This is a genomic window from Variovorax ureilyticus (genome assembly GCF_037889935.1).
GTDB lineage: Bacteria > Pseudomonadota > Gammaproteobacteria > Burkholderiales > Burkholderiaceae_C > Variovorax > Variovorax ureilyticus.
The window spans coordinates 335,489-449,020 of sequence record NZ_JBBKZU010000001.1 but is presented as its reverse complement, the minus strand read 5'-3'; the positions used below and the strand labels follow the sequence as shown (position 1 = coordinate 449,020).

The following is a 113,532-nucleotide window of genomic DNA, read 5'->3' as shown; positions in this document are numbered from 1 at the left end:
GCCGAAGAGGGCGCGCTGCGCGTCGTCGTCGCGCTCGTGTGCGCCCATGTGCTCTCCCGCCTCGCGCCGCTGTTCCTGATCCGCTGGCTGCCCTACGTTGGCGACGAGAACGCGGCGAGCAAGTCGAAGCCGCTGGCCGATGCGATCGACAACGGCGCCATGCGGGTCGGCGTGGCCTGGTCACTGCCGGCGATGGCGTGGCTTGTCATGACGTTCGGTATCGCCCGCGGCCTCGCACCTGTGCTTCTCGGCGCGATGGCCGCGCTCTTCATGGCGCGGTTGCTTCATCGGCGGCTTCGCGGATTCACTGGTGACGGCCTCGGCGCGACGCAGCAAGTCTGCGAACTGGCGATCTATCTCGCGCTGGCCTGGCACACATGAAGCTCCTGCTCGTCCGCCATGCGCGAACGACCGCGGTCGAGGGCTTCTGCTATGGGCGAACGGATGTTTCCGTGCTGCCCGAAGTCACACGCGCGGTCGCGGAAAGCGTGGCGCCACTGCTGCCTGTCGCGGCGTCGCTCACCTGTTCGCCGCTCTCGCGTTGTGCTGATCTTGCGAGGACCCTCATCGAACTGCGGCCCGATCTCGGCATGTCGACCGATCCGCGCATCGCCGAGATGGATCTGGGCGATTGGGAAACGCAGCTCTGGTCCGCCATCGACCGCGCGGAACTCGACGCCTGGACCCGCGACTTCGCGGACACGCGCGCGGGCCGCAGCGGTGAAAGCACGCGGCAGTTCCTGCTGCGCGTCGGCGAGGCCTTCGATGCATGGCGCGCTGCTGGCCGCGATGCGGTCTGGATCACGCATGCGGGCGTGATCCGCGCCGCATGGCTGCTTCGCGATGGCGTCCGCGCCATCGAGCGTTCCGACCAGTGGCCGGGCCATCCGATCGCCTTTGGCGAGTGCGTGACGATCGAGCTTTGAGCTAGCGCGACTTGCGGAACTCGCCCTGCCAAAGGCGCCGGAGGTCGGCGACCATCTGCGGTGGCGGATTGCCGACCAGCGTGTCGCCGTTGAGGCGGTGGACCAACGCATAGATGCGCGATTCGGACGGGTTGTAGAGCTGCACCACGTTGTAGTCGTAGCAGTCGTGCGCCTTGCAGAAGGAGTTCAGCACGTAGCGGGTTCCGTCGACGGTGACCCAGCGTGGCTCGGGGGCCGGGCCGTCCATCTCGGCGAGCCAGGGTTCGCGCGCGGCGCTGCCGAGGGTCGCACGCCATGTCCGCTTGAAGCGCGGATCGGCAACGATCGTCAACGGACTTCCGCCGGGCGGCGTGGCCTGCGGCGGAGGAGGCGGCATCGTCGGGCGGGCGGTCGATGACGGTGGCGACGGTGGCGACAGCGGGGCGCCACCGGCCATCGCAGCGCCATCGCACTGCCGATAGCGCCGTCCGGTCAGCGAAGGCCCGAGCACAGCGCGCACGTTGGGGGCGCCGTCGAGCTCGACATAGTTGCCCCCGCGATCGCGATACACCATGAACATCAGTTCCGCCATGCCGCGCACCTGGCTCTGGAGCGCAACCTGGAAGCCCCTCGGCGGCGATTGACCGAAGAAGCTGTAGGAGGCCTGGGGATCGGTGCCGGTCATCCGCTGGTTGCCCGACTCGACGACGAGCGCATCGGCGGTCACGCGCAGCTTGGCCGATGTCGGATTGCCGCAGGCCATCGAATAGGTCCCGCCGAATTGCGCGAGGGTGTCGGCGTTGAGCCGCTCGCGCGCCCATCCTGCGGCGTGCGATGCGAGCGCGCAAAGCAGCAGGAGCCGGATGGTGGACCGCATGGCCCAAGATCATCCGTTGCGCGAATCGAAGCCGCAAGAGGGGCGGCCCGGTCTTGGGTCTTCAGGGCGCGGGCGTCTTCGGCTTGTAGTCACAGTAAGGTGACACTGCGCACTGCCAGCATTGCGGCTTGCGGGCCACGCAGGTGTAGCGGCCATGCAGGATCAGCCAGTGGTGCGCATGCAGCCGGTATTTCTCGGGGACGCGCTTCTCGAGCTTCAGCTCCACTTCCAGCGGCGTCTTGCCGGGCGCGAGGCCGGTGCGGTTGCCGACGCGGAAGATGTGCGTGTCGACCGCCATCGTCGGCTCGCCGAAGGCGACGTTGAGCACCACGTTGGCCGTCTTGCGGCCCACGCCCGGAAGGGCTTCGAGCTCGGCGCGCGTCCTCGGCACTTCGCCGCGGTGCCGTTCGACCAGCATGCGGGCTGCTTCGACGAGATGCTTCGCCTTGCTGCGGTACAGGCCGATGGTCTTGATGTAGTCCTCCAGCCCCTCGACGCCCAGGTCGACGATGGCCTGCGGCGTGTTGGCGACCGGGAAGAGCTTGCGCGTCGCCTTGTTCACGCCCACGTCGGTCGCCTGCGCCGACAGCAGCACCGCGGCGAGCAGCTCGAAGGGCGTGCTGTATTCGAGCTCGGTCTCGGGCGTGGGATTCGCGGCCTCCAGCGTGGCGAAGAAGGGTTCTACGTCGGCTTTCTTCATGGTGGCCGGGAGTTTAGGGCGGCCGCGCACGGCTGCGACAATCGACGCTCTCCGCCAATCTCCGACAAGAAGGCTCCCATGCAATTCGCCTCCCGCCTCGACAACGTCGAAACCTCCGCCATCCGCGAACTCTTCAAGCTGCTCGGCAAGCCCGGCATCATCAGCTTTGCGGGCGGCTTTCCGGACAGCGCGATGTTCGATGTCGAAGGGCTGAAGGAAGCCAGTGCCAAGGCCCTCGCGGAGGAACCGGGCGGCGCGCTGCAATACGGCGCCACCGAGGGCTACGAGCCGCTGCGCACGCAACTCAGCGCCTTCATGAAGACCAAGGGCGTCGATGTCGAACCCGGCGGCCTGATCGTCACCACCGGGAGCCAGCAGGCGCTCGACCTGATCGGCAAGACGCTGGTCTCGCCCGGCGACAAGGTGATCGTCGAGGGGCCGACCTTCCTCGCGACCATCCAGTGCTTCCGCCTCTATGGTGCGCAACTGATCAGCGCGCCGGTCGACGCCGACGGCGTGAAGACCGACGAGCTCGAAGCGCTCATCGCCGAGCACAAGCCCAAGTTCGTCTACCTGATCCCGACCTTCGGCAACCCGAGCGGCGCAATGCTGAGCCTTGCGCGCCGCAGGAAGGTGCTCGAGATGGCGGTGAAGCACGGCACGGTGATCGTCGAGGACGATCCCTACGGCGATCTCTATTTCGACAAGGCGCCGCCGCCGTCGCTGATGTCGCTCACGAAGGAAGTGCCCGGCAGCCGCGAGCTCGTCGTGCATTGCGGCAGCCTCAGCAAGGTGCTGAGCCCGGGCCTTCGCATCGGCTGGATGATCGGCGACGCCGAACTGCTGGCCAAGGCGACGATGTGCAAGCAGTTCAGCGATGCGCACACCAGCACCTTCGCGCAGGCGACGGCGGCGCAGTACCTCAAGAGCGGCCGCATGCCGGCGACGCTCGCCCACGTGCGCAAGGTCTATGCGGAGCGCGCCGAGGCCATGGGCGCGGCGCTGCGCAAGGAGCTTGGCGATGCGATCAGCTTCGCGCAGCCGGGCGGGGGCCTTTTCTTCTGGGCGCGTCTGACCGGCGCCAACGGCAAGGTGGCGGATGCCAATGAACTCGCCAGGCGAGCGATCGAGAAGCTGGTGGCCTTCGTGCCGGGCGCGCCGTTCTATGCCGAGAAGCCCGACGCTGCGACGCTGCGCCTGAGCTTCGCGACGGCGAACGTCGAGAAGATCCAGGAAGGAATCGCCCGCCTCGGCGCGGCGCTCTGAGGCGCCGCGATCGCGGCGGCTTCAGGGCAGGAAGTTCAGCGACTCCGGCAACGGCAGGCTGGCCGGCATTTCGAACAGCGCGCCGGCGCCGTCCGGGTCGATGACCTGTGCGCCGTCCGTGGCGAAGAACAGCGCGATCTGCGTCTGCGCTGCGACCGCCAACGGCGCGGCCGCCGGGATGCCGATGTTGGTCAGGAAGGTGTGCGGGTTCTTGGGAATGGCCCCTCCGGTCGCGGCATAGGCGAGATCGTTGCGGAAATACAGGGCGCGGTCCGCCAGTGCTCCGGCGCGCAGGAGCGCGGTGCTGGTCGGATTCGGAACGGTCTGGTCTCCCTTCGCGAACTGGACGATCACCGGCTTGGACGCGTTTCCGTGCAGCGGCTGCCGGCGGATGTACGGCGCATACGACACCGGGTTGCCGGTTTGCTGGACCCATTCGTTGTGCTCCAGGACCTCCTGGATCGCAGTGGCGCCGGGCACGTTGTTCACCAGCGGCGGCAGGTCGCGCAGCGGAATGTTCTCGTTGAAGTTCAGGTTGAAGGGCACCGGCACGCCCGGCGTGGGCGGCAGGTTCAGCAACTGCGGTTGGCGCGTGGCCAGTGCGGCGGCCGTGAGGAAGCGGAAGCCGCCCAGCCGCGCTACTTCCGTGATGGAGCCGCCCGGCACGTTGGGGACGCCGGCCCGCACGGCGCCTTCGACCCCGAGGAAGATCGTTCCGTAGATCCCGCCGAAGGATTGGCCGGCGTAGTAGATGCGTGTCCTGTCGATGTCGACCGAGCCGTCCCCGTCGACGTCGATCCCGGCCTGGATCTGGCGCACGAGCTGCATCAGGTCGATCACCGTCTGCCGCAGCCCGTCCCGGCTGGAGACGATCGTCACCGGACCGACCGCGCTGACGCCCTCGGTCGAGTCGATCGTGCCGTTGCCGTCCTGATCGAAGCCGCGGCCACCCGATGGCACGGTGATCGGCGCTCCGGCGCTCGGCATCACGCTGAGCGTGCCCAGCGGCCCGCCGCCATGGCCGACGACACTGATCGCCATCGTCGCGATGCCTCGCGAGGCGAAGGTCGAGGCCACGGTCCACGGTGCGCCATACATGCTGTCGGTGAACCCATGTCCGAAGATCGCCACGGGCCAACCCCCCGCGGGTCGGGCACCGCTCGGCAGGAAGACCTCCACGACCAGGTCGTTGCTCGACTGCGGAAGCGGCTGTCCGGTCAGGGTCCCGGTCGCAGGAATGACCCGTGCCGCGTTCTCGTAGTCGGGCGAGCGGAATCGTCCGAAGGCGATGCGTCCCACGGCTCCCGGAAAGACGCCCAGCGCCTGCAGCGGGACATTGGAAGTGGTGAACGCGGGCGCCGTTCCGGTCTGTTGCTTCCACTGGAGCGCGGCGAGGTTTGCCACGGTGAACACCGCGCGCTCCGTGCCGCCGTTGCCGATCATGAAGTTCACCGGGTCCGGGTCGGACCGCCTGATCTGTTCGCGGATCTTCAACAGGTCGGCGCTGATGCTCTGCGTGGTGAACACGCTCAGCGCCACGGCGCGATGCCGGCTCGGCCGGATCGTGCGGTCCGCGTCCTGCAGTGCGCCGACATAGTCCGTGATGTCACGGTCCTGCATCTCCGGGCGACCCGTTCCCTGGCGAAGCTGGCCGAATCGGCCGGCATCGATCGGATCGCCGGCCTTGTCGCGGATGCCATTGGTGATGACGAGCGCGTAACGCGTGTGTTCCTGCAGCAGCTCGTCGGATTCGACCACGAGCGTCTTGCCGGCGACGTCCCAGGCCACCTGGTTGATGCCCACCTTCTGCCCGAATCCCGCGCCCGAGAGCGTGTCGCCGAGATTCACGAGGTACAGCGTGTCGCTGCTGACCGTGGACAGGTCGATGTCGCCGGTGAACGGCACGGTGATGCGCGGCTGCGTGTTGAAGCCGTCGAGCGTGTTGATGACGTCGATGTCTGCGCACTCGGACACCATCACGGCGCAGTCCGGCTTTGGAAGATTCACGCGCCTGAACGTGTTCTGGGTCCAGTCCGGCCGGGTGAACCGGTTGCTCGGGAACGGGCTCGTCGCCGGGCTGGAGAAGTCCAGCTTCACGCTGACGCCGGCTGCCATGGCGACGACCGGCGCTGCGATCAGGACAGCGAGCGTGGTCAGGCGTTGCGTGAACCGGTGGATGGGGCGGGCGTGTTCCGACCGGGCCTTGTGTCGATCCTGCATGGAGTCTCCTCTTGATTGTTGGGATTCGAGGCAGCGGGGAAGGCTTGGGCGCGAGTCGGCTGCAAGGGCTCGCCGACGGCTTTATATCGGCTCGTCAGTCCCCCGACCAGCTAGGGTTAGTCTGCTGCCGGGCGCGCGCGCGGTGCCGTACCGTGCGCGCCCTGAAGGAGGCAACGATGAAGGGCGCCGCTACACCGAGCCCGTCAGAACTGGTTGCCCACCTGGAGATAGACGTTGTGCGTGCCGCCCGGAGCGGCGGCGACACCGAGATAGAGCGGGCCCAGCGGCGTTGTCGCGCCGAGAAACGCACTCGTGCTGGTTCGCCACGGTCCCTGTCCAAAATCGCTGCGCCTGTTCCAGACGTTGCCAGCCTCCAGGCTGGTGCCGGCAAAGAGGCTTCTGACGGCCCCCGAGTTGAAACGTTTCAGTTGCGCAAGATAGGTGAGACGACCGTACATGACGTACTGCCCGCTGAATTGGTCCTGCGCATACGCTGCGAGGTGTTGGAAGCCGCCCAGACTGAAAGGGAAGGCCGTCGTCCCGGTCTTGCCGAACAGGCCACCTGCTTCAAACGCCGCATTCAGACTGTGCCGGCCGATGCTCTCCGCCCACAGCGTGCGAATGCGAGCCGTGTTGTATTTGCCCTCGGTCTGATCCAGCGCCATTTCCGTGTACCCGTTGACGTAGTACCCGTGCCGCGGGAACAGTGCGTCGTCGAGCTGATCGATCTCGACTTCCACGCGGCCCACCGTCTGCGAAGTCGAGAATGTCCGCTGGACAGAGGAAGCAGCGTCGTCCGCCGCGTAGAGCTCTGGTGCCATCAGTGACGCGTACGACGTATTCACCCGGGCAACACCCGCCCGTACTTCACCCAGTTTCCCCAACGGCAATCCGGCATTCAACCCCGCCCGCATTTCCCGCTGCTGGAATTTGGCGATGGGCAGCGTGTCCGACACGCTGTCGTTGTAGATATCCGCCTGATTGCGTTTGAACGATGCGAACGGCGCCAGATAGAGGCCATCCACGGAAAAGACCGGCTGCCGCAGCTCGGTGCGAAGCATCAGGTCGCGGCTGCCGAGGACCACGTCGTTGTGCCATGCGAGTCCGCCTTGCGTGATCCACGGCATGCGGTGTCCGACGCGCAGTGTGAATGCGCCTTCGCCGCCGAAGTTGCTGGAGACGCCGAGGCCGAACAACAGGAAGTTGGGGCCCCAGCTCTTCGAGTTCGCCGTGACCTGCAGCACGCGGTCGCCATCCGGTCCCGTCAATGTATGCGAGACGCTTTCAAAGTCGTTCGCGCTGTTCAGCATGGCGAGGTCGCGGTCGATTTGTACGGGGTCGTACACGTCGCCAGGCTTTGCGCGCAGGACCTCTTTCACCCGTTTGGCGGGAACGTTCCCGTTCGTCGCGATCTCGACGCGATCGATCTTCGTGCCATTCGGCAAATATGCGTGCTCGTTGCGGCTGGCGTGATACTCCGACCACGCATCGGGAGCCAGAGAAAGCGCGCTGATTTGCGCCTGCGCACGCTGGATTGCCGCGGCCCCTGCCGCAATGCTCTTGCCCGACTCTGCGAAGTCCGTGAATGCAATACCCGAGAGATCAGGCTGCAGCAGGACGTCCGATACGCCGAGCTGGTCTTTCTGGCGCCGTGCGTTCTGATTGATCAGCACGCCGATCATCTGTTGCGTGATGCTCGCCATCGACGTCAGTTCGTCAGCGCTCTTGAGCGGAGTACCGATATCGATCGCAATCACGACCTGGGCCCCCATCTGCCTCGCGACGTCGATGGGCAAGTTGTTGACGATGCCGCCATCGACGAGTGTGCGCTGATCCATTACGACGGGGGAAAACAATCCTGGCACCGCCATGCTGGCCCGCATGGCCAGCGGCAGCGAACCCTCGCGAAGCACAACCATGCTGCCGGTTTCGATGTCCGTGGCAACCGCCCTGAACGGCACCGGCAGATCATCGAAGCTGACGTCGCCGGGAAGCCGGCTCGTGTGCTTCTGCAGGAGTGCGAGCAGCCGATTGCCCTGAACCAGACCGCCTGCCGAGTGAACTCCATCGCGGCCAAACCCGAGCGGCAAACCGATCGGGTAGTCCAGATTGTCTTTGCGGACCATTTGCGGCTGTTCGGAGCGTGCTTCTCGATCGAACGCAACGTCGGTCAGGTCGATGCCGCTCAACGTCTTCTCCAGTTCCGCGGCCGAGATGCCGCTCGCGTACAGACCGCCGATGATCGCGCCCATGCTCGTTCCCGCGATGCAATCGATCGGTACACGCAACGCTTCGAGTTCTTTCAAGACGCCGATGTGCGCATAACCACGCGCGCCGCCGCCGGACAGCGCGAGGCAGATTCGCGGACGTGTGCCCGTCGCGTTGGCCACGGTCGGATTGGCCGGCGGCCGGACTGTCTGGATCCCCTCGTCAGCGAAAGCAGCGCCCGCCGGCATGCCGGTCGCGACAAGCGCCACGGCGCAGAAAAGCCTTCGCCACATGCCGCTACTCGCTCACCAGTTCTTGTGCGAGCGCGACATATTCGCCCATCGCTGTCTCGCGTGCGGTGCCGCGCAATCGGGCCCACGTGTCGTACTTCGCACGACCCACGGGGTCGGTCATGCCCGGGCGATCGCCAATGACATCGCCGGACTGGGCCTGCTTGTAGAGTGCGCGCAGCCGCAGCATGATCGAAGGCGAAAGGGGGCGCTGTATGGCGCCGACACGCGCGATCGCATCATTGAAAGCGGCGTCCAGCGCGGGGCCCGCAGGAGGAGGCGACACGCCCTGGTCGCGCGCGGGGCGAGGCTTCTGCGAGGCTTCGTCGCGAGCCTGTGCGGCCGCGCTCCAGAACGCATCCTCGTCGGCAGGATGGTCCGATTCATAGGTCACTGAGCGGATCCTGCGATTGCCGAAACCCAACGCGAGAGTACCGCTGGCGACCATTCCTCTGCCGGCTGCCGAAGCTGCGCTCGCGATGGGAAGCCGGACGGTATCTCCCTCGAAGATGGGCTCACGAAAGCCCGTCACTTCGAACGTGTTTCCGGACAGCGTCACGAACTGGGAAAACAGGTCGATCAGCGCATTGCGGTCCGCATAGATGCGCGCCACGGGGCTCGATCCGCGCTGATCCCAGCGGATATCGGAGGTGAAAAGCGGAAATACGTCCTCGTACCGCTTCTCGCGCATCCCTGCCATGAAGCGCGTGACGAGCGATTGAATCTCTGCCGGCGAACACGCCTCGACCGCCGCGGCGTTCGTCGTCTCCTGCGTCGCCGCGCCGAGGAATTCGAGCACGCTGGCCCCCACCTGTTCGCGATCGTTGTCCACGCAGATCATGTGATAGCTGTTTTCGAGCACGACGACACGCGCATCCGCTGCGGTTCGCGCAATGAACTCCGCCGACTTCAGGCTGGTGAGTTCATCCTCTCTCGCATGCACGACGAGCGTCGGGCAATGGATGTCTGCCGTGTCGCGCATGACCCAACGGCGCAGGCGATCCACCTCGCGGACGCATGCAAGCGGCACCCAGCTGTAGTGGAAGTTGTCTCCACGCGCGAACTTCGCCTTGACGATGTTGCGGACCAGCTCGTTCTTGATGCCGTAGGGTTCGCCCTCTTCGATCTTCATTCGCGCGGGCAGCAGCGGCAGCCGGTATGCGATGTGGCGCACGGCCCTCCACCAGGGAGTACTCCATCCGTCGATGTAGATCGGAGGCGCAAGGGTAATCAATCGTCCCTTGGTGTGTCGCTCACGCGCGCAGAGCGCGGCGGCGAGCAGCGCCCCCATGCACATCCCCATCACATGCAGCGTGTCGTACTGGCCCACGAGTTCGCGGTATTTGGCGGTGACGGCTTCGATCCAGTCTTCTGCGCGCACGGAAACCAGTGCCTCCGGCGTGGCCCCATGCCCCGGCAGCGTCAGGGCGTGCGTGTCGATGCCACAGCGCTTCAGGCGCTTGTGCATGGACCCGAGGTCGAACTGCGTCCCGCCCAGTCCATGAATCAGGAGGGCGCCAATGCGAGTTGACATGATCTAAGCCGCCTTGACTGGTTGGCGCTGCCACACGCCGGCCACGAATGCGGTGTGCCCGTTGCCATCGGAAAGCGACGAGCCCTGGTCCACGAACTCGACCCAGGTGTCGGGTGCGAGAGGTGTGGCCAGTCGAAACTTGAGGGAGGCCGGCGCGCTGGCCCCTGCCGGGGCGGGGGAGTTCCAGTGATCACGCAAGCGCTCGCGGTCAAGCGGGTGCACGCGGGCGAGGATGTGTTCGACGGTGGGAAGCAACTCGGCGGCGTGGCCGATCAGCCGCTCGACATCGCCACGCCATTGAACAACCTGGGTGCGGGGATCGACCGTGTAGGCGACCAATGCGCTGCCCGCGAGCGCAAGTTCAAGCTCCGTGCGCCATCGTTCGGCCTGGGCATACGCTTTCGCTTCGCCGTCATGCAGTGCGTGGACGATCAGCACCAGCATCGCCGACATGCCGACGTACAGCTGCGCTTGAAACAGCGAGAGCGCCGGCGATGCGGACTGCGATGCGAACGGCCCATCACCCCGTGCGGTGTATCCGAGGCAGATCAGCGTCAGCACGAGAACGGCGAGCGTGCCTCCCCGTGCGCCGCCGACGGTCGCGACGATGACGACACAGAACATCGGCAAGTAGATGGGAAGCGTGGCTCCGGCCGCATCGAACCAGTCGGCCGTGTCGCCCTCGAAGATCCACCACGTCAACGCGACCATCGTGACAAAGGCAATGCTGCCGACCATCTCGCGCGGCCCATTGCGCCGTACGGATCGTTTCGGGCGCACTTGCGCCCAGACAGCCAGCAGCGGTGCGCTGATACACACGCCAACGAAGATCGCCGCGCTCCACTCGCCGAATGGCAGCATGAAGGGCGTGCCCTTGAACATCGCGAAATAGAGCGAGCCGCCGCCGCCGAGAAGGATGGCGCTGATCAACGCCGCAACCACCACGGCGCGCAATAGATGAAGGCCCTCGAGCGGCACTTGCATCCAACGGACGACGGCCGAAGCGACCAGTGGGGAGAGACCAGCCAGCGTGCCAAGCACGAGCGACGACGGAATGTCCCGCCCACCGAAATGCGACAGCACGGACTGGACCAGTGCGAACGCGAAGGCCAGTGGGGTGCTGGATTGGGAGCGCGACAAGAGCATCGCCGCCAGGCTGACGCCGGCGGGCAGCCAGACGTAGGGGGCGCGGGTCGCCGTCGCGACGTTGAATTGCCCGGACAGGATGCCGGTCGCGATATAGAGTCCCACCCACAATGCCGCGTGAGAGAGCGGCAATCTACGGACATCAATGTTCATTTCTTTGCGGTCAAGTTGGTTCAGACGGAGGGTTTCTTTCGCACGGACCCACGCCGCGCAGCCGACCGGCCGCCCAGGCGAGTGCATGGGCAGTCGACCTCGTTCGCGAGATCGCGACCTCGGCGAGTCGGTGAGCTTCGGTGTGCGGGGGGATGGCAAGGCCCGTCGATCCAGCAATGCCGGATGCGGGCGGTGGCGTTGCCGGGCGCCTTACTCTTGCTGGGGAAAGGCCCAGTCAGGGGAACAGGGCCCGGGAGATGCTGCCTTGCGTCGTACGTGCGAAGGGGGCAATCGTATGGACACGAGGCGTCGGCTGACCATGGGAATGGTCTGAAACACGTCGGCTGCCGGGCGGCGCTTCGCGTTCCAGGGGAGCAGCTTTCCGAGCCCTCTTGAGGCGGCTTGTCGGGGGGAGTCGAGGCGGGCGGGCGACGGGCGATCTCGGCCCTGGCGCGGTCAGTCCAGCCGTTCGGAGTAGATCATGCTGCAGCCGGCGAATGCGCTCGCGCGCTGGTCGTCGGCCGTGATGACCACCTGTGCGATTCGGCCGTGAAGCCGACCCGTACCTGACCGAATCGAGGTCTTCAGGCCAGCGCCTGCCCGAAGTCGGCGATGAGTTCGTCGGCAGCTTCGAGCCCGACCGAGACCCGGACCAGCCCGTCGGCGATCCCCATCTGCGCGCGGACGGCCGGGCCGGCTTCCCAGAAGATCGTGGGCGCAACCGGAATGATCAGCGTGCGGTTGTCGCCGAGCCCCGTTGCCTTGATCGGCAATTGCAGGCGGTTGAGCGTGGCCTGCATGTCGAGGCCTTCGCGCAGTTCGAACGCCATCAGCCACGAGCCCGCCTTGAAGTGGCGCATCGCCATCGCGTGCTGCGGATGGCTTTCGAGCATCGGGTAGTGGACCGCTGCCACGGCAGGATGACTCTGGAGAAAGCGCGCGAGCGACAGCGCGGTGGCGCTGGTCTGTGCGACGCGCAGCGCGAGCGTTTCCGCGCCGAGGCTGATGCGATGGGCCTGTTCCGGCGATAGCGTCGCGCCCATGTCGCGCAGCGCCTTCTTGCGCAACTGCTGCAGGCCTTGCTGGCGCGGATCGACGCTGCGATAGCTCGGCGAGATGTTGGGATAGGCCGCCCAGTCGAAGAGACCCGTGTCCGTGACCGCGCCGCCGAGCGCCGCGCCGTGGCCGGCGATGGTCTTGGTCAGCGAGTTCACCACCAGCCCGGCGCCGACGGTCTTCGGCTGGAAGAGAGCAGGCGAGGTGATGGTGTTGTCCACCACGTAGAGCATCCCGCGTTCGCGGCACAGATCCCCGATCGCTTCGAGATCGGGGATCTGCGTGCCCGGGTTGGCGACCGTCTCGACGAACACCATGCGGGTGTTCGGTCGCAATGCCGCACGCACGTTGTCGACTGCGCAGGCATCGACCTTCGACACCGCGATGCCGAGGTCGCCCATGGTGCCGAACAGGCTGTTGGTGTTGCCGAAGACGAACTGGCTCGACACCATGTGATCGCCCGCGCGCAGAAGCGTGAGGAAGATCGCGGTCAACGCGGCCATGCCGGTCGAGAAGGACACGGTGCCGATGCCGCCTTCGAGCAGGGTGATCTTGTTTTCGAGCGCGGCGCTGGTCGGCGTGCCCTGGCGCGCATAGTTGAAGCCGCCCTTGAACGTGCCCTGGAAGACGCCGATCAGGTCCTCGACCCGGTCGAAGCCGTATTGCACTGAAGTGTGGATCGGCTTGTGGATGCCGCCGTGCTCGACGCCGAAGCGGCGGTCGGCATGCACCGTGGCGGATGCGGGCAGCGGGCCCTTCTTGTCTTCAGCGTTGCCCATGTCTCACCTCAGTACTTCGAGCAGGCGGTCCAGCCCGCCTTCGTTGATCGCGACCATGGCCTGCTCGCGCACCTTCGGCTTGGCGTGGAAGGCCACGGACAAGCCGGCCTCGCCCATCATCGGCAGGTCGTTCGCGCCGTCCCCGACGGCGATCGCCTCTTGCGGCGAGATGCCAAGCAGCGAAGCCACTTCGAGCATCGTGCGGCGCTTTTCCGCGCCATCGCAGATGTCGCCCCACGATTGCTGCACGACCTCGCCGGTGAGCTGGCCATCCGCTTCGTCGAGCAGATTGGAGCGGGCGAAGTCGATGCCGAGCCGGTCCTTCACCCGGTTGGCGAAGAAGGTGAAGCCGCCGGACACCAGCAGAACCTTGAGCCCCGCGCCCTTGCAGGCGGCCACGAGTTGCTCCGCGCCGGGATTGAGCCGCAACCGCTCATCGTAGACCTTCTGCAGCGCATCGACCGGCACGCCCTTCAGCAGCGCGACGCGGCGCCGCAGGCTTTCCTTGAAGTCCTTGATCTCGCCGCGCATCGTGGCTTCGGTGATCGCAGCCACCTCGGCCTTCTTGCCGACCGCATCGGCGATCTCGTCGATGCATTCGATGTTGATCAGCGTCGAGTCCATGTCGAAGGCGATCAGCTTGAAATCGGCGAGCTCGAGAGGAGGCGTGAAGCGCTGCACGACGAGGCCGGGTGAGATTTCCTTGGGGGTCATACCGATGCGGTTTCCTGTACTTTGGGCTGGCCCAGGCTGCGCAGCACGTCGCGCACCATCTGCGCGCGGTCCTTGGGCTCCTTGAGCTCGCGCTCGATGCGCAGCTTTTCGTTTCCGGCGAGCTTGATGTGCCTGTTCTTCTGGATGAGGTTGATGATGTTCATCGAATCGACCGGCGGGTCTTTCTTGAACGTGATGTGGATGACGCCCGGCGCGGCGTCGACCTTGGTCACGCCGTAGGGCAGCGCGAGCACGCGCAGCCGGTGCATGTCGATCAGCGTCTGCGCCTGCGGCGGCAGCTTGCCGAAGCGGTCGACGATCTCTTCGAGCAGGGTGTCGATCTGGTCGGAGGTCTTCGCGGTCGCGAGCTTCTTGTAGAACGACAGGCGCAGGTGCACGTCGCCGCAGTAGTCGTCGGGCAGCAGGGCGGGCGCGTGCAGGTTGATCTCGGTGGTCACCGACAGCGGCGAGAGCAGGTCGGGTTCCTTGCCGGCCTTGAGCGAGCGCACCGCCTCGGACAGCATCTCGTTGTAGAGCTGGAAGCCGATCTCCATCATGTTGCCGCTCTGGTTCTCGCCGAGCACTTCGCCCGCGCCGCGGATCTCCAGGTCGTGCATCGCGAGGTAGAAGCCCGAGCCGAGCTCTTCCATCTGCTGGATCGCATCGAGCCGCTGCGACGCCTGCTTGGTGAGACCGTCGATGTCCGGCACCATCAGGTAGGCATAGGCTTGGTGATGGCTGCGGCCCACACGCCCGCGCAACTGGTGCAATTGCGCGAGGCCGAACTTGTCGGCGCGGCTCATCACGATGGTGTTGGCGCTGGGCACGTCGATGCCGGTCTCGATGATGGTCGAGCACAGCAGCATGTTGTAGCGCTGGGCCACGAAGTCGCGCATCACGCGTTCCAACTCGCGCTCGGGCATCTGGCCATGAGCAACCGCGATGCGTGCCTCGGGCAGGATCTCCTCCAGCTTCTGGCGGCGGTTCTCGATGGTTTCGACCTCGTTGTGCAGGAAGTAGACCTGCCCGCCGCGCTTCAACTCGCGCAGCACCGCCTCGCGGATCACGCCGGTGCCTTCATTGCGAACGAAGGTCTTGATGGCAAGCCGGCGCTGCGGCGCGGTGGCGATCACGCTCAGGTCGCGCAGACCTTCGAGCGCCATGCCCAGCGTGCGAGGGATCGGCGTCGCGGTCAGCGTGAGGACGTCGACTTCGGCCCGCATCGCCTTCATCGCTTCCTTGTGGCGCACGCCGAAGCGATGCTCCTCGTCGATGATCAGCAGGCCGAGGTTCTTGAACTTGACCGACTGCGAGAGCAGCTTGTGCGTGCCGACCACGATGTCGACGCTGCCGTCGGCAAGCCCCTTCGCGGCGTTGGTGATCTCCTTGGCCGATCGGAAACGGCTCATCTCCGCGACCTTCACCGGCCATTTCGCGAAACGGTCGACCAGCGTCTGGTAGTGCTGTTCCGCGAGCAGCGTGGTCGGCGCGAGGAAGGCGACCTGCTTGCCGCCGGTCACCGCGACGAAGGCTGCGCGCAATGCGACCTCGGTCTTGCCGAAGCCCACGTCGCCGCAGACCAGGCGGTCCATCGGGCGCGGCGAGATCATGTCCTGGATCACCGCGTGGATCGCGGCCTTCTGGTCGGCCGTCTCGTCGAAGCCGAAGTCGTTGGCGAACACCTCGTAGTCGGCGGCCGAGAAGCGGAAGGCATAGCCTTCGCGCGCCGCGCGCCGCGCGTAGATGTTGAGCAGCTCGGCGGCCGAGTCGCGCACCTGCTCGGCGGCCTTGCGCTTGGCCTTTTCCCACTGGCCGGAGCCGAGCTTGTGCAGCGGCGCCTCGTCGGCGCTGACGCCGGTGTAGCGGCTGATCAGGTGAAGCTGCGACACCGGCACGTAGAGCGTGGCCTTGTCGGCGTATTCGAGATGCAGCATTTCCTGCATCAGCGGTTTGCCGCCCTCGCCGGTGCCCTGGCCGAGGTCCATGTTGATGAGCCCCCGGTAGCGGCCGATGCCGTGGGCGGAGTGCACGATCGGGTCGCCGACGGCGAGTTCGCTCAAGTCCTTGATCAGTGCTTCGACATCGCTGACCTGTTCCTGCTTGCGGTTGCGCCGTCGCGCGGAAGGCGCGGCAGCGAACAACTCGGTTTCGGTGACGAAGTCGATGCCCTGTTCGCGCCACGCGAAACCGGCGACCAGCGCGGCGGTGGCGATGCCGATCTTTTCGTCCGCCGAGGCTTCGAATTCCGCCAGCGAATCGAAGGCGGGCGGGCCGACGCCGCTCGCGCGCAGGAAGTCCAGCAGGCTTTCGCGGCGGCCGTCGCTTTCGGCGATGAACAGCACGCGATGCGGCGTCGCCTTGATGTGGTCCTTGAGCTTGACGAGCGGGTCGTCCGCGCCACGCACGACGGCGAAGGGCGGCAGGACGTCGAACTCCGCATAGGGCGCATCGGCAGCCACGTCGCCTCGCAGCGCGAGCTGGGCGTGCGGCTTGGCGCGCTGATAGAACTGCTCCGCGTTCAGGAAGAGGGCTTCGGGTGGCAGTGCGGGCCGCTCCGGATCGCCGCGCACGAGGCGAAAGCGTTCGCCGGTGTCCTGCCAGAAATGCTGGAACGCGGGTTCGAGGTCGCCGTGCAGCACCACGGTGGCGTCGGGCCCGAGGTAATCGAACACCGTGGCCGTCTCTTCGAAGAAAAGCGGCAGGTAGTACTCGATGCCCGCCGTGGCGACGCCGTTGCCCATGTCCTTGTAGATGCGGCTGCGCGTGGGGTCGCCTTCGAGCAGTTCGCGCCAGCGGCTGCGGAATCGCGCGCGGGCGTCGTCGTCCATCGGGAACTCGCGGCCCGGCAGCAGCCGCACTTCCGGGACGGGGTACAGGCTGCGCTGCGTATCGGGGTCGAAGGTGCGAATGGAATCGATCTCGTCGTCGAACAGGTCGACCCGGAACGGCACCGGCGAACCCATCGGGAACAGGTCGATCAACCCGCCGCGCACCGCGTACTCGCCCGGACTCACCACCTGCGTCACATGGCTGTAGCCGGCCAGCGTGAGCTGGGCCTTGAGCTTCGCTTCCTCCAGCTTCTGGCCGCTCTTGAAATGGAAGGTGTAGCCCGCGAGGAAGCCCGGCGGCGCGAGCCGGTAGAGCGCCGTGGTCGCCGGGATCAGCACCACGTCGGCTTCCTTCTGGCTGATGCGCCAGAGGGTTGCGAGGCGTTCGCTGATCAGGTCCTGGTGCGGCGAGAAGCTGTCGTAAGGCAGCGTCTCCCAGTCCGGAAAAAGTGCGCAGCGCAGTTCGGGCGCGAAGAAGACGATCTCGTCGATCAGGCGCTGGGCGTCGTTGGCGTCCGCGGTGAAGACGGCAGTTGCGCGGCCTGTGGCTTTCTCGCGTCCGGCCAGTTGCGCGAGCATGAGCGCGTCGGCCGACAGGGGCGGGCGGGGCAGCGTGAAGCGCTTGCCGGCCGTGAGTTGGGGGAGGTCCATGAAGTGCCTGGAAATGCAGAACACCCCGCGCCGACCGGCGAGGGGTGTAAGAGGCGATTCTAGAATGGCTGCCCCGATCACGCAGGCCGTTCGCATCCATGTCCGCTTCCCGTCTTTATGTCTTGATTCCCTGCGCCGGCACTGGCAGCCGCGCGGGCGGGCACGGGCCCAAGCAGTACCAGCGGGTCGCGGGCCGCCCCATGGTCGAGCACACGCTGCAGGCCTTCCGCGCGCTCAAGGGCGTTTTTGCCGGGGTGGCGCTGGTGGTTTCGCCGGACGATGCGGATGTCGGCCTCGTTCTGCAGCGTTTTCCGGCGGATGGCGAGCATCTGTTCCGCGTGGGCGGCGCCACGCGCGCCGCGACGGTGCGCAACGGACTGCGTTCGTTGCGGCAGGCCGGGGCCGGCGCGCACGACTGGGCGCTGGTGCATGACGCGGCGCGCTGCCTCGTCACGCCGACGCAGATCGAAGCGCTGATCGCCGCCTGCGAGCACGACGCCGTCGGCGGGCTGCTGGCGCACCGGCTGGCGGATACGCTGAAGGTTGCATCGCCTGACGGCCGGGTGGCGAGCACCGCGACGCGCGCCGACAAATGGCTGGCCCAGACGCCGCAGATGTTCCGCATCGGCATGCTGCTCGATGCGCTCGAGCGCGCGGGCGATGCGGTCACCGACGAGGCCAGCGCGATCGAAGCCGTCGGGCTCGCGCCGCTCCTGGTGCCGGGCAGCGGACAGAACTTCAAGTTGACCTATCCCGAGGATTTCGCGCTCGCGGATGCCGTCCTGCGCAGCCGGAAGATCCAGCCATGACCCCATTCAATCTGCGTATCGGTGAAGGCTGGGACGTTCATCAGCTCGTGGCGGGGCGCAAGCTCATGCTCGGCGGCGTCGAGGTGCCGCACACCATGGGCCTGCTCGGCCATTCGGATGCCGACGTGCTGCTGCACGCGATCACCGATGCGCTGCTGGGTGCGGCGGGGCTGGGCGATATCGGGCGGCATTTTCCCGACACGGATGCGCAGTTCCGGGGCGCCGATTCCGCCGTGCTGCTGGCCGAGGCGGCGCGGCGGGTTCGCGCAGCGGGCTGGGAAATCGGCAACGTCGACTGCACGGTCATCGCGCAAGCGCCGAAGCTCGCGTCGCACATTCCAGCCATGTGCGAACGCATCGCGGCCGTGCTCGGCGTCGAAGTCGGCCAGGTCAACGTCAAGGCCAAGACGGCAGAGAAGCTCGGGCCGGTGGGCGAAGGGCGCGCGATGGAATCACGCGCCGTGGCCCTGATCCACAGATAGGCGTCAGGCGCGAGGCTGCGGCTGGCGGTCCTTGTCCTTCGCGTGGGACGGATCGCCTTTCGCCGAGGCGGCGCGCGGCATGCGGATGTGGGCGGCGAGCCCGCGCCCCGGTGTGCTGGTGAGCGCGAACGTGCCGCCCATGCGCTCGATGTTCTTGGTGACGATCGACAGCCCGAGACCCGCGCCGGCAGCCGAGGTACGCGCCACGTCGCCGCGAAAGAACGGCTTGCTCAGCTGCGACAGCAGGGCCGGTGCGACACCCGCGCCATGGTCGCGCACCTTGATCAGCACCGCGTCGTTGTGGGCCTGCGCCTGGATCGTCACGTCGGCGACGCCGGTCGAGGGCGTCTTGCCGTAGCGCCGCGCGTTCTCGACGAGGTTGGAGATCACGCGCTGCAGTTCCACCTCGTCGGCCATGACACGCAGGTCGCCCGGCACTTCGACGGTGATCTTGATGTCCTCGTGGTCCTGCACCGCGTAGGCGCAGGCGTCGACCACGTCGCGCAGCAGCACCGGCTTGAATTCGACGTGGTCGGGGCGCGCGTAGTCGAGGAACTTGTCGATGATCGCGTCGAGCTGCGCGATGTCGGCGGCCATGTGGTCGCGCGCGTCCGGGTCGGCGACGCTCATCTCGGTTTCGAGCCGGAGGCGGGCGAGCGGGGTTCGCAGGTCGTGCGAGATGCCGGCGAGCATCACGGCGCGGTCCTGCTCGATCTTGGCGAGCTGGTCGGCCATGCGATTGAAGCCGACGTTCACCGCGCGGATCTCGTTGGTGCGGGCGCGTTCGTCCAGCCGGTGGGCCTCGTATTCGCCTTCGCGCACCTGCATCGTCGCCTGCGACAACTGCTTGAGCGGCCGGTTGATGAGCCGCGTGATCAAGGCGGCGCCGGCGAGCGACAGCGCCATCGTGGTCGCGAGCCAGATCAGCCAGGTGCGCCGGTCCAGGCGGCTGAAGCGGGTCGGGTCGACCAGCAGCCAGTAGGTGTCGCTCTCGATCGTGAAGCCGATCCACAGGCCGGGCTCGTCGTTGACGCGGCTGGCGACGGTCGTGCCTTCGCCGAGACGCGCGATCAGCTCTTCGGTGACCCGTTGGTCCAGCGCACCGCTGGTGTAGGGCAGGAAGCGGTCGCCGGGTTCGCGCGGGAGGATGCGAACGCCTTCCTGGTCGGCGAGCGTCTTGATCAGCGAGACGCGGGTGATGGCGTCGGAATACACCAGCGCCGCGCGCGTGAGATTCACGAGCGAGGCGATCTGGTGCGCGGTCTGGATCGCGCGCGGCTCGTATTCGAGCGCGCGGAAGGTCTGCAGCCAGGCGACCGTGCAGCCCACGAGCAGCAGGACGAGCAGGAAGAAGGTCCGCCAGAACAGGCTCAGGCCGAGCTGCAGCCGCGTGCGGCGCTTGCGCGACCCGTCGAGCGGGCTCGGGAGCGTCCCCTGGGTGCTGTCCTCGAGCGGGCTCGGCTGGGTGGTCTGGGGGCCGAGCGTGACGGCCATTTTGAGTTCAGTACTCCATCACGCTGTGCGTCACGTCGTGCCGTCCGGCACGAACACGTAGCCGACGCCCCAGACCGTCTGGATGTAGCGCGGCGCCGCGGCGTCGGATTCGACCAATTTGCGCAGGCGCGAGATCTGCACGTCCAGGCTGCGGTCGAAGGGCTCGAATTCGCGGCCCCGAGCGAGCTGCGCGAGCTTTTCCCGCGAGAGCGGCTGGCGCGGATGGCGCACCAGGGCCTTCAGCATCGCGAATTCGCCGGTGGTGAGCGACAGCTCTTCGCCGTCCTTCTTGAGCGTGCGCGAGCCGAGGTCGAAGCTGAACGGGCCGAAGTTGACGGTCTCGTTGTCGGTGGAGGGAGCGCCGGGCGCCTCGAGCGGCGGACGGCGGCGCAGCACCGCGTGGACGCGGGCGAGCAGTTCGCGCGGGTTGAAGGGCTTGCCGAGGTAGTCGTCGGCGCCCACCTCGAGACCGACGATGCGGTCGACGTCCTCGCCCTTGGCGGTCAGCATGATGATCGGGGTGCGGTCGTTGGCTGCGCGCAGCCGGCGGCAGACCGAGAGGCCGTCCTCGCCGGGCATCATCAGGTCGAGAACGATCAGGTCGACCGTGTCGCGAAGCAGGATCCTGTTCAGTGCCTTGCCGTCTTCGGCCACGATGACCTCGAATCCCTCCTGGGTGAGGTAGCGGCGCAGCAGGTCGCGGATGCGGGCGTCGTCATCGACGATCACGATCTTGTCAGTGCGAGCTGGAGTTTGATTCATTTTTACAACGGTGAATTTGTAACAACGCCAATTTTGAGGGTGTTGCGCGGCCGATGCGTCGCTTTAGGTATTTGTTTGACACTAAGTTACAAAACTTGCGGCCGTTAGCGCGTAGGACGTTCACGCATTGCCTTGGGATGGCAAAGTTGCTGTTGCTGTCTCACAGTCGTTATGAATAGCAACAAATTTGCACTGTCCTTGGTTCTCGCCTGCGCGTCGCTTGCCCTTCCGGCCGGTGCAGGACCCGTCGGCTACTTCCCCACCGGCGCGACCCAGCAACGCAGCTTGCGCGATGCGGTCGAAGCCCACCGTGCGGCCACCCGCGCCGAGGCCAAGCAGGGCGAGGCGATCGCGGGCCGCAGGCTGACGCCTGCCGAACTGGCGGAATTGCGTCAACAGGTACGACAACAGTCGGCGCCGCGGCTGCTTCCTCCAGAATCCATGCCGGCCGAGCGCATGGTTCCTGCGCCTGGCTTCAAGGGCGTGGCGCTGGGCAAGTCGCGCCCGTGAGCGGCGCCCGAACGGGCGCCTTGTCTTTCAAGCCGGAGGATTCAGTTTGAACAAAGCCAAATGGTTGGCGGCCGGTGCCGTCCTGATGGGGGCTTCGGCCGCCTGGTCGCAGGCCGTCACGCTTCCCTCGCCGCAGAACGTGCTGCAGTTGTCGGCCAATGCCACGGTGGAAGTCCAGCAGGATCAACTGAGCATGACGCTCTCGACGACTCGCGACGGCACGGATGCGAGCGCCGTGCAGGCACAGCTCAAGTCGGCGCTCGATGCCGCGCTTGTGGAGGCGCGCAAGAGCGCGCAGGCGGGGCAGCTCGAAGTGCAAACGGGCAATTTCACGATGTCGCCGCGCCGCAGCCGCGACGGCAAGCTCACCGGCTGGCAAGGCACTGCCGACCTGATTCTCGAAGGCCGGGATTTCCCGCGCATCGCCCAGACGGCGGGCCGGATTTCGACCCTCACGATCCGCAACGTCGGGTTCAGCCTGAGCCGCGAACAGCAGGCCAGGGTCGAGTCCGAAGCCCAGGGGCAGGCGATCGACAACTTCAAGCAGCGGGCCGACGAACTGGCCAAGCGGCTCGGTTTTGCCGGCTACACGCTGCGCGAGGTGGCGGTCAATTCGCACCTCGGCGGGCCGATCCAGCCGCGCGTGATGGCGATGGAGATGGCCAAGGCCGCCTCGGCATCGGACGCACCGGTGCCGATCGAGGCGGGCAAGACCAGCGTGGTGGTGAACGTCTCCGGGTCGGTCCAGCTGAAGTAGCCGGACCGCAAGCGCACGCTTACTGGGCGGTCCAGCCGCCGTCGACCTGCCAGGCCACACCGCGGACCTGATCGGCTGCCGGCGAGCAGAGGAACACGGCCAGTCCGCCGAGTTGATCGACCGTGGTGAACTGCAGCGAGGGCTGCTTTTCGCCGAGCAGTTCCTTCTGGGCCTGCGCGACCGCTATGCCTTCGCGTGCCGCGCGGTCGTCGATCTGCTTCTGCACCAGCGGCGTCAGCACCCAGCCGGGGCAGATGGCGTTGCAGGTCACGCCGGTGGTTGCGGTTTCGAGTGCGACCGTCTTCGTGAACCCGACGATGCCGTGCTTGGCCGCGACGTAGGCGGACTTCTGCGCCGAAGCGACGAGCCCGTGCGCCGACGCGATGTTGATGACCCGGCCCCAGTTGGCCTGGCGCATCGCCGGAATGGCAAGACGGGTGGTGTGGAACGCGCTCGTGAGGTTGATCGCGATGACGGCGTCCCAGCGCTCCGGCGGAAAGTCCTCGACGTTCGCGACGTGCTGGATGCCGGCGTTGTTCACGAGCACGTCCACGCGGTCGAATTTCGAGGCGGCGAACTTCATCATGTCCGCGATCTGGTCGGGCTTGCTCATGTCGGCGCCGTGGTACTCGACCTTGACGCCCATCGAGGCGATTTCAGCGCGCGGCTGTTCGGAATCGCCGAAGCCATTGAGAACGATGTTTGCGCCTTGTTGTGCAAGGGCCTTGGCGATTCCAAGGCCGATGCCACTGGTGGACCCCGTGACGAGCGCGGTTTTGCCTTTGAGCATGATGGTGAACTCCGGTTGAAGTAGGATGCAACGAGACCATTATCTTCATCGCGACTTCGCTTTCGACATGACCGCGCCAGCCTTTCATCACGCCCTCCGTGAGGCTTGCCGGCTGGCAAGGCGGTCGAATTTCCGGCGGTCGACACCGTGAAGCGCGAGCAATCCAGCCTGCAGGCGCCATCCACGCCGGAATCGATCGTGGTCGACTATCCGTTGTCCGCCGCGACCGCGGAGCGGACGCCGGTGATGGAGAACATGCTCGCGCGCGCACGCGCCTTCGCCGAGCCGCTAATCGCCGACGAGACGCTGGACACGGGTGAGAACACGCTGGCGCATGCCGATGCCGTCGCTCACATCGTCGCGTCGATGGGCGGCTCCGAGGCGATGCAGGCAGCCAGTTACCTTGTCTACTCGTGCCAGCATCTGAACCGCCCGCAGGAAGTCATCGCGAAGGTCTTCGGCGACAACTTCGCAGCGCTCGCCGTCGAAACGACCAAGCTGGTGTATGTCCAGAAGCAGGCGCGTTCGGCCACGGCCAGCGGCCATCTGAGCGACAGCGCGGGCACGCAGACGGAGAACGTGCGCAAGATGCTGCTGGCCTTCTCGCGCGATCTGCGCGTGGTCATGCTCCGGCTGGCATCGAGGCTCCAGACGCTGCGCTATGCGGCGGCATCCAAGAAGCCGCCGCCCGAGAACGTCGCGCGCGAATCGCTCCAGGTGTTCGCGCCGCTCGCGAACCGACTGGGCATCTGGCAGGTGAAGTGGGAGATCGAGGATCTCTCGTTCCGATTCCTCGAGCCGGAGACCTACAAGCTCATCGCACGCCTCCTCGAAGAGAAGCGCATCGAGCGCGAGAGCTACGTCGAGCAGTTGCGCACGCGCCTCGAGCGCGATCTGGCCACCGAGGGCATCAAGGCGAAGGTGCAGGGCCGGCCTAAGAACATCTACAGCATCGTCAAGAAGATGCGCGGCAAGTCGCTCGACTTCGAGCAAGTCTTCGACATCATGGCGCTGCGCGTGATCGTCGGCGACGTCAAGGATTGCTATGCGGCACTTGCATGGGTGCACTCGCACTTCCAGCCGATCGATGCGGAGTTCGACGACTACATCGCGCGGCCCAAGCCCAACGGCTATCAGTCGCTGCACACGGTGGTGCGCGATCTGATCGATGGCCGTGCGGGCAAGCCGATCGAAATCCAGATCCGCACCGAGGAAATGCACGACCATGCCGAGCACGGCGTGGCGGCGCATTGGGCCTACAAGGAAGCCGGCCAGAAAGGCTATGCCGGCGTGTGGGCGACGGGTGAGTACGACGCGAAGATCGCAGTGCTCAGGCAGCTCCTTGCCTGGGAACGCGATCTGTCCGGCGGCCAGCAGGGGCAGGGACTCTTCGACGACCGCATCTACGTGCTGACGCCCGATGCCGCGATCGTCGAGTTGCCGCAGGGCGCGACGGCGGTCGACTTCGCGTACACGGTTCACACAAGCCTCGGCCATCGCTGCCGCGGTGCACGCGTCGACGGCGTGATGGTGCCGCTGAACACGCCGCTGCAGAACGGCCAGACGGTCGAGATCATCGCGGCGAAGGAGGGCGGTCCCTCGCGCGACTGGCTCAACGCGGAGTTGGGCTATCTCGCGAGTCATCGGGCGCGCGCGAAGGTCCGGGCCTGGTTCAACGCGCAGATCACGCACGAGACGGTGGCGCGCGGGCGCGAGGCGGTCGAACGGCTTCTCCAGCGCGAAGGAAAGACGGCGCTGAAGCTGGACGACCTCGCGTCCCAACTCGGCTTCAGGTCTGCGGACAACCTGTTCGAGGTCGTCGGCAAGGACGAGTTTTCGCTGCGCAACATCGAGCTGTTGTTGCGTCCTCCCGAGCCGCCTGCGGGGCCGGACGATGGTGTTGTCATCAAGAAGGCGCGCGGCAGCGAACAGGCCGGGCGCGGCGGCGTGCTGGTGGTCGGTGTGTCTTCGCTGATGACGCAACTCGCCAAGTGCTGCAAGCCGGCGCCGCCCGATGCGATCCGCGGCTTCGTCACGAAGGGCCACGGCGTGAGCATCCACCGCGCCAACTGCAGCAACTTCAGGTCGATGGCGAGCCAGAACGCGGAACGCGTGATCGATGTCGAGTGGGGCGTGCAGAAGGGTGATGGCGCCTCGGTCTATGCGGTCGATGTGGCGATCGAAGCGGCGGATCGGCAAGGCTTGCTGCGCGATATCTCCGATGTGTTCGCGCGCGAGAAGATGAATGTGATCGGCGTGCAGACGCAGTCCGTCAAGGGAACCGCGTGGATGACCTTCACCGTCGAGATCGCCGATGCCGCGCGGCTTACGCAAGTGCTCAAGGTGGTTGCTTCGGTGGTCAGTGTGCGTTCCGTGCGACGTCGGTGAAAAGAGGCTCGAAAAAGCCTGCTATACTCTCATCTCTCGAATACACACAGGCGCGTAGCTCAGCTGGTTAGAGCACCACCTTGACATGGTGGGGGTCGTTGGTTCGAGTCCAATCGCGCCTACCAATTCACTTGGTCAAGTCTGATTAACCACCAGACGCAAGACTGATCAAGTTCCTCTCCCGCTCTCCTTTTTCGATTCCCGATTCACCGGTCCGGATCGCTTATTGGTCTATGGCCTTCGGGCGACTGGTGGCTGCGGCATCAGTTGTGGTAACTTGCCCGCTCGTCACCTCAATGCACTCGACTCCAGGGAACAGATGAACACCCCCGCCGCCGAGATCGATCCAACGCTAGAAGAACTTCGCATCGCGGCGCTGGTGCGGCAGGCACCGCTCGAATTCGCTCGGGTGGTCTACGGGCTCAATGATCGGGCCAACGGCCGTGCCGGCACCATGGCGGCCGAAGAAGTGGCGCGCACCCTTCGGCAGGGCACGCCGGTCACCCGCGAGCGGGCCGAGCAGCGCGCTCGCGCCTATCTGCCAGTCGCGGGACAGGAGCACTGTCCGCGTTGCTGGGTGTTCAACGGCATCAAGAGCCCGCTGCAATACCGGGAGGCGACGGACGAGCGCCCCGAGACCGGCGCGTGCAAGATTTGCGGCGCCGAATACGCGACATCGCTGGACTGACGCCTTTCTTTTCGGTCAGGGTAAACCTTGGCGCGGCGCAATCTGGCCGCTCCCTAGAATCGTTTGCACGCCCTGATGCGAAATTCGAAGGAGTCCCTAGTGCAGAGCAAGAAGTCCGGTGTCAAGCCGGTCCAGCGGGTGATCAAGAAGTATCCGAACCGAAGGCTCTACGACACGGAAACCTCCAGCTACATCACGCTCGCCGAGGTGAAGCAGCTCGTCATGAACAAGGAGTCCTTCGTCGTGCGCGATGCCAAGAGCGGCGACGATCTGACGCGCAGCATCCTGCTGCAGGTCATTCTCGAAGAGGAGGCCGGCGGCGCGCCGATGTTCACCGAGCAGGTCCTTGCCAGCATCATCCGGTTCTACGGCCATGCCATGCAGGGCTACATGGGCCCGTATCTCGAAAAGAACATTCAGGCCATGGCCGAGGTGCAGGCCCAACTCGCTGAAAAGGCCGAGAGCTTGACGCCTGAGATGTGGGCCCGATTCATGTCGCTTCAGTCGCCGGTGCTGCAGGGGCTGATGGGCAACTACGTCGAGCAATCCAAGAACGTCTTCCTGCAGATGCAGGAGCAGATGCAGAAGAACACCGAGCAGGTCCTGGGCGCATTCGGTATTAAGCGCCCCTGAATGCCGCGTGCCGGCCGATAGCTGGGACAATACGGGGATATGAGCGAAGTAGCCTCCCCCGATAGAACGACCCTGCCGACTGCCCCCAAGATCGGCTTTGTGAGCCTTGGCTGCCCCAAGGCGTTGACTGATTCCGAACTCATCCTGACCCAACTGAGCGCCGAGGGCTACCAGACCTCGAAGACCTTCGAGGGCGCCGACCTCGTCATCGTGAACACCTGCGGCTTCATCGACGATGCCGTCAAGGAAAGCCTCGACACGATCGGCGAGGCCCTTTCGGAGAACGGCCGTGTGATCGTCACCGGCTGCCTCGGCGCGAAGACGGGCGAGCAGGGCGGCAACCTGGTGCGCGAGATGCATCCGAGCGTGCTGGCCGTGACTGGCCCCCATGCGACGCAGGAGGTGATGGACGCGGTCCACGCGAACCTGCCGAAACCGCACGATCCGTTCATCGACCTGGTCCCTCAGGCCTTCGGCGTCGCGGGCCTGAAGCTCACGCCGCGCCATTACGCTTATCTCAAGATCAGCGAGGGCTGCAATCACCGCTGCACCTTCTGCATCATCCCGTCGATGCGGGGCGACCTCGTGTCGCGTCCGGTGGGCGATGTGCTGTCGGAGGCCAAGGCCTTGTTCGAAGGCGGCGTCAAGGAACTCCTGGTGATCAGCCAGGACACCTCGGCCTACGGCGTCGACGTGAAGTACCGGACGGGCTTCTGGGACGGAAAGCCGGTCAAGACGCGGATGCTCGACCTCGTGCGCACGCTCGGCGAGATCGCCGCGCCCTATGGTGCGTGGGTTCGGCTGCACTACGTCTATCCGTACCCCAGCGTCGACGAGATCATTCCGTTGATGGCCGAAGGCAAGGTTCTGCCGTACCTCGACGTGCCGTTGCAGCACAGTCATCCCGATGTTCTGCGTCGCATGAAGAGGCCGGCCAGTGGCGAGAAGAACCTCGAGCGCATCGCGCGTTGGCGAGAGGTCTGCCCGGAACTCGTGATTCGCAGCACGTTCATTGCCGGCTTTCCCGGAGAGACCGAGGAAGAGTTCGAGCACTTGCTCGACTTCATTCGCGAAGCGGAGATCGATCGTGCCGGTTGCTTCGCCTACAGCCCGGTGGCCGGCGCCGCTGCCAACGACATTCCGGGCATGCTGCCTGAAGCGGAGAGAGAGGCGCGGCGCGCGCGCTTCATGGAGGTCGCCGAGGCGGTCTCCATCGCCAAGCTGCAAAGGCGCGTCGGCGCCACGATGCAGGTCCTGGTGGATTCAGCGCCCGCGATGGGCCGCAAGGGCGGGGTCGGCCGCAGCTACGCCGATGCGCCTGAGATCGACGGCACCGTGCGGCTGCTGCCCCCGGAGAAGATCAGCAAGACGATGAAGGTCGGTGAGTTCACCCGAGCACGCATCGTGGGTGCAGAGGGGCACGACCTGATCGCGCTGCCGATTTGATGCCTGATACGGCCAAGAAAAAAGCCACCGGAGACCGGTGGCTTGAATCGAAAAACCCGGATGGGGTTTATTTAAACTTGGTGCCCAGAAGAGGACTCGAACCTCCACGATGTTACTCGCTAGTACCTGAAACTAGTGCGTCTACCAATTCCGCCATCTGGGCCCACATATCTGCCGAAGCAGTTATGTTTTGAATTTCAGGAAAGAAGGAGATCATATCAAAAATTTTGGCCATTCCGGCGGACTGCTGGATGAATTTGAAGGGACAGTGCTCGGACATCGCGATGGACACGGTTTCGTGCAACGCGACGACGGTGAAAGCGACATCTATCTGCCCCCGAACGAGATGCGCGCGGTCCTGCACAAGGACCGCGTCAAGGCGCGTGTGGTGCGGCTCGATCGACGTGGTCGTCCCGAGGGCCGCGTGGTCGAGATCCTCGAGCGGCCCGAGCAACCCATCATCGGCCGTCTTCTGCACGAAGGCGGCGTGTGGCTCGTGGCACCGGAGGACAAGCGCTACGGGCAGGACGTGCTGATCCCAAAGGGCGCGACCGGCACCGCGAAGGTCGGGCAGGTCGTGGTCGTGCAACTGACCGAGCCGCCTGCGCTCTTCGGGCAACCCGTGGGTCGCGTGAAGGAGGTGCTCGGAGAGATCGACGACCCTGGCATGGAGATCGAGATCGCGGTTCGCAAGTACGGCGTGCCGCACGAGTTCTCCGAAGCGTGCCTCGCTGAAGCGAAGGCGCTGCCCGACAAGGTCCGACCCGCCGACAAGAAGGGCCGCATCGATCTCACCGACATTCCATTGGTCACCATCGACGGCGAGGACGCGCGCGACTTCGACGATGCGGTGTATTGCGAGCCCGCCAAGGTCGGCCGTGGCAAGGGCTGGCGCCTGCTGGTGGCGATTGCCGACGTGAGCGCGTATGTGCAGACCGGATCGGCCATCGACATCGATGCCTACGATCGCGCGACCAGCGTGTACTTCCCGCGCCGTGTGATCCCGATGCTGCCGGAGAAGTTGTCGAACGGGCTGTGCTCGCTCAACCCCGAAGTCGAGCGGCTGTGCATGGTGTGCGACATGCTCGTGGCGGCCGATGGCGAGATCTACGCCTACCAGTTCTATCCCGCGGTCATGTGGAGCCATGCGCGTTTCACCTACACCGAGGTCGCAGCGATTCTCGGCAACACGCGCGGACCCGAGGCACAGAAGCGCAAGGACCGCATCCAGGACCTGCTCAATCTGCACGACGTGTATCGCGCGCTTCTGAGCCAGCGTTCGAAGCGCGGCGCGGTGGACTTCGAGACGACCGAGACGCAGATCATCTGCGACGAGGCGGGGCGCATCGAGAAGATCGTGCCGCGCACGCGCAATGAGGCGCATCGCCTGATCGAAGAAGCCATGCTCGCGGCCAACGTCTGCAGCGCGGACTTCATCGCCGAAGGCAAGCACCCGGGGCTGTACCGCGTGCACGAAGGGCCCACGCCGGAGAAGAAGGAGATCCTCCGCGGCTACCTCAAGGCGATGGGCGTCGGTCTCTCGATCACCGACGATCCGAAGCCCGGCGAGTTCCAGGCCATCGCCGATGCGACCAAGGAGCGACCGGATGCGCAGCAGATCCACACGATGCTGCTGCGCTCGATGCAGCAGGCGATCTACACGCCGATCAACAGCGGTCATTTCGGACTCGCCTATGAGGCGTACACGCATTTCACGAGCCCGATCCGGCGTTATCCGGACCTGCTGGTGCATCGCGTGATCAAGGCCATCCTCGGCCGCACCAAGTACCAGTTGCCGATGCTGCCGACCCCGGGCGAGGCGCATGCCAAGCTCGCGAAGCGCCTGGCTTCTCGTGTGAAGTCGCCGAGCGCCAAGCCGCAGAAGGCCAGCGTCGCGCCGAGCAGGGAAGTGCAGGCCTGGGAAGCCGCCGGCCTGCACTGCAGCGCCAACGAGCGTCGTGCCGACGAGGCCAGCCGCGATGTGGAAGCCTGGCTGAAGTGCAAGTACATGCGTGAGCATCTCGGCGAGGAATACGGCGGCGTGGTGACTGCGGCCACCACGTTCGGCATCTTCGTCACGCTCGATGCGATGTACGTCGAAGGCCTCGTGCACATCACCGAACTCGGCGGCGAGTACTTCAAGTTCGACGAGCAGCGCCAGGAACTGCGCGGCGAGCGCACCGGGATCCGCTACGCGATCGGTACGCGCGTGCGCGTGCAGGTCAGCCGTGTCGACCTGGACGGCCGCAAGATCGATTTCCGGTTGGTGCGCGAAGGAGAGGAACTCGGGACGCGCGCGATGAAGGACAAGGGTGTGGCGCCGGGCGGGGTGCCCGTGAAGGCCTCCGCCAAGCGCGGCGCGCGCAAGAAGCCCGAAGCCGTCGAGCGAAGCGAACGCGCGCCAAAATCGGCGATGCAGGCCTTCAAGACCGCGGTCAAGAAGGCGGCCAACAAGATGAAAGGGCGCAAGACGCGCCGTTGACCCAAGGAGATTTGAATGAGTGTTGAAAAGAAGAGCCGGATCGCGATCGTCACGGGCGCGGGCAGCGGCATTGGAAAAGCGGCTGCACTGGCGTTGCTTGGCGATGGGTGGAGCGTCGTGCTGGCCGGCCGGCGCCTCGAGCCGCTGGAGCAGGTGGCAGCGGAGTCGGGCGCAGGCGCGCGAGCGTTCGCGGTGTCGACCGACGTGGCCAACGCCGAGTCGGTGCAGGCGTTGTTCGCGGCGGCGGTGGAGCGCTTCGGCCGGGTCGATCTGCTGTTCAACAACGCCGGCGTAGGCAACCCGCCGGGACCGTTCGAGGACTGGACGCCGGAGCAATGGCGCGGCGTTGTCGACATCAACCTGAACGGGATGTTCTATTGTATCCAGCAGGCCTTCCGCACGATGCGCTCGCAGACGCCGCGCGGCGGACGCATCATCAACAACGGATCGATCTCGGCCACGACGCCGCGGCCGAATTCCATGGCCTACACGTCGACCAAGCACGCGGTCGAAGGCCTGACCAAGACGGCTTCGCTGGATGGGCGCAAGCACGACATCGCGGTGGGCCAGATCGATGTGGGTAACGCACTGACCGAACTGGCGGCGCGCATGACCAAGGGGGTCCCCCAGGCCAGCGGCGAGATCGCGATCGAGCCGACCATGGATGTGTCGATCGTCGGGCAGTCGGTGCTCTACATGGCCAATCTGCCGCTGGATGCCAACGTGCTCTTCCACACGGTGATGGCGACCAAGATGCCCTTCGTGGGCCGAGGCTGATCTTCAGCGCGCGACAGGCAGGCAGCCGCCGGCGAGCGCGCCTGCCGTGAGCGGAATCTCTTCCGGCCACTGGTCCGCGAGGTCGCCGTGGCGCCAGACAGCCTCGCAGGTGGCGGCCATGGGCGCGAGGCGGGCCGCGAGCGCCGCACCCACCATGCCGGCGAGCACGTCGCCGGTGCCGGCCGTCGCCAGCCGTGCATTCCCGGTCACATTGATCACCGGGGTTCCGTCGGGCTGTGCAATCACGGTGCCGGAGCCTTTCAGCGCCACGATCGCGCCGAAGCGCTTGGCGAGGTCCTGCGCCGCGGCGAGCCTGTTGCGTTGAACCTCGCCGGTGTTCGATCCCAGCAGCCGAGCCGCTTCGAGTGGGTGGGGCGTCAGAACCGTCGAGAGGCCGGAGCGAGCTTTCAGCAGTTTCTGCAGCGCGGGATCTGCGGCGATGCCATTGAGCGCATCCGCATCGAGAACCAACGCGTCGGCGGTCTGGAGAATGTGCGGCAGCAACTCACCCACCGCGGCGCCGCCTCCACATCCGCTCACGACGGTCATGCCCGAAAGGTCCAGCGTGTCGGGTCGACGAAACATGAGTTCGGGCCTGAGTTGATCCAGTGCCGGCGCGCCGGGATCGAGCAGCGCGACGAACACTCGCCCCGCACCCGCGTTGAGGGCTGCGGAGCCTGCGAGCAAGGCGGCTCCGGCCATCCCGGGTGCGCCGCCGATCACGGCGACATCGCCGTAGCTTCCCTTGTGCGAGGCGTGGTGCCGCCGCGTTGCGGCGGGAAGGCCGGGCAGTCTGGCGACCGGCGAGTCGACGATGCCTGCGACGCCGAGATCGTCGAACCACACCTCGCCGGCAGCGTCGCGGCCGTGGGCTGAGAAAAGCCCGGGCTTGAGCGTCAGCAGGCTCAGGCAGATGCGGCGGGCCTGCGCGCTGTCGGCTTGCAGGTAGTTCGCGGCCATCGCACCCGTGTCCGCGTCAAGCCCAGAGGGCGTATCGATGCTGAGCACCGGCGCGGTGCCCTCGGCCATGCGGCGGAGCCAGTCGAGCATCGCGCCTGAAGGCGCCCGCGCGGATCCGATTCCGAGCAGGGCGTCCACCGCAAGTTCGTACTGCGTCGGTGGCGCTTCGGCAAAGGTGACACCCGCCTCCCGTGCGCGCCGGAGCGAGGCTTGTGCATCGGCCGGCAGCCGGTCGTCATCCCCGATGCGCGTCGCCACCGTCCTGAAGCCGCGGCGCTGAAGCTGCGCGGCCGCCTCGAAGCCGTCGCCGCCGTTGTTGCCGGGTCCGCAGGCCACCCAGACGACACGCGCATGCGGCGCCACAGCCATCGCGAACCGTGCCACTGCCAGCCCTGCGCGCTGCATCAGCGTGTGGGGCGGAAGTGCCTTGGCAGCCGTTTCCTCGATCCGGCGGGTGGCCGCGATGTCGAACAGGTCGGCGGCAGTGGCGGATGTGATGCGAAACATGCGGCGTCCTGTCGGGTCAGTGTTGCAGCAGGCGTTCCATTCCGAGGCCCTCGAGATCGATGCCCGGGTCGCGGTCCTGCATGAGGTCTGCCAGGACCCGTGCGCTGCCGCACGAGAGGGCCCAGCCGCTCGATCCGTGGCCAAGGTTCAGCCAGACGCCCGGCACGCCGCTGCGGCCGATGATCGGCGGCCCATCCGGCAGCATCGGGCGCGCGCCTTTCCATTGCTGCACACCCGAGCGAAGCGTGACCGCGCCGGGAAACCAGTCCTGGAGCACCTTGTAGAGCGTCTGCAGCGAGGCCGGGTTGATGGTTCCCGGCGAGCCGCCGATTTCGGCGCTTCCTGCAACGCGCACCCGGAGCCCCAGTCTGGAGATCGCGACCTTGTAGCGCTCGTCCATGACCGCACTGCGCGGCGCGCTCAATGGCTCCCGGATGTTCGCGCTGATCGAATGGCCGTAGACCGGTGCCAGCGGTACGCGCAGGCCCAGTGGCCTGAGTAAGTCCGCGGAGGCGACGCCGGCGCAGACCACCACCGCGTCAAAGCGGTGGCTCTCCGAGCCAGCCGCGAGCGAAATCTCCGTGGGGGCCGCACGTTTCAGTGGCGCGAGCTCACAGTTGAAATGAAACTGTGCGCCCAGCGCCTCGGCCTCCCACTTGAGCAGCTGCGCGAACTGCCGGCAGTTGGCCACCTCGTCGTCCGGCAGGTAGATGGCGCCGGCGAGTGCGGTGTCGGCGCTCAGTGCCGGCTCGATCTTGCGGGCCTCGTCGGCATCGATCTCCTGGAACTTGGTGCCGGCAGCGCGCAGCACGTCGAGCCCGGCCTGGACCAGCTTCTTCTCGCGCTTGGAGCGCATCAGCACCAGGTAGCCGTCGCTGCGCTCATAGTCGAGCTCGCAAGCTTCCGTGATGGCGTGAAGGCGAGTGCGGCTGTAGAAGGCGAGCCGCTGCAGGCGCGTGCGATTGGCCAGATAGGTTTCGAGCTTGCACGCGCGCTGCCAGTGCGCCATCCAGCGCACGTCGCGCAACGACAGCGGCCAGCGCAGCTTGACCGCACCGTGCGTGGACAGGAGCGAGCGAAGCACCTTCCCGCGCATGCCCGGCGCCGCCCACGGGGTGACGTAGCCGGGTGCGACCACACCGGCGTTGGCAAAACTCGATTCCTCGGCCGCGGCACCGCGCCGGTCGAAGACCATGACTTCATGGCCGTCGGAGGCCAGTTCCCACGCGGTGGTGACGCCGATGATGCCGGCTCCCACGATCGCTACTTTCATTCGGTACTTTGCAGATATTGATTCGGGCGCCCGGCGCGGTATCGGATCGGATCAGCGGCCGGCGAGCGCCTGCTCCGCCTGCAGCGCCGCGGCCAGCACCCCGTCGTCGCGAAGCGCGGCGTGCCAGATCATCAGGCCCACAGGCAACTCGCCGTCGGCGTGGCACGGGATCGAGATGGCGCAGCCGTCGAGCATGTTGACGACGGACGGATTGCGCAGAAGCAGGGCGTTGATGCCGAAGAACGCTTCGTCGCGCTCCGCTCCCGGTGCCAGGCTCGCGATGGTCGGAGCCGTGACGGGCACCGTCGGCGACAGCACCGCGTCGAACGATGCGAGCGCCTGTTCCATGCGGGCGATCCACTCCTTGCGAGCGTGGCAGAGATCGATGTACTCATGGGCCTTCATCGTCGCGCCCTTGAGGATGCGTTGCGCGACGCGCGGGTCGTACCCTGCGCCGCTGCGCTCCAGCAGATGGCGGTGCCAGGCGTAGGACTCTGCCGCGGAGAACCCCCCGGTGGCATTGATCGCCGGCAGGTCCGAAAGCGCCGGGAGGCTGATTTCGGTGATCTGCGCACCCGCTCTCCGCAGCGCTCGGAGCGTCCGCTCGAAGGCGCCGGCAACGACGGCGTCCATCTCGTTCTGGAAGAGTTCTCTGGAGACCGCGAAACGATAGGTCGCCAGCGGCCCGTTTCCCGCGATGACGCGGCGGTTCGAGAGGATCTCGTGCGCGGTGATCGCATCGCGGACCGACCGCGTCATCGCGCACACCGTGTCGAGCGTCGTCGACAGCGGGAGCGCGCCGTCGGTGGGAACGAGCCGTGCGGTGTTCTTGAACCCCACGATCCCGTTGAGCGCAGCGGGAATGCGGATCGAACCGCCGGTATCCGAGCCCAGCCCGATGAATGCAGCGCCTGTTGCAACCGACACTGCGGCACCGGAGGAAGAGCCACCCGGAATGCGCGGCGTGTCCGGATCGGCGGGGTTGGCTGGCGTTCCGTGGTGGGGATTGATCCCGACGCCCGAGAAGGCGAATTCCGTCATGTTCGTCCTGCCCAGCAGGGCGCCGCCCGCGGCGCGAAGACGGGCGACCGCGACGGCGTCGGTCTTCGCTGCCGGTGCATGGGACAGCACTGCCGAGCCGGCGGGTGTCGGCTGGCCCGCCACGTCGAAGAGGTCCTTGGCCGTGAAGGCGAGTCCCGCCAGGGGAAGTTGCGGCCGGGCCCCTGCCGCTTCGCGCCTGGCCTCATCGAACAAGGTGCGCGTGAAGACATGCTCGCAGGCTGCCGATTCGGCCGCGGCGATGGAGTGCTCCATTTCGGTGCGTGCGTCGGATGCGCCAGTCGTCAGGGCGTGGCGTGCGGCGTGCAGGTCGGGGCGCATGTCGAGGGGCGGGGCAGGTGGAGGGGCGCGTGTTATACTCTTTGGGTTTCGCTCCGGGTACTTTTACTCACGTTATCTGGTGTTTTCCCAGTGTCCCAGAGTGAAGCGCATCCGCAAACCAGCCCAATCAAGGTGTTGTGAGGTCTCAATTCCGTTGGAGAGGCGCACAAAACGGGCTGGATTTTAGACCCAACCTTTGGAGTTATTCCTATGTCGACCACCATGCGCGAAATGCTGGAAGCCGGCGTCCATTTCGGACACCAAACCCGCTTCTGGAACCCCAAGATGGCCCCGTACATCTTCGGCCATCGCAACAAGATTCACATCATCAACCTGGAAAAGTCGCTCCCGATGTTCCAGGACGCGATGAAGTACGCCAAGCAACTCACCGCCAACCGCGGCACGATCCTGATGGTCGGCACCAAGCGCCAGGCCCGTGAGATCGTCGCCGCCGAAGCGCGCCGCGCCGGCGTTCCCTACGTCGACACCCGCTGGCTCGGCGGCATGCTGACGAACTTCAAGACCGTCAAGACCTCGATCAAGCGCCTGAAGGACATGAAGGCCCAGCTCGAAGCCGGCCTCGACAGCCTGAGCAAGAAGGAGCAGCTCACCTTCACGCGCGAAATCGAGAAGCTCGAGAAGGACATCGGCGGCATCCAGGACATGGGCGCGCTGCCGGACGCCATCTTCGTGATCGACGTCGGCTTCCACAAGATCGCCGTGGCCGAGGCCAAGAAGCTGGGCATCCCGCTGATCGGCGTGGTGGACTCCAACCACTCGCCCGAAGGCATCGACTACGTGATCCCGGGCAACGACGACTCGTCGAAGGCCGTCACGCTGTATGCGCGCGGCATCGCCGACGCGATCATCGAAGGCCGTGCAAACGCCGTCAGCGATGTGGTCAAGGCCGTGTCCGAAGGCAATGCCGACGAGTTCGTCGAGGTCGAAGAGGGCGCTTCCGCCTGAATCGTGCTCGTTCGAGCCTGAAGAAGGGGCCTCGAAGCCCCTTTTTTTTAATCTGATTTTCGTGGCGCCCGTGTGGGCGGCAACTGACAAACCGAACGGAGAATACACATGGCAACAATCACCGCAAGCATGGTCGCCGAGCTGCGCGCAAAGACCGACGCTCCGATGATGGAGTGCAAGAAGGCGCTCACCGAAGCCGAAGGCAACATGGAAAAGGCCGAAGAGCTGCTGCGCATCAAGTTGGGCAACAAGGCGGGCAAGGCTTCGAGCCGCATCACCGCCGAAGGCGTGATCGCCGCCTATGCCGAAGGCGACGCGGGCGCGATCGTGGAGATCAACTGCGAAACCGACTTCGTCTCCAAGAACGATAGCTTCCTGGCATTTGCGAATGCTGCCGCCGCGCTGGTCGCCAAGCACAATCCCGCGGACCTGGAAGCGCTCGCCGCGCTGCCGTATGAGCAGGACAGCTTCGGCCCCACACTCGAAGACGTTCGCAAGGGGCTGATCGGCAAGATCGGCGAGAACATGACCTTCCGCCGCTTCAAGCGCTTTGCTGGCAACGGCCAGCTGGCGACGTATCTCCATGGCACCCGCATCGGCGTGATGGTCGAGTTCGAAGGCGACGCAACCGCCGCCAAGGACGTCGCCATGCACGTGGCCGCGATGAAGCCCGTGGCGATCTCGTCGGCCGACGTTCCGGCCGAGCTGATCGAGAAGGAGCGTGCAGTCGCTGCCGGCAAGGCGGAAGAAGACCGCAAGGCTGCCGAAGCCGCCGGCAAGCAGCCGCAGCCCGCCGACATCGTCGCCAAGCGCGTCGAAGGCAGCGTGCAGAAGTACCTCAAGGAAGTGTCGCTGCACAACCAGCCGTTCGTGAAGAACGACAAGCAGACCGTCGAGCAGATGCTCAAGGCTGCCGGCACCACGATCAAGTCGTTCACGCTGTATGTGGTCGGCGAAGGCATCGAGAAGAAGGTCGACGACTTCGCGGCCGAAGTCGCTGCCCAGGTGGCGGCCGCCAAGGCGGCTGCGGCTTAAGTCAAGGCCATTCAGCGGCGGCGCGTCGCTGCGCCGCCGCTGTTTCAATTCCACGTCATACACTCGCAAACGCCCAATTTTCAAAGGAACTCTCCATGCCAGAAACCCGCCCGGCCCACAAGCGAATCTTGTTGAAGCTGTCGGGAGAGGCGTTGATGGGAGACGATGCATTCGGCATCAACCGCGCGACGATCGTCCGGATGGTGGGTGAAGTTGCCGAGGTCGTGAACATGGGCGTCGAGGTGGCCGTGGTCATCGGCGGCGGCAACATCTTCCGCGGCGTCGCGGGAGGTTCGGTCGGCATGGATCGCGCCACGGCCGACTACATGGGAATGCTCGCGACCGTCATGAACTCGCTGGCACTCGCCGATGCGATGAACAAGCAAGGTCTGATCGCGCGCGTCATGTCGGCGATCGCGATCGAGCAGGTCGTCGAACCCTACGTCCGTCCCAAGGCACTCCAGTACCTGGAAGAGGGCAAGGTCGTGATCTTCGCCGCCGGGACCGGCAATCCGTTCTTCACCACCGATACGGCCGCGGCCTTGCGCGGCGCCGAGATCGGCGCCGAACTGGTGCTGAAGGCGACCAAGGTCGATGGCGTCTATACGGCGGACCCCAAAAAAGACCTGAGCGCGACCCGCTATTCGCGGCTGAGTTTCGACGAGGCCATCGCGCAGAATCTCGGCATCATGGACGCCACGGCCTTTGCGCTGTGCCGCGACCAGAACCTGCCGATCAAGGTGTTCTCGATCTTCAAGAACGGCGCCCTCAAGCGCGTCGTGATGGGCGAGGACGAAGGCACGCTGGTGCATGCCTGAGTGGAGAAAGAATATGACCATCGCAGATATCCGGACCACCACTGACGCCAAGATGAATCAATCGCTGGCGGCGTTCCAGCACAACTTGACCAAGATCCGCACGGGACGTGCGAATCCCCAGTTGCTCGATTCCATCCACGTCGACTACTACGGCTCCAGCGTGCCGCTGTCGCAGGTGGCGAATGTCTCGCTGATCGATTCCCGCACGATCAGTGTTCAGCCCTGGGAAAAGGGCATGGGCGCCAAGATCGAGAAGGCGATCCGCGAGAGCGATCTGGGTCTCAACCCGGCGTCGATGGGCGACCTGATCCGCGTGCCGATGCCACCCATGAGCGAGGAGCGCCGCAAGGAGATGACCAAGCTCGTTCGTACCGAAGGCGAGAACGCCAAGATCGCCACGCGCAACCTGCGTCGCGACGCCAACGATGCGATCAAGAAGCTGGTCAAGGAAAAACTGGCCTCCGAAGACGATCAGAAGCGCGCCGAAGCCGAGATCCAGAAGGTGACCGATCGCCACATCGCGGAGATCGACCGCCTCGTGGTTGCCAAGGAAGCCGAAATCATGGCGGTCTGACAATGAGCGCAGCGCCCGCCGTTCCCCATCACATCGCGATCGTCATGGACGGGAACGGCCGTTGGGCGACACGCCGCTTTCTGCCGCGCGTTGCCGGACACAAGCAAGGTGTCGAGTCCTTGCGGCGCTGCGTGAAGGCATGTGCTGCACGCGGCGTCTCGGTGCTCACCGTATTCGCCTTCTCGTCCGAAAACTGGAATCGTCCCGTCGAGGAGGTCTCGGGGCTGATGGACCTGATGGTCGTTGCCCTCGGGCGCGAGGTGCCCAGGCTCACCCAGGACGGCGTCCGGCTCCACTTCGTTGGTGAGCGCAGTGGGTTGTCCGAGAAGATCGCGGCAGGCCTTCTCCAGGCCGAGGCGGCCACCGCTCACAACAGCCGCCTGGTGGTCAATGTGTGCTTCAACTACGGCGGGCGATGGGACATCGCGCGCGCCGCGGCACAACTGGCTGCGCGCGGCGAGGCGCTGACCGAAGCCAACCTGGATGCGGCCATGGCGCTGTCGCACGTCCCCGATCCCGATCTGTTCATCCGCACGGGCGGCGAGCAGCGTCTCTCGAATTTCCTTCTCTGGCAAAGCGCCTACGCCGAGCTGTTCTTCAGCGATCGCTTGTGGCCGGAGTTCGACGAGGCTGCGTTGGACGAGGCCATCGCTGCCTATCAGAACCGAGAACGCCGCTTCGGTCAGACCTCCGCCCAGGTTCGGGCGGCGCGCCCCGATCAGCAAGCCGCCTGAGCGAATGCTCAAACAACGCATCATTACCGCGGTTGTCCTGCTGGCGATCCTGCTGCCTGCGCTTTTCTATCCGTCCCATGTCCCTTTCGCCTGCGTGATGCTGGCGCTGATCGCGGCCGCGGGGTGGGAATGGGGGCGGCTCAACGGCTATGGTCAGCGCGTCTCCCTGTTTCTCGGTGCCGAGATTGCCGTGCTCTGCGCGCTCTCGTGGTGGCTGGGATTGCTCGAGAGCTCCCTGCTGCCGGTGTGGATCCTGGCCAGCGCTGGATGGGTGCTCGGAGGCGCGGCATTGCTGCGCGCTGCGGTTCCGGGATGGCCGCGCATCCCGAGGGGGTTGCGCCTCGTCGGCGGACTGCTCGCGTTGTGGGTTGCTTGGCTGGCCGCGGTGCAGGCCCGGATGGTCGGGATCAACTTCCTTCTTTCCGTCCTGGTGCTGGTATGGGTGGCGGATGTCTTTGCGTATTTCACCGGCCGTGCGTTCGGGCTCAAGTTCACGCGCAACAAGCTGGCGCCGACGATCAGTCCAGGCAAGAGCTGGGAGGGCGTCTGGGGTGGCATGGCCGGTGTGCTCGTTCTGGCCCTGGCCTGGGCCTGGAGCGATTCGGCCCTGCAGGCGAGCGTCTCAAGTCTGTACACCCGGCTCGCCGAGCGAGGCTGGTGGTTGCTCGTGATCGGCGTAATATTTCTGGCGGCGATGAGCGTGGTCGGCGACCTGGTCGAGTCGCTGATCAAGCGCAGCGCCGGCGCCAAGGACAGCAGCGCCTTGCTGCCGGGGCATGGCGGCGTACTTGACCGGGTCGATGCGCTGCTTCCGACGCTGCCCATTGCAATGATGTTGGCTTTCTTGTGAACACAACCAAACAGCGCGTCACGGTGCTCGGAGCGACGGGGTCCGTCGGCGTCAGCACCCTCGACGTGATCGCTCGCCATCCCGACCGCTTCGAGGTCTTTGCACTGTCCGCGGCCACGAAGGTCGATGAGATGCTCGCGCAATGCGCGCGTTTCTCGCCGAAATTCGCCGTCATGGCGAGCGCGGCGCATGCCGAACTGCTCGCCGACAAATTGGTCCGGAACGGTCTGCCGACGCGCGTTCTGATGGGCGCGGGTGCTCTCGAGTCCATTGCTTCGCACGAGGAAACCGATGCCGTGATGGCGGCCATCGTCGGCGCCGCCGGGTTGGGCCCGTGCCTCGCCGCAGCCCGAGCCGGCAAGCGTCTGCTGCTTGCAAACAAGGAGGCGCTGGTGGTCGGCGGCGACCTGTTCATGAGCACGGTGCGCGCCGGAGGCGCGACCTTGCTGCCGATCGACAGCGAGCACTCCGCGATCTTTCAGTCGCTTCCAGAGGATCCCTCGACCTGGGCTCGGCGCATCGACAAGATCATCCTGACCGCCTCCGGGGGGCCGTTCCGCACACGCCTGCCCGCGTCGCTGACCCACGTCACGCCAGAGGAAGCGTGCGCCCATCCCAACTGGGTCATGGGGCGCAAGATCTCGGTGGATTCGGCGACGATGATGAACAAGGCGCTTGAAGTCATCGAAGCACGCCATCTCTTTGGCGTGCAGCCCGAGCAGATCGAGGTGGTGATTCATCCGCAGAGCGTGGTGCACTCGATGGTCCAGTTCACCGATTCCTCGGTGATTGCGCAGTTGGGGACGCCCGACATGCGGGTTCCCATCGCAGTCGGACTCTCCTGGCCCGAGCGCATCGAGAGCGGCGCGACCCGGCTCGATTTCCGCCAGATGGCCGCACTCACGTTCGACTCTCCCAACGCGGAGCTTTTCCCCGGGCTTGACCTCGCGTGGCAGGCGCTCCGCGCCGCACCCGGCACCACGGCGGTTCTGAACGCGGCCAACGAAGTCGCTGTCGAAGCCTTCCTCGATCGCAGATTGCGCTTCGATCGGATCCACGCGGTCAACATGGAAACTTTGGAAGTGGTGCATCCCTCCAAGCCGCAGTCGCTCGGGGACCTTCTCGCGCTCGATGCGACCGCCCGAGCCGCGGCCAATGCGGCGGCGCTGCGTTTTGCAGCCTGACGCCATCCAACTCCGGGACACCCGATGCTCACAGTTGTTGCCTTCATCGTTGCACTGGCCCTCTTGATCGCAGTGCATGAATACGGTCACTACCGTGTGGCCGTCGCTTGCGGCGTGAAGGTGTTGCGCTTCTCGATCGGCTTCGGTCCGACCCTCTATCGCTGGACGCCGAAGCGGCAGCATCCGGGGCAAGACACGGAATTCGTCATCGGCGCTTTCCCGATCGGCGGCTACGTCAAGATGCTCGACGAGCGTGAAGCCCCTGTCGCACCCGAGGAGCGGCATCGCGCGTTCAACAACCAGCGGCTACGTTCTCGCACAGCCATCGTCGCGGCCGGGCCGCTGGCCAACCTGCTGCTGGCTGTGCTGCTGTACACGCTGGTCAACTGGATCGGCGTGCAGGAACCGGTCGCCAAGCTCGCTCGACCTGTCGTGGCTTCACTTGCGGAGACCGCGGGCCTGCGCGGTGGCGAGCACGTCACGCGGGCAGGTTTCGATGGCGACCTCGAGAACGTTCAATCGTTCGAAGACCTCCGCTGGCGCATCACGCGAGGCGCGCTCGACCGGCGCGACCTGACGTTGGAGATTGCGGGCGAGGGCGGGCGCCCATCGCGCGAACTCGTGTTGCCTCTTAGCCGCATCGAGGCCAAGGACGCAGATGCGCAGATGTTCCGCAAGATCGGCGTCGTCGCACCGCTGACCCGCCCCGAGATCGGCGAAGTCATGGCGAAGAGCGCGGCGGAGCATGCCGGACTTCGCAACGGCGATGTTGTGCGCGCCATCGGTCCCGTTGCGATCGTCGATGGACAGCAGTTGCGCGAAGTCATACGTGCCTCGATCGATGGCGATCAGCCTCGCAGCCAGACCTGGCAGGTCGACCGCGGGGGGCAGTTGCTCAAGATCGACGTTGCTCCCGATGTTCGCGAGGAAGGCGCCGCGAAGGTCGGCCGCATCGGCGCCTACGTGGGTGCACCACCCGAGATGGTCCTGGTGCGGCAGGGCGTGGTCGAGGGTGTCAAGAACGGTGTTGTCCGCACGTGGGAGGTCTCGGCCCTGACGGTGCGCATGATGGTCAAGATGATCATCGGCGAGGCGTCGCTCAAGAACCTGAGCGGGCCGCTCACGATCGCCGACTACGCAGGCAAATCGGCGAGCCTCGGATTGACCCAGTATCTGGTTTTTCTCGCGCTGATCAGCGTGAGTCTCGGTGTGCTGAACCTGATGCCTTTGCCGGTCCTCGATGGGGGGCACCTGATGTATTATCTTTGGGAGGGCCTGACCGGCAGGGGTGTCTCCGACGCATGGATGGAACGGCTACAGCGCGGCGGTGTCGCGTTGCTGCTGGTCATGATGTCGATCGCACTCTTCAACGACGTCACGCGGCTCTTTGGTTAACTATCTGCCAGCCCATTCAGCGCTGGCTCAATTTCACAGATGAACAAATCATTCAGTCGCTTTCGCCTGCGCAGCGTCGCCGCAATCGTGGCCAGCGCGATTGCCGCCACCGCGGCTTGGGCGGTCGAACCATTCACGGTTCGCGACATTCGGGTCGAAGGCCTTCAGCGTGTGGAGCCCGGGACCATCTTCGCCTCGCTGCCGTTTCGCGTGGGTGATCAATACAACGACGAGCGCGGTTCGGCCGCCATTCGTGCGTTGTTCGACCTGGGTTTGTTCAAGGATGTGCGGATCGACGTCAACGGCGATGTGCTCGTCGTGATCGTCGAAGAGCGGCCGACCATCGCCGATGTCGAATTCGTCGGCACGAAGGAATTCGACAAGGCCGCGCTCCAGAAGGCGCTGCGCGAAGTGGGCCTGGCGGAGGGCCGGCCTTTCGACAAGGCGCTGGCCGATCGTGCCGAACAGGAACTCAAGCGCCAGTACGTGGGCCGCAGCCTCTACAACGCGCAGGTCGTCACGACGGTCACGCCGATCGAGCGCAATCGCGTCAATCTGACCTTCACGGTGACCGAGGGCGAGTCCGCGCGCATCCGTGAAGTGCGCATCGTGGGCAACAAGGACTTCAGCGAGTCGACGCTTCTGAGTCTCTTCGATCAGGACAGCGGTGGGTGGTTGAGCTGGTACACCAAGTCCAACCAGTACTCGCGGGCCAAGCTCAACGCCGACCTGGAGACGCTGCGCTCTTACTACCTGACGCGCGGCTACCTGGAGTTTCACATCGATTCGACCCAGGTTGCCATTTCGCCCGATCGGCAGGATCTGTCGGTCACGGTCAACATCACCGAAGGCCAGAAATTCGTTGTCTCGGGCGTCAAGCTTTCGGGCAATTTCCTCGGCCGCGAGGACGAGTTCAAGTCCCTCGTGACGATCCAGCCTGGCGAGCCCTATAACGGCGAGCAGGTCAACGAGACGATCAAGGCTTTCTCGGACTACTTCGCTTCGTTCGGCTACGCCTTCGCCCGCGTGCAGGCGGAACCGGAGATCGACCGTGTGAACAACCGTGTCGCACTGACCCTGAATGCAGATCCGGGCCGTCGCGTGTACGTCCGCCGGATCTCCATCGGTGGCAACAATCGCACGCGGGACGAAGTCATCCGCCGGGAATTCCGTCAGTTCGAAGCATCCTGGTACGACGGCGACAGAATCAAGCTGTCCCGCGACCGCGTCGATCGCCTGGGCTTCTTCACTGAGGTCAATGTAGACACCCAGGAAGTGGCGGGCTCGCCGGACCAGGTGGACCTGGTCGTCAATGTGGCGGAGAAGCCGACCGGCTCGCTGCAGTTGGGCGCCGGCTTCTCGACCGCGGAAAAGGTGTCCCTGACCTTCGGTATCTCCCAGGAAAACGTCTTCGGTTCCGGCAACTACCTCGGTGTGCAGGTCAACACCAGCAAGTACAACCGTTCGATTTCGCTGACCACGGTCGATCCGTACTTCACCAAGGACGGGATTTCCCGCGCCATCAGCCTGTACAGCACCACGACCCGGCCGTACTACACCCAGGACGGTGACTACAAGCTGGTCAATCAGGGGGGCAGCATCCGGTTTGGCGTGCCCTTCAGCGAAGTGGATACGGTCTACTTCGGTGTGGGCCTCGAGCAGTACAAGTTCGACCCGGGCAACAGGCAGGCGCTGCTGACGCCGCAGTCCTATCGCGATTACTTCGGCTGCGTCACGGATTCGACCGGACAATTCATCATCTCTTGCCGTCAAGATTCGGTTTGGGGCATTCCACTGACGGTCGGCTGGTCGCGCGACGATCGCGACAGTGCGCTTGTTCCGACCCGTGGACGCCTGCAACGGGCTAACCTCGAGGTGGGTTCGGGCGGGGACATGCAGTACTACAAGGCGAACTACCAGTACCAGCAGTTCTTCCCGATCACCAAGCAGTACACGTTTGCGATCAATGGTGAACTCGGCTACGCGGATGCCTATGGCAACAAGGCGTATCCGATCTTCAAGAACTTCTACGCGGGTGGCCTGGGTTCCGTGCGCGGCTTCGAGCAGAACTCTCTCGGCCCGCGTGACAAGCCGCTCTATCCGGGGCAAGAGACAGCCGCCCTGGGTGGCACCAAGAAGGCGATCTTCAACGCCGAACTGAGCACGCCGTTCCCCGGCGCCGGCAACGATCGCACGCTGCGTCTTTACGGCTTCTTCGACGTGGGTAACGTGTTCGCCGACCGGCCTGCCGGTTTCTGGACCGATGCGCAGTGGGATGCAATCAAAAAAGTGCGCGCTTCGGTGGGCCTGGGCATCAGCTGGATCTCGCCACTCGGGCCGCTGCGTCTTGCTTATGCGTTCCCTGTCAAGTACCAGAAGGCCGAGGGAGACCCGCTGGATCCGACGACCTTCATCCCGGAGGATAGAATTCAGCGCTTGCAATTCCAGATCGGAACTTCCTTCTAATGACTGCTTTGCTCCGTGCCGCTGGCGCGCTGTTGCTTCCGGCCCTCATGGCTGTGGGGATGCCGGCGCACGCGCAGGAAACTTTCCGTATCGGGTTTGTCAATCCGGACCGCGTCCTGCGCGAGGCGCTTCCTGCCAAGGCGGCGCAGGCCAAGCTGGAGTCCGAGTTTCTCAAGCGTGAGAAGGACCTGACCGCGCAAGGGGAGGCGCTCAAGGCTGCTTCCGAGAAGTTCGAGCGCGAAGCGCCAACGCTCTCCGAGACGCAGCGGATCGCCCGCCAGCGGGCGCTGGTCGAACAGGACCGCGACTTCCAGCGGCGCCGCCGCGAGTTCCAGGAAGACCTGAACGCGCGCAAGAATGAAGAGCTTCAGCAGGTCTACGAACGTGCAAATCGCGTGGTGAAGCAGGTCGCCGAGGCCGAAAAGTACGACGCCATCCTGCAGGAGGCGATCTACATCAATCCCAAGCACGACATCACCGAGAAGGTGATCAAGGCGCTGAACGCAACAACTACCAACGGCGGCAAATAGCGCCGCATCTCGGTGTGGCAATCCGGCTAGGCGAAATCGTTGATGCGCTCGGGGGCGAGCTCGAAGGCGATCGGGCGCAGTCCATCGAGCGGCTGGCGCCGCTTGCGACGGCGCAGCGCGATGCCATCAGCTTCCTGAGCAATCCCAAATACCGCAAGGAACTTGCCGCCTCGAAGGCGGGGTGCGTCATCGTGGCGCCGTCCATGCGCGAGTCAGCAGCGGAGCGCGGCGCGTTCATCGTTGCGTCCGACCCGTATCTCTATTTCGCACGGCTCACCCAGCTTTGGCGGAAGACGCACGCCAGGCCGGACACGGCCCTGATCCACCCGTCCGCTGTCATCGATCCCGATGCCACGATCGACCCGACGGCCCGCATCGGCGCGCTGTGCGTGGTCGAGCGCGGTGCGCGCATCGGTGCGGACACGGTGCTGAAGTCCCGCGTCACCGTGAGCGAGGATTGCATCATCGGCGACCGCTGCCTCCTGCATCCAGGTGTCGTGATCGGCGCCGACGGTTTCGGACTCGCCCCGCACGAAGGTGCCTGGGTCAAGATCGAGCAACTGGGCGCCGTTCGCATCGGCAACGATGTGGAGATCGGTGCCAATACTTGCATCGACCGGGGCGCGCTCGAAGACACCGTCATCGAAGACGGCGTCAAGCTCGACAACCTGATCCAGATCGGCCACAACGTGCGCATCGGCAAGCACACGGCCATGGCGGGCTGCGCCGCCGTCGCAGGAAGTGCCACGATCGGCGCCCATTGCACGATCGGGGGGCGCGCAGGCGTGCTCGGGCATCTGACCATCGCGGACCACGTGCACATCTCCTCGACCTCGCTGGTGACGCGATCCATTCACAAGCCGGGCCACTACACCGGCGTGTTTCCCATCGACGACAATGCCGCCTGGGAAAAGAATGCAGCCACGCTCAAGCAACTGCACAGTCTGCGCGAGCGCCTCAAGGCGCTGGAAAAAATGACGATGCAGGACAAGAAATCATGACGCTCGATATCCATCAAATCCTCAAGCTGCTTCCTCACCGCTACCCGTTCCTGCTTGTGGATCGCGTGACCGAGATGGAGAAGGGCAAGCGCATCACCGCGATCAAGAACGTGACGATGAACGAGCCGTTCTTCAATGGTCACTTCCCGCATCGACCCGTGATGCCGGGCGTGCTCATGCTCGAGGCGATGGCGCAGGCGGCGGCGCTGCTTTCGTTCCACTCGCTCGACATCGTGCCCGACGACAACACGATCTATTACTTCGCAGCGATCGACGGCGCGCGTTTCAAGCGTCCTGTGGAGCCGGGCGACCAACTGACGCTGGAAGTCGAGATCGAGCGCATGAAGGCCGGCATCTCGAAGTTCAAGGGCAAGGCGTCCGTCGGTGCTGAACTGGCGTGCGAGGCCACGCTGATGTGCGCGATGCGCCAGATCAATTGAGCGTGCGGCGCGCATGACCTTGATCCATCCAACGGCCATCATCGACCCCGCTGCGCAACTGGACCCGACCGTGAGCGTCGGGCCCTATGCGGTGATCGGGCCGCATGTGCGCATCGGTGCGGGCACCACGGTGGGCGCGCATTGCGTGATCGAGGGCCGAACCACCATCGGCCGCGACAACCAGATCTTCCAGTTCGCATCCCTGGGCGCGGTGCCGCAGGACAAGAAGTACGCCGGAGAGGCCACCGAACTCGTCATCGGTGATCGCAACACCATCCGCGAGTTCTGCACCTTCAATCTGGGCACGGTGCAGGATGCCGGCGTCACGCGTGTGGGCGACGACAACTGGATCATGGCTTACGTGCACATCGCGCACGACTGCCAGCTGGGAAGCCAGATCACCATGGCCAATGGCGTGACGCTCGCAGGCCATGTCCAGGTTGGCGATTGGGCCACCGTGGGCGGGCTGGTCGGGGTGTTGCAGCGCGTGCGCATCGGGGCGCATGCCATGGTGGGATTCGCGGGCCATGTGAACAAGGACATTCCGCCGTTCATGGTGGTGGACGGCAATCCCTTGGTTGTTCGAGGCGTGAACCTCGTCGGCCTGCGGCGACGGGATTTCTCGGCCGAACGCATTGCCGCCATTCGCGAAGTACACAAGCTGCTCTATCGCCAGGGCAAGACGCTCGAAGAGGCGCGCCAAGGCATTGCCGCGCTCGCCACTGAAATGCCGGCTGCGGCCGCTGACGTGGCCCAGATGGACGCATTCCTCGACAGTGCTGCCAGCGGCATCGCGCGCTGATTTCCACATGACGATCGAAGCTGCAACGCGACAGTTCGCGCTGGTCGCAGGAGAAGCATCGGGCGATCTGCTGGCAGGACTCCTCCTCGATGGCCTGCAGGCGCGCTGGCCCGACCTGAAGGCAGTCGGGATCGGCGGCCCGCAAATGCTGTCGCGCGGTTTCGAGACGTGGTGGCCGCAGGAAAAGCTCGCGGTCCGCGGCTACATCGAAGTCCTGCGGCACTATGCCGAGATCGCCGGAATTCGCCGCCAGCTCCGCGCCCGGCTAATCGATGAACGCCCGGACATCTTCATCGGCGTCGATGCGCCGGATTTCAATCTCGATCTCGAGGCCGGCTTGCGCGCGAGCGGTATCAAGACGGCGCATTTCGTCTGCCCTTCGATCTGGGCGTGGCGGCCGGAGCGCGTCGTGAAACTGCGCGCCGCGGCCGATCACGTGCTTTGCATCTTTCCGTTCGAGCCCGAACTCCTCGCCAAGCACGGCATCGACGCAACGTACGTCGGCCACCCGCTCGCCAAGGTCATCCCGATGGTGCCGGACCGCGCGGGGGCTCGTGCTGCGCTTGGACTGGACGCTGACGCCGCCGTGGTAGCGCTGCTGCCGGGAAGCCGCCGCTCGGAGGTTCGCCACATCGCGCCGAGGTTTTTCGCTGCTGCCGCACTCATGCGCAAGGTCCGACCTTCGCTGCAGTTCATCGTGCCCGTGCTGCCGACCCTTCGTGCCGAAGTGGAGCAACTTTTGCAGGCCAGCGGGATGGCGGGTCAAGTGATGCTGCTTCATGGTCAATCGCACGCGGCGCTGGCGGCTTGCGACGTGACCCTGATTGCGAGCGGAACCGCCACGCTCGAGGCGGCGCTCTTCAAGCGGCCGATGGTGATCTCGTATCACATGAATTCGCTGACCTGGAACCTGATCATGCGCCACAAGCAGCTTCAGCCCTGGGTCGGCCTGCCCAACATTCTTGCGGGTGAATTCCTCGTGCCCGAGGTGCTGCAGGACCGGGCAACGCCGCAGGCGCTGGCCAAGGCCACGCTCGATTGGCTCGACGCTCCCGAGAAGATTCACGCCTTGCAACAACGTTTTTGCGCCATGCATACCGAATTGCTGCGCGATACGCCGACACTGTGTGCCGATGCGATCCAGAAAGTTCTTGAAGGCTGAGCAAGCCAGGCTGTGCTGGGATGCGCCGGGCCTGATGGCTGGTGTCGACGAGGCGGGCCGCGGACCCCTGGCGGGGCCGGTCGTCGCTGCGGCGGTGATCCTGGACGACCAGCGACCGATCCGCGGCCTGGCCGACTCGAAAACGCTGACCGCCCGGCAGCGTGAAAAGCTCAACGACCAGATCCTCGCCAAGGCGCTGTGCTGCTCCATCGCGCAGGCGAGCGTCGAGGAGATCGACACGCACAACATCCTGCAGGCGACCATGCTCGCGATGCGCCGGGCGGTCGAAGGGCTGCGGCTCAAGCCGGCGAAGGTGCTGGTGGACGGCAACCGGCTGCCGACACTGGATGTCCTGGCGGAGGCTGTCGTCAAGGGTGATGCGCGTATCAAGGCGATCTCGGCGGCCTCGATCCTCGCGAAGGTGTACCGCGACCGGCTCTGCGAGCAACTGCACGCCGAGTTTCCGCACTACGGCTTTGCCGGCCACAAGGGCTATGGCACACCCGAACACCTCGATGCGCTGGATCGTCATGGCGCGTGCGTGCACCACCGGAGATCGTTCAGTCCGGTTGCGGCCGTGCTGGCGCGCGATTCGGGCGGGGCGGCGGGGATCCCGATGGTCGGCGAGGTCATGCTGCGGACCACGGATGTCGAGATCCGGATCGCGCCATGACGTCCGAGCCGGCTCACGTCACTTCGCGCGACAACCCGCTCCTCAAGGAATTGCGGAAGCTCTCGCACGAGCCCGGCGCCTACCGCAAGGCCGGACGAATCTGGCTCGAGGGAGACCATCTCTGCAGGGCTGCCCGCGAGCGGGGCGTTCGGGCCTCGATCGCGTTGTTCACGGAATCGATCTGGCCGTCCGTGCGTGTGGAATGGGCCGATGCGGCCGACAAGACGGTCATCGTCGCGGACGCGCTCATGGCCGGTATCAGCGGGCTCGAATCGCCCGCGCACATGGGATTCGTGCTCGACCTGCCGGAGCGTCCCCAGGTCGAATCCCATGCGCCCACCGTGGTTCTCGACCGCCTGCAGGACGCCGGGAACGTCGGCTCCATCCTGCGCAGCGCCGCGGCGTTCGGATTCAAACAGGTGATCGCCTTGAAAGGGACCGCCGCGCTGTGGTCACCAAAGGTGCTGCGCGCTGGAATGGGGGCGCATTTCGGGCTCAGGCTGATCGAGGGTGTCGAGATCGCCGCGCTCGATGCGCTTCAGGTCCCCTGCGTCGCGACGAGTTCGCATCGCGGCGACTGGCTGCACCGGGCCGAATTGCCGTATCCCTGCGCCTGGCTCATGGGGCACGAAGGGCAGGGCGTTTCGGCCGAACTGGAGGCACGGGCGGCCAGGCACATGAGAATCGCGCAGCCGGGCGGCGAAGAGTCCCTGAATGTCGCTGCGGCAGCCGCAATTTGCTTGCACGCAAGCGCTGTAGGGGCAAAGTCGTGACTTCGCGCCGGCTATAATCAAGGGCTTTCCCGAACATACCCCGCCCTCAGCGCACGCAAGCCAACTCCTCGACGAAAGTCGCGACCCGCGAGTCACATCTTGGGTTCGCTTTGGGCGTCATCCATCCGGAGATCCCAGTGCTTTTGTCTCTCAAGGGAAAATTCCCGTCCGCCATCCTGGCGCTTGCAGACGGCACGGTCTTTCTCGGCAACTCGATCGGCGCCACCGGCGCCACGACCGGCGAAGTGGTGTTCAACACCGCAATGACCGGTTACCAGGAAATCCTGACCGACCCGAGCTATTGCCAGCAGATCGTGACGCTCACGTATCCGCACATCGGCAATTACGGCGTCAACGAGGAAGACATCGAGGCCGACAAGATCCATGCCGCAGGCCTCATCATCAAGGACCTGCCGCGCGTCGCGTCGAACTTCCGCAAGTCCGAAACCCTGAACGAGTATCTGGTGCGAGGCAAGACGGTTGCCATTGCCAACATCGATACCCGCAAGCTCACCCGCCATCTGCGCACCAAGGGCGCGCAGAACGGCTGCATCCTCGGCCTCGCCGAAGGTGAGGCGGTCACCCAGGCTCTGATCGACAAGGCCGTCGCTGCCGCGAAGGCGGCTCCGAGCATGGCCGGGCTGGACCTGGCCAAGGTCGTGTCGGTCAAGGAAACCTATGAGTGGACCCAGACCGAGTGGAAGCTCGGCTCGGGATACGGCGTGCAGATCACGCCCCGATTCCACGTCGTCGCGTTCGACTACGGCGTCAAGAAGAACATCCTGCGCATGCTGGCGCAGCGCGGTGCGCGCATCACGGTCGTGCCCGCGCAGACGCCGGCTGCCGACGTGCTGAAGCTGCGTCCGGACGGCATCTTCCTGGCCAACGGCCCGGGCGATCCGGAACCCTGCGACTACGCCATCGAATCGACGCGCCAGCTCATCGAAACCGGCATCCCGGTGTTCGGCATCTGCCTCGGTCACCAGATCATGGCGCTGGCCTCAGGTGCGAAGACCTTCAAGATGAAGTTCGGCCATCACGGCGCGAACCACCCTGTGAAGGACCTCGACAACGGCCGCGTGAGCATCACCAGCCAGAACCACGGCTTCGCCGTCGACGAGAAGAGCCTGCCGGCCAACCTGCGTCCGACCCACGTGAGCCTGTTCGACAACACGCTGCAGGGCCTCGCCCGCACCGACAAGCCGGCATTCTGCTTCCAGGGCCACCCGGAAGCTTCGCCCGGTCCGCACGACATCGGCTACCTGTTCGACCGCTTCACGGCACTCATGCAAACGCACAAAGAGGGACAGAAGAATGCCTAAGCGCACAGACCTGAAGAGCATCCTCATCATCGGCGCCGGCCCGATCATCATCGGCCAGGCCTGCGAGTTCGACTACTCCGGCGTGCAGGCGTGCAAGGCGCTGCGCGAGGAGGGCTACAAGGTCATCCTGATCAACAGCAACCCCGCGACGATCATGACCGACCCGGCCACGGCGGATGTGACCTACATCGAGCCGATCACCTGGCAGACGGTCGAGAAGATCATCGCCAAGGAGCGTCCGGATGCGATCCTGCCCACCATGGGCGGACAGACCGCGCTGAACTGCGCGCTCGACCTCTGGCGCAACGGCGTACTCGACAAGTACAAGGTCGAGCTCATCGGCGCCACGCCGGAAGCCATCGACAAGGCCGAGGACCGCCTGAAGTTCAAGGACGCGATGACCAAGATCGGCCTGGGCTCTGCGCGCTCGGGCATCGCGCACTCCATGGACGAAGCCTGGGCGGTGCAGAAGAACGTCGGCTTCCCGACCGTGATCCGTCCGAGCTTCACGCTCGGCGGCACCGGCGGCGGCATTGCCTACAACCCGGAAGAGTTCGAGATCATCTGCAAGCGCGGGCTCGAGGCCTCGCCGACCAACGAACTGCTGATCGAGGAATCGCTGCTCGGCTGGAAAGAGTACGAGATGGAAGTCGTGCGCGACAAGGCCGACAACTGCATCATCGTCTGCTCGATCGAGAACCTCGACCCGATGGGCGTGCACACCGGCGACTCGATCACCGTCGCGCCGGCGCAGACGCTGACCGACAAGGAATACCAGATCATGCGCAACGCCTCGCTGGCGGTGCTGCGCGAGATCGGGGTCGACACCGGCGGCTCGAATGTCCAGTTCTCGGTCAATCCGAAGGACGGCCGCATGATCGTCATCGAGATGAACCCGCGCGTGTCGCGTTCGTCCGCATTGGCGTCGAAGGCCACCGGCTTCCCGATCGCCAAGGTGGCGGCCAAGCTGGCCGTGGGCTACACGCTCGACGAGCTGCGCAACGAGATCACCGGCGGCGCCACGCCGGCGAGCTTCGAGCCGAGCATCGATTACGTGGTCACCAAGATCCCGCGCTTCGCTTTCGAGAAGTTCCCGCAGGCCGATTCGCGCCTGACGACGCAGATGAAGTCGGTCGGCGAAGTGATGGCCATGGGCCGCACCTTCCAGGAGTCGTTCCAGAAGGCGCTGCGCGGCCTCGAAGTGGGCGTCGACGGCCTCAACGAGAAGACGCAGGACCGCGAAGTCCTCGAAAAGGAACTCGGCGAGCCCGGCCCGGACCGCATCTGGTACGTCGGCGATGCGTTTGCGAAGGGCATGAGCGTCGACGAAGTGCATGCGCTGACGAAGATCGATCCCTGGTTCCTCGTGCAGATCGAAGAGATCGTCAAGATCGAACTCGAACTCGAGACCAAGTCGCTCGACGACATCGACCGCGACACGCTGCTGGCGCTGAAGAAGAAGGGCTTCTCCGACCGCCGCCTCGCGCGCCAGCTCAAGACCACCGACACCGCGATCCGCGAGAAGCGCCGCGCGCTGGGCGTGCGTCCGGCCTTCAAGCGCGTCGACACCTGCGCCGCGGAGTTCGCCACCAACACGGCCTACATGTACTCGACCTACGAGGACGAGTGCGAAGCCGAGCCGACCTCGAAGAAGAAGATCATGGTGCTCGGCGGCGGTCCCAACCGCATCGGGCAGGGCATCGAGTTCGACTACTGCTGCGTGCATGCCGCACTCGCGATGCGCGAGGATGGCTACGAGACCATCATGGTCAACTGCAATCCAGAGACCGTCTCGACCGACTACGACACCAGCGACCGGCTCTACTTCGAGCCGCTGACGCTCGAAGACGTGCTCGAGATCGTCGACAAGGAAAAGCCGACCGGCGTGATCGTGCAGTACGGCGGCCAGACGCCGCTCAAGCTGGCGCTCGATCTGGAGGCCAACGGCGTGCCGATCATCGGCACCTCGCCGGACATGATCGACGCGGCCGAAGATCGCGAGCGCTTCCAGAAGCTGCTGCACGAGCTGAAGCTGCGCCAGCCGCCGAACGCCACGGCGCGCACCGAGGCGGAAGCGCTCGAAAAGGCGTCCGAACTGGGCTACCCGCTGGTGGTGCGTCCGAGCTATGTGCTCGGCGGCCGCGCGATGGAAATCGTGCACGAGCAGCGCGACCTCGAGCGCTACATGCGCGAGGCGGTGAAGGTCAGCAATGATTCGCCGGTGCTGCTCGATCGCTTCCTCAACGACGCGACCGAGTGCGACGTGGATTGCCTGCGCGATGCGGACGGCGCGACCTTGATCGGCGGCGTCATGGAGCACATCGAGCAGGCCGGCGTGCACTCGGGCGACTCCGCGTGCTCGCTGCCGCCTTACAGCCTGAAAGCCGAAACCGTTGCAGAACTCAAGCGCCAGAGCGCCGCGATGGCCAAGGCGCTGAACGTGGTCGGCCTCATGAACGTGCAGTTCGCGATCCAGGAGAAGGAAGGGCAGGACGTGATCTACGTCCTCGAGGTGAATCCGCGTGCTTCGCGCACCGTGCCCTACGTGAGCAAGGCGACCGGCATCCAGCTGGCGAAGGTGGCTGCGCGCTGCATGGCTGGCCAGTCGCTGGCGTCGCAGGGCGTCACGAAGGAAGTCACGCCGCCGTACTTCAGCGTCAAGGAAGCGGTGTTCCCGTTCGTGAAGTTCCCGGGCGTGGACACCATCCTCGGCCCCGAAATGAAGTCGACCGGCGAAGTCATGGGCGTGGGCAAGACCTTCGGCGAAGCCTTCGTGAAGTCGCAGCTCGGCGCCGGCACGCACCTGCCGAAGTCCGGCCGTGTCTTCATCTCGGTGAAGAACAACGACAAGCCGCGTGCGGTCGAAGTGGCCCGCGGCCTGGCGGCGCTCGGCTTCGAACTCATCGCGACCAAGGGAACCGCGGGGGCGATCAGCGCGGCGGGCATCACCTGCGCGGTGGTCAACAAGGTGACCGAAGGGCGTCCGCACATCGTCGACATGATCAAGAACAACGAGATTGCGCTGGTCATCAACACGGTGGAAGAGCGCCGCAACGCCATTGCCGACTCGCGTCAGATCCGCACCTCGGCGCTGCTGGCCCGCGTCACGACGTTCACGACGATCTTCGGCGCCGAAGCGGCCGTCGAAGGCATGCGCCACATGGACGAACTCGACGTGATCTCGGTGCAGGAAATGCACGCCAAGCTCGTGGCGGCGTAACCACTGAAAGGCGTTCCATGGAATCGCAGCTCGTCGAACTCGATCTAGCCGACTGGAATGCCGCGGTGCCCAACGAGGCATGGATCGCGGCGCTCGAGGCCGGGAAGGTTCTGTACTTCCCCCGGCTCGGCTTCGACATCCTTCCCGAGGAGCGGGCGTTGCTGTCGCCCGCGGTGCTGTCGCCCAAGGTCCGCAACATCAGCCTCGATGCCCAGGGGCGCCTGAAGGGCGTGGAGGGCGACGAGGCACGGCAGCAGGCGGTGGCGGCGCTGGTCGGCCGCTTCCGCGCGCAGGCGCAGCAACTGATCCATGGACTCTTGCCGCACTACACGCCGGCGCTGCGGCTGGCGCCGACCAGCTACCGGCCGGCGCAGGTGGAAACGCGCGTGCAGTCCTGGCGCGCGGACGACCGCCGCCTGCACGTCGATGCCTTTCCGTCACGTCCCAACTACGGCGAGCGCATCCTTCGCGTGTTCACCAACGCCAACCCTGAAGGAGCGCCGCGGGTCTGGCGCGTCGGGGAGCCGTTCGAGACGGTCGCGCGACGCTTCCTTCCGCGCGCCAAGCCGTATTCGCGTCTCCAGGCGCGGCTGTTGCGCGCGCTGCGCGTGACGAAGTCGCTGCGCAGCGAGTACGACCATCTCATGCTGCAGTTGCACGACGGCATGAAGGCGGACCTCGAATACCAGAAGAACTCCGACCAGCAGACGGTGCCGTTCCCGGCCGGTTCGGTGTGGGTCTGCTTCTCGGACCAGACCTCGCACGCGGTCATGGCGGGCCAGTACATGCTCGAGCAGACGCTGCATCTGCCGGCGGCGAGGCAATACAATCCCGAATCGAGCCCGCTCGCCATCCTGAGCCGGCTGACCGGACGCCAGCTCGTCTGATCATTTCTCTCCCATGGACCGCCGAACGGCAGCGTTCGGCGGTTTCGCTTTCTGGAGCAAAACTAGTGGCCACCATTCCGATTACCAAGCGCGGTGCCGAGAAACTGCGCGAAGAGCTGCAAAGGCTCAAGACGGTCGACCGACCGGGCGTCATCAACTCGATCGCGGAAGCGCGCGCCCAGGGCGACATCAGCGAAAACGCCGAGTACGAGGCGGCCAAGGACCGTCAGGGCTTCATCGAAGGGCGCATCCAGGACATCGAGGGCAAGCTGTCGGCAGCCCAGGTCATCGACCCGTCGCAGCTGGACGCCGGCGGCAAGGTCGTCTTCGGTTCCACCGTCGATCTCGAGGACGAAAACACCGGTGATCCTGTCAGGTATCAGATCGTCGGCGAAGACGAGGCCGATCTGAAGCTGGGCCTCATCAATGTCTCGAGCCCGATCGCTCGCGCGCTGATCGGCAAGGAAGAGGGGGATACCGCCGAGGTCCAGGCGCCCGGCGGCGTGAAGCGCTACGAGATCGTCGCGGTCAGCTACGTCTGAGGCGCGAGCCGAATGAAAGGCCGCATCGCGCTCATGCTCGCCGCGCTCTGGTGGGGCAGCCTGACGACGATCGGCTTTCTGGTGGTGCCGATGCTCTTCTCCCGTCTCGGCAACCCGGCCGTGGCCGGAAATTTCGCGGGGCAACTGTTTGCCGCTCAGACCTGGGTGGCGTTGGGATGCGGACTTGTTCTGCTGATCCATTTCCGGTCGAGAACCGACGACCGGTTGACGGACGCCGATCGCATCGCCGTGATCCTGATCGTGGCGGCGATGTTGCTCGCGCTACTGCAGCAGTACGCCGTCGCGCCGCGGATCCTTGCACGCGAGAATCTCCGGCTCTGGCACTCGCTCGGCAGCGGCATGTACCTCGGCCAGTGGCTGTGCGCCGGTGCGCTGCTGTGGCGGATGGGGCGCGTGCGGGATTGAAACCCACTGGAACCGCCTGCGCGGGCCCGATGGTCAGGTCTGCCAGAACTGTGTGATCCAGCGCGCCGGGCGGATGAACCTGAAGCGGCGATTGCGTCGACCGGCCAAAGCATCCGGCGGGTTGCATTCCCCGTGAAAGACCATGATCTTCGCGCCCTCGGGCACGAAAGGCTCCTTCCAGTAGTTGGTGGGCCATACGGGGATGCCGTGGTACTTGAAGCTCGGGCACCAGGCCTCAGGCCAATAGGCGAGGGTGCCTTTGCGATACATGAAGTCGGACAGATAGGTCTGCTCGTTGCGGAACTCTTCCTGCACCTTGTCCATGTTCCGGCGGAAGTACGCCAGCACGTCCGGATGCGCGCCCAGTTCGAACCGGTAGACCGACGAGTTGCCTGTGATGCGCCGGCGCCGCCAGGGGCGCTCGTAGTCGTGAATGATCAGGAACTCGCCCGGGTATTCGAAGAATTCGTCCAGACTGCCGACGATCACGACATCGAGATCGATGAAGAGTGCCGTTCCACGCAAGCCGTGAAGGTCTGCTTCGAAGGTCGTCAGCTTCTTCCAGGCGCGGTCGACCTGGCCTGGGGCCAGTTCCAGGTCGAGCGGGGGGATCGGGTAACACTCGACTTCACTGCGGATCCCCGCGGCGTCATCGGTCAGGCAGACGAACTTGAAATCGCCGGCGAGGTGCCTGCGCACCATCGCATAGAGGCGATTGACGTACTCGGGGCCGTACTTGGTGCCCCATTTCATGCAAAGGATATGGCGTTGCGGGCCTGCCGCGGCGTCGGTCGGCATCCTCAATCTGCCTGCCGCCGTTTCTTGTCCGACAGGGGCTTGCGCGGCTTGGCCCGCTTGATGTTGCCGCCGGAGGTCAGGCGCTGGTTGCCAAGGACGCGCAGAGTCTTGATTTCGGGGCGCTGGCCGCCGCGCTTGCTGTACTTGATGACTTTGACGTCGCGCGGGCCGGGCATGCGGTCCTCGTCGAGGACGCGCTCTTTCTCGGGCATTGGACGCCAAAGGACGAGCAGCTTGCCGATGTGCTGGATGGGTGCGGCATCCAGGTCGTCCGCCAGGGTCTGGAGGATGGCTTCGCGCGCAGCCCGGTCATCGGAAAACACGCGCACCTTGATCAGGCCGTGGGCCTTCAGCGCCGCATCGGCCTCTTTCTTGACGGCGGAGGTCAGGCCGTCGCCGCCGATCATGACGATCGGATCGAGGTGATGGGCTTCGGCGCGGTGCACCTTGCGCTGCGCAGGGGTAAGTTGAATGGCGGGCATCCCCGTATTATCGATGTCAATGAATCCCAAACCGAAAGCGAAGAAGGTCAACCGTGCGTGGATCCACGACCATGTGAACGACCCGTACGTGAAGCTGGCCACCAAGGAGGGCTACCGGGCGCGCGCCGCCTACAAGCTGAAGGAGATCGACGAAAGCTTGAGCTTGATCAAGCCGGGACACGTCGTGGTCGACCTGGGCTCGTCGCCGGGCGCCTGGAGCCAGTACGTACGGCGCAGGCTCTCGCCGGACGGGGCGGCGGTGGGCGAACTGGCGGGCACCATCATCGCGCTGGATATCCTGCCCATGGAGCCGATCGAAGGCGTGACCTTCCTTCAGGGCGATTTTCGCGAGGCCGACGTGCTCGATCGGCTGTCCGCGGCAATGGCGGGGCGAAAGGCCGACGTGGTGGTTTCGGACATGGCGCCCAATCTGTCCGGAATCGCTTCGGCGGACACGGCGCGCGTGGCGCATCTCATCGAGCTTGCGATCGATTTCGCGCGCCACCATATGAAACCCGAAGGGGTGCTCGTTGCCAAGCTCTTCCATGGCAGCGGCTACAACGAGCTGACCCGGCTGTTCAAGGACAACTTCCGCGTCGTCAAACCCTTCAAACCGAAGGCTTCGCGCGACAAGTCGGCTGAAACGTTCATGGTCGGCATCGGGCTCAAGCAGCCGGATACGAATTGATACCGGCACTGCTGTGTCACGTTCTCCGTAAAACCGCTTGCAGCCTATGGCTGCTATAGGGAAATCAGCCGGTTTTTCGGGTTGAAAAGCCTAAAATGGGCGCCAATTGCGTGCCCACGGCGCCTTTTTTGTTTTCAGTGCTAAGCGCTATCGACTGGAGCTTCGTTTGAATAATCAGTGGTTTTCCAAAGTTGCCGTATGGCTCGTCATCGCGATGGTGTTGTTCACTGTGTTCAAGCAGTTCGACACCCGCGGCGTCGCCGGCGCAGGCAACATCGGCTACTCGGACTTCCTCGAGGAAGTTCGCAACAACCGAATCAAGAGCGCCACGATCCAGGAAGGCCAGGGCGGCAGCGAAATCGTCGCGGTGACCACCGACGACCGCAAGATCCGAACCACCGCCACCTACCTCGACCGCGGCTTGGTCGGCGACCTGATCGCCAACAACGTCAAGTTCGACGTCAAGCCGCGCGAGGAAGGCTCGCTGCTGATGACCCTGCTGGTGAGCTGGGGCCCGATGCTCCTGCTGATCGGCGTGTGGGTCTATTTCATGCGGCAGATGCAGGGCGGCGGCAAAGGCGGGGCCTTCAGCTTCGGCAAGAGCAAGGCCCGCATGCTCGACGAGAACAACAACCAGGTCACCTTCGCGGACGTCGCCGGCTGCGACGAGGCCAAGGAAGAAGTGAAGGAAGTCGTCGACTTCCTGAAGGATCCGGCCAAGTTCCAGAAGCTCGGCGGCCGCATTCCGCGTGGTCTGCTGCTGGTCGGCCCCCCCGGCACCGGCAAGACGCTGTTGGCGAAAAGTATCGCCGGCGAAGCGAAGGTGCCGTTCTTCTCGATCTCCGGTTCCGATTTCGTCGAAATGTTCGTCGGCGTCGGCGCCGCGCGTGTTCGCGACATGTTCGAGAACGCCAAGAAGAACGCCCCTTGCATCATCTTCATCGATGAAATCGACGCTGTCGGCCGCCAGCGCGGTGCCGGCCTCGGCGGTGGCAACGATGAGCGCGAGCAGACCCTCAATCAGATGCTGGTCGAGATGGACGGTTTCGAGACCAACCTCGGCGTGATCGTGGTGGCCGCGACGAACCGCCCCGACATCCTGGATGCCGCCTTGCTGCGTCCGGGCCGCTTCGACCGCCAGGTCTACGTGACGCTGCCGGACATCCGCGGCCGCGAGCAGATCCTCAATGTCCACATGCGCAAGGTGCCGCTGGGCCAGGACGTCAACGCGAGCATCATCGCGCGCGGCACGCCCGGCATGTCGGGTGCCGACCTGGCCAACCTTTGCAACGAAGCCGCGCTGATGGCCGCACGCCGCAACGCGCGTGTGGTCGAGATGCAGGACTTCGAGAAGGCCAAGGACAAGATCTTCATGGGTCCCGAGCGCAAGAGCATGGTCATGCCCGAGGAAGAGCGCCGTAACACGGCCTACCACGAGTCCGGCCACGCCCTGATCGGCAAGCTGCTGCCCAAGTGCGATCCGGTGCACAAGGTCACCATCATTCCGCGCGGCCGGGCGCTGGGCGTGACGATGAGCCTGCCTGCGCAGGACCGCTACAGCTACGACCGCGAGTACATGCTGAACCAGATCAGCATGCTCTTCGGCGGCCGCATCGCCGAGGAAGTCTTCATGCACCAGATGACGACCGGCGCCAGCAACGACTTCGAACGCGCGACCCAGATCGCCCGCGACATGGTGATGCGCTACGGCATGACCGAATCGCTGGGACCGATGGTCTACGCCGAGAACGAGGGCGAAGTGTTCCTCGGCCGCTCGGTCACGAAGACCACGAACATGAGCGAATCGACCATGCAGAAGGTCGACGCCGAAGTCCGGCGCATCATCGACGAGCAGTACGCCCTGGCGCGCCGCCTCATCGAGGAGAACAGCGACAAGATGCACGCCATGGCGAAGGCGCTGCTCGAATGGGAAACCATCGACACCGAACAGCTCGACGACATCATGGCCGGCCGCGCGCCGCGTCCGCCCAAGGACTGGACGCCGCGCGTGCCGCCATCCGGCAGCGGCGGCAGTGGCGGTACGCCGGCGGTGAATCCCGATCCGACGCCGACCGCAGCTTGAGCTTGGCGATGCTTTGGCAAACAACGGGGCCTCTGGCCCCGTTTTTTCGTTGGGACGCGGCATGACGGCAGTCTGGCAAACCACGCGATTCGCGATCGACCTTGCACGTCCGCAGGTCATGGGCATCGTCAACGTCACGCCTGATTCGTTCTCCGACGGCGGCGCACACGCTTCGACGCATGCAGCGCTTCTTCACTGCGAGCAGTTGATCGAGGAGGGCGCGGACATCCTCGACATCGGTGGTGAGTCGACGCGGCCGGGGAGTCCCGCGGTGCCTCTGGAGGAAGAGCTGGCGCGTGTCGTTCCGGTCGTGCGCGAAGCCCTCAGGCTGCGCGTGCCGGTTTCGGTCGACACCTACAAGCCTGAAGTGATGCACGCGGTGCTGGAACTCGGCGCGGACATCATCAATGACATCTGGGCCCTGCGCCGGCCCGGCGCGCTGGAGGTCGTCTGCGCGCACCCGGCATGTGGGGTTTGCCTGATGCACATGCACCGCGATCCGCAGACCATGCAGGTTGCGCCGATGAGCGGGGACGTGGTCCCCGCAGTGCGCGAATTCCTCGAACTGCAGGTCACGGCGCTGACGAACCGTGGCGTGCGGCCGGAGCGCATCGTCCTCGATCCCGGCGTGGGATTCGGCAAGACGGTCCGGCAGAATTTCGCGCTTCTCGCCAGGCAGGCCGAATTGCTGGGTTCGGGCCTGCCACTGCTGGCAGGTTGGTCGCGAAAGTCGTCGCTGGGTGCGGTGACCGGCATCGAAGCGGCCGGCGAGCGGATGGTGCCCAGCGTGGCCGCCGCAGTCCTGGCTGTGGACAAGGGGGCGGCGATCGTTCGCGTGCACGACGTACGCGAAACCGTCGCGGCGCTGGCCGTCTGGCAAGCGATGAACAGAGAACGACACAGAGAGGAAACTCGACAATGACAAGGCAGTATTTCGGTACCGACGGCATTCGCGGCACCGTCGGGCAGGCGCCCATCACCCCCGACTTCGTGCTGCGCCTGGCGCATGCGGTAGGGCGGGTGCTCAAGCAGTCGGAATCGCGGCCGACCGTGCTGATCGGCAAGGACACGCGTATCTCCGGCTACATGCTCGAATCGGCGCTGGAGTCGGGATTCAATTCGGCGGGTGTGGACGTGGTGCTGCTCGGCCCGCTGCCGACGCCGGGCGTCGCGTATCTCACGCGTGCCCAGCGCGCGAGCCTCGGCGTGGTGATCAGCGCGAGCCACAACGCCTTTCCGGACAACGGCATCAAGTTCTTCAGCGCGCACGGCACCAAGCTCAGCGACGAGTGGGAGTTGGCGGTGGAAGCCGCCCTGGAACAGGCGCCGGTGTGGGTCGACTCGCGCAGTCTCGGCAAGGCGCGGCGCCTCAACGATGCGCCGGGACGCTACATCGAGTTCTGCAAGAGCACCTTTGCCAACGACCTGACCCTGAAGGGGCGCAAGCTGGTTGTCGATGCGGCGCACGGGGCGGCCTACCAGGTGGCACCGTCCGTCTTCCATGAACTGGGCGCCGAGGTGACCAGCATCGGCTGCGCGCCCGATGGCCTGAACATCAACAAGGGCTTCGGCGCGACGCACCCGCAGGCGCTGATCGAAGCGGTCAAGGCGCAGGGCGCCGACTACGGTATCGCACTCGACGGCGACGCCGATCGTCTGCAGCTCGTGGATGCGAGCGGACGCCTCTTCAATGGCGACGAGCTGGTCTACCTGATGGCGATGGAGCGTGTCGCGCGCGGCGAGAAACCCGCCGGCGTGGTCGGCACCCTGATGACCAACAAGGCGGTGGAGGTGGCGTTGAAGGCCCAGGGCATCGAGTTCGTTCGGGCGCGCGTGGGCGACCGCTATGTGCTCGAGGAACTCGGCAAGCGCAACTGGCTGCTCGGCGGCGAGGGCTCGGGCCATCTGCTGGCGCTTGATCGCCATACGACGGGCGACGGCATCGTCAGCGCGCTTCAGGTCCTGCAGGCGTGTGTCCGAAGCGGTCGGACCGTGGCCGAATTGCTCGAGGGCGTGAAGCTCTTTCCGCAGACGCTGATCAATGTGCGTCTTGCCGGGGATCAGGACTGGAAGTCCAACCGGACGCTCGCCGCCGAGATCGAACGGGTAGAGGCCGAACTGGGCGATGCAGGCCGCGTGCTGATCCGCGCCAGTGGCACCGAGCCATTGCTGCGCGTGATGGTCGAGGCGAAAGACGCCGCGCAGTCCGAGGCGTGCGCCAAGCGCCTGGTCGCCGCCGTGGAGGCTGCATGAGCCAGCCCGCGATCGGGGTTCGACTCGCGGACTACCGCAATGCGTCGGATGCTCGGGCAGTCGTGGCGCTGTTGGATGCGTACGCGCGCGACCCCGCGGGCGGCGGCACGCCGCTGGCACCGGACGTGCTGGCCGGACTGCCGGATGCGCTGGCTGCGCGCCCGCAGGCTTTCAGCGTGCTCGCCTACGACGGCGAGCAGCCGGTCGGGCTCGTCAACTGCATCGAGGGCTTCTCGACCTTCGCCTGCAAGCCGCTGGTCAACGTGCACGACGTGGTGGTGCTCGCGAGCCATCGGGGCCGGCGCGTGACGCAGCGCATGCTGGCCCGCGTCGAACAGGAGGCGCGGGTGCGCGGCGCCTGCAAGCTGACGCTCGAGGTGCTGTCGGGCAATGGGAGCGCGCTGCGCGCCTATGAGCGCGAGGGCTTTGCGGGCTACCAGCTCGATCCCGCGTACGGCACCGCGATGTTCCTGCAGAAGAAGCTGTAAAAAAGCCGCCGGCACCTCGCGGTGCGGCGGCCCGTGCCGGAAGGAACGGCGCTCAGAAGCGCGTGACGGGCATCGTGTCGTCGGTCTTGCCCGTGCCGTACTTGCCCAGCTCCCACTTGGCGATCGCATTGCGGTGCACCTCGTCCGGGCCGTCCGCGAAGCGCAGCGTGCGAGCGCCGGCATAGGCGTAGGCGAGCGGGAAGTCGTCGCACATGCCGCCGCCGCCGTGCACCTGCATGGCCCAGTCGATCACCTGGCAGGCCATGTTCGGCGCGACCACCTTGATCATCGCGATCTCGGTCTTCGCGACCTTGTTGCCGGCCACGTCCATGAGCCAAGCCGCCTTCAGCGTCAGCAGGCGGGCCATGTCGATCTTGCAGCGCGCCTCGGCGATGCGCTCCTGGGTCACCGTCTGCGATGCGACGGTCTTGCCGAAGGCCACGCGCGAGCTGGCGCGCTTGCACATCAGTTCGAGCGCGCGCTCGGCCAGGCCGATCAGGCGCATGCAGTGGTGGATGCGGCCCGGGCCGAGGCGGCCTTGGGCGATCTCGAAGCCGCGGCCTTCACCGAGCAGCATGTTGCCGACCGGCACGCGCACGTTCTCGAAGTACATCTCGACGTGGCCGTGCGGCGCATCGTCATAGCCCATGACGTTGAGCGGACGCGCGATGCGGATGCCCTTCGTGTCCGCCGGCACGATGATCATGCTCTGCTGCGAATGCTTGGGTGCATCGGGATCGGTCTTGCCCATGGTGATGAAGACCTTGCAGCGCGGATCGGCCGCACCGGAGATCCACCACTTGCGGCCGTTGATGACGTATTCGTCGCCCTGGCGTTCGATGCGCGTCGCTATGTTCGTCGCGTCGCTCGATGCGACTTCGGGCTCGGTCATCGCGAAGGCGGAACGGATCTCGCCTTCGAGCAGCGGCTTGAGCCAGCGCGCCTTGATCTCCTCGGAGCCGTAGCGCGCGATGGTTTCCATGTTGCCGGTGTCCGGTGCCGAGCAGTTGAACGCCTCGCTGGCCCATGGCACGCGACCCATGATCTCGGCGAGCGGTGCGTATTCCTGGTTGGTGAGGCCCGCGCCTTCGTAGCCGGATGCGGCCGCGCTGTCGACCGGCAGGAAGAGGTTCCAGAGACCCTGGGCCTTGGCCTTCGCCTTGACCTTTTCCACCACGTTGAGTGCGCTCCAGCGCTTGCCTGCGGCGGTGTTGGCCGCCAGCTCGGCCGCGTACTCGGCCTCAGCCGGGTAGATGTTTTCTTCCATGAAGGCGGTGACGCGCTTCTGCAAGTCTTTGGTTTTGGCCGAGTATTCGAAGTCCATTTCGTCTCCTGGTGAGTAAGCGTTCAGGCGGCCGCCGCCGGGCCGCCCCAAGGCGAGCCGCGCCTTCCCCTCGGGGGGTGGCGAATTGCACGTAGCGCAGCGAAGTGAAAAGCCGGGGGGCTCATGCTTTTTCTGCGAATTGCCACGCCATTTCGGCCATCGGTCGCGCTCCGCGGCCGGAGGCCACGGCCTGTTCGCTCGAGGCGGTGCCGGCCTCGACCCGCTTGGCGATGCCTTGCAGGATGGCCGCCATGCGGAACAGGTTGTAGGCCTGGTAGAAGTTCCAGTCGGGCGCCAGCGCTTCGGGCGTGGTGATGCCGGTGCGCTCGCAGTACTTGCGGATGTATTCGCTCTCGGTGGGGATGCCGAGGCTTTGGAGGTCAAGGCCGCCGATGCCGCGGAACGCCCCGGGCGGGATGTGCCACGACATGCAGTGGTAGCTGAAGTCCGCCAGCGGGTGGCCGAGCGTGGAAAGCTCCCAGTCGAGCACCGCGATCGCACGCGGCTCGGTGGCGTGGAACATCAGGTTGTCGAGGCGGAAGTCGCCGTGGACGATCGAGCTCATCTTCTCGTCGCGGGCGCTCGCCGGAATGTGCGCTGGCAGCCATTCCATCAAGCGGTCCATCTCGGGGATCGGCTGCGTGATCGAGGCGACGTATTGCTTGCTCCAGCGGCCGATCTGGCGCTCGAAATAGTTGCCGGGCTTGCCGTAGTCGGCGAGGCCGCGTTCGGCGAACTTCACCGTGTGCAGTGCGGCGATCACCCGGTTCATCTCGTCGTAGATCGCGCTTCGTTCGGTGTTGCTCATGCCCGGCAGGGACTGGTCCCACAGCACCCGGCCTTGCATGAATTCCATGATGTAGAAGGCGCGGCCGATGACCGATTCGTCCTCGCACAGGCAGTACATCCGCGGCACCGGCACGTCGGTGCCGGCGAGGCCGCTCATGACCTTGAACTCGCGCTCGACCGCATGTGCGGAAGGCAGCAGCTTGGCAACCGGGCCCGGCTTCGCGCGCATCACGTAGCTCAGCGTGGGCGTCACCAGCTTGTAGGTCGGGTTGGACTGCCCGCCCTTGAACATCTCCACCGTCAGAGGGCCCTTGAAGCCGCCCAGGTTCTTTTCGAGCCAGGCGGTCAGTGCGCCGACGTCGAACTGGTGCTGGGGGGAGATGGCACGCGTGCCGACGAATTTGTCGAAGTCCTGGGTCATGGCTCTGGGATTTATTGATCGGCTTCAGAAATGCGCATCAGCGCGGCCCGGTCGAGCACCACCAGTCCGCCCGGTTCGATGCGGATCGCTTCCTCGCGCTCCATGGCCTTGAGTTCCTGGTTGACCCGTTGGCGCGAGGCGCCGAGCAGCTGCGCGAGTTCTTCCTGAGCCAGATGCAGGCCGATCCGCATCTGGCTGCCATCCGCGAGGTTCGGCACGCCGTAGCTGCGCACCAGATGGATGAGCTGCTTCGCCAGCCGCGCGCGCAGGGGCAGAGTGTTCAGGTCCTCGACCAGGCCGAAGAGCTGCCGGATGCGCCGCGCCTGCAGCCGCATCAGCGCTTCGTAGAGCTCGACGTGGCTGGCGAGGATCTTCTGGAAGTCCGCGCGCGCCACGCAAAGGATCGTGGAGTCGCCGTGCGCGTACGCATCGTGCGTGCGCCTGTCCCCATCGAACATCGCCACGTCGCCGAACCAGATGCCCGGCTCCACATAGGTCAGCGTCACCTGCTTGCCCGACACCGCGGTCGAGCTCACGCGGACCGCGCCCTTGGCGCAGGCGATCCACTGCTCGGGCGGATCGCCGCGCGCGCAGATCAGGTCGCCGTCCTTGTATCGCTTGACGAATGCACATCGGAGAATGTCGTGCCGCAGTGATGGAGAGAGAGAAGAAAACCAGCGACCACCATTGATCGCTTCACGTTCTTCGATGGTAAGAATGGGGTCGTCCATGGACTGTCCTGTCGGTGACTGAAATGCCTCGGGTTGTCACGAGAGCGACGCCGCGCTATTCGTAGCGCGGGGTCTCTTTGGAAAGGAATGCCGCGATGCCGATGCCGGCATTGGCGTGATGCAGGTTGCGCACGAAGTGGTCGCGCTCCTGCGAGAGATGCGAGACGAGCGATGCGCCCCGTGCTTCGCCGAGCAGCTCCTTGATGCTCGCCATCGAGTTCGGTGCGCGCGCGTTGATCTTTGCCGCCAGTGCAAGGGCGCCCGCGAGTGCTTGCCCGTTCTCGGTCAGCTCGTTGACGAGGCCCAGCTCGTGCAGGCGCGCGGGTTCGAGCCGCTCGCCCAGCATGAGCCACTCGCTCGCGAGCTGGCGAGGCAGCGCGCGCGCCAGATGCCAGCTCAGCCCCCCGTCCGGCGAGAGCGCGACGTTGCTGTAGGAAGCGGCGAATACCGCGTCGCGCGCCGACACCACGAGGTCGCAGGCCATTGCGAGGGAAAACCCCGCGCCGGCCGCCGCACCTTCGACCGCGGCGATGACGGGCTTGGGGAAAGTCCGGATCGTGTCGATCCAGGTGTGCAGCGCCTCGATGCTTTCAGCCTGGACCGAGGGGTCGAGTGCGCGGTTGTTCTGCAACCGCTGCAGCGAGCCGCCGGCGCAGAACCATTTGCCTTCGCCGACCATGATCACGCTGCGAATCTCGGCGTTGTTCTCGGCGCCGTTGAAGGCCTCGATGCCGGCCGCGTACATCTCGGGACCGAGCGCATTGCGCTGCGATGGGTTGGACAGGGTCAGCACCATGGTGCTGCCTTCGGTGGTGCTCTTGAGTTCTGCGGTCATGGTTGTCGTCTCTTTGGTCTCTAGTCTTCTCGATGGGTGAGGCTCAGTCCGAGCGCGCCGCGGCGGCGCAGCCAGGGACTCGGCCGATAGCGCGGATCACCGTACACGGTCTGGAGGTTGAACAGGATTTCCAGCATGTTGGTCGGACCATAAAGGTCGCCCATCGCCAGCGGCCCTTGCGGATAACCGAGGCCGAGCCGCACCGCCAGATCCAGATCGGCCGGCGTGCAGACGCCTTGCTGGCACATGTCGCACGCGATGTTGACGATGGTTGCCACGACGCGCTGAGTGACGAAGCCGCCGCTGTCGCGGATCACGCTGACCGCCTTGCCGTCGCGCGCGAACAGCGCATGGGCCGCATCGCGGATGTCGCGGCGCGTGGCCGGGTTGGTGGCGAGCACCCGCCGCTTGGTGGCCGCATCGTCGACCATCATGTCGATGCCGACGGTGCGGGTGGCGTCGAGGCGGTCGACCGCCGCGACCGTCGTGACGTCGAAGCCCAGTGGCGCGACGAGGATCAGGGCGCTGGAGGAGGGTGCCGCGCCGCTTTCGAGTTGGGCGCCGAGCGCATGCACCAGCTTCAGCAGTTCGGGGCGCCGTGCCGCGCGCGGCGATACCCAGACCGGCGGCATCGTGTCGACCGCAGGCACCGGCGGTTCCGCGACTTGCTGCATCGCACCGTCGGGGTACCGGTAGAACCCCTCGCCGCTCTTGCGGCCCAGCGCGCCGGCCGCGAGTCGCTGTGCAGTGATCACGCTGGGGCGATAGCGCGGCTCCTCGTAGTACTGGCGGTAGATGGATTCCATCACCGGGTGCGACACGTCGAGTGCCGTGAGGTCGAGCAGTTCGAACGGGCCGAGCCGGAAACCGGCCTGGTCCTTGAGGATGCGGTCGATGGTGGCGAAGTCGGCGACGCTTTCCCCGGCGATGCGCAGCGCCTCGGTGCCGTAGCCGCGGCCCGCGTGATTCACGATGAACCCGGGCGTGTCCTTGGCCTGCACCGGGCTGTGGCCCATCTGCGTGGCGTAGCCGGCCAGCTTGCGGCAGACCTCGGGATCGGTCTTGAATCCAGCGACCACTTCGACCACCTTCATGAGCGGGACCGGATTGAAGAAGTGGAAGCCCGCCATGCGTTCCTGATGCTTGAGCGCCGTCGCGATGGCCGTGACCGAAAGCGACGATGTGTTGCTGACCAGCGTTGCCGATGGGGAGACCACGGCCTCGATGTCGCGGAACAGCGCACGCTTGACCTCGATGTCCTCGACGATCGCCTCGATCACCAGGTCGCAGCTCGCGAGGTCCTGCATCGAACCCGCGACGTGCACGCGGCCGGAGAGCGCTTCGAGTTGCGCCGCGTCGAGCTTGCCTTTCTCCTGCAGCTTTCGCCATTGGGCGAGGATCGCGTCGCGGCCTCGCCCGGCGGCTCCTTCGAAGCTGTCCAGCAGCAGGACCTCGCTTCCGGCCTGTGCTGCGATCTGGGCGATGCCTCGTCCCATGGCGCCTGCGCCGATCACGGCGGTCTTGGAAAAGTTCACAGTCATTTGATAATTGTCTCTCGGTGAATAGGGGGGCCTGACCACCATGTCAGAATGCGTCAACTTTTGATTGCTCTTCTCGTCCCATTTTGCAACTCCCACGCTTAGCGGTGAGCTTGCTCCTCCTCGGAGTCGCTCTCGAATCACCCGCCTTGACGATCGGGCGCCCGCAAGGTGCTGTCTGGATCGGCAAGCCGATCGACATGGTGATTCCCCTTGCGCTCGACGCGGCAGAAGCCGGTGGGTCCTTGTGTCTCGGGGCTGATGTGCTGCAGGGCGACACGCCCATGCTCGAACGCCGGGTGACCGTCTCCCTCGAGTCCGGCAGCACTCCTGGCAATTCCAGCATTCGCGTGCGCACGACCGTGCCGGTCGACGAGCCCGTCGTCACCATCACCGTGCGTGCGGGTTGCGACATGAAGTCGACGCGCAGCTATGTGCTCCTGGCTGACGTGCCTTCGGATGTCACGCCTCCGGGTGTGGCGATGGCGGGGGCGCGACCGTCGTCCGATGCGGTGCCGGCGCAGAGACAGTCCGCGCGGCCCGCATCTCGGATGGCGGGCGGGGGCGGCGGTGGTGCCGCGAGCCCCGACGGGTCGGGAAGTGCGACGGCGCGCCGCGCCGCGGCCCGTTCTTCAGCGGAACGTGAAAACACCGCCCAGGCCGCACCGCAGGCCAGTGCCCCTGTCGCGCCAGCACCGCGCCGCGCCGCGCCGGTCCTCCCGCGTGCGGTGCCCGCCGCTCGGCCGACGCCGGCCGTTCCGACAAAGACCGAATCCGTCGCGACAGGCCCCAGGCTGCAGGTCGAAGCGCTCGAGCCCGAGCCGGCCAAGGACAACGGGCTGAAGACCACCACCCAACTCGTGCCGCCACCGGTCGAGGATCCAGCGCGCCGCGCCGCTGCCGCTGCGCTCTGGGGCGCGATGAATCCTGCCGCCGAACAGGCACAGCGCGAGAACCAGCGCAACAAGGAGCTCGAAGCCACGCTGGCCGCGTTGCGCGAACAGACCGCGCAGAACCAGCGCGCGCTCCTCGAACTGCGCAGCGAGCTCGCCCAGGCTCGCGAAAGCCAATTCCGCAATCCGCTGGTCTACGCGCTGATTGCCGGGCTGCTGCTGGCACTCTTCGCTCTTCTGCTCTTGTGGCGCGCGAATCGCCGCGCCGCGGCCACTGCATGGTGGCGCGAATCGGTGCTTCAGCCCGAAGGCGAAGACAAGTCCAAGCGGCTGCGACGCCACGGCGGGCTGCTCGATGAGGGTGAATCGGAATCGGACCCCGATTCGGAGCACGAACCGCCGAAGAAGCGCACGCTCGGCATGACGACCTTTGGCGCCTCGCCCTTTGCGCCGCTGGCGGCGGACGACGATGACGAGACCGGCCCGCCGCCGCCCGCCGCACGGCCGATCGAAGGCGTCGCAGCCCGGCCCGTCAACACTGAAGAACTGTTCGACGTGCAGCAGCAGTCGGATTTCTTTCTCTCGCTCGGACAGCAGGACCAGGCGATCGACGTGCTGCGCGAGCACATCGCCGCCAATCCGGGGACGAGCGCGCTGGCGTATCTCGACCTGCTGCGCATCTACCATTCGCTCGACCGCCGCGAGGACTACGCGCATCTCGCCGAGGAGTTCGAACGGGCCTTCAATGCGGATGTTCCGCCGTTCGACAAGTACACCGATGCAGGCAGGGGCCTGGAGCACTATCGCAGCGCGCTGGCGCGCATCGAATCGCAATGGCCCGCGCCGAGCACGCTGGCGCTGATCGAGGAGCTGATCTTCCGCAAGCCCGGCGTCCACGAGGATGGCGCCTTCGATCTCACGGCGTACCAGGAGCTGCTGCTTCTCTACGCGCTGGCCAAGGAGGTGATCGAGCCCGAGCCCGACGCCGTGCCGCCCGCGGCAGTGGCGCCTGCGCCGTTCACGGACACCCATTCGGCGACCGCCACCGCCCCGCTCTGGCCCGACACGATGCCACCTGTCATGCATGACGGTCCGACGCTGCCCCCCTCGATCTATGGTTCGATCGACGACAGGCTGCATCACGACACGGTGATGGCCCCTGACGCACCGGTCGTGCCGGTGCCCGGCGAGGAGCGGGAGGCTCCGCCGCGAGCCGTGCCGCCGCCGGAGCTGGACCTTGCGGAGTTCGACAAGACGGCCTACGAAACCATGCCGACACCGATCGAGCCTTCGAAGCCACCGGCCCCGTCGAGCGATCCGCATATCATCGATTTCGACCTTTTCGATCCGGCCACCGAGGCCGAGATCGCGCCGAAGACGAAGTCGATCAAGCGCTGATGGCCGGTGCGCGCCTCTGCGCCCTGTCCACCGAGGCGCTCAGCGCGATCGCGGCGAGCACTGTCGCGAAGCCGACCCAGTTCATCCAGCCGATTGCACCGTTCGCAAGCAGCCAGCCGCCGGCGCCGGCGCCGATCGCCTGGCCGATGTAGATCCCGGAACTGTTCAGCGCCACCGAGCCCGGCGCAAGCGCGGGGGACAGCGACACCAGCCGTGCCTGCTGCGCTGAATTGGTCGCAAAGCAGCCCAGCCCCCACGGTGTGAGCAGGACGGCCAGCCAGGCCAGGCTGACACCCAGAGGCCAGAGAAGCAGGCTCAGCGCGATCAGCGCGGTCGTCAGCAAGACCATGCGCGACGCGCCGAGGCGATCGACATAGCGGCTCACCAGCATGTTGCCCACCACGCCACAGGCTCCGAACCATGCCCAGATCAGCCCGAGCTGCGTCGCATCGGCGCCCAGCCGCTCCTTCAGGACCGGGGCGAAGTAGCTGAACAGCACGAACTGGCCGGAGCCCTGAAGCGCCGTCACGCAGACGACGCCCATGAGCAGCGGGCTCTTGAAGACGCGCGCCCACGCATCGCGCGAGAGCGCGGCGGGGCGGATGCCGGACGGCAGCTTGAGCCAGATCCACCCCGCGCTCATCAACGAAAGCAGCGCAATGGTGGCGAAGGCTGCGCGCCAGCCCAGATGGCCTCCGATCATGGCGCCAAGGGGCAGACCCAGCACCGAAGCCATGGACCAGCCCAGGAAGACGAAGGTCACGGCGCGCCCCCGCTGCTCTGGCGGCACCAGCAGTCCTGCGCACGCGGCCGCCTGCGCCGTGAAGATCGCCGGCGCGATCACCGTCAGCATGCGAACCGGCAGCAGGGCGCCAAAAGTCGGCATCAACGTGGAGACCAGGTGGCCTAAGGCGTACCAGAGCATCGTGCAGGCCAGCAGCACGCGCCGGTCCCAACCGGCGACCACTGCGGCCAGCAGCGGCGCGCCGACGCACATCACCACGGCGGCGGCAGTGATGAGCTGGCCGGCGGTCGCCGCACCGATCTGGAACGACGAACTGAGCTCGTTGAGCGTGCCGGGCACCACCATGACGCCCGTGCCGATGACGAAGTTGCCCGCCAGCAGGGCCCACAGGGCGGCTGGCAGTGCGGGCTGCTTCAACGGCGGACCTGCAGCGCGCCGGGATTGACGATGTTCGTCGGATTGCCCTTGATGAAGCTCACGACGTTGTCGAACGCCTGCCCGAAGTACATCTCGTAGCTCTCCTGCTCGACGTAGCCGATGTGCGGCGTGCAGATGCAGTTCTCGAGGCGGAGCAGCGCATGGCCCTGCAGCGGCGGTTCGCTTTCGAAGACATCGATGGCCGCCAGACCCGGCCGGCCGCGGTTGAGCGCCGCAAGGAGAGCATCCTGCTCGACCAACTCGGCACGCGAGGTGTTCACGAACAGGGAGGTCGGCTTCATGCGCGACAGATCCTCGAGCGTGACGAGCGCACGCGTTTCCTCGGTAAGTCGGAGATGGACCGACAGCACGTCGGCTGCGGCGAAGAAGGATTCGCGATTCGGCGCGACCTGAAAGCCATCGGACCGCGCCTTGGCCACGCTCTGCTCGCGTCCCCAGATGACCACCTGCATGCCGAACGCCTGGCCGTAGCGCGCGACCAATTGCCCGATGCGTCCGTAGCCCCAGACGCAGAGCGTCTTGCCCTTGAGCACCGAACCCAGCCCGAAATTTGCCGGCATGGATGCCGACTTGAGCCCCGACTGCTGCCAGGCGCCGTGCTTCAGGTTGCTGATGTACTGGGGCAGGCGACGCATTGCCGCCATGATGAGCGCCCAGGTGAGCTCAGCCGGCGCTTGCGGAGACCCGGTGCCTTCGGCCACTGCGATGCCGAGCTCGGAACACGCGTTCACGTCGATGTGGCTGCCGACGCGGCCGGTCTGGGAGATGAGCCTCAGCTTGGGCAGCTTCTCGATCAGCTGCCGCGAAATGTGGGTGCGCTCGCGGATCAGAACGATCACTTCGGCATCCTTGAGTCGAACCGAAAGCTGACCGATACCCTTGACGGTGTTCGTATAGACCTTGGCTGCATAGGCATCGAGCTTGGAGGCGCATTGCAGCTTGCGTACCGCGTCTTGGTAGTCGTCGAGGATCACAATGTTCATGGCTTCCATTGTGCCTTGCACGACCCATCGGCTGTGTCGGTGCATTGCCCGGCGTCGCGCATCGCACGCAACGCCGGGGCGGCTTCAATGCACCCGGGCGCAATGGCCCGCCGCGTCCGCTGCTTCGAGCGCGGCCAGTCGATCAAGCTCCGCACACACGTCCGCCATGCGACCGGAGATGACCACACGGCCCGGGTGCCGATGTGGCTGCTGGGCATCGACCATCCGGACGACACGCAGCGGCCGCGCGCCTCCGGACGCATCCCGGGTCGCGGAGCTCTGCCGCGATGCACAGCTTGGGCGGACGCCGACGTAGCGCAATCCGGATGAGTTGATGTGACGCGAGCGCCGTGCCGGTATCCACCGATCGGCCAGCGACTGCAGGGGCGTGAACAGGTCGACGATGCTGAGAAGAGCGATTCCCATGTGAACTCCAGAAGGTAGAGATTGAACACAGGCAGGATTGCTTTCATTGCCCCGACAGGGTGATGGCTCATGCCATACGCCCGCCACCTGTCGCGGCCGGTGATGAGACCAACGCGGCTTTTGCTGCGCCGACCTGCATGGATTGGCTACATCAGCATCGTGTTGCGAATCAGCCCGACTGCGAGGCCTTCGATCTCGAAGGGCTCTCCTGGCTGGACGAAGATGGTGGGGTAGTCCGGGTTTTCAGCGTGCAGTTCGATGACCTGCTTGTTGCGCTTGAGGCGCTTGACGGTGACCTCGTCACCGAGGCGAGCGACCACGATCTGCCCGTTACGGGCCTCCTTGGTGGCCTGCACGGCGAGAAGGTCGCCATCCATGATGCCGGCGTCGCGCATCGACATGCCGCGCACCTTGAGGAGATAGTCAGGCTGGCGCTGGAACAGCGTGTTCTCGACGTAGTAGGTCTGATCGATGTGTTCCTGCGCGAGGATAGGCGAGCCGGCGGCGACGCGGCCGATCAGGGGCAGCGCAAGCTGCGCCATGCCAGGCAGGGACAGCGAATACTGGTTGTTCCGCGATTCGTTGAGCGCGCGCAGCGCTTCGCCCTTGAGGCGTATGCCTCGCGAGGTGCCGCTCACCAGTTCGATGACGCCCTTGCGAGCCAGTGCCTGCAGATGTTCTTCCGCCGCATTGGCCGACTTGAAGCCCAGTTCGGCCGCGATTTCGGCGCGAGTCGGCGGTGCGCCCGTGCGGGCGATGGCGCTTTGAATCAAGTCCAGAATCTGCTGCTGACGGGCGGTAAGCTTGACGGCGAACTGCATGGTGGCTCCTGAAAGGGACTGGGTGCATATCCAGTACCTGTATTTTTAACCAGTTTCCCTGGGATTGGCAAGCAATGCGCGAAAACATTCAAGGCGGCACGCGCCGGGTTGTCGTTCTTGGCACCGGCGGCACGATTGCAGGACGTGCCAGCCAGGCGGGTGACAACATCGGCTATACCGCCGGTCAGGTGGGTGTGGCGGATCTGCTGGGCGGCATCGAGGCGCCTGAAGGCGTTGCACTTCTTGCGGAGCAGGTGTCGCAGATCGACAGCAAGGACATGAGCTTTGCGATCTGGCAGAAGCTGGCACAGCGGTGCGCGTATTGGCTCGCAGAAGCGGATGTGGCGGGCATCGTCATCACGCACGGGACCGACACGTTGGAGGAGACCGCCTTCTTTCTCCAATCGGTGCTGGCGCCCTCCAAGCCCGTCGTGCTGACCTGTGCGATGCGTCCGGCGACCGCACTGGCGCCCGACGGTCCGCAGAATGTGCGCGACGCCATCGTGGTCGTCGCGACGCCGGGCGCGCGAGGCGTGGTGGCGGTTTGCGCGGGCACCGTGCATGGCGCCGCCGATGTGCAGAAGGTTCATACCTATCGTCTCGATGCCTTCGACTCCGGGGATGCTGGCCCGTTGGCCTACGTGGAGGAGGGGGCTGTTCTGGCGTTGCGCAACTGGCCCGAGCCTCAGCTCGCAACGCCCGTCTTCGATCGTGTCGTCAGCGCGGCATCATGGCCGCGCATCGAGATCCTGGTGAGCCACGCCGAGGCGCGGGGCACGATCGTCGATGCATTGGTCGCCGAACGCAAGCGAGGTGCTCCCGACGCCGTGCAGGGCATCGTGCTTGCCGCAACGGGCAATGGCACGCTGCACCATGCGCTGGAGGCGGCCGCACTGCGCGCGCAGGCCGAAGGGATCGCCGTCGTGCGCGCGACCCGCTGCTTGAAGGGACGCATTCTTCCGAAGACGGGCGAAACCTTGCGCGACGCGGGCGGGCTGACGCCGGTCAAGGCGCGTATCGCGTTGGCGCTTGAGCTTCTCTCCAGCCGTGCGTAGTCCTCTCGACGGAGCCGGCCGATGCTCGACGCACTGCGCACCACCACCTGGGCATATCCGGCGCTGGAGGCCGTGCACATCGTTGGGATCGCGCTGCTGCTGGGCAATCTCGTGGCGCTCGAGATGAGAGTGTTCGGACGGGCGGCCGCGCTCCCTGTGCATGGCGTGGCGCGGCTGTCGCTGACCATCGCCTTGAGCGGCTTCGCGCTCGCAGCAGCCAGCGGTGCACTGATGTTTGCGACCCAGCCCTCCGAGTTGCTCGCGAACCGGGCTTTCCTCGTGAAGATGGGGCTTCTGGTGGCTGCCGGCTGCAACGCCTTCTGGTTTCACGCCCGAGGCTCGCTTGGCAAACTCGACTCGATGGCGCGGATACAGATGTTGTCGTCCACTGCGATCTGGCTGGCCGTGGTGTTCTGCGGCCGATGGATTGCCTACTGATCGAAAGGATCCCGCATGAAACGCCGCAGCCTCGTACTCGCCGCTGCATCCGTCCCCGCGACGATGTCGTCCGCCTGGGCGCACCACGGATGGGGCAGCTTCGACCAGGATCGGCCCCTTTATCTCGAAGGCAAGGTGGTGAGCGTGAAGTGGCAGAACCCGCACGTCGAACTCATGGTCGAGGTGCCGCCGGATCTGAAGGTGCCGGCGGACTTGCCGAAGCGCGCCTTGCCTGCACAGACCTCGCCCGTGGACGGAGCCGCGCTGCTCGCCAAGGCGGCGCTGCCGGGCCGCACCGCGCGTCAGTGGGAGTTCGAACTGGCGCCACTCACCCGAATGGAGGCCTGGAAGATCCCGGAGATCAAGCCGGGCACGCAGGTGGCTGCGGTCGGCTTCGGGCAAAAGGAGGATAAAGAGGCAGTGATCCGCGTCGAGTACCTGTTCGTCGACGGGAGGGTGTACGGGCTGCGTTCCAGCCCGGCCTGATCAGCTCGCCAGCGCGGCAAGCGCACGCTGCGTGATTTCGTCGACGGTGCCGACGCCGCTGATGGAGCGGTACTTCGGCGCCGCAGCGGGCTCGACTTTGGCCCACTGGGAGTAATAGTCGACCAGCGGACGGGTCTGCTGGCTGTAGACGTCAAGCCGCTTGCGGACGGTTTCTTCCTTGTCGTCTTCGCGCTGGATCAGGTCTTCGCCCGTCACGTCGTCCTTTCCGTCGACCTTCGGCGGATTGAACTTCAGGTGATAGGTGCGCCCGGATGCCGGATGCGAGCGGCGACCGCTCATGCGATCGATGATGTCGGAGAAGGGGACGTCGATCTCGAGGACGTAGTCGAGCTTGACGCCCGCGGCGCGCATCGCCTCGGCCTGCGGGATGGTTCGCGGAAAGCCGTCGAACAGGAAGCCTTGCGCGCAATCCGCCTGCGCAATCCGCTCCTTCACGAGGTTGATGATCAGGTCATCGCTGACCAGGGCGCCCGAAGCCATCACGGCTTCGGCCTGCTTGCCTAGCGGTGTGCCGGCCTTGACCGCCGCGCGGAGCATGTCGCCAGTGGAAATCTGGGGGATGCCGTATTTCTGGCAAATGAAGGCCGCCTGAGTGCCTTTGCCCGCCCCGGGTGCGCCCAACAATATCAGTCTCATGGTGTCCTCGAAGGTTTTTTTGGATTTCTGTCGCGCCGTGCTGATCACGAGTGGCGTCAATGGCGGAGTTCCTTTGAGGATAGCATGGCCCCTCGGCGGGCCCGGCGCTAAGGTGCCGCGAAGAGGGCTCGGACGCGCGCGAGGTCCTCTGGGGTGTCGATGCCGGGGCCGGGCGCGTGCTCGCTGACGTGCACGGCGATGCGATGACCATGCCAGAGTGCGCGCAACTGCTCGAGCGCCTCAGTGCCTTCCACCGGCGCCGGAGGAAGGCTCGGAAACTGCCGAACGAAGCCGGCGCGGTAGCCGTAGATGCCGATGTGCCGCAGGGCGGGCGGCGAGGGCGGCAGCTTGTTCGGCCCGGCATCCGCGAATCCGTCGCGCCACCAGGGGATCGGTGCGCGGCTGAAGTAGAGCGCGTAGCCATTCGCGTCCAGAACGGTCTTGACGACGTTCGGATTGGCGAACTCCTGCACCGAATCGATCGCATGCGCTGCGGTGCTCATGGCCGCCCCGGGATGGTCGGACAGCGTTTGCGCGACCGCATCGATCAGAGAAGGGTCGATCAGCGGTTCGTCGCCTTGGACGTTGACGACGATCGCGTCGTCCGACAAGCCGAGCTGGGCGCAGGCTTCCGACAGGCGATCGCTGCCGCTCGCATGGTCCTGGCGGGTGAGCAGGGCTTCGATGCCATGCGCCTTGCAGGCCTCGATGATGCGGGCGTCGTCACCCGCCACCACCACGCGCCCGGCCGCCGATTCGTGCGCGCGCTGCGCCACGCGCACCACCATGGGCAGACCGGCGATGTCGGCCAACGGCTTGTCCGGCAGCCGGGTCGAGGCCAGCCTTGCCGGGATCAGGACGATAAACCTGGTCAAGATCAAAGGCCCAGTTCTTCGTCCGTCAGGGGCCGTGCCTCGTTCTCGAGCAGCACCGGAATGCCGTCGCGCACCGGGTACGCCAGGCGGGCGCTGCGTGAGACGAGTTCCTGCTTCTCGGGATTCCAGGTGAGCGGTCCCTTGGTCACAGGGCAGACGAGCAGTTCAAGCAGCTTGGTATCCATCGGTCGATGATAGCTTTGCGTCGAGTGCGGAGAAGAAGGCTGCTTCGGGCTCGAACACCAGGGGCACGGCCAGCACATCCGGTGCCTTGCGCCAGAGTTTCACGGCGTCCTTCTCGGTGCAGAGCACCGTGCAGCCTTGCGCTGCAGCGGGCGCCCAATCCTCGAAATCGTGATGGTCCGGCAGCGCGATGCAATGTTCGAGGCGCAGGCCGTACTGGCGCAGCATGTCGAAGAAGGCCTCGGGCTTCGCGATGGCTGCGACAGCTGCAAGTTTCCGATCCGCAAGCTCGGCCAGCCGCACCTGGGAGCCGTCGCTCGTGAGCGCATGGTCGGCAAGCGACCGTTTGGCCGTGAACCCCGCGAAGGCCGGATGCCGGCCGGTGTGCAGTACGAGATCGCAGCTCCGAGGCCACTTCTCGCGCAGCGGTCCCGCGGGGAGCAGCCATGCATTGCCGACGCCACGGTCGTCGAAGACGCAGATCTCGACATCGCGCGCCATCGCGAGATGCTGCAGGCCGTCGTCGCTGACGATGACCCGGACCTCGGGATAGCGTGCACGAAGGGCTCGCGCGGCCTCGATGCGACGTTCGGCGACGAATAGCGGGGCGCCGGTCGAGCGCCGTATCAGCAACGGCTCGTCGCCCGCGTCGGCAGGAATACTGTCGTCCAGCACTTCGCGGCAGCCGGTGGTCGATCGGCCATAGCCGCGCGACACCACGCCCGCCCGAATACCCCGCGATTGCAGATGGCGCACGATGGCCATGACGACCGGCGTCTTTCCCGACCCGCCGGCGACCACATTGCCGACCACGATCACCGGCACGTCGACGCGTTCGGTCCGCAGGAGGCCGAGCCGGAAAAGGGCGCGCCGCAAAGCGGTCAGCCCACCGTAGAGCAGTGACAGCGGCCAGAGCAGCCGCGCCAGCGTGCCGCGTCGCAGCCAGGCGTGCTGCAACGAAGCCAAGGCTATCGTCCCGCCTGGGCGGCCGACTGCGTGGCGAAGGTGATCTGCATGAGGCCGGCTCGCCTTGCGGCCTCCATGACGGTGATCACGGATTGATGCGCCGCGCTGGCGTCGGCGCTGATGATGACGACGTTGTCCTTTGCCCCCGTGGCTGCAGCGCTCAGGGCCGCCGTGACTGCTTCGACGCTGCGATCGGGCAGAGGCGTCTTGTTGATCGCGTAGCGGCCATCGGCCGATACCGAGACGATCACTTCCTTGGGATAGTCGCGCGCCGCCTCGACATCGGCCACCGGCAGCCGAAGCTGCATCTCCGTGAACTTGCTGTAGGTGGTCGACAGCATCAGGAAGATCAGCACGACGAGCAGGACGTCGATGAACGGGATCAGGTTGATCTCCGGCTCGTCGCGCGAGCCGTGGCGGAAGTGCATTCTCATCGGCGCAGCGTATTCAGATGACGTGCGAAACGTTCGCCGGCGAGCTCGAGGTTGAGCAAATACTCATCGACCCGGCTTCGGAAATAGCGCCAGAAGATCAGCGTCGGAATCGCGATGATCAGACCGAACGCCGTGTTGTAGAGCGCGATCGAGATGCCGTGCGCGAGCTGGGCGGGATTGCCGGAGCCGACCGCGCCGCTGGAGGGCGATTGCGAGCCGAAGATCTCGATCATGCCGATGACCGTGCCGAGCAGGCCCAGCAGCGGCGCGGCGGAGGCGATCGTCGCGAGCGCGGGCAGATAGCGCTCGAGTCGATGCGCCACGATGCGCCCGGCAGCTTCCATCGAGACGCGAAGATCATCTTCGCTGGACGACGGATTGGAGTTCAAAGCCCGAAAGCCAGCGGCGAGGACTTCGCCGAGGCTGGAATTGCGCTCCAGCTTCGTCACGACGTCCGGGGCCGGAACGGAATTGCGAGAAACCGCGATGGCCTCGTCGAGCAACTTGGGTGGCAAGACTTTCGAGGTTTTCAGACTGGCGAAGCGCTCGATGACGAGTGCCAGGCCGATTACCGAACAGGCGAGCAGCGGCCAGATCGGCCAGCCCGCAGCAACTATGATGGAAAACAAATATTCCTCCGGCCCATCGACTGCAAATGCGCGGCGATTATCTACCGAGCCGGCACACGTTTCCGGTGTCCTTCACATGTAGGGATTGACGCACAGAAACTGTGGATAACTTTGTGATTAACGCGCAGAGCAACCCAGCCGGAGCCGCGCCAGATGGGCGCCTCACTGGATAGAGCGATATTTGAGCAGCACTTTTTCCAATGAAATCAATGGCTTGCACGAGAACATGTGCCTGTGATGCACATGGAGAGTTCCATCGAGGGGCCCCACGGCCGCTTGTGGAAGATTCGCAGCCTGTCACAGCGATGCGGCATGACCGAACGTGAGCAAACACCTGCGGGCGGCGTGCGCGTCTGGGCCGTGGGCGCACTATGTCGTGCGGTCGCGGACGCGCTCGAAGCGCGCTTCGACCCGGTTGTTGTCAGGGGCGAGATCTCGGGCTTTTCCAGAGCCTCGAGCGGCCACTGCTATTTTTCGCTGAAGGATCAGAACGGGCAGCTGCGCTGCGCCATGTTCCGTCGCGCGGCGGGTCTGCTCGACTTCACGCCGCGCGATGGCGACCAGGTCGAAGTGCGCGGCCGGCTCGGGCTCTACGAACCGCGCGGCGATTTGCAGCTGATCGTCGAGAGCCTTCGTCGCGCGGGGCAGGGTGCTTTGTTCGAGCAGTTTCTTCAGCGCAAGGCCAAGCTCGAGGCGGAGGGGCTTTTCGAGGCCGCGAGAAAGCGCCCGTTGACCGCGATGCCCCGGTCCATCGGCTTGGTGACGTCGCTCGGTGCCGCGGCGCTCCACGACGTGGTGACCGCGCTGAGGCGTCGCGTGCCCCATATTCCGGTGGTGCTCGCGCCGGCTGCAGTACAGGGCGCAAATGCGCCGGGCGATCTCGTGCGCTCGCTGGAGGCGCTCTATGCATTGAAGCCCCAGGTCGATGTCATCCTGTTGGTGCGTGGTGGCGGGTCGATCGAGGATCTCTGGGCCTTCAACGACGAAATGCTGGCGCGGACGATCGTCAAAAGTCCGGTGCCGCTCATCAGCGGCGTCGGCCACGAAACCGACTTCACGATCGCCGATTTCTGTGCCGACGTACGTGCGCCCACGCCGACTGCCGCCGCGGAACTCGTCGCCGCGCCGCGCGATGTCTGGCTCGGCGCACTGGAGCTGATCGAAGAGCGCCTGCGGGACGCGATCCTCGCGAGGATCGACGCGTCGAGCCAGCGGCTGGACGTTGCAGCGGGACGGCTCGGCCGTCCGTCCGAGCTGGTGGGGCGCCAGCGTCTGCGTCTGGCTCATCATGCCCAACGGATGCATTTCGCCGTGCAAGCAAAGACGGCGCGACTCGATCATGCGCAGCAGGTGCTGCAGACCGGGCTGCCTTCGCGGCTTCGCATGGCGCTCGATCGTCACCACGACTTGCTCAGCCGGGCATCGCTGCGTTTGAACCTGCTGGATCCGGCGCTCGTGCTTCAGCGGGGCTATGCGCTCATCACGGACGCGCAAGGGCATGCGGTCACCAGCGTCGATCGATTGGCGGCTGGCGACGAAGTGCAGGCGCATCTCGCCGATGGCCACGCCGATCTCAAGGTCCTGCGAACTGCGGCCAAAGAATTGCGTGCGACGTCAGGGGTGTGATTTCCTTTCTAGAATCAAACATCCCACAACCAACCCGAGAGCAAAAACATGGAACACGTTCTTCCTCCCCTGCCATACGCGATGGACGCCCTGGCGCCCGAGTACTCCAAGGAGACTCTCGAGTACCACTACGGGAAGCACCACAACGCCTACGTGGTGAATCTGAACAACCTGCAGAAGGGCACGGAGTTCGAAAACATGACGCTCGAGGACATCGTCAAGAAGTCCAGCGGCGGCATCTACAACAATTCGGCCCAGATCTGGAACCACACCTTCTTCTGGAACTGCATGAAGCCCGCGGGCGGCGGCGAGCCCGGTGGGGCGCTGGCCAAGGCGATCGATGCCAAGTGGGGCAGCTACGCGGCATTCAAGGAAGCGTTCGTCAAGTCTGCCGTGGGTAACTTCGGTTCCGGCTGGACCTGGCTGGTGAAGAAGGCGGACGGCTCCGTGGACATCGTGAATACCGGTGCCGCCGGCACACCGCTCACCACCGCCGACAAGGCGCTGCTGACCGTCGACGTCTGGGAACATGCCTACTACATCGACTATCGCAACCTGCGTCAGAAGTTCGTCGAGACCTTCCTCGCCAAGCTGGTGAACTGGAGCTTTGCCGAGAAGAACTTCGGTTGATTCCGGTTCTCCGCAATGACGAAAAAGCCGACCGCGGGTCGGCTTTTTCGTTGGCTTCGAGGCGTGGGGTTAGCGACTCTGTCCGAAGAGCTCGCTGCCGAGCTTCGTGCCGGCCTTGATGTTCTTACGCTCGAACCAGCCTTGGTTCATCTCGAGGACGAAGCGCACCGGTTCCTTGGAGCAGTGTGAATCTTCGGTCATCGGCTTCATGTCGGCGAGGTTCACGATGCGCCCGTCGTCCGCCACGAAGGCTGCGGAGAGGGGGATCAAGGTGTTCTTCATCCAGAAGCACTGGGTCGCCGGCTGCTCGAAGACAAAGATCATTCCTTCGGCCTGCGGCATTTCCTTGCGGAACATGAGGCCGGTCTGGCGCTGCTCGGCCGTTTTGGCGACTTGTGCATCGATTTGATACATCCCGGCCGTTATCCGGACATGAGGCAGATTGCTTTGCGGCTCCTGCGCGTGCGCAAAAATCAAAGACGTGGACAGCAGGAGAAGAGCGAATAAGCGCTGAAACATGGATCGGCTTTCAAACGGCAACACAAACAACAATGCCCGCGTCTGCGGGCATCGCCAATTGCCGCGAGCTTACCTCTAATTCGGGTCCAATTGCTGTCGGCTGGCTGACAGCCGAGTCAGTGGGATGAGCGAAAAAAAAGCGTTCCCATGGAACGCTTTTCATTGGGACGAGCCCTGACTTACTGAGGCGTGCCGCCTTGCGGGTTCATCTTGCGCACGTTGCCCTGTTTGTCGCGGCGACGGTCACTGCGCGTGTCGGCGCGTGCCTGGCCGGCGGCCGTTGCCTTGTTCTGGGTCAGGCCACCGCTGCCTTCGGCCGTCTTGGGCGTGTCGCCGCCTTGCGGACGCACTTCGCCCTGGGGCTTGCTCGCACGGCGTTCCGTGGCGCGCTGTTGCGGCTTGGTGTTGGTCGGCGGAGCGGCTTCCTGCGAGGTGGAGCCGCCTTGTGCGGACGCACTAACCGAGAACAGACCGGCACTGGCTGCGATCAGGCCGGCCATCGTTGCTGCGAGAACTTTGCTCATTACGGATTCCTCATTGGAAATGGTTGAAAACGCCTCCCGGCCAGCAGAAGGTCTGTCAACAACGGCGCCAATACGGCCGCGGTTGACACATCCTCAGGCTCCTCCGGTTGCGTCTAAAATTCTAAGGGTATTCAGGCGATTGGAAACGTAGTGTCTTCCAGTCTTCATTTCATCCGGAGCCGACGCCCACATGTCCAGCTATCAGCACATCAAAGTCCCATCCGAAGGCCAAAAGATCTCGGTCAATGCCGACAACTCGCTGAATGTGCCTGATCACCCGATCATTCCGTTCATCGAAGGAGACGGAACGGGCCTGGACATTACGCCGGTGATGCTGAAGGTGGTCGATGCCGCAGTGGCCAAGGCTTACGGCGGGAAGCGGAAGATCCACTGGATGGAGGTCTATGCAGGCGAGAAGTCGACCAAGGTCTACGGTCCCGACGTCTGGCTGCCCGACGAGACGCTGCAGGCAGTTCGCGAATACGTGGTTTCGATCAAGGGACCGCTGACGACACCGGTGGGTGGCGGCATCCGTTCGTTGAACGTTGCATTGCGGCAGGAGTTGGACTTGTACGTCTGCCTGCGGCCGATCCAGTATTTCGAGGGTGTACCGAGCCCCGTGAAAGAGCCGCAGAAGACCAACATGGTGATCTTCCGCGAGAACTCCGAGGACATCTACGCCGGCATCGAATTCAAGGCCGAGAGCGACAAGGCGAAGAAGCTCATCAAGTTCCTCCAGGACGAATTCGGCGTCAAGAAGATCCGCTTTCCGAATACCTCGGGCATCGGTATCAAGCCGGTTTCGCGGGAGGGCACCGAGCGCCTGGTTCGCAAGGCCATCCAGTACGCGATCGACAACGACAAGTCCAGCGTCACGCTCGTGCACAAGGGCAACATCATGAAGTTCACGGAGGGATCGTTCCGTGACTGGGGCTACGGCCTGGCGGCCAAGGAATTCGGCGCCGAACTCATCGACGGCGGTCCGTGGATGAAACTCAAGAACCCGAAAAGCGGTAAAGAAATAACCGTCAAGGATTCGATTGCTGATGCGTTCCTGCAACAGATTCTGCTCCGACCGGCCGAGTACAGCGTCATTGCGACGCTCAACCTGAACGGTGACTACATTTCAGACGCCTTGGCGGCGCAGGTCGGCGGCATCGGAATCGCCCCTGGCGCGAACCTGAGCGACACCGTCGCCATGTTCGAGGCCACCCACGGCACTGCGCCCAAGTACGCGGGCAAGGACTATGTGAACCCCGGCTCGGAGATCCTCTCGGCCGAGATGATGCTGCGCCACATGGGCTGGAAGGAGGCCGCCGACTTGATCATCAGTGCCATGGAGAAATCGATCGTGAGCAAGAAGGTGACCTACGACTTCGCGCGCCTGATGGAAGGCGCCACCCAGGTCAGCTGCTCCGGATTCGGGCAGGTCATGATCGACAACATGTAAGCCGCGTCCGGGACGTTCCGGACCGCAGGCACCAGGCCCCGGCGTTCGCAAGGCGCCGGGGCTTTCTTTTCGCTGCGATCGCCCGATATGGAGAGTTCTGCCGGGACTGAAGGCACGGCGTTTGCATGGCTTGGCGACCGGTTCCGCCCGCGATTCGCCTTGAATGTCACAAAGCCGCCACCACTTGTCCCCCTGCCGCAAGTGCAATGCGCGGCTGCTCTATAAAATGATTTTCATGGCTACCAGAATCCCCCCGACCCCCAAGACGCCACCGGCCACGAAGCCGGCCGGCGACGACGGCGACTCGGTCGTGCTCGAACGGCGGCCGCAGAAGACTGCACCACCCCAGATGTACCAGGTGGTGATGCTCAACGATGACTACACGCCGATGGAATTCGTGATCGTCGTGATCCAGCAGTTTTTCAACAAGGACCGGGAAACAGCCACGCAGATCATGCTCAAGATCCATCTCGATGGGCGCGGCGTGTGCGGCGTGTACTCCCGCGACATGGCGGCGACCAAGGTGAATCAGGTGATGGAAGCAGCCCACCAGGCCGGGCACCCGCTGCAATGCGTCAGCGAACCGGTTGAATAAATTGCGCTCCAACCCATCTGCGGAATATTTACAGCAAGGCCAAAAGGAAATCACATGATTGCCCAGGAACTGGAAGTCAGCTTGCACATGGCTTTTGTCGAAGCCAGGCAGCAGCGCCACGAGTTCATCACGGTGGAGCACCTGCTGCTCGCCTTGCTGGACAACCCGAGTGCCGCGGAGGTCCTGCGTGCGTGCTCGGCCAATGTCGACGACCTGCGGGCGTCGCTCACCAACTTCATCAAGGACAACACGCCGCAGGTTGCGGGCACCGATGACGTGGACACCCAGCCTACGCTGGGCTTCCAGCGCGTCATCCAGCGCGCGATCATGCACGTGCAGTCGACCGGAAACGGCAAGAAAGAGGTCACCGGTGCCAACGTGCTCGTGGCGATCTTCGGCGAGAAGGACTCGCATGCCGTGTACTACCTGCACCAGCAGGGCGTGACGCGCCTTGACGTCGTGAACTTCATCGCCCACGGCATCAAGAAGAGCGATCCGCCGGAAGCAGCCAAGGGCAGCAGCGACGCCTCGTCCGGCGAGGGCGAGGAGGGCGGCGGCGAGAAGAACGAGAAGTCGTCTCCTCTCGAGCAGTTCACCCAGAACCTCAACCAGCTTTCGAAGGAAGGCAAGATCGATCCGCTGATCGGCCGCGAGTACGAGGTCGAGCGCGTGATCCAGATCCTGTGCCGCCGTCGAAAGAACAACCCGCTGCTGGTCGGCGAGGCCGGCGTGGGCAAGACGGCGATCGCGGAAGGGCTCGCGTGGCGCATCACGCAAGGCGATGTGCCCGAAATCCTTGCCGAATCGAACGTGTACTCGCTCGACATGGGCGCGTTGCTCGCGGGCACGAAGTACCGCGGCGATTTCGAGCAGCGTCTCAAGGGCGTGCTCAAGTCGCTCAAGGACAAGCCGAACGCGATCCTGTTCATCGACGAGATCCACACGCTGATCGGCGCTGGCGCCGCTTCGGGCGGTACCCTGGATGCATCGAACCTGCTGAAGCCGGCGCTTTCGAGCGGCCAGCTCAAGTGCATCGGCGCCACCACGTTCAGCGAATACCGCGGCATCTTCGAGAAGGATGCGGCGCTGTCCCGCCGCTTCCAGAAGGTCGATGTGGTCGAGCCGACGGTGGCCGAGACGGTCGACATCCTCAAGGGCCTGAAGTCGCGCTTCGAGGAGCATCACGGCGTCAAGTACGGCCCGGCCGCACTGCAGGCCGCCGCCGAGTTGAGCGCCAAGTACATCAATGACCGTCACCTGCCCGACAAGGCGATCGACGTCATCGACGAGGCTGGCGCGGCCCAGCGCATCCTGCCTGCGAACAAGCGCAAGAAGACCATCAGCAAGACCGAGGTCGAGGAAATCGTCGCGAAGATCGCGCGCATTCCCCCGGCCAACGTGTCGAACGACGACCGCGGCAAGCTGCAGACCATCGAGCGCGACCTCAAGAGCGTGGTGTTCGGCCAGGACAAGGCCCTGGAAGTGCTCGCCTCCGCGGTCAAGATGGCCCGCTCGGGCCTCGGCCGCGACGACAAGCCGATCGGCTCGTTCCTGTTCAGCGGCCCCACCGGCGTCGGCAAGACCGAAGCGGCGCGCCAGCTCGCCTACATCATGGGCATCGAGCTGATCCGCTTCGATATGTCGGAGTACATGGAGCGCCATGCGGTTAGCCGCCTGATCGGCGCGCCTCCGGGCTACGTGGGGTTCGACCAGGGCGGCCTGCTGACCGAGGCGATCACGAAGAAGCCGCATGCGGTGCTGCTGCTCGACGAAATCGAGAAGGCGCACCCGGACATCTTCAACGTGCTGCTGCAGGTGATGGACCACGGGACGCTGACGGACAACAACGGTCGCAAGGCCGACTTCCGCAACGTCATCATCGTCATGACCACCAACGCCGGTGCCGAGACGATGAACAAGTCGACCATCGGCTTCACGAACCCGCGCCAGGCCGGCGACGAGATGGGCGACATCAAGCGCCTGTTCACGCCGGAGTTCCGCAACCGCCTGGACGCGATCGTGAGCTTCAAGTCGCTCGATGAGCAGATCATCCTGCGCGTGGTCGACAAGTTCCTGCTGCAACTCGAGACGCAGCTGGCCGAGAAGAAGGTGGACGTCACGTTCACCGACACGCTGCGCAAGCATCTCGCGAAGAAGGGCTTCGATCCGCTGATGGGCGCGCGCCCGATGCAGCGTCTGATCCAGGACACGATCCGTCGTGCCTTGGCCGACGAACTGCTGTTCGGTCGCCTGCAGGAAGGCGGTCGCCTGACGGTCGATCTGGACGACAAGGAAGAGGTCGTGCTCGACATCCAGCCGCTTCCGAAGAAGGAAGGACGCTCGAAGCCGGAAGCAGAAGAAACTGCAGCAGGCTGATCGGCGAGTCTGGAAGGCCATCGAAGGCCGGTAGCATCGGGCTACCGGCCTTTTTCTTTTTCAGCCACCTCTCGCCTTGATCCTCCCCGAACTCAATCAGGAATGGAAGACAGGCCTCTCCCTTGCGTGGAGCGGCTATATCGCGATCCTTTCGGTCTGGATCGTGATGCAGAAGCGGGCGCCGGTGTCGACGATGAGCTGGATCCTCTCGCTCGCGCTGCTGCCATTCGTCGGCTTTCTCATCTACTACTTCCTCGGGCCGCAGCGCCTGAAAAAGCAGCGGCTCAGGCGCCTTCGCAGCCGTGCCATCGAGCAGGCGCCGGGCGACATCGCCAGGCTGCGGGACGCATCGAAGCGTGCGCCGCCCACCTTGCGGAAGCTGGCTGCCCTGGGTACGGCGGCCTGCGGCCTGCCGGTGTCGACGGCCACGTCGGTCGAGCTGCTGTCGGGCGGTGCACGCACCTTCGATGCGATCTTCGACTGCATCCGCCAGGCACGGGACCACGTGCATCTCGAGTACTACATCTTCGAGCCCGACAACATCGGCACCGCGCTGCGCGACCTGCTGATCGAGCGCGCGCGTCAAGGCGTGACGGTGCGCCTGTTGCTCGATGCGCTCGGCTCCAAGCGCGTCGGCCGCAAGTTCATGGAGCCGATGCGCGAGGCCGGAATTCATGTGGCGCTGTTCCACGACACGCGCATCGGCCGGCGTCTGCGTCCGGTGACCAACTACCGGACGCACCGCAAGATCGTCGTCTGCGACGGCCGCATCGGCTTCACCGGCGGCGTCAACATCACCGATGAAGAAGATGCGCGCACGCGTCCGGACGCCTACCACGATGTCCACCTGAAGATCGAGGGAAGCGCCGTTCGCTGGCTCCAGACCACGTTCATCGAGGACTGGACCTACGCCACCGGCGAGACGCTGAGACATGTGCATCGGGCGATCGACACCATGTTCCCGCGCGTCGACGCGGAGGACGGCGTAGGCGACATCCCGGTGCAGATCGTCACCAGCGGCCCCGACAGCGCGGTCGAGGCGATCCATCGCATCCAGGTCGACGCGATCCATTCAGCGGAGCAGCGCGCGTGGCTCACCACGCCGTACTTCGTGCCCACCGAGCCGGCATTGATGGCGCTCACCAGTGCCGCGCTGCGCGGCGTCGACGTGCGGCTGCTGGTGCCGCGTCGCAGCGACTCCCTCGTCGTGAGCGCCGCTGCCCGTTCGTACTACGACGAGCTGATTTCCGCCGGCGTCAAGATCTGGGAATACAAGGCGCGGATGCTGCACTCCAAGACGCTGGTGGTGGACGAGAACTGCGCGATGATCGGCACCGCCAATTTCGACAACCGCAGCTTCAGACTCAATTTCGAAGTGTCGGCCGTGATCTACGGTCCAACCCTCACGGGCGCACTGGTGACGCAGTTCCAGACCGACCTGCGCAACGCCTCGCCCGTGCGCGGCAACCGGCACCAGAGTTTCCCGAAGCGCCTGGGCGAAGCCACGGCGCGCTTGTTTTCCCCTTTGCTTTGACGATGGCTCCTCACACTTTTCTCTGGCACGACTACGAAACCTTCGGATCCGTGCCGCGCCGTGACCGGCCGGCGCAGTTCGCCGCCATCCGAACCGATGCCGAGCTCAACGAGATCGGCGAGCCGATGATGATCTACTGCAAGCCCGCGCCGGACTATCTGCCGAGCCCGGAGGCCTGCCTGATCACCGGCATCACGCCGCAGCAATGCCTGGAGCACGGCCTGCCCGAACACGAATTCGCCGCGCGGATCGAAAGCGCGTTTTCGAAGCCCGGCACCATCGGCGTGGGCTACAACACGATCCGCTTCGACGACGAAGTCACGCGCTTTCTCTTCTGGCGCAACCTCATCGACCCCTATGCGCGCGAGTGGCAGAACGACTGCGGCCGTTGGGACCTGCTCGACGTGGTGCGCCTGACCTATGCGCTGCGCCCCGACGGCATCGAATGGCCGAGGAAGGCGGATGGCACCCAGAGCTTCAAGCTCGAGGACCTGAGCCGTGCCAACGGCCTGGTGCACGAGGCGGCGCACGACGCCTTGTCCGACGTCCGCGCGACCATCGCCCTGGCGCGCCTGATTCGCGATCGGCAGCCGCGCCTGTTCGACTTCGCCTTCGCACTGCACCGCAAGGACCGCGTGGCCAGCGAACTGGGTCTTCCGGCGACGAAGGAAAGCATGCGGCCCTTCCTGCACGTCTCCGGCATGTTCCCCGCCGAGCGCGGGTGCCTCGCGGTCATGTGGCCGCTGGCGAGTCATCCGACCAATCGCAACGAGCTGCTTGCCTGGGACCTTGCGCACGACCCGAGCGAGCTGGGCGGGCTCGACGCGGAGACGATGCGGCTTCGTCTTTTCACGCGGACCGCCGATCTGCCGGAAGGCGTGACGCGGCTGCCGATCAAGAGCGTGCACCTGAACAAGTCGCCCATGGTCGTGGGCAACCTGCGCACGCTCGCGCCGGCCATGGCCACGCGATGGAGCATCGACATGGACGCTGCCATGCGCAATGCGGCCATCGCCGCTTCGCTGCCCGACATGACCGGCATCTGGCAGCGCGTCTTCGAGCGTGCGAAGGAAGGTACGCCCGATGTCGACGAGGACCTCTATGGCGGCTTCGTCGGCAATGGCGATCGCCGGCGGCTCACGGAACTGCGCAGCCTGTCACCGGCGCAACTCGTGCACGCGCAGGCACGCACCGCGTTCGACGACCCAAGGCTCGAAGAATTGCTTTTCCGCTACCGCGCCCGCAATTTCGTCGAAACGCTGACGGAAGAAGAAGCAGAGCGTTGGGAGGCGCATCGCGTGGCGCGGCTGCTCGAAGGCGAGGGCGGTGCGCGCAATGTCGACGAGCTGTTCGCAGAGATCGACACGCTCGCCGAGAAGGCGGACGAGCGCGGCGAGGAAATCCTCGGTGCGCTGTACGAATACGCCGAAGCGATCGCACCGGCGGTGTGACGTGACGATACGTCGCCTGCTTCCCGCCGATGCCGGGTGCTATCGCGCGCTGATGCTCGAAGCTTATGCGCGCCATCCGGACGCATTCACCTCGACGGTCGCGGAGCGCGCAGCACTGCCGCTTTCATGGTGGCGCAAGCGCCTCGATGCTTCTGAAGCGGCCGACCAGGTGGTGTTCGGCGCCTTCGATGGCGACGTGCTGGTGGGCGCCGCCGGGTTGCAGTTCCAGGCCCGCGAAAAGGCGAGGCACAAGGCCGACCTGTTCGGGATGTACGTGGCGGAATCCGCGCGCGGCGCCGGGTTCGGGCGGCAACTCGTGGCCGCGCTGCTGGACGAGGCTGCGGCACGGGCAGGCGTCAAGCTCGTGCAGCTCACCGTGACCGAAGGCAACGCCGCCGCGCAGACGCTGTACGAGCGCTGCGGCTTCAGGCCGTTCGGCGTCGAACCCTACGCCGTCGCGCTCGAAGGCGCGTACCTCTCGAAGGTGCACATGTGGTGCGCGGTGGCGGCGCTGCCCTGAAAGCGCCGGCGCCGCTTCAATGCAGCGCCCGGGCCGCGCCGAGGATCACGTCTTCCGATGCCAGCTTGCCGATGCCGCCCAGGCCTTCGGTGCTGCATTCGATGTCCGCCCAGCGCACGATGCCTTCGCGGTCGATCATGAAATAGGCCTTGAGCTGCGGCCACTGTCGTTCGACATCGGCGTTGTCGGTCGGCGTGTTGACGTAGCCGTCCCGATCCTGGAACACCTTGGCGGCTTCGGAAATCGGCAGCGCCTCTGGCAGGTCGCCGAACGGGTTCACGCGGATCTGTTCCAGTGCCTGGATGAGGTCCGGCGTGGCCTCCGGCTTGGGCACCCCGTACGCCCGATGCGTCGAGAGTTCGGGGTCCGAGGCCAGCCGCAACCGTGTCGGCCTGAACTTGAAGTAGCGCCGGGCGTTCTCCGGCGCCGTGGCCACCACGGCGAGGCTTTCGACATTCAGGGCTTTCAGCTTGTCGTCGAGGCTGCCGAGCTGGACGAGCTGCCGTCGGCAGAAGGGGCACCACAGACCCACCATCAGCGCCAGGAAAAGGGGACTTCGGCCGCGATAGTCCGCCAGCGAGATGGTGTCGGCATCGGCGACTGCCGGCAGGGCAAAGTCGGGGGCCGGTTCGCCCGGTGCGACGGGCGGATTCATGGCGGTTGTCATGGCGGGCTCCTTCGCGTCTGCGACGCTGAAGCGGGGGCCATGCAAATTACCACGCAGCGGGCGGCGTCGCCAGAGGGCCACTGCCGGTCGGTCGCGGGCGGTAGCGCTTTGTGACGATCGGCACGTTCAGTTGCGCAGCAGGAAGGCTTCCACCGCCTCGTTCACGACGTCCGGGTGCGTGACCGGTCCCATGTGGCCGAGGTCGGTGAATTCCAGGACCGTGACCGAAGGCAGGACGCCGGTCAGAAGTCGCGCAACCCCATGCGTCGAGGCCGGCGACCGGGCGCCCAGCACGTACAAGACCGGAATGTCGAGCCCCGCGAAATCGCGCAGCGGTGTCGGCTCGGTGAACAGGGCGCGTGCCCAGCCCGCGACGTTGTGCATGCTGCCGGCGATCTGCGCGCGTCGCGCGTCGGGCATCGACTGCCAGGCCCCATCGCCCATCCAGTAGTCGATGAAACGCTCGCCGGCCGCCATCGGATCGTTCGCGCGGATCGATTTCGCCGCGTCGTCGGCGGCCGAGCGGATGCCGTTCGCCGCAGGCTGTGCCGGGGATTCCTGCTCGAGCACGGCGAAGAGGGTCGGCTCGTAGAGAACCATCGCGCGGATCCGATCCGGAAACGACAGCGCCGCGATCAACGCCACCGCCGCCCCGTACGAGTGGCCGACCAGAAAGAACGGATGCCCTGCTGCCGCAAAGACCGGTTCCAGCAGCGCGACTTCATCGCGCAGCGTGACCGCGCGATTCGCAGGCCATGCGGGGCTCTTGCCGGCGCCGATCGAATCCGCCGCGAACACCCGGAAGCGCGGGCTCAGCCGGTCGGTCAGTGCGCGCCATTGCGACGACGTGCTGGCGTTCGAATGAATGCAGACCACGCCGGGCCCATTGCCGCTCTCGCGGAAGAAAGGGGCGTCCTGGAGCATCTCGACGTGCTGGGAAGCGAACTGCATGGCGGCCTCTTTCGTGCTCGTGATGGATCAGGCGCTTTGCAGCGATCGGCGGGCCACTGCGCAGACGCGCTCGACCGCCTCGCGCAGTGTCAGGTGCAGCACGTCGCGCTGGGCATGACTTCCCCCGAGCCGATGGGCCAGTGCCGGCAGGCTGGCCAGCAGGGTGACCGCCAGCGTGTCGTCTCCGCGGCCGAAGGCGATCATCGCGCGGCATGACGCAAGGCCGAGTTCGCGCGTGGCGTTCCCGTGCCGCGTGCGTTTCGACTGCGCGTCGACGAGCGATATCTCCAACCGCCGCGCGAGACCCCATTCGCGCGCACCGACAAAGGCAAGCGCCGCATGCAGGTCGTTGAAGCTGCAGAAGCCATCGTCGATGTGCGCGGCCCAGGCGGCGGCGAGTTCGACCCAGCGAGCGCCTGGATCGACGCCATGAAAGTCGAGCCGCCACAACAGCGCCGCAGCGTCGATCAGGTCCGCGATCGCCGGCGAACGACCGCCGCGTACGCGCTCGTCGTACAGCGCGAGCGCGTGCCCCCACTCGGCACGTGCCAGATGAAAAAGCGCCAGGTGCCACCAGCAATGCGTCGCGACGACGGTCCCTTCGCTCCACGCGGCGGCGTGCCGGCGCAACCACCGTACGCCGGCGTCTGCCTGCCCGGTCATCTCGAAGATGTGCGCCATCGCGTGGTGCGCCCGGGCGTCATGAGGGTCGAGTTCGAGGGCGGCCAGTGCCACGTCCTGAGCGTGCGCGTACTCGCCGCTTTCCTCCAGGCTGAAGGCCTGCATCGACAGGATGGTGTGATAGCCGGGCAGATCGGGCGACCACGCCGGCAGCACCGACGCCACGCGGTGGCGCATCCGGGCCTCGTCGCCGGTGACGTGGTCGAATGCATGCGCGACCTGCAGCGCGAGCGCATCCCTCGGATGCTCGTCGAGCAATTCGCCGAGCCGCGACTTCGCACCTTCGTAGTCGTCGGCCAGCACGGCCGCGATGGCGGCCAGGTGCATTCGCTCGCGCGGATTGGCCGTTTTTGCTGCCGCAAGGGCCAGCACTTCATGCCCGCGCCGCACCTGCCGAGGATCGCGGCTGCAGATGAACTGGTAGCCGCGCAGAACGTGCGCCATGACGAAGGAGGGGGCTTCTCTCAGCGCCATCGCCAGTTCCGCATCGACCCCGGTGCGCCAGCCCTGGAACGCAGTGAGCGCCCGTTCGTATGCGGCGAGCGCCTCGGGCGTGGCGCCGGTGATCCTGCTTCCGCGATGATCGACGAGGCTCACTGTGGCTCCTCACGGTGCGATGTTGAGGTTCATGCGGAAGAGGTTGTCCGGGTCGTACTTCCGCTTGGCCGTCTGCAGCCGCGCGTAGTTCGCGCCATAGCTGCCCTCGACGCGCGCCGCCTCGTCTTCCGTCAGGAAGTTGACGTAGCCGCTGGCGGTCGCGTGCGGCGCGGCCTCCTGGAACACACGGCGTGCCCAGTCGCGCACCTTGTCGTCGTCGGCCGGATCGTCCCAGCGGCCGTGAACGTTCATGATGTAGTGCGCATCGCGGCCGGGGAAGGCGGTCTCCGACTGCTTCACCCGTGCCATCGCGCCGCCGAGCTGCGCCATGAAGATCTCGCATGCCGGCCCGGGCAGGCGGCCGATGTTCGCAATCAGCATGTCGAGCGCTTCGTCGCTGAGGTCACTGAAGTTGTTGGATTTCCAGTAGTTGCGGCTGCCGGGCGCAAGCAGCGGGTCGAAAGCGGTCTGGAAGCCGGCGTAGGGGTTCGGCCCGAGCGCGACCGCAATCGGATCCCCGAACTTCGTCACCGGCGCGGCGGCGCCTTCGCCGTCCTTCATCTCGCCGCAGTACACCAGCGGGAAGATCACGACTTCGGTTCCGTGGGCCGATTCGGGCAGGAAGGGCAGCGGCGGTGCCTTGCGCATCACGGTCCAGACACTGAGCGCGTCGGGCGACGTCCTGTTGAAGTCGCGCCATGCGCGCAGCACCTTCTGCGCCTGCGCGAAGGGGTAGACCACCAGCCCCGAGTACACCTCCGGCCCGACCGGGTGGAGCTTGAACTCGAACGAAGTCGCCACGCCGAAGTTGCCGCCGCCGCCGCGCATTGCCCAGAAGAGATCCGGCTCGGAGGTCGCCGAGGCGGTGCGCCTGGCGCCGTCCGCGGTGACCACGTCGATGCTCATGAGGTTGTCCACGGTCAACCCGTAGCGCCGCGTGAGCCAGCCGAAGCCGCCGCCCAGCGTGAGGCCCGCGACCCCGGTGGTCGAGTTGATGCCCAGTGGCGTCGCGAGGCCGTGCGCCTGCGCGGCCTTGTCGAAGTCGCTGAGGAGCGCGCCGGCGCCGACGCGCGCGGTGCGCTTCGCGGCATCGACGTCGACTGTCTTCATGCCTGACATGTCGAGCATCAGCCCGCCTTCGGCGACCGCATTGCCTGCGATGTGGTGGCCGCCACCGCGCACGCTCAGAAGCATCCGGTGCTTTGCGGCGAACTGCACGCCGGCCTGCACGTCGGCCGCGCTGGTGCACCTGGCGATCAGCGCAGGCCGACGGTCGACGGTCGCGTTCCAGATCTTCCGGGCCTCGTCGTAGGCCGCATCGCCCATGCGCAGGACGCCGCCCTGGATCTGTGCGGCGAAGGCATCGACGTCGGTCTGCTGGACTTGCCGGACGTCCTTGTCCAGCGTAAGGTAGGTCAACGATGGCATGAGCTGCTCCTGGGGTGAAAACGATGAAGACGTCATCGCCGCGCTCACCGCACGGCGAGTGGGAGCATTTTTTGCCTTCGCGCGCCGCCTCGCCGTACCTGAAGTCCGCACGTCTTGTCCGATCGTCCTGCGTTGCGCGCCGGCCGCTTCGCGGGTTGCCCGATCTTCCGGGCGCCTTGCCCGATCCTCTCGGGTGACGTCGCCATGAGCCAGGACACGCTGTCGGACGTGCTGCGCGGCGTGCGTCTTCGCGGGGCGGTGTTCTTCAGCGTCAGCGGCAGCAGCGATTGGGCCGCCGAGGCACCGCCCGCCCGCGATCTCGCGCCGATGCTGATGCGCGGCGTGGACCACGTGATCGAGTACCACGCGGTCGCCAAGGGCAGTTGCTGGGCAGGCATTCCCGGCGGGCCCTCGGCCCATCTGCTGGCCGGCGATGTGGTCATGTTCCCGCACGGCGATGCTCACGTGGTGTCGAGCGCGCCCGGCATGCGCGGCGACGCGGGCCTGGGCTGGTTCCCGGGCATGGAGAGCATCGGCCAGCTTCCGCTGGGCGTGGCCTACAACGGCTCCAGCATCACCCATTCGGCATCGCCGGAATGGCTTCCGCATGTCGAGGCTGACGCGGACGTGACCATCGTCTGCGGCTTCCTGGGATGCGACCTGCAGCCCTTCAATCCGCTGATCGATGCGCTGCCGCGCCTCCTGCATCTGCGCGCGAACGGCGAGGGCGCATGGATCGCGCAGTTCACTCAGCAGGCGGTGGCCGAATCGCACGCCCGGCGCCCCGGCGGCGAGGCGATGCTGGCGCGCATGAGCGAAATGATGTTCGTCGATGCGGTGCGCCGCTATGCCGACAGCCTGCCCACGCAGAGCGCCGGCTGGCTCGCCGGCCTGCGCGACCGCTTCGTCGGGCGCGCGCTGGCGCTGATGCACGAACAGCCCGCGCAGGACTGGACGATCGACGAACTCGGACGGCAGGTGGGCCTGTCGCGCTCGGCGCTGCACGACCGCTTCGCGCACCTGGTGGGCATTCCGCCTATCCAGTACCTCGCGCAGTGGCGGATGCAGGCGGCCGCGCGGCTGCTGCTCGAAACGCGCGCGACGGTGGCGGCGATCGCGCTCGACGTGGGCTACGAATCCGAGGCGGCCTTCGCGCGCGCGTTCAAGCGGCTGGTCGGAAAGCCGCCGGGGGAGTGGCGCCGCGACCATGACGCGGCCGATGCGGCCTGATGGCCGGACCGGTCAGGCGCGCGGGATCATCCAGGCCGTCGAAGCCGCGCGGCCCGGCACATGCAGCGCCGCGGTGGCCGCCGGGGTTTCGGCCAGCAGCCTGCCCTTGCGATACACCTTGAGCCGCGTCGCGCGCAGGCGGATCGCCTCCACCGGATCGCGCGCCTGCAGCAGCACGAAGCTCGCATCGCAACCGGCCTCGAGCCCGTAGCCGTCCAGGTGGAACACCTTCGCCGCGTTGGTCGTGACCGCGTCGAAGCATTGCCGGATGCCGCGCTGGCTGGTCATCTGCGCCACGTGCAGCCCCATGTGCGCGACTTCGAGCATGTCGCCCGAACCCATGCCGTACCACGGGTCCATCACGCAGTCGTGACCGAAGGCGACGTTGACACCGGCGGCCATCAGTTCCGGCACGCGCGTCATGCCGCGGCGCTTGGGATAGGTGTCGTGGCGGCCCTGCAGCGTGATGTTGATCAGCGGATTCGCGATCACGCTGACGCCGCCCTCGGCGATGAGCGGCAGCAGCTTGCTCACGTAGTAGTTGTCCATCGAATGCATCGAGGTGCAGTGCGAGCCGGTCACGCGGCCCTGCAGCCCGAGTCGCTGCGCCTCGAAGGCCAGTGTTTCGATGTGGCGCGAGTGGGGGTCGTCCGATTCGTCGCAATGCATGTCCACGAGCTTGCCGCGCTCGGTGGCGATCTCGCACAGCAGCTTCACGCTGGCGGCGCCGTCGGCCATGGTGCGCTCGAAGTGGGGGATGCCGCCGACCACGTCCACGCCCTTGTCGAGCGCGCGCTTCAGGCTGTCGACGCCGCCTTTCGTGCGCAGCACGCCGTCCTGCGGAAAGGCGACGAGCTGGAGATCGAGATACGGCGCCACGCGGCGCTTGACTTCGAGCAGTGCATCGACCGCGAGCAGGCTAGGGTCGCTCGTGTCGACGTGACTGCGGATCGCCAGCAGGCCCTTGGCGACCGCCCAGTCGCAGTAGGCCAGCGCGCGTTCGATCAAGGCTTCGGCCGTCAGCAGCGGCTTGAGCTCGCCCCACAGCGCGATGCCTTCGAGCAGCGTGCCGCTTTCGTTGATGCGCGGCAAGCCGTAGCTCAGCGTGGCGTCCATGTGGAAGTGCGGGTCGACGAAATGCGGCGAAATCAGCAGGCCGCCGGCGTCGAGTTTCTCTGCGGCGGGTGCATCGAGGCCGGGTGTCACTTCGGCGATACGGCCATCCTTCACGGCCATCGACATGCCGCTGCGGCCGTCGGGCAGCGTGGCGTTCTGGACAAGCAGGTCGAGCATCAGCGTTCTCCCTTCCGGTACGGTTTCATGAGTGCCTGTGGATAGCTCGCCTTGCGTGCCACGAGCACCAGCGCAAGGATCGACAGCAGGTACGGAAGCATCAGGTAGATCTGGTAAGGGAGCAGGGCATCGCCCGACTGCTGCAGCCGCAACTGGAGCGCGTCGAAGAAGGCGAACAGCAGCGCGCCTACCAGCGCCTTGCCGGGCCGCCACGACGCGAACACCACCAGCGCGACGCAGATCCAGCCGCGCCCGTTGATCATGTTGAAGAAGAAGGCGTTGAACGCCGACAGGGTGAGGAACGAGCCGGCGACACCCATCAGCGCCGACCCGGCCACGATCGCGCCCGTGCGCGTGGCCGCGACGGATACGCCTTGCCCTTCGGCGGCTTGCGGGTTCTCGCCGACCATCCGGACCGCGAGCCCCAATGGCGTGCGGTAGAGGACGTAGGCCACCACCGGCACCAGCAGCAGCGCGAACAGGGTCAGCGGCGTCTGCGCATCCAGTACGGGGACGTGCAGCCACTCCATCGGCGCGAACGGTGCGACGGTAGGCGGGGTGTTGACCTTAGGAAAACTCACGCGGTAGCCGTAATAGCTCAATGCGGTGGCGAGCAGCGTGATCCCGAGGCCCGACACATGCTGCGAGAGCGCGAGCCCCACCGTGAGAAGCGCATGCAACAGGCCGAACACCGCGCCCGTCAGCGCTGCCACGCCGACACCCGCCCAAAGCGGGGCGCCGGCATAGACCGCCAGCCATCCGGCGAAGGCGCCCGCGACCATGATCCCCTCGATGCCGAGGTTCAGCACGCCCGCCCGCTCGCACAGCAGCACGCCGAGCGTGCCGAAGATTAGCGGCGTGGCGATCCGCAGCACCGCGACCCAGAAGGCGGCGTTCGAGAGGATGTCCGTGATCTCGCTCATCGAACTACTTCCAGCGCACTCGGTACTGGGTGAGCAGCGTCGCGACCAGCACGGCGATCAGCGAGGCGGCGACGATCACGTCCGCGATGTAGGTCGGCACGCCGATCGCGCGGCTCATGGTGTCCGCGCCGACCAGCACGCCCGCCACGAAGATCGCTGCCGCGAGTACGCCCAACGGGTTCAACCCCGCGAGCATCGCGATCACGATGCCGCTGTAGCCGTAGCCCGGCGAGATGTCGAGCGTCACGTAGCTGGTACGCCCGGCAACCTCGATCGCGCCCGCCAACCCCGCGAGTGCGCCCGAGATCAGCGCGACGAGCACCACGGTGCGCGTGACCGGCACACCCGCGAACGCGGCGGCGCGCGCATTCGCACCCACCGCACGAATGTCGAAACCGATCACCGTGTACTTGAAGAGCGCCCAGACGATCACCGCCAGGGACGCGGCCCAGAGCAGCCCGGTGTGCACCCGCGTCTGCGCGATGAGCTTGTCCAGTTCGAGTTCCGATTGCAGCGACACGCTCTGCGGCCAGCCCATCGCGGTCGGGTCCTTCATCGGCCCGTCGAGCATCGCCGAGACCCCGAGCAGCACGATGAAGTTGATCAGCAGCGTGGTCACGACCTCGTCGACGCCGAGCTTGTTCTTCATCAGCGCCGGACCGAGCAGCAACAGCGCGCCCGCGATCGCCGCCGCCAGCATCATCAGCGGAAACAGCAGCCATGCCGGCAGGTCGAAGCCGCTGCCGCCGTGCATGCCGCCCACCGCGACGGCGGCCAGCGCGCCCGCATAGAGCTGGCCTTCGGCCCCGATGTTGAAAACGCGCGCCTTGAAGGCCACCGTCGCGGAAAGGCCGGTCAAAACCAGCGGGATCGCGCGGGTGAGCGTCTCGCTCCATGCGAAGACCGAGCCGAAGCCGCCCTTGAGCAGCAACGCGTAGGTGCGGCCCACCGGCGCACCGGCCCAGAGCACGAGCAGCGTGCTCACCAGCAGCGTGAACGCGATCGCGCCGACCGGTGCGACCAGCAGCGCGGTGCGGGAAATCGCGTGCCGGCGTTCGAGCCTCATGCCTTGGAGCCCGCCATCGCGAGGCCGATCGCTTCGCGCGTCCAGGCGGAGGCCGCGCGGGGCTCGCCGAGGTGGCCGCCATGCATTACCGCGACGCGATCGCCGAGCGTGAGCACCTCGTCCAGATCGTCGGAGATCAGCAGCACCGCCGCGCCCGCGTCGCGTGCCGCCACGAGTTGCTGCTGCACATAGGCGACCGCGCCGATGTCGAGGCCCCAGGTGGGCTGGTGCGCGACGATGAGCCGCGCGAGCCGGTTCTGCGCCGCGACCGATGCCGGCGTCAGCAGCGCACGCCCGAGGATCAGCTTCTGCATGTTGCCGCCGGAGAGCGAACGTGCCGGCGTATCGAGCCCGCCGCCGCGCACGTCGAAGGCTTTCTCGACCGCGCGCGCGTGCGCCTTCGCGGCACCGCGTCGCACCCAAAATCGCCAGTGGGAGAAGGCGCGGCTGCGCAGGCGTTCGGACACCGCGTTTTCCCACAGCGGCAGATCGCCGATCACGCCGACCGCATGCCGGTCTTCGGGAATGCGCGCCACGCCGCGCTGCACCAGCCTGGCGGGCGAGGGCGGAAGATCGCGTCCCATGAGCCTGACCGTGCCTGCGGTGGCTCTGCGTGTGCCACTGAGCAGTTCCGCCAGCGCCACCTGGCCGTTGCCGGAAACACCCGCGATCGCGGTGATCTCGCCGGCGCGCAGCGTGAGCGTCACGTCCCGCAGCCGGTCATGCCCGTCGCCGTCGGTGCGCGCATGGTCGAGCACGCACACCGCGTCGCCCACGCGCCTGGCGGGACTTCGCGTGGTGCCTGCGATCGCATGGCCCACCATCCACAGCGCGAGCTGGGCCTGCGTGGTCTCGCGTGTCTGCGCCTCGGCGACCAGCTTGCCGCCGCGCAACACCGCGATGCGGTGCGACACGCGCATCACCTCGGCCAGCTTGTGGCTGATGAAGATGATCGACAGGCCCTGCGCCACCATCTGCGAGAGCGTGCCGAACAGCGCTTCGCTCTCCTGCGGCGTGAGCACCGCCGTGGGCTCGTCGAGGATCAGCACGCGCGCATCGCGGTACAGCGCCTTGAGGATCTCCACCCGTTGCCGCTCGCCGACCGACAGGCTGCCCACCATCGCGTCCGGCTGCACCGGCAGGCCGAAGCGCTGCGCCACGTCCATGAGCTTGGTGCGTGCGGCGGAACGCCGCGAGAAGGGCTGCCAGAGCGATTCGGTGCCCATCAGCACGTTGTCGAGCACGCTCAGGTTGTCGGCCAGCGTGAAGTGCTGGTGCACCATGCCGATTCCCGCGGCCAGCGCCGCCTTGGGATTGCCCGGCGCGAGTGGCCGGCCGAACGTTTCGATGTGACCCGCGTCCGCGACGTAGTGGCCGAAGAGGATCGACATCAGCGTGGACTTGCCCGCGCCGTTCTCGCCGAGCAGTGCGAGCACCTCGCCCGTCTGCAGGTCGAGCGAGATGTCGTCATTGGCCACCAGCGCGCCGAAGCGCTTGGTGATGCCGCGCAGGGACAGGACCGTCACTGGCGGCGTCCCGTGCCGCTCACCTTGCCGTCGACTTGGGTTGACTGTCGTCCACCTTCACCGTGAACTTGCCCGAGAGGATGTCGGCCTGCCTGGCCTTGACCTTGGCGACGATGTCCGCCGGCACCTTGGGCTCGAACGTGCCCAGCGGCGCAAGCTCCGAGCCCTTGTACTTCATGGTCGAGAACTGGCCGTAGTCCTCGGCGGTGAACTTGCCTTCTTTCACCAGCTTGATCGCACGATCGGCCGAGGGCTCGAAATTCCACAGCGCCGACGCGACGACCGTGTCGGGGTACTTGTCCTGCGTGTTGATCACGTTGCCGATGGCGAGCTTGCCGCGCTCCTTGGCCGCGTCGCTGACGCCGAAGCGCTCGGCATACATGACGTCCGCGCCCTTGTCGATCATCGCGAAGGCGGCTTCCTTGGCCTTGGGGGGATCGAACCAGCTGTTGATGAAACTCACGCTGAACTCGACCTTCGGATTCACTTCCTTCGCGCCGGCCATGAAGGCGTTCATCAGCCGGTTGACTTCGGGAATCGGAAAGCCGCCGACCATGCCGATCTTGTTGGTCTTGGTCATGCCGCCAGCGACCATGCCGGACAGATAGGCCGGCTCCTGGATGTAGTTGTCGAACACCGAGAAGTTCGGCGCCTGCGGCTTGAGCGAGGAGCCCATCACGAAGGCGGTCTTCGGGAAGTCCTTCGCGACCTTGCGCGCAGCCGCCTCGACGCCGAAGACCTCGCCGAAGATGAGCTGGTTGCCGGCCTGCGCGTATTCGCGCATGACGCGCTCGTAGTCGGCATTGGCCACGTTCTCGGTTGCCGTGTACTCGATCTCGCCGCGCGCCTCGGCCGCCTTCAACGCCTTGTGGATGCGCCCGACCCATTGCTGCTCGAAGGGCACGGTGTAGACCGCCGCCACCTTGAGCTTCTGCTGCGCAAGCGCGAGACCCGGCGCGCCCGCCGCGAGAGCGGCGGCAAGGGCGACCGAACGGACGATCATCTGGCGGCGTGATTTCACAATGCTTCTCCTCGAGTAAAAAACCTTTTTTTGGATCACAGCCCAGCCGCGGGACACCGCGGAACCGGCTTCGCCGGGCCGCCGGTGTCGCCCCCGGTAGGGGGTTGGCGAAGCGACACGAAGTGCGCGCAGCCTAGGGGCGAGCTCATTCCCGAGCTCATTTCGTTCCGAAGATCCGGTCGCCTGCGTCACCGAGCCCGGGCAGGATGTAGCCGTGGCTGTTGAGTTCGCGGTCGATCGCGGCGGTGTAGATCGGCACGTCCGGGTGCGCCTCCTGCATGGTCTTGATGCCCTCCGGGCAGGTCAGCAGACAAACGAACTTGATCGACTTCGGATTGAGTTCCTTCAGGCGTTCCACCGCGGCCACGGCGGAGTTGCCGGTCGCCAGCATCGGGTCGACCACGATCGCGTCGCGCTCTTCCATCTCGCCGGGCATCTTGAAGTAGTACTCCACCGCGGTCAGGGTCTTCGGATCGCGATAGAGGCCGATGTGTCCCACGCGCGCGCCCGGAATCACGCTCAGCATGCCGTCGAGGATGCCGGTGCCCGCGCGCAGGATCGACACCAGCACCACCTTCTTGCCGTCGATGACCTTGGCGTTCATCGTCTCCAGCGGGGTCTCGATCTCGATGTCCTGCATCACCATGTCGCGCGTGACCTCGTAGGCCATCAGCATGCTGATTTCGTTGAGCAGTCGGCGGAAGCTGTTGGTGCTGGCCTCCTTGCGCCGCATGAGCGTGAGCTTGTGCTGGACGAGGGGATGGTCGAGAAGGTGGACGTTGCTCATGGTGATTCGAGGCGCGCCGTGGCGCTCTTGTCGTTGTGAAGAAATGGTGTCGAAGTCTAGAAGACGGTGCCGTCGCTCACGATCCGCAAGGGTGGCGCACCTTCACGCAAGCGCTGTGCCATCACGCGTCCGGCGGCCCAGGTACCGCCTTCGAGCATGCGTGCGAGCGGCAGCTCGTCGTCCTTCTTGCCGAGCACCTTGCGCACCACGGGCAGCAGCTCGTCGAGCAGGGCGATCGTCAACGCGCGCCATTCGACGATGAATTCGTCGCCGACCTTCCATTCGCGTTCGAGAAAGGCCGGGTCCTTCGGCACGATCAGCCCGCTGTCGATCAGCAGGCCGCCGTTGCGGTACTCGGGCAGCGCCGTCAGCGCATCGACATGTCGCACCTTCACGCCCGCCCATTCGAAGGGTTCGAGCAGCGAGTAGGTGAGCCACTGCGAGAGTTTGTGGAAGGGCATCCAGCCGTTGGTCAGTCCCGGCCCTTGCACCGCGCTGTGGCGCCAGCAGTCGCCCAGGGCAAAGGCGGGGTCGCCGGTGCCGACCGCGTCGCTGCCATCGGCCGCGATGCTGTCGACCGCGTTGGATGTCGGCCAGATCGCGGAGAGCGAATCGAGCAGCAGCGAAAGGATGTCATGCGCCCGGATCTCGGCGGTGGGTGGAGCGACCGGGCCGTAGGGCGCGACCAATGCATCGAAGATGCCGCCGGGCCGGCCGTCGTCGCCGAAGTACTCCGGCTGCTCGCTCATCGCCTCGCCGAGTCGGCGCAGCAGCATGGCGCGGCCCGTGAGGCCGACCAGCGGATTGAAGGAACTGACCTGGAAGGCGTCGCCGAGCCGGTCGGTGACCAGGGCGCGCAATCCGGCGGCGTCGGCCTGGAACGGGTGTTTCGGGTTCGACGAGAACAAACCGCTCGTGAACGCATGGAAGCTCGCGACGCCGAGGCCTTCGGATCGGGTGTAGCGCTGGCCGGTGGCCGGCTCGACGTAGTGCCAGTCGGCGCCGGCACCGGCATCGAGCAGGACGCTCACCAGCACCAGGTCGATGTGCGCGCGGGCGCGCTGGGTGGCGTCGATCGGACCCAGCAGATCGTCCAGCATCTTCACGCGGTTGATGCCGCCCGCCTCGAAGTGCCGCCAGCGGCTGTGATAGGGGATCGGGTTCCAGGGATAGCGGTCGCGCGTGACTTCGCCGATCGTGCGCGCGGTATCTTCGAGCGCATCGGCGTTGCCGATGGTGAACCACTGCGATTCGCCGGCCCGAGCACGCGCGAGCAGCATGGCCGCGCGGCTGCGGATCGCGGTGGTGGTGCGCAGGAAGGCCGCGGCGCCGGCGGGCTGGTCGGTGTCCAGATCGAACTCGACGGTGGGATCGACATGACCCTGGTCATCCGCGCTTTGCACGGCTGCATTGCGCGTCGGCCGGTCGGGATTGAGTCCGTAGTTGTCTTTGCTCATTGGTCGAGCCCTCGGCCCTTGGCCTTCTTGAGTTCCTCGGCATCGGGCACCACCCCCGGCGTGAAGTAGCCGGCCGCCATCTTGGCGTCCATCTCCACGCGCGCGTCGGCGGGGATCAGTTCGTCGGGGATGTTGATGCGCTCGCCGATCTCGATGCCGGAGCCGACGATGGCGTCGAACTTCATGTTGCTCATCGAGACGAGGCGATGGATCTTGCGGATGCCGAGCCAGTGGAAGACGTCGGGCATCAGCTCCTGGAAGCGCATGTCCTGCACGCCGGCCACGCATTCGGTGCGGGCGAAATACTGATCGGCGGTGTCGCCGCCGACCTGGCGCTTGCGGGCGTTGTAGACCAGGAACTTGGTGACCTCGCCGAGCGCGCGGCCTTCCTTGCGCGAGTAGGCGATCAGGCCCACGCCGCCACGCTGTGCGCCGCGGATGCACTCTTCGATGGCATGCGTGAGGTAGGGCCGGCAGGTGCAGATGTCGGAACCGAAGACGTCCGAGCCGTTGCACTCGTCATGGATGCGCGCGGTGAGTTCGACCTCCGGGTTCGCGAGATCGCGCGGGTTGCCGAAGATGTAGAGCGTCTGCCCGCCGATGGGCGGCAGGAACACCTCCAGGTCGGAGCGCGTCACGAGTTCGGGGTACATGCCGCCGGTCTCCTCGAAGAGCACGCGGCGCAGGTCGGTCTCGGAGCAGCCGAAGCGTTTGGCAACGCCCGGCAGATACCACACGGGTTCGATCGCCGCCTTGGTGACCATGGCCGCGCCGCCCGGCGTGAGGAACTTGCCGTCGGCCTCGAGGCGGCCCTTTTGCAGCGCCTCGATGACTTCCGGAAGGATGACGTGCGCCTTGGTGATCGCGATGGTGGGGCGGATGTCGTAGCCGGCCGCGAGTTCGGTCGCGAAGACGTCCGCGACCACTGCGCCCCAAGGATCGAGCGAGACGATGCGGCCCGGTTCGCTCCACTGCGGATAGGGGCCGATCGCATCGGTGGGCGCGGTGTTGGTGAGGTCGGCCTTGTGGCTCGGCGACAGCGCGCCGGCAGCCACGGCCAGGGCGCGATAAACGCTGTAGGAACCGCTGTGCGTGCCGATCACGTTGCGGTGAGCGCGCTTGGTGGTGGTGCCGACCACCGGCCCGCGCTCGGCAGGCGTTGCTGCGCCCCACTGGACGGGCAGCGCGCCGGAGAGTCCGGTGTGCGACGTCAGTCGGATGTGCTTGCGTGACGCCTGCGGTCCGGGTGCCGGGGCGGTCGTGGCGTCAGGTGAGGGCTCGGTAGACGCGGATGAAAAAGCGGGAGAAGAAGGAGTCGGAACGGTGTCGACAGACATTGCAGGCCCTCAAAAAACACAATGTATCGAGGGCTCCCGCAACTGGCAAGCCGGGGCATACGCCATTCGCCGTAGGGCTGCGGCGTGTGCCGGAGCAGCTCAGGCAATGCGCAACGGTCGGTCCAGCGCGAACGTGCCGCCGCCGCGTCCGATCAGGTAGAGCAGCACGGCGGCCCACGACAGGTGGGTGGGCCATGCGTCGGGATAGACGAAGACCTCGATGACCAGCGTCATGCCAAGGAGAGCCAGCGCCGACAGCCGCGTGAAGAGACCGAGCACGAGCAGCACCGGGAAGAGATGCTCCGCGTAGGCCGCGAGATGGGCGGCGATCTCCGGTGGAACCAGCGGGAGCCTGTATTCGGTTCGGAACAACTCGTAGGCTCCTTCGGTGAGCGTGAGAACGCCCTGGACCTTCGTGCGCCCGGACATGAAGAAGATCGCCGCGATGCCGAAGCGGCTCGCCAGCGCGAGCACGTCGTGCGACACGATGCGCGTGAGCCAGGCGGCCAGTCTGTTCCAGTGTGCGCGCACGCCCTGGTTTTCGCGCGCGACTTCATGCCGGGGAATGGCGGGATGGGTGTTCATGGTGTGCTTTCGGTGCAGGGGTGGACGACAAGGGACGCAAAGGCGCCGGCGCGCAGCAGGGTTTCGAGGATGGCTGCGAGGTCGGCATCGGGGGTCGCGCGCAACGCCTGCTCAGCCGCGTCGGCGAGCGGCAGGCCGCACGCGCAGGCCTCGAGGAAGGCGCAGCCCGCTTCATCGAGCGTGATGGCCTGAACGGCGTCGCGCGGCCGTGTGAGGAGGGCGCCTTCGCCATGCCACGCGATGTCTTCGCTGGCGTGGCTGGCGTCGCCCGCTCGATTGCGCAACCAGATGCTGGGCACCGGATGGTCCGCGAACCATGCCCAGCGCGCGGCGGGATGGAGCGGTAGGACGAGCCCTGCCAGTGCCTCGGGTTCGCAGCGCGCGAGCTGGGCCGCGTCGAGCGGTTCGGCGTCCGCAGCGATATGCGCCTGGCACCACATCGCATCGAGCCGCGCGACGCCGGGCAGGTACACGAGTTCGGAGGTGGGCTCGAAGCGCGCGAGAAAGGCTTCGAAGCTGTCGCCGTAGTGCAGGAGCCGGCCGTCGCATGGCGGTTCGGCGGCCACGTGCACGGCCGCGGCCGCGCGGAACCACTCGCTGCCGACGAGCCGCGCGACGGTGGGAAAGTTGGATTCGAGCGCGTCGATGCAGCCTTTCATCACCGTGTTGCGGTAGACGGCAAAGGCCGGCTGGGCGGCGAGCGCCTGCATCGCGTCGTCCGTGATGTCACCGGACGCCAGCAGCGCCGCGGCGAAGGCCGATTGGAACTGGCCGAGAGAGCGGGTCATGCGCAGGCCTCGTCCGGTTGCTTCGAGCGATGCAGCATCGCGTGGGCCTGCTGCCGCTCGGTCATGAGCACGTCGAAGGCCGGCACGTTGCCGTCACGCTCGATGAGGGTCGGACGCGGACCCGCCCGTTCGATGAAGCGGCGGTACAGCGTCCAGACTTCGGGCGCGATCGGCGCGTCATGCGAATCGATGAGCAGCGCGTCGCCGAGTGCCGGATCGCGGCTGTGACCAGCCAGGTGGATCTCGGCAACGAGCGCCGCCGGAAAGCGGTCGATCCATTCGTCCGGCGCATACCCGAGATTGGATGCCGCGACATGCACGTTGTTGATGTCCAGCAGCAACGAGCATCCGGTTCGTCGCGCCAGCTCGGCGAGAAACTCGATCTCGTCCCACGTGTGCCCATCGAGGCGCAGGTAGTGGGAGGGGTTCTCGATGGCGATCGGCCGCCTCAACCGCTCCTGCGTGCATTCGATGTTGCGCGCAACGCGGCGCAGTGCCTCGCTCGTTCGGGGGAAGGGCAGCAGGTCGGGGAAATGCTGCCCGTGCCACGACGACCATGCGAGATGCTCCGACACCAGCGCCGGCTCGATGCGCTGCACGAGCGCCTCCAGCCGCTGCAGGTGCGCTGCATCCGGCTCGGCATCGCCGGCGAGCGACAGCGACACGCCGTGCAGCGACAACGGGTGTCGTGCGCGAATCGCATCGAGCCAGCCCAGGCGCGGGCCGCCCGCCACCATGTAGTTCTCTGGATGCACCTCGAACCACAGGCCACCGCTTCGATCGGCCAGCGCCGCATCGAAGTGTTGCGGCTTGAGCCCGAGCCCCGCGGTGATCGTGCCGGACATGGTGGTGGCCTCCCGACGCGCCATCAGGACTTCATCGACGTGAGCGAGCCCATGCCTTTGGGCGTCTTGATCGAGGTGCAGGTGCCGGCCGGCACGTTCTTCCACGAATTGCCCTGGTAGTCGACCTTCGACGTGCCGGCACAGGTGGTGCCGGGGCCCGCCGCGCAGTCGTTCTTGCCTGCCATCGAGACGCCGTAGCACTTCTCGACCTTGGCCATCGAGTCTTCCATCGGCTTCTTGTCCTGCGCCATGGCCGAAGAGGCGGCGAGGGCGCCGAGCGCGAGGGCGGTGATTGCGAGGGGACGAGTGATCATGAACTGCTCCAGTGGTTGAGTGAGGGTTTCAACCACGCCATGCGGCGCGGTCGTCTCTACTTCGCGGCCTGCTCTCGCGCAGTTACAGGACGGGGCACAATCCGCCGGATTTCTTTTTTTGCACCGGGCTGTAACCGGCGGAGCCGAAAGCACGAATGACCCAAGGGACCCCGTTGGCAAGGACCGAGGCCGAATTCGCACTGCGCGACCTGTTCGTGCGCGGGCTGGATGGCGACGAGGCGGCGTATCGCGCCTTCTTGCAGAAGCTCAGCGTGCACCTTCGTGCGTACCTGGCCAGGCGGCTCTTCGGTTGGCCCGATGAAGTGGAAGATCTCGTTCAGGAATGCCTGCTCGCCATGCACAACCAGCGTCATACCTACCAGAGCGACCAGCCGCTGACGGCGTGGGTGCATGCGATCGCGCGCTACAAGATGATCGACCTGCTGCGCGCCAAGTCCGCGCGCGAAGCGCTGCACGATCCGCTGGACGATGAACTCGCGGTCTTCGCCGAATCGGCCAACGAGGCCAGCGATGCGCGGCGGGACCTGGCCGGCCTGCTCGACACCTTGCCGGACCGGCACCGCCTGCCGATCGTCCACGTCAAGCTCGAAGGGCTTTCGGTCGCGGAGACCGCCAAGCTCACCGGCATGTCCGAGTCGGCGGTCAAGGTGGGCATCCATCGCGGCCTGAAGGCGCTCGCGCTGAAGATCAAGGAGGCGATCTGATGAAGACCGACGACCTGATCTCGATGCTGGCCGCCAGCGCGACGCCGGTGCCGAAGCATGTCGCGAGCCGGCGGCTGTCGACCGCTCTGCTGGTCGGACTGCCGCTGTCCTTCGTCATCATGCTGCTGGCGTATGGCCCGCGGCGCGACCTGATGGAGGTGATGGCGCTGCCGATGTTCTGGGTTCGGCTGCTGTTCCCGATCTGCATCGCGGCCGGCGCCTACCTGATGACCGAGCGCTTGGCGCGGCCGGGCGTGCGGATCCGCAAGGCATGGATCGGGCTGGCTGTGCCGGTCGTCGTGGTCTGGAGCCTCGCAGCCTACGTGCTGGTGTCGGCGCCCGCCGGGGAGCGCCCTGCATTGGTCATGGGGCAGACGTGGCGGACCTGCACGGCCAACATCGCTTTCGTGGCGTTGCCGGTTTTCGTCGCGGCACTCGTCGCGCTCAAGGGGCTGGCGTCGACGCGGCCAGCGCTGGCGGGCGCTGCCGCCGGCTTGATGGCCGGCGGGACAGGAGCCGCGGTCTACGCGCTGCACTGCGTGGAACTGGCGGCGCCGTTCTTTGCAGTCTGGTACGTGCTCGGAATCTCGCTGCCAGCGGCGGTGGGGGTGCTGATCGGTCGCCGCTTCTTGCGCTGGTGATCGCGCATCTGCGCCGCGTACACGTCAACGCGGTGCATCCCTCGGATTGTGGATTGACTTCCGGTCGGGCAGGGACAGAATTGCCGTCGCCGGCGGGTACGAGCCGGTTGGGATCGGCAAGTTCAAGAACTCGAAGGTACTGACGTATGCAGCCCCAATTCGTCACGCCACCCAAGATGACTGTGTCTCTCACGGACACCTGCAATCTCGACTGCGTCCATTGCTATGCCGACTGCACCCGGGACGCCTCGCCTGAAGAACTCGATATCGACGAATGGATCGCGTTCGTGGACTATCTCGTTGCCAACGACTTCATCGAGCTCTATATCGAGGGCGGCGAGCCTGCGTTGAAATCGGGATTCGAGCGTCTGCTCGCGCATTGCGCACGCAAGCTCATGACCATGGTGCGCACCCACGGCACGGTTCTCGATGGCGCCGCGGCCGAGCGCTGGAAGGGCTTCGGAGTCGGTCGCGTCTTTGTGGATGTCATGGGCGCCAGTTCCCGAACGCACGACGCGCTGACCGGTTCGACCGGCAGCTTTGACAAATCCTGCGAAGCGGTGCGACATCTCGTAGGCGTAGGTGTCCCCGTCGACATGCTGATCATCATGCACCGCCGGAATGTCGACGAGTTGCCGGAGTACCTGCAACTTGCCAAGGCTCTCGGCGCGGAGCGGGTGGGGCTGTTGCGCCTCTATCCCTTGGGCCGGGCCAAACGGCGCTGGAGCGAACTGGCCCTGTCTCTGGAAGAGCAGGAGGCCGCTGTGGCCGGACTGCGGCCGCCGGAAGGGCTCAAGCTCATGCAATCGTGGCACCCCAACGACGCCAATTGCTGCTGGCAGGCAGCCACCGTAAATGCACGCGGCGATTCGATCGGTTGCCCCTATCTGCGCGAGTACGTGAATTTCGGAAACATCCGTTCGACCGAATTCCTGGATACATGGCACGACAACGCGCTGTATCGTCAATTGCGATCGGGGCGTGTCGAGCAATCCTGTTGCAGCGATTGCCACAGCGCCGAGGGCACGCGTGGAGGATGCCGTTCGACAGCCTACGCCTTCCACGGTAGATGGACCGCACCCGATCCGTTCTGTCATCACAGCAACCGCGGAGTGAAACTCGATGTCCTCCCTATCCGCTTGCTACAGGCGAGCCCCTGATCTGCGCGTTCGGCCAGTGCCCGAATTGGGCTATTGCCTGGTCTTCACGCCGGATCGGCCGAAGCTCTACACGTTGAACGCAGCGGCGTGGCTGCTCCTGGAACTCTGCGACGGGCAAGACCGGGACGCACTGGAAGCCGACTTTCGCGAGGTGTATGCGGAGCAGGGCGCGGGTGCGGGCGATGCGCCAGACGTGCGATTCATCATCGAGGACCTCGAAGGTAAGGGGATCCTCTTGCGTCAACCCACGGAGAAGGAAGCATCATGACCGATCGCAAATCTCTCGAAGCCGCCAAGAAGCTTGTTCGCGCGGGTGCCGCCGGCGCGTCGCCGAGCGCCGATGTCTTTGTCCCTGAGATCCGGTCCAACATCAAATGGACGCCGACGACCAGTTCAGTGACGGCATTCAGGCCCGAGGCGGCGGTCATGCTCGTCTGGAGCTACGGCGTTCCATTGAAGGATCTTGACGGCCTTCACAGTTGGCTGGCCACGCATGAGGTGGGCATGGCGAATCTTTGCAGCACCTTGACGAGCAGCAACGTTGCCTACCTCGGGACGTATCTTCACATCGATACGGGTGCGCCGCGATACCAGACGATGTGGGGCTTGATCGACGAGGCGGCCGAGCAAACGTACCTGCTTCCGGCGTTGCAGGGCTCGCAACCGTTCTTCGCCTTTGTCAAGACGCTGCGCGGCTACTGGTGTCGCGATCCGAACGCGACGGACCATCGTCTCGGCCAGGCGCGCAACTACATCAATCTGAGCTCGCTCCCGATCAACAGCGCGTTCTGGGACGTGACCTATCAGGCGCGCAACGAACTGGCGATTCCTTGAGGGCGCGCCATGATCCCGTTCAAGATCAACTGGAGCTACGCAAGCCTGCCTGCCATGCCGCCCGACCAGATCGAGCGCATCAAGCGTCTTTACTTCGAGGATGCCGGCGTGCAATGGGGTTATGTAGTCAAGGGCTGGCCCGACGGTTTGCAACTGCCGGATGGATCTGCGTTCACGGAGCTGAAGATCGAAGTGAGCTTCCAGCACTTCAGGGGCAACGCCGCCGATGCGGTTGCTCGAGTCCCTGGAGATCAGATACTCCGAACTGCCGTGTCAGCGTCGCAGCTCATACCTTTTCCCTACGCAGCCAAGATGCAGGTGGACCTCAG

The 113,532-nt window shown here is 65.7% G+C and carries 108 protein-coding genes and 2 tRNA genes (2 of these 110 only partly in view); 59 read left to right on the top strand and 51 right to left on the bottom strand.

Going from position 1 to position 113,532, the window contains the following annotated elements:
* Window positions 1-381: the 3' end of an adenosylcobinamide-GDP ribazoletransferase gene (locus tag WKW77_RS02195; protein WP_340355176.1), read on the top strand. Its footprint begins 417 nt before the window's first position; only the last 381 of its 798 coding nucleotides appear in the window; its start codon lies off the left edge, out of view; the stop codon is at window positions 379-381.
* Window positions 378-926: a histidine phosphatase family protein gene (locus tag WKW77_RS02190; protein ID WP_340355175.1), complete on the top strand. Its 549-nt coding sequence runs from the start codon at window positions 378-380 to the stop codon at window positions 924-926. Before WKW77_RS02195 ends, WKW77_RS02190 begins: the two co-directional genes overlap by 4 nt.
* 1 nt (window position 927) lies before the next feature.
* Here the strand turns inward: WKW77_RS02190 and WKW77_RS02185 are convergent, their stop codons facing one another.
* A complete protein-coding gene (locus WKW77_RS02185; protein ID WP_340355174.1) occupies window positions 928-1,782 on the bottom strand; it encodes an Ivy family c-type lysozyme inhibitor in 855 nt (284 codons plus the stop codon).
* 61 nt (window positions 1,783-1,843) lie between these two features.
* Window positions 1,844-2,482, bottom strand: a complete 639-nt coding sequence (gene nth / locus WKW77_RS02180; protein ID WP_340355173.1) for an endonuclease III — start codon at window positions 2,480-2,482, stop codon at window positions 1,844-1,846.
* A gap of 78 nt (window positions 2,483-2,560) precedes the next feature.
* Between nth and WKW77_RS02175 the strand changes: the two genes are divergently transcribed.
* On the top strand, window positions 2,561-3,748 hold the full coding sequence (locus tag WKW77_RS02175; RefSeq protein ID WP_340355172.1) for an aminotransferase-like domain-containing protein: 1,188 nt from the start codon (window positions 2,561-2,563) through the stop codon (window positions 3,746-3,748).
* A gap of 21 nt (window positions 3,749-3,769) precedes the next feature.
* Here WKW77_RS02175 and WKW77_RS02170 read toward each other — a convergent pair whose 3' ends face one another.
* From WKW77_RS02170 to mfd, 7 genes are all read right to left on the bottom strand, one after another.
* Window positions 3,770-5,968 (bottom strand): Ig-like domain-containing protein, encoded by a 2,199-nt coding sequence (locus WKW77_RS02170; RefSeq protein ID WP_340355171.1) that lies wholly within the window; start codon window positions 5,966-5,968, stop codon window positions 3,770-3,772.
* Window positions 5,969-6,171: 203 nt separating this feature from the next.
* A complete protein-coding gene (locus WKW77_RS02165) occupies window positions 6,172-8,469 on the bottom strand; it encodes a patatin-like phospholipase family protein (RefSeq protein ID WP_340355170.1) in 2,298 nt (765 codons plus the stop codon).
* Between the two features lie 4 nt (window positions 8,470-8,473).
* On the bottom strand, window positions 8,474-10,000 hold the full coding sequence (locus WKW77_RS02160) for an acyl-CoA-binding protein (RefSeq protein ID WP_340355169.1): 1,527 nt from the start codon (window positions 9,998-10,000) through the stop codon (window positions 8,474-8,476).
* A gap of 3 nt (window positions 10,001-10,003) precedes the next feature.
* Entirely contained in the window at window positions 10,004-11,386 is a 1,383-nt protein-coding gene (locus tag WKW77_RS02155; RefSeq protein ID WP_340355168.1) for an MASE1 domain-containing protein, read from the bottom strand.
* Window positions 11,387-11,883: 497 nt separating this feature from the next.
* On the bottom strand, window positions 11,884-13,134 hold the full coding sequence (locus WKW77_RS02150) for a cystathionine gamma-synthase family protein (protein WP_340355167.1): 1,251 nt from the start codon (window positions 13,132-13,134) through the stop codon (window positions 11,884-11,886).
* 3 nt (window positions 13,135-13,137) lie between these two features.
* On the bottom strand, window positions 13,138-13,848 hold the full coding sequence (serB, locus tag WKW77_RS02145; RefSeq protein ID WP_340355166.1) for a phosphoserine phosphatase SerB: 711 nt from the start codon (window positions 13,846-13,848) through the stop codon (window positions 13,138-13,140).
* Window positions 13,845-17,327, bottom strand: a complete 3,483-nt coding sequence (gene mfd / locus WKW77_RS02140) for a transcription-repair coupling factor (protein ID WP_340355165.1) — start codon at window positions 17,325-17,327, stop codon at window positions 13,845-13,847. Before mfd ends, serB begins: the two co-directional genes overlap by 4 nt.
* Window positions 17,328-17,425: 98 nt before the next feature.
* Between mfd and ispD the strand changes: the two genes are divergently transcribed.
* Window positions 17,426-18,136 (top strand): 2-C-methyl-D-erythritol 4-phosphate cytidylyltransferase, encoded by a 711-nt coding sequence (ispD, locus tag WKW77_RS02135; protein WP_340355164.1) that lies wholly within the window; start codon window positions 17,426-17,428, stop codon window positions 18,134-18,136.
* Window positions 18,133-18,618 (top strand): 2-C-methyl-D-erythritol 2,4-cyclodiphosphate synthase, encoded by a 486-nt coding sequence (ispF, locus tag WKW77_RS02130; RefSeq protein WP_340355163.1) that lies wholly within the window; start codon window positions 18,133-18,135, stop codon window positions 18,616-18,618. The genes ispD and ispF overlap by 4 nt, the downstream gene beginning before the upstream one ends.
* A 3-nt stretch (window positions 18,619-18,621) precedes the next feature.
* On the opposite strand, the gene WKW77_RS02125 is transcribed toward ispF, so the two are convergent.
* Window positions 18,622-20,112 carry a sensor histidine kinase gene (locus tag WKW77_RS02125; RefSeq protein ID WP_340355162.1) on the bottom strand — a complete coding sequence of 497 codons (1,491 nt, stop codon included), beginning with the start codon at window positions 20,110-20,112 and terminating at the stop codon, window positions 18,622-18,624.
* A 30-nt stretch (window positions 20,113-20,142) separates the two neighbouring features.
* Window positions 20,143-20,874: an osmolarity response regulator transcription factor OmpR gene (ompR, locus tag WKW77_RS02120; RefSeq protein WP_088956805.1), complete on the bottom strand. Its 732-nt coding sequence runs from the start codon at window positions 20,872-20,874 to the stop codon at window positions 20,143-20,145.
* 171 nt (window positions 20,875-21,045) lie between these two features.
* Here ompR and WKW77_RS02115 point away from each other — a divergent pair, with 171 nt between their 5' ends.
* Window positions 21,046-21,384, top strand: coding sequence for a hypothetical protein (locus tag WKW77_RS02115; protein WP_340355161.1), 339 nt, complete (start codon window positions 21,046-21,048; stop codon window positions 21,382-21,384).
* An 85-nt stretch (window positions 21,385-21,469) separates the two neighbouring features.
* Window positions 21,470-22,141 (top strand): SIMPL domain-containing protein, encoded by a 672-nt coding sequence (locus WKW77_RS02110; protein WP_340355588.1) that lies wholly within the window; start codon window positions 21,470-21,472, stop codon window positions 22,139-22,141.
* A gap of 19 nt (window positions 22,142-22,160) precedes the next feature.
* Here WKW77_RS02110 and WKW77_RS02105 read toward each other — a convergent pair whose 3' ends face one another.
* Window positions 22,161-22,931 carry a 3-hydroxybutyrate dehydrogenase gene (locus WKW77_RS02105; RefSeq protein WP_340355160.1) on the bottom strand — a complete coding sequence of 257 codons (771 nt, stop codon included), beginning with the start codon at window positions 22,929-22,931 and terminating at the stop codon, window positions 22,161-22,163.
* A gap of 147 nt (window positions 22,932-23,078) precedes the next feature.
* Between WKW77_RS02105 and WKW77_RS02100 the strand changes: the two genes are divergently transcribed.
* From WKW77_RS02100 to rimO, 5 genes are all read left to right on the top strand, one after another.
* Window positions 23,079-25,319 (top strand): RelA/SpoT family protein, encoded by a 2,241-nt coding sequence (locus WKW77_RS02100; RefSeq protein ID WP_340355587.1) that lies wholly within the window; start codon window positions 23,079-23,081, stop codon window positions 25,317-25,319.
* 48 nt (window positions 25,320-25,367) lie between these two features.
* Window positions 25,368-25,444: transfer RNA gene (locus tag WKW77_RS02095), tRNA-Val, on the top strand.
* Window positions 25,445-25,638: 194 nt separating this feature from the next.
* Complete coding sequence (locus tag WKW77_RS02090; RefSeq protein ID WP_340355159.1) at window positions 25,639-26,007, top strand: hypothetical protein; 369 nt, start codon at window positions 25,639-25,641, stop codon at window positions 26,005-26,007.
* A gap of 75 nt (window positions 26,008-26,082) precedes the next feature.
* On the top strand, window positions 26,083-26,640 hold the full coding sequence (gene phaR / locus WKW77_RS02085; protein WP_340355158.1) for a polyhydroxyalkanoate synthesis repressor PhaR: 558 nt from the start codon (window positions 26,083-26,085) through the stop codon (window positions 26,638-26,640).
* A 39-nt stretch (window positions 26,641-26,679) separates the two neighbouring features.
* Window positions 26,680-28,086, top strand: coding sequence for a 30S ribosomal protein S12 methylthiotransferase RimO (gene rimO / locus WKW77_RS02080; protein ID WP_340355157.1), 1,407 nt, complete (start codon window positions 26,680-26,682; stop codon window positions 28,084-28,086).
* Window positions 28,087-28,164: 78 nt separating this feature from the next.
* Here rimO and WKW77_RS02075 read toward each other — a convergent pair.
* Window positions 28,165-28,249, bottom strand: a tRNA-Leu gene (locus WKW77_RS02075).
* 81 nt (window positions 28,250-28,330) lie between these two features.
* Here WKW77_RS02075 and rnr point away from each other — a divergent pair.
* Window positions 28,331-30,568: a ribonuclease R gene (gene rnr, locus WKW77_RS02070; RefSeq protein WP_340355586.1), complete on the top strand. Its 2,238-nt coding sequence runs from the start codon at window positions 28,331-28,333 to the stop codon at window positions 30,566-30,568.
* Window positions 30,569-30,583: 15 nt separating this feature from the next.
* Complete coding sequence (locus tag WKW77_RS02065; RefSeq protein WP_340355156.1) at window positions 30,584-31,345, top strand: SDR family oxidoreductase; 762 nt, start codon at window positions 30,584-30,586, stop codon at window positions 31,343-31,345.
* A gap of 3 nt (window positions 31,346-31,348) precedes the next feature.
* Here the strand turns inward: WKW77_RS02065 and WKW77_RS02060 are convergent, their stop codons facing one another.
* The 3 genes from WKW77_RS02060 to WKW77_RS02050 are packed head-to-tail and all read right to left on the bottom strand — an operon-like array spanning window position 31,349 to window position 35,465.
* Complete coding sequence (locus tag WKW77_RS02060; RefSeq protein WP_340355155.1) at window positions 31,349-32,812, bottom strand: NAD(P)H-hydrate dehydratase; 1,464 nt, start codon at window positions 32,810-32,812, stop codon at window positions 31,349-31,351.
* 16 nt (window positions 32,813-32,828) lie between these two features.
* Window positions 32,829-34,085, bottom strand: a complete 1,257-nt coding sequence (locus WKW77_RS02055) for a D-amino acid dehydrogenase (protein ID WP_340355154.1) — start codon at window positions 34,083-34,085, stop codon at window positions 32,829-32,831.
* A gap of 51 nt (window positions 34,086-34,136) precedes the next feature.
* Window positions 34,137-35,465: an amidase gene (locus tag WKW77_RS02050; protein ID WP_340355153.1), complete on the bottom strand. Its 1,329-nt coding sequence runs from the start codon at window positions 35,463-35,465 to the stop codon at window positions 34,137-34,139.
* Window positions 35,466-35,675: 210 nt separating this feature from the next.
* Here WKW77_RS02050 and rpsB point away from each other — a divergent pair, with 210 nt between their 5' ends.
* The 21 genes from rpsB (at window position 35,676) to WKW77_RS01945 (ending at window position 57,265) form a co-directional block, all read left to right on the top strand.
* The gene (gene rpsB / locus WKW77_RS02045) at window positions 35,676-36,431 is read left to right on the top strand and encodes a 30S ribosomal protein S2 (RefSeq protein WP_184522800.1); all 756 of its coding nucleotides are present in this window, start codon (window positions 35,676-35,678) and stop codon (window positions 36,429-36,431) included.
* A gap of 108 nt (window positions 36,432-36,539) precedes the next feature.
* A complete protein-coding gene (gene tsf, locus WKW77_RS02040; protein WP_340355152.1) occupies window positions 36,540-37,466 on the top strand; it encodes a translation elongation factor Ts in 927 nt (308 codons plus the stop codon).
* Window positions 37,467-37,561: 95 nt separating this feature from the next.
* A complete protein-coding gene (pyrH, locus tag WKW77_RS02035) occupies window positions 37,562-38,284 on the top strand; it encodes a UMP kinase (RefSeq protein WP_088956818.1) in 723 nt (240 codons plus the stop codon).
* Between the two features lie 13 nt (window positions 38,285-38,297).
* A complete protein-coding gene (gene frr, locus WKW77_RS02030) occupies window positions 38,298-38,858 on the top strand; it encodes a ribosome recycling factor (RefSeq protein ID WP_340355151.1) in 561 nt (186 codons plus the stop codon).
* A gap of 2 nt (window positions 38,859-38,860) precedes the next feature.
* Complete coding sequence (gene uppS / locus WKW77_RS02025) at window positions 38,861-39,592, top strand: polyprenyl diphosphate synthase (protein WP_340355150.1); 732 nt, start codon at window positions 38,861-38,863, stop codon at window positions 39,590-39,592.
* Window positions 39,593-39,596: 4 nt separating this feature from the next.
* Window positions 39,597-40,442 carry a phosphatidate cytidylyltransferase gene (locus WKW77_RS02020; RefSeq protein WP_340355149.1) on the top strand — a complete coding sequence of 282 codons (846 nt, stop codon included), beginning with the start codon at window positions 39,597-39,599 and terminating at the stop codon, window positions 40,440-40,442.
* Window positions 40,439-41,626: a 1-deoxy-D-xylulose-5-phosphate reductoisomerase gene (ispC, locus tag WKW77_RS02015; RefSeq protein WP_340355148.1), complete on the top strand. Its 1,188-nt coding sequence runs from the start codon at window positions 40,439-40,441 to the stop codon at window positions 41,624-41,626. Before WKW77_RS02020 ends, ispC begins: the two co-directional genes overlap by 4 nt.
* Before the next feature lie 24 nt (window positions 41,627-41,650).
* On the top strand, window positions 41,651-43,021 hold the full coding sequence (gene rseP / locus WKW77_RS02010) for an RIP metalloprotease RseP (RefSeq protein ID WP_340355147.1): 1,371 nt from the start codon (window positions 41,651-41,653) through the stop codon (window positions 43,019-43,021).
* A gap of 39 nt (window positions 43,022-43,060) precedes the next feature.
* Entirely contained in the window at window positions 43,061-45,487 is a 2,427-nt protein-coding gene (bamA, locus tag WKW77_RS02005) for an outer membrane protein assembly factor BamA (protein WP_340355146.1), read from the top strand.
* Window positions 45,487-46,017, top strand: a complete 531-nt coding sequence (locus tag WKW77_RS02000; protein ID WP_088956825.1) for an OmpH/Skp family outer membrane protein — start codon at window positions 45,487-45,489, stop codon at window positions 46,015-46,017. Before bamA ends, WKW77_RS02000 begins: the two co-directional genes overlap by 1 nt.
* Window positions 46,018-46,031: 14 nt before the next feature.
* Complete coding sequence (gene lpxD, locus WKW77_RS01995) at window positions 46,032-47,018, top strand: UDP-3-O-(3-hydroxymyristoyl)glucosamine N-acyltransferase (RefSeq protein WP_340355145.1); 987 nt, start codon at window positions 46,032-46,034, stop codon at window positions 47,016-47,018.
* The gene (gene fabZ, locus WKW77_RS01990) at window positions 47,015-47,458 is read left to right on the top strand and encodes a 3-hydroxyacyl-ACP dehydratase FabZ (protein WP_340355144.1); all 444 of its coding nucleotides are present in this window, start codon (window positions 47,015-47,017) and stop codon (window positions 47,456-47,458) included. Before lpxD ends, fabZ begins: the two co-directional genes overlap by 4 nt.
* 13 nt (window positions 47,459-47,471) lie before the next feature.
* Entirely contained in the window at window positions 47,472-48,260 is a 789-nt protein-coding gene (gene lpxA / locus WKW77_RS01985) for an acyl-ACP--UDP-N-acetylglucosamine O-acyltransferase (protein WP_340355143.1), read from the top strand.
* 7 nt (window positions 48,261-48,267) lie between these two features.
* Complete coding sequence (gene lpxB, locus WKW77_RS01980) at window positions 48,268-49,422, top strand: lipid-A-disaccharide synthase (RefSeq protein WP_340355585.1); 1,155 nt, start codon at window positions 48,268-48,270, stop codon at window positions 49,420-49,422.
* Entirely contained in the window at window positions 49,394-50,095 is a 702-nt protein-coding gene (gene rnhB, locus WKW77_RS01975; protein WP_340355142.1) for a ribonuclease HII, read from the top strand. The genes lpxB and rnhB overlap by 29 nt, the downstream gene beginning before the upstream one ends.
* Window positions 50,092-50,868: a TrmH family RNA methyltransferase gene (locus WKW77_RS01970; RefSeq protein ID WP_340355141.1), complete on the top strand. Its 777-nt coding sequence runs from the start codon at window positions 50,092-50,094 to the stop codon at window positions 50,866-50,868. Before rnhB ends, WKW77_RS01970 begins: the two co-directional genes overlap by 4 nt.
* 137 nt (window positions 50,869-51,005) lie before the next feature.
* Window positions 51,006-52,190 (top strand): glutamine-hydrolyzing carbamoyl-phosphate synthase small subunit, encoded by a 1,185-nt coding sequence (carA, locus tag WKW77_RS01965; protein ID WP_340355140.1) that lies wholly within the window; start codon window positions 51,006-51,008, stop codon window positions 52,188-52,190.
* A complete protein-coding gene (gene carB, locus WKW77_RS01960) occupies window positions 52,183-55,410 on the top strand; it encodes a carbamoyl-phosphate synthase large subunit (RefSeq protein WP_340355139.1) in 3,228 nt (1,075 codons plus the stop codon). Before carA ends, carB begins: the two co-directional genes overlap by 8 nt.
* A gap of 17 nt (window positions 55,411-55,427) precedes the next feature.
* Entirely contained in the window at window positions 55,428-56,297 is an 870-nt protein-coding gene (locus WKW77_RS01955) for a Kdo hydroxylase KdoO (RefSeq protein ID WP_340355138.1), read from the top strand.
* A 65-nt stretch (window positions 56,298-56,362) separates the two neighbouring features.
* Complete coding sequence (gene greA / locus WKW77_RS01950; protein ID WP_340355137.1) at window positions 56,363-56,839, top strand: transcription elongation factor GreA; 477 nt, start codon at window positions 56,363-56,365, stop codon at window positions 56,837-56,839.
* Window positions 56,840-56,851: 12 nt separating this feature from the next.
* Window positions 56,852-57,265: a DUF4149 domain-containing protein gene (locus tag WKW77_RS01945; protein ID WP_340355136.1), complete on the top strand. Its 414-nt coding sequence runs from the start codon at window positions 56,852-56,854 to the stop codon at window positions 57,263-57,265.
* 33 nt (window positions 57,266-57,298) lie between these two features.
* On the opposite strand, the gene WKW77_RS01940 is transcribed toward WKW77_RS01945, so the two are convergent.
* Window positions 57,299-58,018 (bottom strand): glycosyltransferase, encoded by a 720-nt coding sequence (locus tag WKW77_RS01940; protein ID WP_340355135.1) that lies wholly within the window; start codon window positions 58,016-58,018, stop codon window positions 57,299-57,301.
* 47 nt (window positions 58,019-58,065) lie between these two features.
* A complete protein-coding gene (locus WKW77_RS01935; protein ID WP_340355134.1) occupies window positions 58,066-58,545 on the bottom strand; it encodes a YhbY family RNA-binding protein in 480 nt (159 codons plus the stop codon).
* A gap of 19 nt (window positions 58,546-58,564) precedes the next feature.
* Between WKW77_RS01935 and WKW77_RS01930 the strand changes: the two genes are divergently transcribed.
* From WKW77_RS01930 to WKW77_RS01910, 5 genes are all read left to right on the top strand, one after another.
* Entirely contained in the window at window positions 58,565-59,233 is a 669-nt protein-coding gene (locus WKW77_RS01930; RefSeq protein WP_340355584.1) for an RlmE family RNA methyltransferase, read from the top strand.
* 166 nt (window positions 59,234-59,399) lie between these two features.
* Window positions 59,400-61,316, top strand: a complete 1,917-nt coding sequence (gene ftsH / locus WKW77_RS01925) for an ATP-dependent zinc metalloprotease FtsH (protein WP_093159166.1) — start codon at window positions 59,400-59,402, stop codon at window positions 61,314-61,316.
* A 61-nt stretch (window positions 61,317-61,377) separates the two neighbouring features.
* Window positions 61,378-62,238 (top strand): dihydropteroate synthase, encoded by an 861-nt coding sequence (gene folP / locus WKW77_RS01920; RefSeq protein WP_340355133.1) that lies wholly within the window; start codon window positions 61,378-61,380, stop codon window positions 62,236-62,238.
* Window positions 62,235-63,569: a phosphoglucosamine mutase gene (glmM, locus tag WKW77_RS01915; RefSeq protein WP_340355132.1), complete on the top strand. Its 1,335-nt coding sequence runs from the start codon at window positions 62,235-62,237 to the stop codon at window positions 63,567-63,569. Before folP ends, glmM begins: the two co-directional genes overlap by 4 nt.
* Window positions 63,566-64,057: a GNAT family N-acetyltransferase gene (locus WKW77_RS01910; RefSeq protein WP_340355131.1), complete on the top strand. Its 492-nt coding sequence runs from the start codon at window positions 63,566-63,568 to the stop codon at window positions 64,055-64,057. Before glmM ends, WKW77_RS01910 begins: the two co-directional genes overlap by 4 nt.
* A 52-nt stretch (window positions 64,058-64,109) precedes the next feature.
* On the opposite strand, the gene WKW77_RS01905 is transcribed toward WKW77_RS01910, so the two are convergent.
* The 5 genes from WKW77_RS01905 to WKW77_RS01885 form a co-directional block, all read right to left on the bottom strand.
* Complete coding sequence (locus tag WKW77_RS01905) at window positions 64,110-65,381, bottom strand: acyl-CoA dehydrogenase family protein (protein WP_340355130.1); 1,272 nt, start codon at window positions 65,379-65,381, stop codon at window positions 64,110-64,112.
* A gap of 121 nt (window positions 65,382-65,502) precedes the next feature.
* Window positions 65,503-66,591, bottom strand: coding sequence for a phosphotransferase (locus tag WKW77_RS01900; protein ID WP_340355129.1), 1,089 nt, complete (start codon window positions 66,589-66,591; stop codon window positions 65,503-65,505).
* A gap of 11 nt (window positions 66,592-66,602) precedes the next feature.
* Window positions 66,603-67,322, bottom strand: a complete 720-nt coding sequence (locus WKW77_RS01895) for a Crp/Fnr family transcriptional regulator (RefSeq protein ID WP_340355128.1) — start codon at window positions 67,320-67,322, stop codon at window positions 66,603-66,605.
* A gap of 55 nt (window positions 67,323-67,377) precedes the next feature.
* Window positions 67,378-68,157 carry an oxepin-CoA hydrolase, alternative type gene (locus WKW77_RS01890; protein ID WP_340355127.1) on the bottom strand — a complete coding sequence of 260 codons (780 nt, stop codon included), beginning with the start codon at window positions 68,155-68,157 and terminating at the stop codon, window positions 67,378-67,380.
* A gap of 20 nt (window positions 68,158-68,177) precedes the next feature.
* Window positions 68,178-69,698, bottom strand: coding sequence for a 3-hydroxyacyl-CoA dehydrogenase (locus WKW77_RS01885; protein ID WP_340355126.1), 1,521 nt, complete (start codon window positions 69,696-69,698; stop codon window positions 68,178-68,180).
* A gap of 146 nt (window positions 69,699-69,844) precedes the next feature.
* Here WKW77_RS01885 and WKW77_RS01880 point away from each other — a divergent pair, with 146 nt between their 5' ends.
* Window positions 69,845-71,986 (top strand): type IV pilus assembly protein FimV, encoded by a 2,142-nt coding sequence (locus WKW77_RS01880; RefSeq protein ID WP_340355125.1) that lies wholly within the window; start codon window positions 69,845-69,847, stop codon window positions 71,984-71,986.
* Here the strand turns inward: WKW77_RS01880 and WKW77_RS01875 are convergent.
* The 4 genes from WKW77_RS01875 to lexA all read right to left on the bottom strand — a co-directional run bounded on the left by WKW77_RS01875 (window position 71,976) and on the right by lexA (window position 75,399).
* The gene (locus WKW77_RS01875) at window positions 71,976-73,148 is read right to left on the bottom strand and encodes an MFS transporter (RefSeq protein WP_340355124.1); all 1,173 of its coding nucleotides are present in this window, start codon (window positions 73,146-73,148) and stop codon (window positions 71,976-71,978) included. The two genes, WKW77_RS01880 and WKW77_RS01875, sit on opposite strands and share 11 nt — an antisense overlap.
* The gene (locus WKW77_RS01870; RefSeq protein WP_340355123.1) at window positions 73,145-74,152 is read right to left on the bottom strand and encodes a D-2-hydroxyacid dehydrogenase family protein; all 1,008 of its coding nucleotides are present in this window, start codon (window positions 74,150-74,152) and stop codon (window positions 73,145-73,147) included. Before WKW77_RS01870 ends, WKW77_RS01875 begins: the two co-directional genes overlap by 4 nt.
* An 84-nt stretch (window positions 74,153-74,236) precedes the next feature.
* Window positions 74,237-74,578, bottom strand: a complete 342-nt coding sequence (locus tag WKW77_RS01865; RefSeq protein WP_340355122.1) for a hypothetical protein — start codon at window positions 74,576-74,578, stop codon at window positions 74,237-74,239.
* A gap of 146 nt (window positions 74,579-74,724) precedes the next feature.
* Window positions 74,725-75,399 carry a transcriptional repressor LexA gene (lexA, locus tag WKW77_RS01860; RefSeq protein ID WP_340355121.1) on the bottom strand — a complete coding sequence of 225 codons (675 nt, stop codon included), beginning with the start codon at window positions 75,397-75,399 and terminating at the stop codon, window positions 74,725-74,727.
* Window positions 75,400-75,473: 74 nt separating this feature from the next.
* Here lexA and WKW77_RS01855 point away from each other — a divergent pair, with 74 nt between their 5' ends.
* Genes WKW77_RS01855 through WKW77_RS01845 form a run of 3 tightly spaced genes read left to right on the top strand, consistent with a single transcriptional unit; the run spans window position 75,474 to window position 77,378 of the window.
* Window positions 75,474-76,454: an asparaginase gene (locus tag WKW77_RS01855; RefSeq protein ID WP_340355120.1), complete on the top strand. Its 981-nt coding sequence runs from the start codon at window positions 75,474-75,476 to the stop codon at window positions 76,452-76,454.
* Window positions 76,455-76,475: 21 nt separating this feature from the next.
* Window positions 76,476-76,892, top strand: coding sequence for a hypothetical protein (locus WKW77_RS01850; protein WP_340355119.1), 417 nt, complete (start codon window positions 76,476-76,478; stop codon window positions 76,890-76,892).
* Window positions 76,893-76,907: 15 nt separating this feature from the next.
* On the top strand, window positions 76,908-77,378 hold the full coding sequence (locus tag WKW77_RS01845) for a DUF6152 family protein (RefSeq protein WP_340355118.1): 471 nt from the start codon (window positions 76,908-76,910) through the stop codon (window positions 77,376-77,378).
* Here WKW77_RS01845 and adk read toward each other — a convergent pair whose 3' ends face one another.
* From adk to WKW77_RS01815, 6 genes are all read right to left on the bottom strand, one after another.
* Window positions 77,379-78,035 carry an adenylate kinase gene (adk, locus tag WKW77_RS01840; RefSeq protein ID WP_340355117.1) on the bottom strand — a complete coding sequence of 219 codons (657 nt, stop codon included), beginning with the start codon at window positions 78,033-78,035 and terminating at the stop codon, window positions 77,379-77,381.
* Window positions 78,036-78,142: 107 nt separating this feature from the next.
* On the bottom strand, window positions 78,143-78,910 hold the full coding sequence (gene kdsB, locus WKW77_RS01835; RefSeq protein ID WP_340355116.1) for a 3-deoxy-manno-octulosonate cytidylyltransferase: 768 nt from the start codon (window positions 78,908-78,910) through the stop codon (window positions 78,143-78,145).
* Between the two features lie 2 nt (window positions 78,911-78,912).
* Window positions 78,913-79,095 carry a Trm112 family protein gene (locus tag WKW77_RS01830; RefSeq protein ID WP_088956854.1) on the bottom strand — a complete coding sequence of 61 codons (183 nt, stop codon included), beginning with the start codon at window positions 79,093-79,095 and terminating at the stop codon, window positions 78,913-78,915.
* Window positions 79,076-80,065 carry a tetraacyldisaccharide 4'-kinase gene (lpxK, locus tag WKW77_RS01825; protein ID WP_340355583.1) on the bottom strand — a complete coding sequence of 330 codons (990 nt, stop codon included), beginning with the start codon at window positions 80,063-80,065 and terminating at the stop codon, window positions 79,076-79,078. The genes WKW77_RS01830 and lpxK overlap by 20 nt, the downstream gene beginning before the upstream one ends.
* Window positions 80,062-80,487, bottom strand: coding sequence for an ExbD/TolR family protein (locus WKW77_RS01820; RefSeq protein ID WP_340355582.1), 426 nt, complete (start codon window positions 80,485-80,487; stop codon window positions 80,062-80,064). The genes lpxK and WKW77_RS01820 overlap by 4 nt, the downstream gene beginning before the upstream one ends.
* Before the next feature lie 2 nt (window positions 80,488-80,489).
* Entirely contained in the window at window positions 80,490-81,122 is a 633-nt protein-coding gene (locus tag WKW77_RS01815) for a MotA/TolQ/ExbB proton channel family protein (protein WP_340355115.1), read from the bottom strand.
* A gap of 312 nt (window positions 81,123-81,434) precedes the next feature.
* Between WKW77_RS01815 and xseA the strand changes: the two genes are divergently transcribed.
* Both xseA and WKW77_RS01805 read left to right on the top strand, forming a co-directional pair.
* Window positions 81,435-82,748: an exodeoxyribonuclease VII large subunit gene (gene xseA, locus WKW77_RS01810; protein ID WP_340355114.1), complete on the top strand. Its 1,314-nt coding sequence runs from the start codon at window positions 81,435-81,437 to the stop codon at window positions 82,746-82,748.
* A gap of 48 nt (window positions 82,749-82,796) precedes the next feature.
* Window positions 82,797-83,378 carry a Fe-Mn family superoxide dismutase gene (locus WKW77_RS01805; protein WP_340355113.1) on the top strand — a complete coding sequence of 194 codons (582 nt, stop codon included), beginning with the start codon at window positions 82,797-82,799 and terminating at the stop codon, window positions 83,376-83,378.
* Window positions 83,379-83,447: 69 nt separating this feature from the next.
* On the opposite strand, the gene WKW77_RS01800 is transcribed toward WKW77_RS01805, so the two are convergent.
* Both WKW77_RS01800 and WKW77_RS01795 read right to left on the bottom strand, forming a co-directional pair.
* Entirely contained in the window at window positions 83,448-83,897 is a 450-nt protein-coding gene (locus WKW77_RS01800; RefSeq protein ID WP_340355112.1) for a DUF192 domain-containing protein, read from the bottom strand.
* A gap of 179 nt (window positions 83,898-84,076) precedes the next feature.
* Window positions 84,077-84,421: a cell envelope biogenesis protein TolA gene (locus tag WKW77_RS01795; RefSeq protein WP_340355111.1), complete on the bottom strand. Its 345-nt coding sequence runs from the start codon at window positions 84,419-84,421 to the stop codon at window positions 84,077-84,079.
* A gap of 190 nt (window positions 84,422-84,611) precedes the next feature.
* Between WKW77_RS01795 and icd the strand changes: the two genes are divergently transcribed.
* The 6 genes from icd (at window position 84,612) to WKW77_RS01765 (ending at window position 92,347) form a co-directional block, all read left to right on the top strand.
* The gene (gene icd, locus WKW77_RS01790; protein WP_340355110.1) at window positions 84,612-85,871 is read left to right on the top strand and encodes an NADP-dependent isocitrate dehydrogenase; all 1,260 of its coding nucleotides are present in this window, start codon (window positions 84,612-84,614) and stop codon (window positions 85,869-85,871) included.
* A 235-nt stretch (window positions 85,872-86,106) separates the two neighbouring features.
* Complete coding sequence (clpS, locus tag WKW77_RS01785) at window positions 86,107-86,466, top strand: ATP-dependent Clp protease adapter ClpS (RefSeq protein ID WP_088958998.1); 360 nt, start codon at window positions 86,107-86,109, stop codon at window positions 86,464-86,466.
* Between the two features lie 54 nt (window positions 86,467-86,520).
* On the top strand, window positions 86,521-88,842 hold the full coding sequence (gene clpA / locus WKW77_RS01780) for an ATP-dependent Clp protease ATP-binding subunit ClpA (RefSeq protein WP_340355109.1): 2,322 nt from the start codon (window positions 86,521-86,523) through the stop codon (window positions 88,840-88,842).
* 76 nt (window positions 88,843-88,918) lie between these two features.
* Window positions 88,919-90,376 carry a cardiolipin synthase gene (gene cls, locus WKW77_RS01775; protein WP_340355108.1) on the top strand — a complete coding sequence of 486 codons (1,458 nt, stop codon included), beginning with the start codon at window positions 88,919-88,921 and terminating at the stop codon, window positions 90,374-90,376.
* 2 nt (window positions 90,377-90,378) lie between these two features.
* Window positions 90,379-91,827: an exodeoxyribonuclease I gene (gene sbcB, locus WKW77_RS01770; protein ID WP_340355107.1), complete on the top strand. Its 1,449-nt coding sequence runs from the start codon at window positions 90,379-90,381 to the stop codon at window positions 91,825-91,827.
* Window position 91,828: 1 nt separating this feature from the next.
* On the top strand, window positions 91,829-92,347 hold the full coding sequence (locus tag WKW77_RS01765; RefSeq protein WP_340355106.1) for a GNAT family N-acetyltransferase: 519 nt from the start codon (window positions 91,829-91,831) through the stop codon (window positions 92,345-92,347).
* A 16-nt stretch (window positions 92,348-92,363) separates the two neighbouring features.
* Here the strand turns inward: WKW77_RS01765 and WKW77_RS01760 are convergent, their stop codons facing one another.
* The 4 genes from WKW77_RS01760 to WKW77_RS01745 all read right to left on the bottom strand — a co-directional run bounded on the left by WKW77_RS01760 (window position 92,364) and on the right by WKW77_RS01745 (window position 96,671).
* Window positions 92,364-93,014 (bottom strand): redoxin domain-containing protein, encoded by a 651-nt coding sequence (locus WKW77_RS01760; RefSeq protein ID WP_340355105.1) that lies wholly within the window; start codon window positions 93,012-93,014, stop codon window positions 92,364-92,366.
* A gap of 126 nt (window positions 93,015-93,140) precedes the next feature.
* Complete coding sequence (locus WKW77_RS01755) at window positions 93,141-93,965, bottom strand: alpha/beta fold hydrolase (protein WP_340355104.1); 825 nt, start codon at window positions 93,963-93,965, stop codon at window positions 93,141-93,143.
* Between the two features lie 27 nt (window positions 93,966-93,992).
* A complete protein-coding gene (locus tag WKW77_RS01750) occupies window positions 93,993-95,243 on the bottom strand; it encodes a tetratricopeptide repeat protein (protein WP_340355103.1) in 1,251 nt (416 codons plus the stop codon).
* Window positions 95,244-95,252: 9 nt separating this feature from the next.
* On the bottom strand, window positions 95,253-96,671 hold the full coding sequence (locus tag WKW77_RS01745) for an FAD-binding oxidoreductase (protein ID WP_340355102.1): 1,419 nt from the start codon (window positions 96,669-96,671) through the stop codon (window positions 95,253-95,255).
* A gap of 204 nt (window positions 96,672-96,875) precedes the next feature.
* Here WKW77_RS01745 and WKW77_RS01740 point away from each other — a divergent pair, with 204 nt between their 5' ends.
* Window positions 96,876-97,901 (top strand): AraC family transcriptional regulator, encoded by a 1,026-nt coding sequence (locus WKW77_RS01740; protein ID WP_422823118.1) that lies wholly within the window; start codon window positions 96,876-96,878, stop codon window positions 97,899-97,901.
* Window positions 97,902-97,913: 12 nt separating this feature from the next.
* Here WKW77_RS01740 and WKW77_RS01735 read toward each other — a convergent pair whose 3' ends face one another.
* From WKW77_RS01735 to WKW77_RS01680, 12 genes are all read right to left on the bottom strand, one after another.
* Window positions 97,914-99,194 carry an amidohydrolase family protein gene (locus WKW77_RS01735; RefSeq protein WP_340355100.1) on the bottom strand — a complete coding sequence of 427 codons (1,281 nt, stop codon included), beginning with the start codon at window positions 99,192-99,194 and terminating at the stop codon, window positions 97,914-97,916.
* Window positions 99,194-100,117, bottom strand: a complete 924-nt coding sequence (locus WKW77_RS01730; protein ID WP_340355099.1) for an ABC transporter permease — start codon at window positions 100,115-100,117, stop codon at window positions 99,194-99,196. The genes WKW77_RS01735 and WKW77_RS01730 overlap by 1 nt, the downstream gene beginning before the upstream one ends.
* A gap of 4 nt (window positions 100,118-100,121) precedes the next feature.
* Window positions 100,122-101,183, bottom strand: a complete 1,062-nt coding sequence (locus WKW77_RS01725) for an ABC transporter permease (RefSeq protein ID WP_340355098.1) — start codon at window positions 101,181-101,183, stop codon at window positions 100,122-100,124.
* Entirely contained in the window at window positions 101,180-102,709 is a 1,530-nt protein-coding gene (locus tag WKW77_RS01720) for an ABC transporter ATP-binding protein (protein ID WP_340355097.1), read from the bottom strand. Before WKW77_RS01720 ends, WKW77_RS01725 begins: the two co-directional genes overlap by 4 nt.
* Window positions 102,710-102,728: 19 nt before the next feature.
* A complete protein-coding gene (locus tag WKW77_RS01715; protein ID WP_422823100.1) occupies window positions 102,729-103,730 on the bottom strand; it encodes a BMP family protein in 1,002 nt (333 codons plus the stop codon).
* 157 nt (window positions 103,731-103,887) lie between these two features.
* A complete protein-coding gene (gene upp / locus WKW77_RS01710) occupies window positions 103,888-104,517 on the bottom strand; it encodes a uracil phosphoribosyltransferase (protein ID WP_340355096.1) in 630 nt (209 codons plus the stop codon).
* Window positions 104,518-104,573: 56 nt separating this feature from the next.
* Complete coding sequence (locus WKW77_RS01705) at window positions 104,574-105,974, bottom strand: URC4/urg3 family protein (protein WP_340355095.1); 1,401 nt, start codon at window positions 105,972-105,974, stop codon at window positions 104,574-104,576.
* Window positions 105,971-107,311 carry a GTP cyclohydrolase II gene (locus WKW77_RS01700; protein WP_340355094.1) on the bottom strand — a complete coding sequence of 447 codons (1,341 nt, stop codon included), beginning with the start codon at window positions 107,309-107,311 and terminating at the stop codon, window positions 105,971-105,973. The genes WKW77_RS01705 and WKW77_RS01700 overlap by 4 nt, the downstream gene beginning before the upstream one ends.
* Window positions 107,312-107,410: 99 nt before the next feature.
* Complete coding sequence (locus WKW77_RS01695) at window positions 107,411-107,896, bottom strand: DoxX family protein (RefSeq protein WP_340355093.1); 486 nt, start codon at window positions 107,894-107,896, stop codon at window positions 107,411-107,413.
* A complete protein-coding gene (locus WKW77_RS01690; RefSeq protein ID WP_340355092.1) occupies window positions 107,893-108,684 on the bottom strand; it encodes an HvfC/BufC family peptide modification chaperone in 792 nt (263 codons plus the stop codon). Before WKW77_RS01690 ends, WKW77_RS01695 begins: the two co-directional genes overlap by 4 nt.
* A complete protein-coding gene (gene bufB / locus WKW77_RS01685; protein WP_340355580.1) occupies window positions 108,681-109,529 on the bottom strand; it encodes an MNIO family bufferin maturase in 849 nt (282 codons plus the stop codon). Before bufB ends, WKW77_RS01690 begins: the two co-directional genes overlap by 4 nt.
* A gap of 23 nt (window positions 109,530-109,552) precedes the next feature.
* Window positions 109,553-109,843, bottom strand: coding sequence for a BufA1 family periplasmic bufferin-type metallophore (locus WKW77_RS01680; protein WP_340355091.1), 291 nt, complete (start codon window positions 109,841-109,843; stop codon window positions 109,553-109,555).
* 155 nt (window positions 109,844-109,998) lie between these two features.
* Here WKW77_RS01680 and WKW77_RS01675 point away from each other — a divergent pair, with 155 nt between their 5' ends.
* The 6 genes from WKW77_RS01675 to WKW77_RS01650 all read left to right on the top strand — a co-directional run.
* Window positions 109,999-110,568 (top strand): sigma-70 family RNA polymerase sigma factor, encoded by a 570-nt coding sequence (locus WKW77_RS01675; protein ID WP_340355090.1) that lies wholly within the window; start codon window positions 109,999-110,001, stop codon window positions 110,566-110,568.
* The gene (locus tag WKW77_RS01670; RefSeq protein ID WP_340355089.1) at window positions 110,568-111,209 is read left to right on the top strand and encodes a DUF1109 domain-containing protein; all 642 of its coding nucleotides are present in this window, start codon (window positions 110,568-110,570) and stop codon (window positions 111,207-111,209) included. The genes WKW77_RS01675 and WKW77_RS01670 overlap by 1 nt, the downstream gene beginning before the upstream one ends.
* Window positions 111,210-111,355: 146 nt before the next feature.
* On the top strand, window positions 111,356-112,369 hold the full coding sequence (locus WKW77_RS01665) for a radical SAM protein (RefSeq protein WP_340355088.1): 1,014 nt from the start codon (window positions 111,356-111,358) through the stop codon (window positions 112,367-112,369).
* Window positions 112,332-112,637: a PqqD family protein gene (locus WKW77_RS01660; RefSeq protein ID WP_340355087.1), complete on the top strand. Its 306-nt coding sequence runs from the start codon at window positions 112,332-112,334 to the stop codon at window positions 112,635-112,637. The genes WKW77_RS01665 and WKW77_RS01660 overlap by 38 nt, the downstream gene beginning before the upstream one ends.
* Window positions 112,634-113,203 carry a hypothetical protein gene (locus tag WKW77_RS01655; protein WP_340355086.1) on the top strand — a complete coding sequence of 190 codons (570 nt, stop codon included), beginning with the start codon at window positions 112,634-112,636 and terminating at the stop codon, window positions 113,201-113,203. The genes WKW77_RS01660 and WKW77_RS01655 overlap by 4 nt, the downstream gene beginning before the upstream one ends.
* 9 nt (window positions 113,204-113,212) lie before the next feature.
* Window positions 113,213-113,532, top strand: the beginning of a protein-coding gene (locus WKW77_RS01650; protein WP_340355085.1) for a hypothetical protein. It continues 469 nt past the right edge of the window; only the first 320 of its 789 coding nucleotides appear in the window; it begins with the start codon at window positions 113,213-113,215; the stop codon falls past the right edge of the window.

Coding starts and splice junctions, on each gene's coding strand:
- WKW77_RS02190 (WP_340355175.1), top strand. CDS start 378: ATGAAGCTCCTGCTCGTCCGCCATGCGCGAACGACCGCGGTCGAGGGC.
- WKW77_RS02185 (WP_340355174.1), bottom strand. CDS start 1,782: ATGCGGTCCACCATCCGGCTCCTGCTGCTTTGCGCGCTCGCATCGCAC.
- nth (WP_340355173.1), bottom strand. CDS start 2,482: ATGAAGAAAGCCGACGTAGAACCCTTCTTCGCCACGCTGGAGGCCGCG.
- WKW77_RS02175 (WP_340355172.1), top strand. CDS start 2,561: ATGCAATTCGCCTCCCGCCTCGACAACGTCGAAACCTCCGCCATCCGC.
- WKW77_RS02170 (WP_340355171.1), bottom strand. CDS start 5,968: ATGCAGGATCGACACAAGGCCCGGTCGGAACACGCCCGCCCCATCCAC.
- WKW77_RS02165 (WP_340355170.1), bottom strand. CDS start 8,469: ATGTGGCGAAGGCTTTTCTGCGCCGTGGCGCTTGTCGCGACCGGCATG.
- WKW77_RS02160 (WP_340355169.1), bottom strand. CDS start 10,000: ATGTCAACTCGCATTGGCGCCCTCCTGATTCATGGACTGGGCGGGACG.
- WKW77_RS02155 (WP_340355168.1), bottom strand. CDS start 11,386: ATGCACTCGCCTGGGCGGCCGGTCGGCTGCGCGGCGTGGGTCCGTGCG.
- WKW77_RS02150 (WP_340355167.1), bottom strand. CDS start 13,134: ATGGGCAACGCTGAAGACAAGAAGGGCCCGCTGCCCGCATCCGCCACG.
- serB (WP_340355166.1), bottom strand. CDS start 13,848: ATGACCCCCAAGGAAATCTCACCCGGCCTCGTCGTGCAGCGCTTCACG.
- mfd (WP_340355165.1), bottom strand. CDS start 17,327: ATGGACCTCCCCCAACTCACGGCCGGCAAGCGCTTCACGCTGCCCCGC.
- ispD (WP_340355164.1), top strand. CDS start 17,426: ATGTCCGCTTCCCGTCTTTATGTCTTGATTCCCTGCGCCGGCACTGGC.
- ispF (WP_340355163.1), top strand. CDS start 18,133: ATGACCCCATTCAATCTGCGTATCGGTGAAGGCTGGGACGTTCATCAG.
- WKW77_RS02125 (WP_340355162.1), bottom strand. CDS start 20,112: ATGGCCGTCACGCTCGGCCCCCAGACCACCCAGCCGAGCCCGCTCGAG.
- ompR (WP_088956805.1), bottom strand. CDS start 20,874: ATGAATCAAACTCCAGCTCGCACTGACAAGATCGTGATCGTCGATGAC.
- WKW77_RS02115 (WP_340355161.1), top strand. CDS start 21,046: ATGAATAGCAACAAATTTGCACTGTCCTTGGTTCTCGCCTGCGCGTCG.
- WKW77_RS02110 (WP_340355588.1), top strand. CDS start 21,470: ATGGGGGCTTCGGCCGCCTGGTCGCAGGCCGTCACGCTTCCCTCGCCG.
- WKW77_RS02105 (WP_340355160.1), bottom strand. CDS start 22,931: ATGCTCAAAGGCAAAACCGCGCTCGTCACGGGGTCCACCAGTGGCATC.
- WKW77_RS02090 (WP_340355159.1), top strand. CDS start 25,639: ATGAACACCCCCGCCGCCGAGATCGATCCAACGCTAGAAGAACTTCGC.
- phaR (WP_340355158.1), top strand. CDS start 26,083: ATGCGAAATTCGAAGGAGTCCCTAGTGCAGAGCAAGAAGTCCGGTGTC.
- rimO (WP_340355157.1), top strand. CDS start 26,680: ATGAGCGAAGTAGCCTCCCCCGATAGAACGACCCTGCCGACTGCCCCC.
- WKW77_RS02065 (WP_340355156.1), top strand. CDS start 30,584: ATGAGTGTTGAAAAGAAGAGCCGGATCGCGATCGTCACGGGCGCGGGC.
- WKW77_RS02060 (WP_340355155.1), bottom strand. CDS start 32,812: ATGTTTCGCATCACATCCGCCACTGCCGCCGACCTGTTCGACATCGCG.
- WKW77_RS02055 (WP_340355154.1), bottom strand. CDS start 34,085: ATGAAAGTAGCGATCGTGGGAGCCGGCATCATCGGCGTCACCACCGCG.
- WKW77_RS02050 (WP_340355153.1), bottom strand. CDS start 35,465: ATGCGCCCCGACCTGCACGCCGCACGCCACGCCCTGACGACTGGCGCA.
- rpsB (WP_184522800.1), top strand. CDS start 35,676: ATGTCGACCACCATGCGCGAAATGCTGGAAGCCGGCGTCCATTTCGGA.
- tsf (WP_340355152.1), top strand. CDS start 36,540: ATGGCAACAATCACCGCAAGCATGGTCGCCGAGCTGCGCGCAAAGACC.
- pyrH (WP_088956818.1), top strand. CDS start 37,562: ATGCCAGAAACCCGCCCGGCCCACAAGCGAATCTTGTTGAAGCTGTCG.
- frr (WP_340355151.1), top strand. CDS start 38,298: ATGACCATCGCAGATATCCGGACCACCACTGACGCCAAGATGAATCAA.
- uppS (WP_340355150.1), top strand. CDS start 38,861: ATGAGCGCAGCGCCCGCCGTTCCCCATCACATCGCGATCGTCATGGAC.
- WKW77_RS02020 (WP_340355149.1), top strand. CDS start 39,597: ATGCTCAAACAACGCATCATTACCGCGGTTGTCCTGCTGGCGATCCTG.
- rseP (WP_340355147.1), top strand. CDS start 41,651: ATGCTCACAGTTGTTGCCTTCATCGTTGCACTGGCCCTCTTGATCGCA.
- bamA (WP_340355146.1), top strand. CDS start 43,061: ATGAACAAATCATTCAGTCGCTTTCGCCTGCGCAGCGTCGCCGCAATC.
- WKW77_RS02000 (WP_088956825.1), top strand. CDS start 45,487: ATGACTGCTTTGCTCCGTGCCGCTGGCGCGCTGTTGCTTCCGGCCCTC.
- fabZ (WP_340355144.1), top strand. CDS start 47,015: ATGACGCTCGATATCCATCAAATCCTCAAGCTGCTTCCTCACCGCTAC.
- lpxA (WP_340355143.1), top strand. CDS start 47,472: ATGACCTTGATCCATCCAACGGCCATCATCGACCCCGCTGCGCAACTG.
- lpxB (WP_340355585.1), top strand. CDS start 48,268: ATGACGATCGAAGCTGCAACGCGACAGTTCGCGCTGGTCGCAGGAGAA.
- rnhB (WP_340355142.1), top strand. CDS start 49,394: ATGCGATCCAGAAAGTTCTTGAAGGCTGAGCAAGCCAGGCTGTGCTGG.
- WKW77_RS01970 (WP_340355141.1), top strand. CDS start 50,092: ATGACGTCCGAGCCGGCTCACGTCACTTCGCGCGACAACCCGCTCCTC.
- carB (WP_340355139.1), top strand. CDS start 52,183: ATGCCTAAGCGCACAGACCTGAAGAGCATCCTCATCATCGGCGCCGGC.
- WKW77_RS01955 (WP_340355138.1), top strand. CDS start 55,428: ATGGAATCGCAGCTCGTCGAACTCGATCTAGCCGACTGGAATGCCGCG.
- WKW77_RS01945 (WP_340355136.1), top strand. CDS start 56,852: ATGAAAGGCCGCATCGCGCTCATGCTCGCCGCGCTCTGGTGGGGCAGC.
- WKW77_RS01940 (WP_340355135.1), bottom strand. CDS start 58,018: ATGAAATGGGGCACCAAGTACGGCCCCGAGTACGTCAATCGCCTCTAT.
- WKW77_RS01935 (WP_340355134.1), bottom strand. CDS start 58,545: ATGCCCGCCATTCAACTTACCCCTGCGCAGCGCAAGGTGCACCGCGCC.
- WKW77_RS01930 (WP_340355584.1), top strand. CDS start 58,565: ATGAATCCCAAACCGAAAGCGAAGAAGGTCAACCGTGCGTGGATCCAC.
- folP (WP_340355133.1), top strand. CDS start 61,378: ATGACGGCAGTCTGGCAAACCACGCGATTCGCGATCGACCTTGCACGT.
- glmM (WP_340355132.1), top strand. CDS start 62,235: ATGACAAGGCAGTATTTCGGTACCGACGGCATTCGCGGCACCGTCGGG.
- WKW77_RS01910 (WP_340355131.1), top strand. CDS start 63,566: ATGAGCCAGCCCGCGATCGGGGTTCGACTCGCGGACTACCGCAATGCG.
- WKW77_RS01905 (WP_340355130.1), bottom strand. CDS start 65,381: ATGGACTTCGAATACTCGGCCAAAACCAAAGACTTGCAGAAGCGCGTC.
- WKW77_RS01900 (WP_340355129.1), bottom strand. CDS start 66,591: ATGACCCAGGACTTCGACAAATTCGTCGGCACGCGTGCCATCTCCCCC.
- WKW77_RS01895 (WP_340355128.1), bottom strand. CDS start 67,322: ATGGACGACCCCATTCTTACCATCGAAGAACGTGAAGCGATCAATGGT.
- WKW77_RS01890 (WP_340355127.1), bottom strand. CDS start 68,157: ATGACCGCAGAACTCAAGAGCACCACCGAAGGCAGCACCATGGTGCTG.
- WKW77_RS01885 (WP_340355126.1), bottom strand. CDS start 69,698: ATGACTGTGAACTTTTCCAAGACCGCCGTGATCGGCGCAGGCGCCATG.
- WKW77_RS01870 (WP_340355123.1), bottom strand. CDS start 74,152: ATGAACATTGTGATCCTCGACGACTACCAAGACGCGGTACGCAAGCTG.
- WKW77_RS01865 (WP_340355122.1), bottom strand. CDS start 74,578: ATGGGAATCGCTCTTCTCAGCATCGTCGACCTGTTCACGCCCCTGCAG.
- lexA (WP_340355121.1), bottom strand. CDS start 75,399: ATGCAGTTCGCCGTCAAGCTTACCGCCCGTCAGCAGCAGATTCTGGAC.
- WKW77_RS01855 (WP_340355120.1), top strand. CDS start 75,474: ATGCGCGAAAACATTCAAGGCGGCACGCGCCGGGTTGTCGTTCTTGGC.
- WKW77_RS01850 (WP_340355119.1), top strand. CDS start 76,476: ATGCTCGACGCACTGCGCACCACCACCTGGGCATATCCGGCGCTGGAG.
- WKW77_RS01845 (WP_340355118.1), top strand. CDS start 76,908: ATGAAACGCCGCAGCCTCGTACTCGCCGCTGCATCCGTCCCCGCGACG.
- adk (WP_340355117.1), bottom strand. CDS start 78,035: ATGAGACTGATATTGTTGGGCGCACCCGGGGCGGGCAAAGGCACTCAG.
- WKW77_RS01830 (WP_088956854.1), bottom strand. CDS start 79,095: ATGGATACCAAGCTGCTTGAACTGCTCGTCTGCCCTGTGACCAAGGGA.
- WKW77_RS01820 (WP_340355582.1), bottom strand. CDS start 80,487: ATGCACTTCCGCCACGGCTCGCGCGACGAGCCGGAGATCAACCTGATC.
- xseA (WP_340355114.1), top strand. CDS start 81,435: ATGACCGAACGTGAGCAAACACCTGCGGGCGGCGTGCGCGTCTGGGCC.
- WKW77_RS01805 (WP_340355113.1), top strand. CDS start 82,797: ATGGAACACGTTCTTCCTCCCCTGCCATACGCGATGGACGCCCTGGCG.
- WKW77_RS01800 (WP_340355112.1), bottom strand. CDS start 83,897: ATGTTTCAGCGCTTATTCGCTCTTCTCCTGCTGTCCACGTCTTTGATT.
- WKW77_RS01795 (WP_340355111.1), bottom strand. CDS start 84,421: ATGAGCAAAGTTCTCGCAGCAACGATGGCCGGCCTGATCGCAGCCAGT.
- icd (WP_340355110.1), top strand. CDS start 84,612: ATGTCCAGCTATCAGCACATCAAAGTCCCATCCGAAGGCCAAAAGATC.
- clpS (WP_088958998.1), top strand. CDS start 86,107: ATGGCTACCAGAATCCCCCCGACCCCCAAGACGCCACCGGCCACGAAG.
- clpA (WP_340355109.1), top strand. CDS start 86,521: ATGATTGCCCAGGAACTGGAAGTCAGCTTGCACATGGCTTTTGTCGAA.
- sbcB (WP_340355107.1), top strand. CDS start 90,379: ATGGCTCCTCACACTTTTCTCTGGCACGACTACGAAACCTTCGGATCC.
- WKW77_RS01760 (WP_340355105.1), bottom strand. CDS start 93,014: ATGACAACCGCCATGAATCCGCCCGTCGCACCGGGCGAACCGGCCCCC.
- WKW77_RS01755 (WP_340355104.1), bottom strand. CDS start 93,965: ATGCAGTTCGCTTCCCAGCACGTCGAGATGCTCCAGGACGCCCCTTTC.
- WKW77_RS01745 (WP_340355102.1), bottom strand. CDS start 96,671: ATGCCATCGTTGACCTACCTTACGCTGGACAAGGACGTCCGGCAAGTC.
- WKW77_RS01740 (WP_422823118.1), top strand. CDS start 96,876: ATGAGCCAGGACACGCTGTCGGACGTGCTGCGCGGCGTGCGTCTTCGC.
- WKW77_RS01735 (WP_340355100.1), bottom strand. CDS start 99,194: ATGCTCGACCTGCTTGTCCAGAACGCCACGCTGCCCGACGGCCGCAGC.
- WKW77_RS01730 (WP_340355099.1), bottom strand. CDS start 100,117: ATGAGCGAGATCACGGACATCCTCTCGAACGCCGCCTTCTGGGTCGCG.
- WKW77_RS01725 (WP_340355098.1), bottom strand. CDS start 101,183: ATGAGGCTCGAACGCCGGCACGCGATTTCCCGCACCGCGCTGCTGGTC.
- upp (WP_340355096.1), bottom strand. CDS start 104,517: ATGAGCAACGTCCACCTTCTCGACCATCCCCTCGTCCAGCACAAGCTC.
- WKW77_RS01705 (WP_340355095.1), bottom strand. CDS start 105,974: ATGAGCAAAGACAACTACGGACTCAATCCCGACCGGCCGACGCGCAAT.
- WKW77_RS01700 (WP_340355094.1), bottom strand. CDS start 107,311: ATGTCTGTCGACACCGTTCCGACTCCTTCTTCTCCCGCTTTTTCATCC.
- WKW77_RS01695 (WP_340355093.1), bottom strand. CDS start 107,896: ATGAACACCCATCCCGCCATTCCCCGGCATGAAGTCGCGCGCGAAAAC.
- WKW77_RS01690 (WP_340355092.1), bottom strand. CDS start 108,684: ATGACCCGCTCTCTCGGCCAGTTCCAATCGGCCTTCGCCGCGGCGCTG.
- bufB (WP_340355580.1), bottom strand. CDS start 109,529: ATGTCCGGCACGATCACCGCGGGGCTCGGGCTCAAGCCGCAACACTTC.
- WKW77_RS01680 (WP_340355091.1), bottom strand. CDS start 109,843: ATGATCACTCGTCCCCTCGCAATCACCGCCCTCGCGCTCGGCGCCCTC.
- WKW77_RS01675 (WP_340355090.1), top strand. CDS start 109,999: ATGACCCAAGGGACCCCGTTGGCAAGGACCGAGGCCGAATTCGCACTG.
- WKW77_RS01670 (WP_340355089.1), top strand. CDS start 110,568: ATGAAGACCGACGACCTGATCTCGATGCTGGCCGCCAGCGCGACGCCG.
- WKW77_RS01665 (WP_340355088.1), top strand. CDS start 111,356: ATGCAGCCCCAATTCGTCACGCCACCCAAGATGACTGTGTCTCTCACG.
- WKW77_RS01660 (WP_340355087.1), top strand. CDS start 112,332: ATGTCCTCCCTATCCGCTTGCTACAGGCGAGCCCCTGATCTGCGCGTT.
- WKW77_RS01655 (WP_340355086.1), top strand. CDS start 112,634: ATGACCGATCGCAAATCTCTCGAAGCCGCCAAGAAGCTTGTTCGCGCG.